The 113,919-nt window shown below is 74.4% G+C and carries 101 protein-coding genes (2 of these 101 running past the window's edge); 48 read left to right on the forward strand and 53 right to left on the reverse strand.

Going from position 1 to position 113,919, the window contains the following annotated elements:
* Positions 1-338: the 3' portion of a maltose acetyltransferase domain-containing protein gene (locus F1C15_RS12240; protein WP_056052449.1), read on the forward strand. The gene continues 283 nt to the left of window position 1, outside the view; only the last 338 of its 621 coding nucleotides appear in the window; the start codon falls outside the window, past its left edge; its stop codon occupies positions 336-338.
* A 49-nt stretch (positions 339-387) separates the two neighbouring features.
* Here F1C15_RS12240 and F1C15_RS12245 read toward each other — a convergent pair whose 3' ends face one another.
* Positions 388-819: a BLUF domain-containing protein gene (locus F1C15_RS12245; protein WP_056052452.1), complete on the reverse strand. Its 432-nt coding sequence runs from the start codon at positions 817-819 to the stop codon at positions 388-390.
* A 243-nt stretch (positions 820-1,062) separates the two neighbouring features.
* On the opposite strand from F1C15_RS12245, the gene F1C15_RS12250 reads away from it, so the two are divergent.
* Positions 1,063-1,668 (forward strand): class I SAM-dependent methyltransferase, encoded by a 606-nt coding sequence (locus F1C15_RS12250; RefSeq protein ID WP_185231487.1) that lies wholly within the window; start codon positions 1,063-1,065, stop codon positions 1,666-1,668.
* A gap of 4 nt (positions 1,669-1,672) precedes the next feature.
* Here F1C15_RS12250 and F1C15_RS12255 read toward each other — a convergent pair whose 3' ends face one another.
* From F1C15_RS12255 to F1C15_RS12275, 5 genes are all read right to left on the reverse strand, one after another.
* Positions 1,673-2,692, reverse strand: coding sequence for a hypothetical protein (locus F1C15_RS12255; protein WP_255465239.1), 1,020 nt, complete (start codon positions 2,690-2,692; stop codon positions 1,673-1,675).
* A 41-nt stretch (positions 2,693-2,733) separates the two neighbouring features.
* Positions 2,734-3,660 (reverse strand): NAD-dependent epimerase/dehydratase family protein, encoded by a 927-nt coding sequence (locus F1C15_RS12260; RefSeq protein WP_056052458.1) that lies wholly within the window; start codon positions 3,658-3,660, stop codon positions 2,734-2,736.
* Positions 3,657-4,304 carry a MerR family transcriptional regulator gene (locus F1C15_RS12265; protein WP_185231488.1) on the reverse strand — a complete coding sequence of 216 codons (648 nt, stop codon included), beginning with the start codon at positions 4,302-4,304 and terminating at the stop codon, positions 3,657-3,659. Before F1C15_RS12265 ends, F1C15_RS12260 begins: the two co-directional genes overlap by 4 nt.
* Before the next feature lie 114 nt (positions 4,305-4,418).
* Complete coding sequence (locus F1C15_RS12270; RefSeq protein ID WP_185231489.1) at positions 4,419-6,248, reverse strand: amidase family protein; 1,830 nt, start codon at positions 6,246-6,248, stop codon at positions 4,419-4,421.
* 95 nt (positions 6,249-6,343) lie between these two features.
* Positions 6,344-7,096: a cohesin domain-containing protein gene (locus tag F1C15_RS12275; protein WP_056052467.1), complete on the reverse strand. Its 753-nt coding sequence runs from the start codon at positions 7,094-7,096 to the stop codon at positions 6,344-6,346.
* 211 nt (positions 7,097-7,307) lie between these two features.
* Here F1C15_RS12275 and F1C15_RS12280 point away from each other — a divergent pair, with 211 nt between their 5' ends.
* Positions 7,308-7,748 (forward strand): hypothetical protein, encoded by a 441-nt coding sequence (locus F1C15_RS12280; RefSeq protein WP_167258177.1) that lies wholly within the window; start codon positions 7,308-7,310, stop codon positions 7,746-7,748.
* 58 nt (positions 7,749-7,806) lie between these two features.
* On the opposite strand, the gene F1C15_RS12285 is transcribed toward F1C15_RS12280, so the two are convergent.
* A complete protein-coding gene (locus F1C15_RS12285; protein ID WP_185231490.1) occupies positions 7,807-8,769 on the reverse strand; it encodes a LysM peptidoglycan-binding domain-containing protein in 963 nt (320 codons plus the stop codon).
* A gap of 247 nt (positions 8,770-9,016) precedes the next feature.
* Here F1C15_RS12285 and pgi point away from each other — a divergent pair, with 247 nt between their 5' ends.
* Positions 9,017-10,744 (forward strand): glucose-6-phosphate isomerase, encoded by a 1,728-nt coding sequence (gene pgi, locus F1C15_RS12290; protein ID WP_185231492.1) that lies wholly within the window; start codon positions 9,017-9,019, stop codon positions 10,742-10,744.
* Positions 10,745-10,847: 103 nt separating this feature from the next.
* Here pgi and F1C15_RS12295 read toward each other — a convergent pair whose 3' ends face one another.
* Positions 10,848-11,837, reverse strand: coding sequence for a diacylglycerol kinase family protein (locus tag F1C15_RS12295; RefSeq protein ID WP_255465242.1), 990 nt, complete (start codon positions 11,835-11,837; stop codon positions 10,848-10,850).
* A 140-nt stretch (positions 11,838-11,977) separates the two neighbouring features.
* On the opposite strand from F1C15_RS12295, the gene F1C15_RS12300 reads away from it, so the two are divergent.
* Positions 11,978-12,730 (forward strand): alpha/beta fold hydrolase, encoded by a 753-nt coding sequence (locus tag F1C15_RS12300; RefSeq protein ID WP_185231494.1) that lies wholly within the window; start codon positions 11,978-11,980, stop codon positions 12,728-12,730.
* Between the two features lie 172 nt (positions 12,731-12,902).
* On the forward strand, positions 12,903-18,005 hold the full coding sequence (locus F1C15_RS12305) for a glycoside hydrolase family 3 N-terminal domain-containing protein (protein ID WP_185231496.1): 5,103 nt from the start codon (positions 12,903-12,905) through the stop codon (positions 18,003-18,005).
* 86 nt (positions 18,006-18,091) lie between these two features.
* Here the strand turns inward: F1C15_RS12305 and F1C15_RS12310 are convergent, their stop codons facing one another.
* The 4 genes from F1C15_RS12310 to F1C15_RS12325 form a co-directional block, all read right to left on the reverse strand.
* A complete protein-coding gene (locus F1C15_RS12310; RefSeq protein WP_185231498.1) occupies positions 18,092-20,164 on the reverse strand; it encodes a fructose-specific PTS transporter subunit EIIC in 2,073 nt (690 codons plus the stop codon).
* A gap of 33 nt (positions 20,165-20,197) precedes the next feature.
* A complete protein-coding gene (locus F1C15_RS12315; protein WP_185234323.1) occupies positions 20,198-21,166 on the reverse strand; it encodes a 1-phosphofructokinase family hexose kinase in 969 nt (322 codons plus the stop codon).
* A 387-nt stretch (positions 21,167-21,553) separates the two neighbouring features.
* Positions 21,554-24,157 (reverse strand): lamin tail domain-containing protein, encoded by a 2,604-nt coding sequence (locus F1C15_RS12320; RefSeq protein ID WP_185231500.1) that lies wholly within the window; start codon positions 24,155-24,157, stop codon positions 21,554-21,556.
* A gap of 153 nt (positions 24,158-24,310) precedes the next feature.
* Positions 24,311-24,562, reverse strand: a complete 252-nt coding sequence (locus F1C15_RS12325) for a hypothetical protein (protein ID WP_185231502.1) — start codon at positions 24,560-24,562, stop codon at positions 24,311-24,313.
* Between the two features lie 125 nt (positions 24,563-24,687).
* On the opposite strand from F1C15_RS12325, the gene F1C15_RS12330 reads away from it, so the two are divergent.
* The gene (locus F1C15_RS12330; protein ID WP_235491132.1) at positions 24,688-25,149 is read left to right on the forward strand and encodes an SRPBCC family protein; all 462 of its coding nucleotides are present in this window, start codon (positions 24,688-24,690) and stop codon (positions 25,147-25,149) included.
* On the opposite strand, the gene F1C15_RS12335 is transcribed toward F1C15_RS12330, so the two are convergent.
* Positions 25,124-25,984, reverse strand: a complete 861-nt coding sequence (locus F1C15_RS12335) for an alpha/beta fold hydrolase (RefSeq protein ID WP_185231504.1) — start codon at positions 25,982-25,984, stop codon at positions 25,124-25,126. The genes F1C15_RS12330 and F1C15_RS12335 overlap by 26 nt on opposite strands.
* Before the next feature lie 85 nt (positions 25,985-26,069).
* On the opposite strand from F1C15_RS12335, the gene F1C15_RS12340 reads away from it, so the two are divergent.
* Positions 26,070-26,567 carry a CGNR zinc finger domain-containing protein gene (locus F1C15_RS12340; protein ID WP_185231506.1) on the forward strand — a complete coding sequence of 166 codons (498 nt, stop codon included), beginning with the start codon at positions 26,070-26,072 and terminating at the stop codon, positions 26,565-26,567.
* Positions 26,568-26,639: 72 nt separating this feature from the next.
* Here the strand turns inward: F1C15_RS12340 and F1C15_RS12345 are convergent, their stop codons facing one another.
* From F1C15_RS12345 to F1C15_RS12375, 7 genes are all read right to left on the reverse strand, one after another.
* On the reverse strand, positions 26,640-27,566 hold the full coding sequence (locus tag F1C15_RS12345; RefSeq protein WP_255465244.1) for a carbohydrate ABC transporter permease: 927 nt from the start codon (positions 27,564-27,566) through the stop codon (positions 26,640-26,642).
* Between the two features lie 13 nt (positions 27,567-27,579).
* Positions 27,580-28,491: a carbohydrate ABC transporter permease gene (locus F1C15_RS12350; protein WP_185231508.1), complete on the reverse strand. Its 912-nt coding sequence runs from the start codon at positions 28,489-28,491 to the stop codon at positions 27,580-27,582.
* Positions 28,491-29,771 (reverse strand): sugar ABC transporter substrate-binding protein, encoded by a 1,281-nt coding sequence (locus tag F1C15_RS12355; RefSeq protein WP_185231510.1) that lies wholly within the window; start codon positions 29,769-29,771, stop codon positions 28,491-28,493. Before F1C15_RS12355 ends, F1C15_RS12350 begins: the two co-directional genes overlap by 1 nt.
* A complete protein-coding gene (locus F1C15_RS12360) occupies positions 29,768-30,823 on the reverse strand; it encodes a phosphotransferase enzyme family protein (protein ID WP_185231512.1) in 1,056 nt (351 codons plus the stop codon). Before F1C15_RS12360 ends, F1C15_RS12355 begins: the two co-directional genes overlap by 4 nt.
* A gap of 94 nt (positions 30,824-30,917) precedes the next feature.
* Complete coding sequence (locus tag F1C15_RS12365) at positions 30,918-31,322, reverse strand: tautomerase family protein (RefSeq protein ID WP_056052505.1); 405 nt, start codon at positions 31,320-31,322, stop codon at positions 30,918-30,920.
* Positions 31,323-31,384: 62 nt separating this feature from the next.
* On the reverse strand, positions 31,385-31,882 hold the full coding sequence (locus F1C15_RS12370) for a DUF2231 domain-containing protein (protein WP_185231514.1): 498 nt from the start codon (positions 31,880-31,882) through the stop codon (positions 31,385-31,387).
* Positions 31,883-31,920: 38 nt separating this feature from the next.
* Positions 31,921-32,718, reverse strand: coding sequence for a hypothetical protein (locus F1C15_RS12375; protein WP_185231516.1), 798 nt, complete (start codon positions 32,716-32,718; stop codon positions 31,921-31,923).
* 129 nt (positions 32,719-32,847) lie between these two features.
* On the opposite strand from F1C15_RS12375, the gene F1C15_RS12380 reads away from it, so the two are divergent.
* Genes F1C15_RS12380 through F1C15_RS12395 form a run of 4 tightly spaced genes read left to right on the forward strand, consistent with a single transcriptional unit; the run spans position 32,848 to position 36,023 of the window.
* Positions 32,848-33,654 carry a phosphatase PAP2 family protein gene (locus F1C15_RS12380; RefSeq protein WP_185231518.1) on the forward strand — a complete coding sequence of 269 codons (807 nt, stop codon included), beginning with the start codon at positions 32,848-32,850 and terminating at the stop codon, positions 33,652-33,654.
* Positions 33,651-34,307: a DedA family protein gene (locus F1C15_RS12385; RefSeq protein WP_255465248.1), complete on the forward strand. Its 657-nt coding sequence runs from the start codon at positions 33,651-33,653 to the stop codon at positions 34,305-34,307. Before F1C15_RS12380 ends, F1C15_RS12385 begins: the two co-directional genes overlap by 4 nt.
* Positions 34,294-34,965: a response regulator transcription factor gene (locus tag F1C15_RS12390; protein WP_185231520.1), complete on the forward strand. Its 672-nt coding sequence runs from the start codon at positions 34,294-34,296 to the stop codon at positions 34,963-34,965. The genes F1C15_RS12385 and F1C15_RS12390 overlap by 14 nt, the downstream gene beginning before the upstream one ends.
* A complete protein-coding gene (locus F1C15_RS12395; protein ID WP_185231522.1) occupies positions 34,962-36,023 on the forward strand; it encodes a HAMP domain-containing sensor histidine kinase in 1,062 nt (353 codons plus the stop codon). Before F1C15_RS12390 ends, F1C15_RS12395 begins: the two co-directional genes overlap by 4 nt.
* A 42-nt stretch (positions 36,024-36,065) precedes the next feature.
* Here the strand turns inward: F1C15_RS12395 and F1C15_RS12400 are convergent, their stop codons facing one another.
* Positions 36,066-36,827 carry an SDR family NAD(P)-dependent oxidoreductase gene (locus F1C15_RS12400; protein ID WP_185231524.1) on the reverse strand — a complete coding sequence of 254 codons (762 nt, stop codon included), beginning with the start codon at positions 36,825-36,827 and terminating at the stop codon, positions 36,066-36,068.
* Between the two features lie 102 nt (positions 36,828-36,929).
* Between F1C15_RS12400 and F1C15_RS12405 the strand changes: the two genes are divergently transcribed.
* Both F1C15_RS12405 and F1C15_RS12410 read left to right on the forward strand, forming a co-directional pair.
* The gene (locus F1C15_RS12405) at positions 36,930-37,793 is read left to right on the forward strand and encodes a helix-turn-helix domain-containing protein (RefSeq protein ID WP_185231526.1); all 864 of its coding nucleotides are present in this window, start codon (positions 36,930-36,932) and stop codon (positions 37,791-37,793) included.
* A 283-nt stretch (positions 37,794-38,076) separates the two neighbouring features.
* Positions 38,077-38,226 carry a hypothetical protein gene (locus F1C15_RS12410; protein ID WP_156369883.1) on the forward strand — a complete coding sequence of 50 codons (150 nt, stop codon included), beginning with the start codon at positions 38,077-38,079 and terminating at the stop codon, positions 38,224-38,226.
* A 200-nt stretch (positions 38,227-38,426) separates the two neighbouring features.
* Here the strand turns inward: F1C15_RS12410 and F1C15_RS12415 are convergent, their stop codons facing one another.
* Positions 38,427-39,092 carry a TetR/AcrR family transcriptional regulator gene (locus F1C15_RS12415; protein WP_056052528.1) on the reverse strand — a complete coding sequence of 222 codons (666 nt, stop codon included), beginning with the start codon at positions 39,090-39,092 and terminating at the stop codon, positions 38,427-38,429.
* A 128-nt stretch (positions 39,093-39,220) separates the two neighbouring features.
* Positions 39,221-39,823, reverse strand: a complete 603-nt coding sequence (locus F1C15_RS12420) for a TetR/AcrR family transcriptional regulator (RefSeq protein WP_056052533.1) — start codon at positions 39,821-39,823, stop codon at positions 39,221-39,223.
* A 238-nt stretch (positions 39,824-40,061) separates the two neighbouring features.
* Between F1C15_RS12420 and F1C15_RS12425 the strand changes: the two genes are divergently transcribed.
* Positions 40,062-40,343 (forward strand): DUF4190 domain-containing protein, encoded by a 282-nt coding sequence (locus F1C15_RS12425; RefSeq protein ID WP_185231528.1) that lies wholly within the window; start codon positions 40,062-40,064, stop codon positions 40,341-40,343.
* 114 nt (positions 40,344-40,457) lie between these two features.
* On the opposite strand, the gene F1C15_RS12430 is transcribed toward F1C15_RS12425, so the two are convergent.
* The 3 genes from F1C15_RS12430 to F1C15_RS12440 form a co-directional block, all read right to left on the reverse strand.
* Positions 40,458-40,616, reverse strand: a complete 159-nt coding sequence (locus F1C15_RS12430) for a hypothetical protein (RefSeq protein WP_185231530.1) — start codon at positions 40,614-40,616, stop codon at positions 40,458-40,460.
* 173 nt (positions 40,617-40,789) lie between these two features.
* Positions 40,790-41,221 carry a hypothetical protein gene (locus tag F1C15_RS12435; RefSeq protein ID WP_056052539.1) on the reverse strand — a complete coding sequence of 144 codons (432 nt, stop codon included), beginning with the start codon at positions 41,219-41,221 and terminating at the stop codon, positions 40,790-40,792.
* Between the two features lie 57 nt (positions 41,222-41,278).
* The gene (locus F1C15_RS12440) at positions 41,279-42,232 is read right to left on the reverse strand and encodes a helix-turn-helix domain-containing protein (RefSeq protein WP_185231532.1); all 954 of its coding nucleotides are present in this window, start codon (positions 42,230-42,232) and stop codon (positions 41,279-41,281) included.
* Between the two features lie 243 nt (positions 42,233-42,475).
* Here F1C15_RS12440 and nadE point away from each other — a divergent pair, with 243 nt between their 5' ends.
* The gene (nadE, locus tag F1C15_RS12445; protein WP_185231539.1) at positions 42,476-43,303 is read left to right on the forward strand and encodes an ammonia-dependent NAD(+) synthetase; all 828 of its coding nucleotides are present in this window, start codon (positions 42,476-42,478) and stop codon (positions 43,301-43,303) included.
* 151 nt (positions 43,304-43,454) lie between these two features.
* Complete coding sequence (locus tag F1C15_RS12450) at positions 43,455-44,303, forward strand: alpha/beta fold hydrolase (RefSeq protein ID WP_185231541.1); 849 nt, start codon at positions 43,455-43,457, stop codon at positions 44,301-44,303.
* A 74-nt stretch (positions 44,304-44,377) separates the two neighbouring features.
* Here the strand turns inward: F1C15_RS12450 and F1C15_RS12455 are convergent, their stop codons facing one another.
* Positions 44,378-45,823 carry a nucleobase:cation symporter-2 family protein gene (locus F1C15_RS12455; RefSeq protein WP_185231543.1) on the reverse strand — a complete coding sequence of 482 codons (1,446 nt, stop codon included), beginning with the start codon at positions 45,821-45,823 and terminating at the stop codon, positions 44,378-44,380.
* A 286-nt stretch (positions 45,824-46,109) separates the two neighbouring features.
* Between F1C15_RS12455 and F1C15_RS12460 the strand changes: the two genes are divergently transcribed.
* Both F1C15_RS12460 and F1C15_RS12465 read left to right on the forward strand, forming a co-directional pair.
* Entirely contained in the window at positions 46,110-46,385 is a 276-nt protein-coding gene (locus tag F1C15_RS12460) for a GlsB/YeaQ/YmgE family stress response membrane protein (RefSeq protein ID WP_185231545.1), read from the forward strand.
* Positions 46,386-46,500: 115 nt separating this feature from the next.
* On the forward strand, positions 46,501-46,812 hold the full coding sequence (locus F1C15_RS12465; protein ID WP_056052556.1) for a putative quinol monooxygenase: 312 nt from the start codon (positions 46,501-46,503) through the stop codon (positions 46,810-46,812).
* 9 nt (positions 46,813-46,821) lie between these two features.
* Here F1C15_RS12465 and F1C15_RS12470 read toward each other — a convergent pair whose 3' ends face one another.
* Entirely contained in the window at positions 46,822-47,637 is an 816-nt protein-coding gene (locus tag F1C15_RS12470; protein WP_185231547.1) for a hypothetical protein, read from the reverse strand.
* A 200-nt stretch (positions 47,638-47,837) separates the two neighbouring features.
* Here F1C15_RS12470 and F1C15_RS12475 point away from each other — a divergent pair, with 200 nt between their 5' ends.
* Together F1C15_RS12475 and F1C15_RS12480 are read left to right on the forward strand one after the other, a co-directional pair.
* Positions 47,838-49,265, forward strand: a complete 1,428-nt coding sequence (locus F1C15_RS12475) for a hemolysin family protein (protein WP_185231549.1) — start codon at positions 47,838-47,840, stop codon at positions 49,263-49,265.
* Positions 49,258-50,298 carry a hemolysin family protein gene (locus F1C15_RS12480; RefSeq protein ID WP_185231551.1) on the forward strand — a complete coding sequence of 347 codons (1,041 nt, stop codon included), beginning with the start codon at positions 49,258-49,260 and terminating at the stop codon, positions 50,296-50,298. The genes F1C15_RS12475 and F1C15_RS12480 overlap by 8 nt, the downstream gene beginning before the upstream one ends.
* Here F1C15_RS12480 and F1C15_RS12485 read toward each other — a convergent pair.
* Together F1C15_RS12485 and F1C15_RS12490 are read right to left on the reverse strand one after the other, a co-directional pair.
* Positions 50,295-51,041 carry a GntR family transcriptional regulator gene (locus F1C15_RS12485; RefSeq protein WP_056052568.1) on the reverse strand — a complete coding sequence of 249 codons (747 nt, stop codon included), beginning with the start codon at positions 51,039-51,041 and terminating at the stop codon, positions 50,295-50,297. The two genes, F1C15_RS12480 and F1C15_RS12485, sit on opposite strands and share 4 nt — an antisense overlap.
* Before the next feature lie 244 nt (positions 51,042-51,285).
* A complete protein-coding gene (locus F1C15_RS12490; RefSeq protein WP_370543591.1) occupies positions 51,286-53,031 on the reverse strand; it encodes an FAD-dependent oxidoreductase in 1,746 nt (581 codons plus the stop codon).
* Between the two features lie 187 nt (positions 53,032-53,218).
* Between F1C15_RS12490 and F1C15_RS12495 the strand changes: the two genes are divergently transcribed.
* The 3 genes from F1C15_RS12495 to F1C15_RS12505 all read left to right on the forward strand — a co-directional run bounded on the left by F1C15_RS12495 (position 53,219) and on the right by F1C15_RS12505 (position 63,122).
* Positions 53,219-54,118: a sugar-binding transcriptional regulator gene (locus F1C15_RS12495; protein WP_235491193.1), complete on the forward strand. Its 900-nt coding sequence runs from the start codon at positions 53,219-53,221 to the stop codon at positions 54,116-54,118.
* 283 nt (positions 54,119-54,401) lie between these two features.
* Positions 54,402-62,402, forward strand: a complete 8,001-nt coding sequence (locus tag F1C15_RS12500) for a pectinesterase family protein (protein ID WP_185231555.1) — start codon at positions 54,402-54,404, stop codon at positions 62,400-62,402.
* Between the two features lie 144 nt (positions 62,403-62,546).
* Complete coding sequence (locus tag F1C15_RS12505; RefSeq protein WP_056052581.1) at positions 62,547-63,122, forward strand: DJ-1/PfpI/YhbO family deglycase/protease; 576 nt, start codon at positions 62,547-62,549, stop codon at positions 63,120-63,122.
* 90 nt (positions 63,123-63,212) lie between these two features.
* Here F1C15_RS12505 and F1C15_RS12510 read toward each other — a convergent pair whose 3' ends face one another.
* Genes F1C15_RS12510 through F1C15_RS12525 form a run of 4 tightly spaced genes read right to left on the reverse strand, consistent with a single transcriptional unit; the run spans position 63,213 to position 68,485 of the window.
* Positions 63,213-64,352, reverse strand: coding sequence for a ThiF family adenylyltransferase (locus tag F1C15_RS12510; RefSeq protein WP_056052584.1), 1,140 nt, complete (start codon positions 64,350-64,352; stop codon positions 63,213-63,215).
* Entirely contained in the window at positions 64,349-66,742 is a 2,394-nt protein-coding gene (locus F1C15_RS12515; protein WP_185231557.1) for an ABC transporter permease, read from the reverse strand. Before F1C15_RS12515 ends, F1C15_RS12510 begins: the two co-directional genes overlap by 4 nt.
* A 31-nt stretch (positions 66,743-66,773) precedes the next feature.
* A complete protein-coding gene (locus F1C15_RS12520; protein ID WP_185231559.1) occupies positions 66,774-67,556 on the reverse strand; it encodes an ABC transporter ATP-binding protein in 783 nt (260 codons plus the stop codon).
* Positions 67,553-68,485, reverse strand: a complete 933-nt coding sequence (locus F1C15_RS12525) for a hypothetical protein (protein WP_185231561.1) — start codon at positions 68,483-68,485, stop codon at positions 67,553-67,555. Before F1C15_RS12525 ends, F1C15_RS12520 begins: the two co-directional genes overlap by 4 nt.
* Before the next feature lie 318 nt (positions 68,486-68,803).
* Here F1C15_RS12525 and F1C15_RS12530 point away from each other — a divergent pair, with 318 nt between their 5' ends.
* Together F1C15_RS12530 and F1C15_RS12535 are read left to right on the forward strand one after the other, a co-directional pair.
* Positions 68,804-69,400: a hypothetical protein gene (locus tag F1C15_RS12530; protein WP_056052594.1), complete on the forward strand. Its 597-nt coding sequence runs from the start codon at positions 68,804-68,806 to the stop codon at positions 69,398-69,400.
* 148 nt (positions 69,401-69,548) lie between these two features.
* The gene (locus F1C15_RS12535) at positions 69,549-70,817 is read left to right on the forward strand and encodes a GAF domain-containing protein (protein ID WP_185231563.1); all 1,269 of its coding nucleotides are present in this window, start codon (positions 69,549-69,551) and stop codon (positions 70,815-70,817) included.
* A gap of 247 nt (positions 70,818-71,064) precedes the next feature.
* Here F1C15_RS12535 and F1C15_RS16360 read toward each other — a convergent pair whose 3' ends face one another.
* The 4 genes from F1C15_RS16360 to F1C15_RS12550 are packed head-to-tail and all read right to left on the reverse strand — an operon-like array spanning position 71,065 to position 76,341.
* On the reverse strand, positions 71,065-72,528 hold the full coding sequence (locus tag F1C15_RS16360) for an IucA/IucC family siderophore biosynthesis protein (RefSeq protein ID WP_370543592.1): 1,464 nt from the start codon (positions 72,526-72,528) through the stop codon (positions 71,065-71,067).
* The gene (locus F1C15_RS16365) at positions 72,426-73,454 is read right to left on the reverse strand and encodes a GNAT family N-acetyltransferase (protein WP_370543593.1); all 1,029 of its coding nucleotides are present in this window, start codon (positions 73,452-73,454) and stop codon (positions 72,426-72,428) included. The genes F1C15_RS16360 and F1C15_RS16365 overlap by 103 nt, the downstream gene beginning before the upstream one ends.
* Entirely contained in the window at positions 73,451-74,803 is a 1,353-nt protein-coding gene (locus tag F1C15_RS12545) for a lysine N(6)-hydroxylase/L-ornithine N(5)-oxygenase family protein (protein WP_185231565.1), read from the reverse strand. Before F1C15_RS12545 ends, F1C15_RS16365 begins: the two co-directional genes overlap by 4 nt.
* On the reverse strand, positions 74,800-76,341 hold the full coding sequence (locus tag F1C15_RS12550; RefSeq protein ID WP_185231567.1) for a pyridoxal-dependent decarboxylase: 1,542 nt from the start codon (positions 76,339-76,341) through the stop codon (positions 74,800-74,802). Before F1C15_RS12550 ends, F1C15_RS12545 begins: the two co-directional genes overlap by 4 nt.
* Before the next feature lie 292 nt (positions 76,342-76,633).
* On the opposite strand from F1C15_RS12550, the gene F1C15_RS16225 reads away from it, so the two are divergent.
* The 3 genes from F1C15_RS16225 (at position 76,634) to F1C15_RS12560 (ending at position 78,698) form a co-directional block, all read left to right on the forward strand.
* A complete protein-coding gene (locus tag F1C15_RS16225; RefSeq protein ID WP_255465252.1) occupies positions 76,634-76,768 on the forward strand; it encodes a hypothetical protein in 135 nt (44 codons plus the stop codon).
* 130 nt (positions 76,769-76,898) lie between these two features.
* Positions 76,899-78,065: an RtcB family protein gene (locus F1C15_RS12555; RefSeq protein ID WP_185231569.1), complete on the forward strand. Its 1,167-nt coding sequence runs from the start codon at positions 76,899-76,901 to the stop codon at positions 78,063-78,065.
* A gap of 318 nt (positions 78,066-78,383) precedes the next feature.
* The gene (locus F1C15_RS12560; RefSeq protein WP_185231571.1) at positions 78,384-78,698 is read left to right on the forward strand and encodes a hypothetical protein; all 315 of its coding nucleotides are present in this window, start codon (positions 78,384-78,386) and stop codon (positions 78,696-78,698) included.
* A gap of 13 nt (positions 78,699-78,711) precedes the next feature.
* On the opposite strand, the gene F1C15_RS12565 is transcribed toward F1C15_RS12560, so the two are convergent.
* The 4 genes from F1C15_RS12565 to F1C15_RS12580 form a co-directional block, all read right to left on the reverse strand.
* On the reverse strand, positions 78,712-79,059 hold the full coding sequence (locus tag F1C15_RS12565) for a LysR family transcriptional regulator (RefSeq protein ID WP_056052618.1): 348 nt from the start codon (positions 79,057-79,059) through the stop codon (positions 78,712-78,714).
* A 65-nt stretch (positions 79,060-79,124) separates the two neighbouring features.
* On the reverse strand, positions 79,125-79,952 hold the full coding sequence (locus F1C15_RS12570) for a hypothetical protein (RefSeq protein WP_056052621.1): 828 nt from the start codon (positions 79,950-79,952) through the stop codon (positions 79,125-79,127).
* Positions 79,953-79,975: 23 nt separating this feature from the next.
* A complete protein-coding gene (locus tag F1C15_RS12575) occupies positions 79,976-82,360 on the reverse strand; it encodes an SDR family oxidoreductase (protein ID WP_185231573.1) in 2,385 nt (794 codons plus the stop codon).
* Positions 82,357-83,178: a hypothetical protein gene (locus F1C15_RS12580; RefSeq protein ID WP_185231575.1), complete on the reverse strand. Its 822-nt coding sequence runs from the start codon at positions 83,176-83,178 to the stop codon at positions 82,357-82,359. The genes F1C15_RS12575 and F1C15_RS12580 overlap by 4 nt, the downstream gene beginning before the upstream one ends.
* 86 nt (positions 83,179-83,264) lie before the next feature.
* Between F1C15_RS12580 and F1C15_RS12585 the strand changes: the two genes are divergently transcribed.
* The 5 genes from F1C15_RS12585 (at position 83,265) to epsC (ending at position 88,317) form a co-directional block, all read left to right on the forward strand.
* The gene (locus tag F1C15_RS12585) at positions 83,265-84,044 is read left to right on the forward strand and encodes an SDR family oxidoreductase (protein ID WP_185231577.1); all 780 of its coding nucleotides are present in this window, start codon (positions 83,265-83,267) and stop codon (positions 84,042-84,044) included.
* The gene (locus tag F1C15_RS12590) at positions 84,041-84,967 is read left to right on the forward strand and encodes a 1-acyl-sn-glycerol-3-phosphate acyltransferase (protein WP_167258245.1); all 927 of its coding nucleotides are present in this window, start codon (positions 84,041-84,043) and stop codon (positions 84,965-84,967) included. Before F1C15_RS12585 ends, F1C15_RS12590 begins: the two co-directional genes overlap by 4 nt.
* Positions 84,964-86,670: an FAD-binding oxidoreductase gene (locus tag F1C15_RS12595; protein WP_341777174.1), complete on the forward strand. Its 1,707-nt coding sequence runs from the start codon at positions 84,964-84,966 to the stop codon at positions 86,668-86,670. Before F1C15_RS12590 ends, F1C15_RS12595 begins: the two co-directional genes overlap by 4 nt.
* Positions 86,671-86,819: 149 nt before the next feature.
* Entirely contained in the window at positions 86,820-87,764 is a 945-nt protein-coding gene (gene cysK / locus F1C15_RS12600) for a cysteine synthase A (RefSeq protein WP_185231579.1), read from the forward strand.
* Between the two features lies 1 nt (position 87,765).
* The gene (epsC, locus tag F1C15_RS12605) at positions 87,766-88,317 is read left to right on the forward strand and encodes a serine O-acetyltransferase EpsC (protein WP_185231581.1); all 552 of its coding nucleotides are present in this window, start codon (positions 87,766-87,768) and stop codon (positions 88,315-88,317) included.
* 343 nt (positions 88,318-88,660) lie between these two features.
* On the opposite strand, the gene F1C15_RS12610 is transcribed toward epsC, so the two are convergent.
* Both F1C15_RS12610 and F1C15_RS12615 read right to left on the reverse strand, forming a co-directional pair.
* Complete coding sequence (locus tag F1C15_RS12610; RefSeq protein WP_056052638.1) at positions 88,661-89,422, reverse strand: hypothetical protein; 762 nt, start codon at positions 89,420-89,422, stop codon at positions 88,661-88,663.
* 55 nt (positions 89,423-89,477) lie between these two features.
* Positions 89,478-90,389 (reverse strand): ABC transporter ATP-binding protein, encoded by a 912-nt coding sequence (locus tag F1C15_RS12615; RefSeq protein ID WP_185231583.1) that lies wholly within the window; start codon positions 90,387-90,389, stop codon positions 89,478-89,480.
* A 130-nt stretch (positions 90,390-90,519) separates the two neighbouring features.
* Between F1C15_RS12615 and F1C15_RS12620 the strand changes: the two genes are divergently transcribed.
* Together F1C15_RS12620 and F1C15_RS12625 are read left to right on the forward strand one after the other, a co-directional pair.
* Entirely contained in the window at positions 90,520-91,728 is a 1,209-nt protein-coding gene (locus F1C15_RS12620) for a sensor histidine kinase (RefSeq protein ID WP_185231585.1), read from the forward strand.
* Positions 91,725-92,327, forward strand: a complete 603-nt coding sequence (locus tag F1C15_RS12625; RefSeq protein ID WP_185231587.1) for a DNA-binding response regulator — start codon at positions 91,725-91,727, stop codon at positions 92,325-92,327. Before F1C15_RS12620 ends, F1C15_RS12625 begins: the two co-directional genes overlap by 4 nt.
* 46 nt (positions 92,328-92,373) lie before the next feature.
* Here the strand turns inward: F1C15_RS12625 and F1C15_RS12630 are convergent, their stop codons facing one another.
* Positions 92,374-93,123 (reverse strand): FadR/GntR family transcriptional regulator, encoded by a 750-nt coding sequence (locus tag F1C15_RS12630; RefSeq protein WP_056052644.1) that lies wholly within the window; start codon positions 93,121-93,123, stop codon positions 92,374-92,376.
* Between the two features lie 207 nt (positions 93,124-93,330).
* Between F1C15_RS12630 and F1C15_RS12635 the strand changes: the two genes are divergently transcribed.
* The 6 genes from F1C15_RS12635 (at position 93,331) to F1C15_RS12660 (ending at position 99,720) form a co-directional block, all read left to right on the forward strand.
* Positions 93,331-94,692: an MFS transporter gene (locus F1C15_RS12635; protein WP_185234333.1), complete on the forward strand. Its 1,362-nt coding sequence runs from the start codon at positions 93,331-93,333 to the stop codon at positions 94,690-94,692.
* Positions 94,693-94,908: 216 nt separating this feature from the next.
* Entirely contained in the window at positions 94,909-96,645 is a 1,737-nt protein-coding gene (locus tag F1C15_RS12640) for a dihydroxyacetone kinase family protein (protein ID WP_185231589.1), read from the forward strand.
* 52 nt (positions 96,646-96,697) lie between these two features.
* Complete coding sequence (locus F1C15_RS12645) at positions 96,698-97,189, forward strand: ribose-5-phosphate isomerase (RefSeq protein WP_056052650.1); 492 nt, start codon at positions 96,698-96,700, stop codon at positions 97,187-97,189.
* A complete protein-coding gene (locus F1C15_RS12650) occupies positions 97,186-98,001 on the forward strand; it encodes a triose-phosphate isomerase family protein (protein WP_185231591.1) in 816 nt (271 codons plus the stop codon). Before F1C15_RS12645 ends, F1C15_RS12650 begins: the two co-directional genes overlap by 4 nt.
* Complete coding sequence (locus F1C15_RS12655) at positions 97,998-98,807, forward strand: sugar phosphate isomerase/epimerase (protein WP_219731546.1); 810 nt, start codon at positions 97,998-98,000, stop codon at positions 98,805-98,807. The genes F1C15_RS12650 and F1C15_RS12655 overlap by 4 nt, the downstream gene beginning before the upstream one ends.
* Positions 98,800-99,720 carry a phosphogluconate dehydrogenase C-terminal domain-containing protein gene (locus F1C15_RS12660; protein WP_167258261.1) on the forward strand — a complete coding sequence of 307 codons (921 nt, stop codon included), beginning with the start codon at positions 98,800-98,802 and terminating at the stop codon, positions 99,718-99,720. The genes F1C15_RS12655 and F1C15_RS12660 overlap by 8 nt, the downstream gene beginning before the upstream one ends.
* A 145-nt stretch (positions 99,721-99,865) precedes the next feature.
* Here F1C15_RS12660 and F1C15_RS12665 read toward each other — a convergent pair whose 3' ends face one another.
* A complete protein-coding gene (locus F1C15_RS12665; RefSeq protein WP_056052658.1) occupies positions 99,866-100,111 on the reverse strand; it encodes a hypothetical protein in 246 nt (81 codons plus the stop codon).
* 123 nt (positions 100,112-100,234) lie between these two features.
* Here F1C15_RS12665 and F1C15_RS12670 point away from each other — a divergent pair, with 123 nt between their 5' ends.
* Both F1C15_RS12670 and F1C15_RS12675 read left to right on the forward strand, forming a co-directional pair.
* A complete protein-coding gene (locus F1C15_RS12670) occupies positions 100,235-101,008 on the forward strand; it encodes a histidine phosphatase family protein (protein ID WP_056052661.1) in 774 nt (257 codons plus the stop codon).
* Positions 100,992-101,861 (forward strand): NAD(P)H-hydrate dehydratase, encoded by an 870-nt coding sequence (locus F1C15_RS12675; RefSeq protein WP_185231593.1) that lies wholly within the window; start codon positions 100,992-100,994, stop codon positions 101,859-101,861. Before F1C15_RS12670 ends, F1C15_RS12675 begins: the two co-directional genes overlap by 17 nt.
* Before the next feature lie 46 nt (positions 101,862-101,907).
* Here F1C15_RS12675 and F1C15_RS12680 read toward each other — a convergent pair whose 3' ends face one another.
* From F1C15_RS12680 to F1C15_RS12710, 7 genes are all read right to left on the reverse strand, one after another.
* Positions 101,908-103,086: an acyltransferase gene (locus F1C15_RS12680; protein ID WP_185231595.1), complete on the reverse strand. Its 1,179-nt coding sequence runs from the start codon at positions 103,084-103,086 to the stop codon at positions 101,908-101,910.
* Positions 103,087-103,326: 240 nt separating this feature from the next.
* Positions 103,327-104,856, reverse strand: coding sequence for a DHA2 family efflux MFS transporter permease subunit (locus F1C15_RS12685; RefSeq protein WP_185231597.1), 1,530 nt, complete (start codon positions 104,854-104,856; stop codon positions 103,327-103,329).
* 103 nt (positions 104,857-104,959) lie between these two features.
* On the reverse strand, positions 104,960-105,550 hold the full coding sequence (locus F1C15_RS12690; RefSeq protein ID WP_197982382.1) for a PadR family transcriptional regulator: 591 nt from the start codon (positions 105,548-105,550) through the stop codon (positions 104,960-104,962).
* 34 nt (positions 105,551-105,584) lie between these two features.
* Entirely contained in the window at positions 105,585-106,238 is a 654-nt protein-coding gene (locus F1C15_RS12695) for an MOSC domain-containing protein (RefSeq protein ID WP_185231599.1), read from the reverse strand.
* A 216-nt stretch (positions 106,239-106,454) separates the two neighbouring features.
* Positions 106,455-106,919: an acyl-CoA thioesterase gene (locus F1C15_RS12700; RefSeq protein WP_370543631.1), complete on the reverse strand. Its 465-nt coding sequence runs from the start codon at positions 106,917-106,919 to the stop codon at positions 106,455-106,457.
* Positions 106,920-106,973: 54 nt separating this feature from the next.
* Positions 106,974-108,059 (reverse strand): type IV toxin-antitoxin system AbiEi family antitoxin domain-containing protein, encoded by a 1,086-nt coding sequence (locus F1C15_RS12705; protein WP_185231601.1) that lies wholly within the window; start codon positions 108,057-108,059, stop codon positions 106,974-106,976.
* A gap of 167 nt (positions 108,060-108,226) precedes the next feature.
* Complete coding sequence (locus F1C15_RS12710; RefSeq protein ID WP_185231603.1) at positions 108,227-109,360, reverse strand: LacI family DNA-binding transcriptional regulator; 1,134 nt, start codon at positions 109,358-109,360, stop codon at positions 108,227-108,229.
* 372 nt (positions 109,361-109,732) lie between these two features.
* On the opposite strand from F1C15_RS12710, the gene F1C15_RS12715 reads away from it, so the two are divergent.
* The 4 genes from F1C15_RS12715 to F1C15_RS12730 form a co-directional block, all read left to right on the forward strand.
* Positions 109,733-111,409: a glycoside hydrolase family 13 protein gene (locus tag F1C15_RS12715; protein WP_185231605.1), complete on the forward strand. Its 1,677-nt coding sequence runs from the start codon at positions 109,733-109,735 to the stop codon at positions 111,407-111,409.
* A gap of 229 nt (positions 111,410-111,638) precedes the next feature.
* Positions 111,639-112,592: an NAD(P)-dependent oxidoreductase gene (locus F1C15_RS12720; RefSeq protein ID WP_185231608.1), complete on the forward strand. Its 954-nt coding sequence runs from the start codon at positions 111,639-111,641 to the stop codon at positions 112,590-112,592.
* A 147-nt stretch (positions 112,593-112,739) separates the two neighbouring features.
* Entirely contained in the window at positions 112,740-113,174 is a 435-nt protein-coding gene (locus F1C15_RS12725) for a hypothetical protein (RefSeq protein ID WP_056052690.1), read from the forward strand.
* A 164-nt stretch (positions 113,175-113,338) separates the two neighbouring features.
* A protein-coding gene (locus F1C15_RS12730; protein WP_056052692.1) for a hypothetical protein crosses the window boundary here: on the forward strand, positions 113,339-113,919 show its 5' portion. The gene runs 28 nt beyond the window's last position; the window shows 581 of its 609 coding nt (coding positions 1-581); it begins with the start codon at positions 113,339-113,341; the stop codon falls past the right edge of the window.

Below are 113,919 nucleotides of genomic sequence, written 5' to 3' on the forward strand. Positions count from 1 at the left end.
CCGTGGTCGACGACGTGGCCGTCGTGGTCGGCGACCGGGTGATGATCGCGCCGAACGTGACCATCAGCACCACCGGGCACCCGGTGCACCCCGAGGTGCGGCGCGACGGCAGCCAGTTCTCGGCGCCGGTCCACCTCGGCGACGACGTCTGGGTCGGCGCGGGCGCGGTCATCCTGCCCGGCGTGACGGTCGGCGCCGGCTCGGTCGTCGCGGCCGGGGCCGTCGTGACGGCCCACGTGCCGCCGATGGTCGTCGTCGGGGGAGTGCCGGCGCGGGTCCTCCGTGAGGTCACCGACGCCGACCGCGACCACCGCTGGCGCGAGCCGCGCTCGCTCTGAGGCCGGCAGCCCGGGGGAGCAGGGCTCCCGAGGAGTCGCGGGTCGGGCCTCAGGCGCCGGCCGGCAGCGGGGCGCGGAACCAGTCGAGCAGCGACCGGACCGACGGCTCGAGGTCCGGGCGCGAGCGCGCGACGTCGAGCGAGGCGCCCGACACGTCGGCGTAGCCCGGGATCTCGTCGACGAGGGTGTCGGTCGTGGCGCGGTAGCCCATCGTCCACGCGCCGAAGCGGCGCTCGTCGATGGTCTCGCGGAGCAGGACGTCGAGGTCGGTGTGGCGGGGGTCGGCGGCGATGAGCGCGTAGCGCTGCTGGACGGCCTCCTCGGGCCCCTCGAGCACCTGGACGAACCGGCCCTGCTTGTGCATGAGGAAGCCGGAGAGACCCAGGCGACGGTTGTTGGCGCGGCTGTTCATCAGCAGGGTGGCGAGGTCGCCGTCCGAGAACGGGGTGCGGGCGGCACTGGTGTAGACGAGCGAGAGCACGGGGTCCTTCCGAGAGAGGTGCTCACCGAGCCTGCCCCATCCCGGCACCCGGTGCCACACCCCGATCTGGGGCGTGCCGGGAGCGCGCCGGAGGCGTGGCGGGGTGCGACCACGTGCGACGAGCGGGAGTCGTGGTCCGGATCCGCTGATCCACTCCGGAGTGGATCAGCGGTCCTGGACCGTCCTGCCCGGGCGTCCGGCCGTCTCGCTCCGCTGCGCCGCGCCTCCTCGTAGGCTCCCCGCATGACCTCAGACGTCGAGCACGCGTACTCGCGCCGGGCCGCCGAGTACGCCGAGCACCTCGGGTCGATGTCGTCCGTGCACCCGTCCGACCGCCAGCTGGTGGAGGCGTGGGCCGACGACGTCGACGGGCCCCTGCTCGACGCCGGGTGCGGGCCCGGGCACTGGACCGCCCACCTCGCCGGGCTCGGTGCCGACGCCCGGGGCGTCGACCAGGTGCCGGCCTTCGTCGAGCACGCCCGCGCCGCCCACCCCGCCGTGCCCTTCACGGTCGCGAGCGTCGACGCCCTGCCCGACGGGGCGGGGACGCTCGGGGGAGTCCTGGCCTGGTACTCGCTGATCCACCACGAGCCCGCGGCAGTGGGTCGCGCGCTCGCCGAGTCCGCCCGGGCCCTCCGCCCCGGCGGGCGGCTGCTCGTCGGCTTCTTCGTCGGCGACGAGCTGGAGCAGTTCGACCACGCCGTCGTGACCGCCTGGCGCTGGCCGGTCGGCTGGCTCGCCGACGAGCTCGGCGCGGCGGGCTTCGAGGTCGTCGAGACGCACACCCGGACGGGCTCGCCGAAGGGTCCGCGGCCCCACGGTGCGGTGCTGGCCCGCTCGCGGGGCTGAGGCGTCAGGCGGGCCCTCGCCGCGCCTCCCTCGCGCTCCGACGGCGGCGGCGACGAACTCGATCTCCACCCGTGCTCCGCGGGGCAGGGCGGCGACCCGGTAGAGAGCGCATCCTGGATGACGGGCCGCCGGGTGCGCCGCGCGCGCCGCGACCGCCCCGCGCCACGACGACCGCGGCGACCGCCACGGCGGCGCCCGCGATCGTCCACGCCGCGACCGCGACCGCGCCCGCCGGGTGGACGACCGACTGCCCCAGCGACGCCTGCACGGCGAGCAGGACGGTCGCCGCCCCGTAGGCGACCGCCGCCACCAGCACCAGCCGGAGCTGGACGACCGGCGACGCCAGCAGCGGCACCCGCCGCCCCAGCGCGCCGAGCAGCAGCGCCGCGAGCGGCAGCGCCTGGAGGGCGTGCATGCCGACGAAGTGGGCCACGCGGTAGTCGCCGCCGACCGTGCTCCACCCGAGCAGGGCCAGCCCCGGCCCGCCGTCGACGACGCCTACGGCGTGGGCCCCCACGATGCCCGTCGGGCTCGCGATCTGGGCCCCGGTCGGCCCGGTCATGAGGAAGGCCACGCCGATCCCGCCGAGGGCGATCAGGGCGCCCGCCCGGACGGCGGCCGTGAGGGCCGGCGTGGGGAAGCGCAGCCCGACGAGCATCAGCGACGTCACGAAGGTGCAGAGGTACATGACCGTGATCGCGACGGCCATCGTGCCCCAGACGACGACGTGCAGGCCGTCGGAGACGTTGAAGTGGCTCGTCGTGCCGGTGGCGACCGCCCAGACGATGAGCACCTGCTCGACGAGCAGCGTCGCGGCGATGACCGTGCCGAGGCGCCCGGCGAGCACCCGGCGACGCGGCAGGTGCGCGATCAGCCACGCCCAGGTCACTGCGTAGAGGCCGATCGAGAGCGAGAACTTGAGCGGCTTGGCCCACGCGGGCGCGCCGAGGATCATCCGGGGGTCGACCACGAGGCCGACGACGCAGGCCACGGCGCACACGCCCATCACGGCGGCCAGCGCCATGAGCGGAGGGTGCCAGGCGACGGCCCGGCGCAGCCCGGCGCTCACCGGGCCACCGCTCGGGCGTGCTCGAGCGTGGCGGCGACGCCGACCGACGCCGGGGTGGCGGTGAGGCCGAGCTCGCGGGAGGCGCGGCTCGAGTCGAAGACGTACGGGGCCGTGCTCTGGTACGTGAGCTCGAGCGTCTCGCGCGCGGCCGGCGCGAAGAGCGCGCCCAGGCGGAGCGTCGCCAGGCTCATCACCGACATCCGGTCGGGCGCGACGCCCGCGAGCTCGCCCCACTCCCGCCCGGTCAGGGGCGGTGCCGTCGGCACGTGCCAGGTCCGGCCCCGGGCGCGCTCGTCGGTGCCGAGCACGGCCAGCGCGTCGCCGACGTCGGGCGTGTAGGTCAGCGAGTGCGGCTGGTCGGCGTCGAGCAGCCAGGTGGGCCGCTTCCCCGCCACCACGCGGTCGACCACGAATCCCTGGAACGCGCTGGTGGCGGCGCCGGGGCCGTAGAAGTCCGCGCTGCGGGCGGTCGTCACGGTCAGCCCGCGGCTGCGGAGGGCGTCGAGCTGCCCGAGCGCCTCCGCCCGCACCGCCCCCTTGCGGCTGGTCGGGCGGAGCGGCGTCTCCTCCGTCATCGGGCCGTCGACCGGCCCGTACGCGTAGACGTTGTCGAGGTGGACGAGGTGGACGCCCTCGTCGAGGGCGGCCCGGGCGGCGTGGCGGACGACGGTCGGCCACTGCTCGCGCCAGGTGCGGGTCGAGTACGGCAGGCCCGCGACGAGGTAGGCGACGTCCGCGCCGCGCAGCGCGCGGCGCACGTCGTCGCCGTCGAGGAGGTCGGCGACGACCGAGCTGCCGTCCCCCTCCGTGACGGGGCGTCGGCCGACCGTGACCGGGTCGTGGCCGCGGGCGCGGAGCGCGCGGGCGGTCTCCCGCCCGACGACGCCGTGGCCGCCGAGGAGCACGTGCCGCGACGCGCTCACGAGCGTCGGCCGTCCTGGTCGGCGACCGGGAAGAGGTCGTGCGTGACGTCCTCGTGCGCGAGGCGGCGCAGGCCGGCGAAGAGCGGGTCGCCGAGCACGGTGCCCACGACCATCAGCTCCGCGACGTCGTCGCGGTCGTGCCGGCCGCCCAGCGCCTCCACGTCCGCCCGGGCGGCCGTCGCCGCGGCCGCCAGGTACGCCTGCAGGTAGTCGTCGGTGGGCTCGAAGTCGATCGTGGCCAGCCCGTCGAGGGCGCGGGCGGCGGCGTCGAGCCCGGGGTTCTCGTCGGTCGTCGCCCAGCCGGCGGCGCTCGTCAGCGCGGCCACGCGCTCGCGGGCCGCGGGGCTCGGCGCGGCGTCGTGCGCCCGGGGCGAGCTCATCGCGTGCTGGGCCGCGGCGAACGCCTCGGCCAGCGGGGCGTCGTCGGCGTCGAGGGCGGCGAGGACGTCCTTCGTGGCCGCGACCGAGAGGCCCCCGACCTCGAGCAGGGCCCGGACGAGGCGCACCCGCCGCACGTGCCGGTCGTCGTACGAGGTCTGGTTCGGGGCCGTCTTCTCGCCCGGGGGCAGCAGCCCTTCACGTTGGTAGTACTTGACCGCCGTGAGCGGTGTGGTCGCCTCCTGGGCGAGTTCGGATATGCGCACTATCGGAGAGTAGCGCTATCCATTCGTGCGGCACAAGGGGAAGCGACCCCCGTCGACGACGAGGAGGCGCGGTGCAGGTCTCCCCGCACCGCGCCTCCCGCAGGCTGCTCGCGCCTACTTCGTCAGCGGACCGTAGAGCGCCGGCGACGTGCGGGCGTGCGTCGCCTGCTCGAACGCGTAGCCGAGGCCGATCAGGGTCGACTCGTCGTAGTCGCGGCCGAGGAACTCGAGGTTGACGCCCGCGCCCGTGACGGTCGCGTCGGCCGCGATCGCCTGGCCCATCGGCACCGTCACGGCCGGCATGCCCGTGTTGGGGCTGAGGCGCATGTTCGTGCTGAACGAGTTGTACGCGACCGCCGAGGGGTAGATCAGGGCGTCGAGGTCGCCCCCGTCGAGCATGCCCGTGACGAGCTGCTGGCCCGCGGCGATCTGCGTCGTGTGCGACCCGGTCGGGCCGGCCCAGGCCTGGTACTGCGCCTCGGTCACCGCGGCGCGCGCCGTGTAGATGCTGGCCCGTGACTGGACGTAGCGACCCGACGCCTGGATCTCGGGGATCGTCCGCGCCGTGACCTCGGGGGCGAGGTGGTCGCGCGTGTAGGCGGCGAGGTCGTGCGCGAACTCGTTCGTGCTGCCGCTCGACTCGGAGAGCACCCGGGCGAACCCGGCGGGCGGCGTGACCGGGACGACCGTCGCGCCCTGGGCCCGGAGCGTCGCGAGCGACGCGGCGAAGAGCCGCTGCGTCGTCGCGTCGGTGCTGACCATCGAGGCGACGTAGCCGATCCGGGTGCCCTCGAGTGCCGTCGGGTCGAGCGCGGCCGTGTACGAGGTCGGCACGCGGCCCTGCTGCTCGGCGGTGACGGGGTCGCTCGCGTCGACGCCCGTGACGGCGTCGAGCGCGATCGCGGCGTCGGTGACGCTGCGGGCGAGGGGGCCGCCGGTGTCCTGGCTGAGGGCGAGCGGCACGATGCCGGTGCGGCTCGTGAGCCCCACCGTGGGCCGGACGCCGACGAGCTGGTTGTACGACGACGGGATGCGGATCGAGCCGCCCGTGTCGGTGCCGAAGCCGATGCCCGCGAGGTTCGCGGCGATCGCCGCGCCCGTGCCGCCGCTCGAGCCACCGGCGGTCCGGCTCGTCACGTACGGGCTGGCGACGAGGGTCGTCTGCCCGGCGGGCTGGCCCGCGGTGTACTCCGAGGCGAAGCCGTAGGCGAACTCGTCGAGGCTGGCCTTGGCGAGGATCACGGCGCCCGCGTCGCGGAGCCCCGCGACCATGGTGGCGTCGTCGTCGGTCTGGTTCGCGTCCCAGCAGCCGCAGCCGGCCGTGGTCGGCATGTCGACGGTGTCGTAGTTGTCCTTGACGGCGATCGGCACGCCGAGCAGCATGCTCGTCATGCCCTGCGAGGCACGGGTGGCGTCCGCCGCGGCGGCCGCGGCGAGGGCCTCGTCGTTCGTCGTGATGATCGAGTGCAGCGGGCGCCCGTCGGCGGCCGGGTCGACCTTCGCGGTGTCGTACGCGGCGATGCGGGCGAGGTAGTCGGTGGTGAGGTCGACCGAGCTGACGACCCCGGCATTCATCGCGGCCTGCATGTCGACGGCGCTGGCCTCGACGAGCTGGAACTCGCCGTCGTCGTAGATCGCGCGCTGCGACACCGCGACGACGTCGGCCACGGTGATCACGCCGTCGGCGTCGACGTCGGCCGGGGCGACCGCCTCGAACTCGGCGGAGGGCGACGTGGCCCCGAGGGCGGCGGAGACCAGCTCGAGGTCGGCCGCGGTGACCTGGTCGTCGCCCGTGAGGTCGAGCTCCGTGTAGTACGGCGCGAGGAACGCCGCGACGGGCGCGTCGTCGGCGGCGGCGCCGGGCGCGACGACCAGCCCGCCGACGGCGAGGGCCGAGATGATCGAGGTCGCGGCGACCGTGGCGGTGCGTCGGCGAGGGGTCATGGCGGGCAGTCTCCGGGGTGACGGCGACGAGGGCGTCGCGGGGGCGAGGGGAGCGTGGGAGTCGCGGGCCGGCAGCCCGGCCCGGTCGCGGGCGCTCATCGGGTCGCCGCCGCACGGCGACGGAGGGCGACCGCGGCCACGACGAGCAGGCCCAGCACGAGCAGCCCTGCTCCGCCGGCCACGAGGAGCCAGCTGTCGGAGCCGGTGAACGCGAGGTCGTCGCGGGAGCCGGTGGCGGTCGGGCGGCCGGCGGCCGCGCCCGTGACGGGCGTCGCGGCGGTGGGGCTGGCCGAGGGCGCGGGCGCGCCGGCCGTCGGGCTGGCGGACGGCTGCGGGGCCACCGGCGCGGCCGCGACCGCGACGACGGCGGAGGCCGTCGGCGTGACCACGAGGCTGCTGCCGTCGGCGCCGATCAGCTCGACGGAGTCGAGGGACACCGCGGCGCCGCCCGCGGCGACCGCGGTGAACTGCAGGTCGACGGTGAGGTCGCCGGTCAGGGCCGGGGAGCTGCCGAGCCGCGTGTGCAGGATCGAGAGCGACCCGTCGGCCACCTGGACGTCGTCGAAGCCGCCGCTCGGCGAGGTGGCGCTGTCGGCGACGTAGTCGAGGGCGACGTCGTCGAAGCCGAGCTCGAGGTCGTACGCGTAGACGTCGGCGGTGCCGGTGAGCACGACCGAGACGTCGACGACGTCGCCGACCGTGGCGGTCGCGGGGGCCGTCACGGTGGCCGAGGCCAGGACGGGGGCGGCGGAGGCGGGGGAGGCGCCGAGCGCGACCGCGGCGAGGGCCAGGGCGACGGCCGTCGCGGAGCTGCGGGCGCGCGGGAGGCGCCGACGGAGGGGCTTCATCGGGAGGGAGTCCTTCTCATGGGGAGGAGCGGCGGAGGGTGGTGTGCAGGAGGCTCGAACGGTATCCAGGGCGTGTTTCCGGCTCACGCTCAGCTCCGTTTCGGGTTCGTTACGTCTGGCCGAGGCGCGGGGCGACGGGCGGCGTTGTGCGCCTCTGCCCGGCCTGTCACCATGAGCGCGGGCGGCACGCCCCCCTCAGACAGGAGACGACATGGCCGACGACGGCTTCACCAAGGAGGAGCGCGCCGCGATGAAGCAGCGCGCCGCCGAGCTGCGGGTCGAGGCGAAGCGCCAGAAGCTCGCCGACAAGGCGGCGGCGGAGGAGGCCGACGCGCTCGCCGCGATCGCCGCCATGACGGACGTCGAGCGGCCGATCGCGCAGATGGTGCACGAGATCGTCGCCGAGCACGCCCCGAGCCTGCGCCCCAAGACCTGGTACGGGTTCCCCGCCTACGCGCGGGAGGACGGCAAGGCCGTCGTCTTCTTCCAGCCCGGCGCCAAGTTCGGCACGCGGTACTCGACCCTCGGGTTCCAGGACGGCGCGCAGCTCGACGACGGGGTGATGTGGCCCACGGCGTACGCCGTCACGGGCGTCGACGACGCGACCCGCGCCTCCCTGGGGGCCCTGGTCCGACGCGCCGCCGGCGACTGACGGGCGCGCACCGGCGGCGGCAGCGCCCCGGCGGTGGCAGGGGCGGACGCCGTCGGGGTCAGACGCTGTCGGGGTCGAGGTTGATCGTGTTGCCGTAGATCAGGTACTGCTGGTCGCCGGTGACGAGCAGGCCGGCGTTGAGGTAGATGAGCGCGGCCGGCGTGATGCCGAAGCGTGCCGCGACGGCGTCGATGGTGTCGCCCGCCGCGACGAGGTAGCCGCGCGGGCCGCCCGCGGGCGTCGACGACACGACGGTGCCGGTCGCGAGGTCGGCGGAGCCCGAGTCGGCGACGACGATGTTCGTCTGGCGGCCGGGCACCGACCACGTGACGGGCGTCACGGCGAGCACCTTCTCGGGGCCGATCTCGACGGGCAGGTCGGCTCCGTCGGCGGCGGCGGAGTAGGTGACCAGCGTGCCGAGGTAGCCGGGCGTGCTCGTGCCGAGCAGGGTCGAGGTGGCGAGGGCGGGCTCCGTCGTGGGGCCGCCGAGCTGGAGGTCGCCCGGGCCGTGCGCCGTGAGGCCGTCGCCGACGCTCGGCGCGATCTCGATCAGGGTCGCGCCGACCGGCACCGGCAGCGTCGAGGTGAAGCCGGAGTACTCCATCGAGAAGGTGTCGTCGCCGTTCGCGGTCGCCCGCCAGTGGTAGGCGACGCTGCCCTTCGGCGACCGGACGTCGCCCTCGGAGACGACCGTGCCGGCGGCGACGGGCGTGACGAACGGTGCGGGGACGGCGGGGTCGGCCGGCGGCGCCGTCGCGGGGCGCGGGGTCGGCGAGCCGGTCGCGGTCGCGACGGTCGGCGTGGGCGAGGGCGTGCTCGGCGCGACGGCCTGCGCGGTGCGCGTGGCGGTGCTGACGGGCGTCGGCGCGGCCTCGCCGGGCCAGAGGGCCCAGCCGACCGCACCGATGGCGATCGTCGCCACGGCGACCACGCCGCCGACGATCGCGATCACCCGGCCACGGCCGCGCGGCGGCGCCTCGGTGCTCGTGGTGGTGCTGCCCGTGGTGGTGCTGTCGTCCATCTGTCGTTCCCCCTCGGGCCAGCCTAGGGGGGTCCGCGGGCCGGGCGCGAGCAGCGCCGCCCCCTGCACCGCCCCGCACCGCAGCAGCGCTCGCGCTCGCGCCGGCGCCCGCGTGCGCAAGCCCCCGTCGCACATCGGACGAGGCGGGGCGCACGGCGGGGCGGAGCAATAGAGTTGGGCCCGGTCCGTCACGCGACGGCGCGTCTCCCGCGGGCCGTACCGCTCATCCGCTCCAGGAGGACCACCCGTGACCGAATCCGTTCCCGTCGACCCCACCTCGACCGAGGCGTGGCAGCAGCTCGCCCGCATCGCCGACGGCTTCTCGCCCGACCTCCGCGCCTGGTTCGACGCCGAGGCCGACCGTGCCGAGCGCCTCACCTTCCAGGCCGCCGACCTCACCGTCGACCTCTCCAAGGGCCTCGTCACCGACGAGGTCCTCCAGCACCTCCTCCAGGTCGCCACCGACACCGGCGTCGCGGAGCGCTACCAGGCCATGATCTCGGGCGAGCACATCAACGTCACGGAAGACCGCGCCGTGCTGCACACCGCCCTGCGCCGCCCGAAGGACGGCGCCGAGCTGGTCCCCGCGGCCGGCTTCGTCGTCGACGGCCAGGACGTCGACGCCGACGTCCACGCCACGCTCGACAAGGTCTACGCCTTCGCCGAGAAGGTCCGCTCCGGCGAGTGGGTCGGCGTCACCGGCAAGCGCATCGAGACCGTCGTCAACATCGGCATCGGCGGCTCCGACCTCGGCCCCGTCATGGTCTACGAGGCGCTCAAGCCCTACGTGCAGCAGGGCCTCGAGGTCCGCTTCGTCTCCAACATCGACCCCACCGACGTCTCCGAGAAGACCGTCGGCCTCGACCCCGAGACCACCCTCTTCATCGTCGCGTCGAAGACCTTCGGCACGCTCGAGACCCTCACCAACGCGCGTCTCGCCCGCGACTGGCTCTGGCGCGGCCTCGCCGCCGCCGGCGCCCTCGACGACACCGACGAGGCTCGGAAGGGCGCCGTGGCGAAGCACTTCGTCGCCGTCTCGACCGCCCTCGAGAAGGTCGCCGCGTTCGGCATCGACCCCGAGAACGCGTTCGGCTTCTGGGACTGGGTCGGCGGCCGCTACTCCGTCGACTCCGCCATCGGCACCTCGGTCGTCATCGCGATCGGCCCCGACGCCTGGCGCGAGTTCCTCGCCGGCTTCCACGCCCTCGACGAGCACATGCGCACCGCTCCGCTCGAGCAGAACGTGCCCGTGCTGATGGGCCTGCTCAACGTCTGGTACTCGAACTTCCTCGGCGCGCAGAGCCACGCCGTGCTGCCCTACTCGCAGTACCTGCACCGCTTCCCCGCCTACCTCCAGCAGCTCACGATGGAGTCGAACGGCAAGAGCGTCCGCTGGGACGGCTCGCCCGTCACCACCGACACCGGCGAGGTCTTCTGGGGCGAGCCCGGCACGAACGGCCAGCACGCGTTCTACCAGCTCATCCACCAGGGCACCCGCATCGTGCCCGCCGACTTCATCGCGGTCGCCAACCCGGCGCACCCCCTGAAGGACGAGTCGGGCGACGGCAGCACGGTCGAGCCCGGCCAGGACGTGCACGCGCTCTTCATGGCGAACTTCTTCGCGCAGTCGAAGGCCCTGGCCTTCGGCAAGACGGCCGACGAGGTCCGCGCCGAGGGCACCGCCGAGGCGGTCGTCCCCGCCCGCGTCTTCAGCGGCAACCGCCCCACGACGTCGATCCTCGCCCCGGCGCTGACCCCGAGCGTGCTCGGCCAGCTGATCGCGCTCTACGAGCACATCGTCTTCGTCGAGGGCACGATCTGGGGCATCGACTCGTTCGACCAGTGGGGCGTCGAGCTCGGCAAGCAGCTCGCGCTGCAGATCGCCCCGGCGGTCGACGGCGACGTCGCCGCGCTCGAGGCGCAGGACAGCTCGACCGGCGCGCTGATCTCGAAGTACCTGGAGCTGCGCGACTAGCGAGCGACGAGGTCACCGGGCGAGGGCCCGGGGGAGGCGCGGTGCAGGCTCGACCTGCACCGCGCCTCCTGCGTCCGGGCCGTGTCGTCGGCCCCCGCCGGGCTCAGCCCGCGCGCGGCACGCGCACGGTCAGCGCGTGGTGCGCGACCGTGATGGCGACCTCGCTGACGAGGCCGCGGGGGTCGCCGTCGATCTGGATCTCCTGCGGGGCGGCGAGCTGCACGCGCATCGCCCGCGCCTGGGCGAAGCGCATCGAGCGGGGCCGGGGGCTCCACCGGGTGACGACACGGCCGATGCCGGTGCGGTGCAGCAGGCGGTTGAAGGCGAGCCGGTAGCCGATGTACGTCCACCCCGGACCGCGCCCGGGGCGGAGCACGACGGCGTCGAGCAGCCCGTCGTCGACGACGGCGTCCGGGATCATCAGGATGCCCGCGGTCAGCGTCCCCGAGTTGCCGACGATCACCGTGTGCACGCGGGTCGACACCGGGGGCTCGTCGTCGAGCGCGTACGTCATGTCGAACTGGCGGTTGCCGAAGACGCTCCGCGCGATCGGGTCGGAGTACGCGAGCCAGCCGATCCGGGCCTTGAGCCGGGGGTCGGTGTGCCCGGCCATGTGGGCGTCGACGCCGATGCCGGTCATGACGAGGAAGGCGTGGCTCGTGCTCGTCCCGTCGGGGCGCCCGAGCTCGACGGTGCCGACGTCGACCGGGCGGTCGCGGCCGCCGAACGCGGTCTCGACCGCCGAGCGCAGCGCGTTGAGGGGCAGGCCCAGCTCCCGGGCGAACAGGTTGCCGGTGCCCGCGGGCACGAGCCCGAGCGGGGTGCCTCGCCCGGCTGCGACCTCGGCCACGGCGCGCAGCGTGCCGTCGCCCCCGGCCACCACGAGGAGTCGCGGGTCGGCCGCCAGCGCCGCCTCGGCCGCCGAGCGCCCGTCGTCGCCCGCGCTCGTCTCCCACCAGGTCGCGGGAGCCCAGCCGAGCCGCTCCTCCTGCTCGGCCACGAGCAGCCGGAGCGCGGCGACGTCGACCTTCACCGGGTTGACCACCACGGCGGCCCTGGCGGGTGTCGGAGCGTCGTGCCGGGGTGGTTCCACAGGCGAGACCCTAGTGCAGGGCGCCGGGCCGCCCGCCGGTACACTCCCAGACGGCAGATCCCCTGCCTCAGCCGCCCGTGGAGGACACCATCGCCGAGTCGTCCCCCCGCCGCGGCGGCCCGTCGGCAGACCGGCCCTCCGTGCACTGGTGGTCCGCCCGCGGCCCGGAGCGGCACCCGCCCGGAGCGCCGGTGTTCGTGCTCGTGCACGGGCTGGGCCTGTCGCACCGTTCGTTCAGCCGGCTCGCGGCCGCGCTCGTCGCCCACGGGCCCGTGCTGGCCCCGGACCTGCCCGGCTTCGGGCGCTCGCCCGGCCCGGGGCGGCGCCTGGCGATCCCGCAGCTCGCCGAGGCCCTGCTGCCGAGGCTCGACGCGCTCGCCTCGGCTCCCCTCGCCGGTCCGGTCGTGCTCGTCGGGCACTCGCTCGGCGCGCAGGTGGTCGTCGAGATGGCCCTGCGTCGCCCCGACGTCGTCGCGGGCGTGGTGCTGGTGGGCCCCGTCGTCGACCGCGTCGCGCCGGGCGTCGTCGGCCAGGGCCGCCGGCTCGCCCTCGACATGCTCGGCGAGCCGCCGCTCACGAGCGCCATGGTGACGCGTGACTACCTGCGCGGCGGCCTGCTGTCGTACGCGGCGGGCACCCGCTCGATGCTCCGGCACCCGATCGACGAGCGCCTCCCCGGTCTGGCGGCGCCGCTGCTCGTGCTGCGGGGCCGCCACGACCCCGTGGCGCCCGCCCGCTGGGCGGACGAGCTCGTCGCGCTCGTCGTCGACGGCGAGGCGCGCGACGTGCCCGCCGCCGTCCACGACGTCGTGCACTCGCGGGCCGCGGAGGTCGGCCGCGAGGTCGTCGACTTCGCCCGGCGGTGCTGCCCGGGGGCCGTGTCGCAGGTCTGACATCGATGTCGTCCACCCCTTGCCTCGGAATGAGCTGTGTGGATACGATCAGCCGGTCGAGCCCCTGGCCCCCGATCACGGGGTCGGTGAGGGCCGACGTCCCCCCTGGTGAGCCACCGCGCACGATGTCGTGCGCACCGGCCCGCCTGCTCGTGATTACAAGGGAGTAGTCGTGACCGTCGTCCCCACCCGCCCACCTCGAGGCCGAGCCGGCAGGGCGACGCGCCGCGTCGCCGTCGGCACGGCCCTCACCGCCGTCTCGGCCCTGCTGCTGTCGGGCCTGCCGGCCCTCGGCGCCGTCGCCGCCCCGGTCGACCTCGCCCGCTTCGGCACCGTCACCGCGTCGGCCTCGCAGTCCGACGCCGACGGCACCTTCCCCGCCGACGCCCTGAACGACGGCGACGCCACGACCCGGTGGGCCAGCGGCAACGGCCCCGACGAGGACGTCCCGTTCACCGCCTCGGTGATCGTCGACCTCGGCGGCGTGGCCCGCGTCGACGCGATCGGCCTCGACTGGGAGGCGTCGTACGCGACGCGCTACACGGTCGACGTGACCACGGGCGACCCGGCGCTGGCCGAGAGCTGGACCACCGCCCAGACGGTCGACGCCGGTGACGGGCAGCGCGACGAGGTCGCCCTGTCGGCGCCCACGGACGCCCGCTACGTGCGCGTGAGCATGCTGCAGCGCTCGGCGGCGACCTGGGACGCCTCGCGGCCCCACTGGTACGGCTACTCCGCCTACGGCCTCCAGGTGTACGGCGAGGCGCAGACCCGCTCCGTCAGCTTCGACCGCGCGACCGCGACCGTCGCCGCCGGGCAGACCCTCACCGCCGGCCTCAGCCTGACCGGCACCAGCGACGAGCCCGTCAGCGTGCGGGTCCGCTCCACCGGCGGCACGGCCGTCGCCGGCACCGACTACCGGGCCGTCGACGAGACCGTGACCTTCGCGCCCGGCGAGACCACCGCCTCCGTCGCGCTCGAGACGATCTCGACCGGCGCGCTCAGCCCCCGCCGCACGGTCGAGCTGACCGCCTCCGACGCCAGCGAGCCGACCGTCGTCGGGTCGCGCGGGTCGCTGGCCGTCACGCTCACCCCGACGGGCGAGCTGCCCAACGTCGGCGAGACCCGCGTGCTCGACGACTTCGAGGCCGGGGTGCCCTCGGGCTACTTCGGCTGGGGCGCCAGCGCCGCGGTCACGCCCGCGCTCTCGACCGTCGCCGCCGAGCGCGAGGGAGCCGCCGGCACCCAGGCGCTCAGCGCCGTCGTCGCCGGGCCCACCGCCCCCGACAGCTGGTACGGCTTCTCGCACGACCAGCCCGCCGCCGACTGGAGCGACGCCGACGGCTTCTCGTTCTGGTTCAAGGGCGTGGCCGGCGGCCAGCAGCTGCGGTACGAGCTGAAGAACGGCGGCGTGCTCTTCGAGACGAGCGTCACCGACGACAGCACCGACTGGAAGCGCGTCAGCGTGCTCTTCGCCGACCTGCGCGTCAAGGGCCAGCCGACCAGCGACACCCGCTTCGACCCGTCCGCCTCGACCGGCTTCGCGGTGACGCTGACGCAGCTCGGCGCCGGCACGTACCTGGTCGACGACGTCGCCGTCTTCGACCGCGCCACGATGATCGAGGACTTCGAGGGCGACGTGCCGCTCAGCACGACCGCCGACCCCGTCGGCTTCTTCACCTGGGGCTCGCCGGCACCGACCGAGCCGACCATCAGCCGCGAGGTCACCGTGCAGGAGCGAGGCGGCGACGTCGAGAACCACGTGCTCTCGGGGCAGTTCTCGATCCCCTCCGGGGGCTACGGCGGGCTGAGCCACAACCTGGCCGACAGCCAGGACTGGTCGAGCTACCAGGGCATCCGCTTCTGGTGGTACGCGTCGCAGTCGAACAACCCGGCATCGCCGACGGCGGGCGCCGACATCAAGCTCGAGATCAAGGACGGCGACCCGGCCGGCGGCGACACCGCGGAGACCAGCGAGCTGTGGGCCACGACCTTCAAGGACAACTGGGGCAGCAGCACCTCGCGCTGGAAGCTCGTCGAGCTGCCCTTCTCGTCGTTCACGCCGTCGGGCTACCAGCCGGGCGACGCCGCGACGACGAACGGCACCCTCGACCTGACGGCCTCGTTCGGCTACTCGTTCACCTTCACGCCGGGCACCCCGGCGCCCGTCGGCTGGGCGATCGACGACACGCAGCTCTACGGCACCCCCGCCTCCGCGGCGTCGGTGACCGTGGACTCCACGCAGGACGTCTGGCTCGTCGACGCCGGCCAGCCGGCCGAGGTCGCGCTGACCGTGACGACCGCCGGTGACGAGCCCCTCGCCTCCGACGTGTCCGTCGACTGGGCCACGGCCGACGGCACGGCCGTCGCCGGCACCGACTACGACGCCGCGTCGGGCACCGTGACCTTCCCGGCCGGGAGCGCCTCGGGTGCTCAGCAGACGGTCACCGTGGCGACCCGCGCCTCCGCGGGGGCCGCCGAGGCCAAGGAGCTCCAGGTGACGCTCGCGTCGACCACGGCGAAGGTCGGCGACGGCCCGCGCGTCGTGCTCGCCGCGCACGACCTGCCGTACCTCGACGCCTCGCTGCCCACCGCCGACCGCGTCGCCGACCTGCTGGGCCGGATGACGCTCGAGGAGAAGGTCGGGCAGATGGCCCAGGCCGAGCGCCTCGGCCTCACGTCGACGAGCGACATCAGCGACCGCGCCCTCGGCTCGCTGCTCAGCGGCGGAGGGTCGGTGCCCGAGGGCAACACCGCCGTCGCCTGGGCCGACATGGTCGACGCGTACCAGCGCGAGGCCCTGTCGACCCGTCTGCAGATCCCGATGATCTACGGCGTCGACGCCGTGCACGGCCACAGCAACGTGGTCGGCGCGACGATCTTCCCGCACAACACGGGTCTCGGCGCCACCCGCGACCCGGCCCTCGTGGAGGAGATCGCTCGGGTCACGGCTCAGGAGGTGCGCGCCACGGGAGTGCCGTGGACCTTCGCCCCCTGCCTCTGCGTCTCGCGCGACGAGCGCTGGGGCCGCAGCTACGAGTCGTTCGGCGAGGACCCTGCGCTGGTCCGCACCTTCGCGGCCCCGTCGGTGCTCGGCCTGCAGGGCGACGACCCGACCGACATCGGCGGCGCCGACGAGGTGCTGGCCACGGCCAAGCACTGGGCCGGCGACGGCGGCACGACGTACGACGAGTCCGTGGCCGGGACGGGCGCCTACCCGATCGACCAGGGCGTCACCGAGGCCGGGTCGCTCGAGGAGTTCACCCGCCTGCACGTCGACCCGTACCTGCCGGCGCTCCAGGCCGGCGTCGGCACGATCATGCCGTCGTACTCGGCGGTCGATCTCGGCGACGGCCCCGTGCGCATGCACGAGAACACCGCCCTGAACACCGACCTGCTGAAGGGCGACCTCGGCTTCGAGGGCTTACTCATCAGCGACTGGGAGGGCATCGACAAGCTGCCCGGCGGCACCTACGCCGAGAAGGCGGTGCGGTCGGTGAACTCGGGCCTCGACATGGCGATGGCGCCCTACAACTACGGGGCCTTCATCGACAGCATCGTCGCGGCCGTCGGCTCCGGCGCCGTCCCGCAGTCGCGGGTCGACGACGCCGTCCGCCGCATCCTCACCCAGAAGTTCGACCTCAACCTGTTCGAGCAGCCCTTCGCGGACCGCACGAACGTCGACGGGGTCGGCTCCGCCGCGAACCGCGCCGTGGCCCGCCAGGCCGCCGGCGAGTCGCAGGTGCTGCTGACGAACGAGGGAGGCGCGCTGCCGCTCGCGAAGGACGCCTCGCTCTACGTGGCCGGCTCCAGCGCCGACGACCTCGGTCGCCAGATGGGCGGCTGGACGATCAGCTGGCAGGGCGGGTCGGGCGACACGACGACCGGCACGAGCATCGCCGAGGGCATCCGCGAGGTCGCCCCCGACGCCGCGGTGACCGTCAGCCCCGACGCCTCCGCCCCGATCGGCGCCGACCAGACCGGCGTCGTCGTGGTGGGCGAGCGCCCGTACGCGGAGGGCCAGGGCGACGTGCCGAACAACGGCTCGAGCCTCTCTTTGACGCCCGCCGACCAGGCGACGGTGGCGAAGGTCTGCGCCGCGACGGCCACCTGCGTGGTGCTCGTCGTGTCGGGCCGGCCGCAGCTGCTCGGCGACGTCGTCGGCCAGGCCGACGCCGTGGTCGCCTCGTCGCTGCCCGGCTCCGAGGGCGCCGGCGTCGCCGACGTGCTGTTCGGCGACCGGCCCTTCGCCGGCCGCCTGCCCGTGACCTGGGCGGCCAGCGCCGACCAGGTGCCGATCAACGTCGGCGACGCCGACTACGAGCCGCTCTTCCCCTACGGCTGGGGCCTCCGCACCGACGGGGCGCGTGACCGGGTGGAGGCGCTGGTCGCCGGCCTGCCCGAGGGCGCGGCCCGCGACGCGGTCCAGGCCCTGCTCGACGCCGACGTCTGGGGCGACGACGGGAGCGTGACCGACCCGGTCGCGGCCCTGCGCCTCCTCCTGGCCGCGGTGGGCCCGTTCAGCGGCACCGACCTCGGGGCGATGACCACGGCCGACGTGCTCGTGTCGCTCGCCCGTGACCTCGCGCAGGCGGCGATGACCGACGGCACGGCCGCGGCGGGCTCGGACGCCCTCACGGCCGACGCCGAGGCCGCGCTGCAGCGCGGACTGCCCGACGTGGCCCTCCAGGGCTTCGCCGCGGTGCTCGGCATCGACCTCGAGGTCGACGAGCCCACGAAGGCGATCGTGCCCGGCACGCTCGACCCCGCGACCGCCCGCCCGGGCGACTCGGTGTCGATCACGGCCACCGGCTTCGTCGCCGGAGAGGCCCTCGCCGGCACGGTGTTCTCCGAGCCGCAGTCGATCGGCACGGCGACCGCGACGGTCTCGGGCGTCGGCGTCCTGCGCTTCACGGTGCCGGCCGACCTCGAGCCGGGGGCGCACGTCGTCGAGCTCGAGGGCGCGGGGCAGATCGCCCGCGCGACGCTGACGGTGCTGGCGGCCGACGGCCCCGGCGACCCGGGCACGCCCGGCACGCCCGGCACGCCCGGTGCGGGCACGCCCGGGACGCCCGGAGCCGGCACGCCCGGCGCCGGGGCGCCCGGTGCCGGAGCCGGCGACTCCGACGGCCCCGGCCGCGTCTCCGCCGCCCGCGGTCCGCTCGCCTTCACCGGCTCGGACGCCTGGGTCGGCATCGGCGCCGCGGCCCTCATGATGATCGTGATGGGCGCCTGGCTGACGCTCCGTCACCGTCGTCGACAGGGCAACGACTGAGCGGTCGCGCCACGTCGCACTGACGACGGAGGCCCCCGTCCCTTCCCGGGGCGGGGGCCTCTGTCGTGCGGTGCAGGCGGTGGCCGCTAGGCGGCGACCGGCTTGCGCTGGCCGACCACGGCGCCGGCGTCGGCGGCCTGGGCGGCCTCGACGGTGACGCTCTCGCCCGAGCGGCGGACGAAGCGCTTGAGGCCGACGAGCACCACGGCCGACACCACGGTGCCGGCGAGGATCGCGACGACCCACATGCCGAGGTTCCCGATCGCGAAGAACACGAAGAGGCCGCCGTGCGGGGCCTGCGACGTGACGCCCGCGGCCATCGAGATGGCTCCGGTCACCGCGCCTCCGACCATCGAGGCCGGGATGACGCGCAGCGGGTCGGCCGCGGCGAACGGGATGGCCCCCTCGGAGATGAAGGAGGCGCCCAGCAGCCACGCTGCCGTGCCGTTCGAGCGCTCGACCTGCGAGAAGCCCTTGCGGTACAGCACCGTCGAGGCGAGGGCCATCGCGAGCGGCGGCACCATGCCCGCGCCCATGACGGCGGCCATGATCATCAGCGGTGCGGGGTTGTCGGTGAGCGAGCCCGCCGACAGGCCGGCGACGGCGAACGAGTAGGCCACCTTGTTGACGGGGCCGCCGAGGTCGACGCACATCATGAGGCCGAGCACGACGCCGAGCACGACCGCGCCCGTCCCGTTGAGGCCGTTGAGGAAGTCGGTCAGCGCGACGGTCAGGGCGGCGATCGGGCCGCCGAGCACGAGCACGAGCAGGCCGCTCGCGAAGATCGACGCGAAGAGCGGGATGATCACGACGGGCATCAGGCCGCGCAGCCAGCGCGGCACGGTGGGCCGGCCGATCCAGTACGCGGCGAAGCCGGCGAGCAGGCCGCCGACGAGGCCGCCGATGAAGCCGGCGCCCATGAAGACGGCGACGGCGCCCGCGACGAAGCCGGGCGCGATGCCCGGGCGGTCGGCGATGGCGTAGGCGATGTAGCCGGCGAGGGCCGCGACCAGGAAGCCCATCGACAGGTTGCCGATCTGGAAGGCGGCGGCGCCGAGGAAGTACACCAGGCCCTCGGGCGGCAGGTTCGTCAGCGAGTAGTCCGTCAGCACGGTCGCGGCGTTGCCCGCGATCTCGTAGCCCGAGAGCAGGAAGCCCAGGGCGAGCAGCAGGCCGCCGCCGGCGACGAACGGGATCATGTACGAGACGCCGGTCAGCAGCCAGCGCTTCAGCGACGAGCCGAAGCCCTCCTTCGCGCGGGTCTCCTGCGCCGACGCGTCGTCGGCCGAGCCCGCGACGCGGGGAGCGGCGGGGTCGGTGGCCGCGGCCATCGCCTCCTTGACCATGGCGTCGGGGGCGTCGACGCCGCGCTTGACCGGCCCGCGCACGACGGGCTTCCCGGCGAAGCGCGACTGGTCGCGCACGTCGACGTCCACGGCGAAGATGACGGCGTCGGCCGCGGCGATCACGGCGGGGTCGAGCGGGGTCACCTTCGACGATCCCTGTGTCTCGATCTGCAGGTCGGCGCCGAGGCGGGCGGCGGCCGCGACCAGCGCGTCCGCGGCCATGTAGGTGTGGGCGATGCCGGTGGGGCACGCCGTGACGCCGACCAGCTGGGGGCGACGGGCGCCGTCGGCCGGGGAGGTGCCGGAGGCGCTGTTCGCGCCCGCGGGAGCGGTGCCGGTGGTGCCCCGCGCCTCCGCCACGTCGCCGCTGACCTCCTGGTCGACGAGGGCGACCACGTCGGCGGGGGTGCGCGCGGCCCGGAGCGCCGCGGTGAAGTCGTCGCGGATCAGCGCGCGGGCGAGGGTGGAGAGGACCGTCATGTGGTCGCTGTCGGCGCCCTCGGGCACCGCGATCATGAAGACGATGTCGGCGTCGCCGTCGGGGGCGCCGAAGGGCACCGTGCGGGCGAGGCGCGAGAAGGCGAGCGTCGGCTCGGTGACCGAGGTCGACCGGGCGTGGGGGATGGCGATGCCGCCGGGCACGCCGGTGCCGATCGAGGCCTCGCGGGCGATCGCGTCGTCGGCGAGCGAGTCGGCGGAGCCGGCGCGGCCGGCGGCGGCCACGCGGCCGGCGAGCACCCGGATCACGTCGGACGACGTGGCTCCCAGGTCTTCGTCGAGGCCGACGAGGTCGGTGCTGATGAGTGCGGACATGGTGGGGTGCTCCTTGGGGTCGGGCGTCGTTGCTCAGCGGTGGCCGACGGCCACGGGGGCCATCGGGACGACGTCGATGTCGTCGGGGGAGGTCTGGTCGAGGGAGGGGACGATGCTGCCGGGGAGGGCCGCGGCGGCCGCGCCCGAGGCGACGGCCTGCGCGAGGCGGCCGGCCGGGTCGGCGCCGGCCTGCTCGGCGAGCAGCCAGCCCGAGAGGGAGGAGTCGCCCGCGCCGACCGTGCTCAGCGGCACGATGCGCGGGGCGGCGGCGAACCACGCGCCGGAGTCGTCGACGAGCACGGCGCCCACGCTGCCGAGGGTCAGCAGCACCGCGCCGACGCCGAGCTCGCGGAGGCGCTGGGCGCCCGCCACGGCGGCGTCGAGGTCGCGCTCGTAGGTGTCGGCGTCTCCGCCGACGACCTCGGCGAGCTCCTCCGCGTTCGGCTTGACCAGGTCGACCCGGACGCCGGAGGCGACGAGCGCGGCGAAGGGGGCGCCCGACGAGTCGACGGCGATGCGCGGCGCAGCGTCGCCGTGGGCGGCGCGGACGGCGCCGACGACGTCGGCGAGCCAGGTCACCGGCAGCCCCGGGGGCAGCGACCCCGCGAGCACGAGCCACGACGCCAGGGGGGCGTGCTCGACGACGAGGCCGGTCAGCGCCTCCACGTGGGCTCCGAGGTCGGGGCCGACCTCGTTGATCTTGGTCGTCGTGCCGCCGGGCTCGGTGACGGTGACGTTCGCCCGCAGGCGCTGCTCGATCGGCAGGTTGACGGTGGGCACGCCGCGCTGGCGGAGGGCCGTGAGCACGGGGTCGTCGAGCAGCCCGGGCAGCAGCGCGACGGTCTCGGCGCCCGAGGCCGCGAGGGCCCGCGAGACGTTGACGCCCTTGCCGCCGGGCTCGTCGGTCGTGCGGGCGGCGCGCTGCACCTCGCCGCGGCGGAGCTCGTCGGTGAGCTCGATCGTGCGGTCGAGGGAGGGGTTCGGGGTGACGGTGAGGATCATCCGCCGGGCGGGGGCGCCCTCGGCGGGGCCGGTGCCGGTGCCGGTGCCGGTGCCGCTGCCCGCGGGGCCGTGGGCGGTCGGTGCTGTGCTCATCTTCGGACCTCGTCGTCGTCGGGAGCCCGTTCGACTCCGTTCCGGACGATGAAACCACATGATCGGGCAGAGAACAACAAGAACGGGCATCCGATCTGCCCCGGATCGGTCTGCTCGTCTCGTCGACGCTCCCCGTCGCAGCGCGAAATGCCCCGTCCTGGGCCCTGCACCCGACCCAGGGCCCAGGACGGGTCACCTCGATCGGGGAACGCCGACGGGCCGCGGCCGACGACGGTGAGGTCGACGGCCGCGGCCCGGGGGAGGCGCGGTGCGGGTGCTGGAGGCGCGCCGCGGTCAGGCGCGACGGCGGCTGACGAGCACCCCTCCCGCTCCGGCGAGGAGCAGCAGCGCCGCGAGGGCCGCGCCGAGACGAGCGTCGGCGCCGCCCGTGTAGGCGAGCGCGCCCGCGCGGGTCGGGGCGGCGGCGACGCGGGTCGGCGTCGTGCCGGCCGGGACGGTGCCCGTACCCGTACCCGTGCCCGCACCGGCGCCGGCGCCGGGCGCGCCGGCTCCCGTCCCCGGCACGACCGGCGTCGTCGGGTCGGTCGGCGCCGTCGGCGCCTCGCACGGCAGCGTCCCGGCGCGGAGCGAGAACCCGTCCGTGTCGGCGTCGTCGGCGTAGAACGTCTGGCGCGCGCCGTCGGTGCAGGTCGCGGCGTCGGCCACGGCGAAGCCCTCGTTGGCGAACCCGCGGTCGGCGTTCAGCGGGGCCTCGTAGACGACCTGCTCGGCGAAGGCGCCCGAGGCGTCCACGTCGAAGAGGGCGGTGCGGCCCGAGCAGGCCTCGTCGCAGACGACCCAGAGGGCGTCGAGGTCGGCGTCGAACTGCACGTCGGCGACGAGGTCGAACGAGGTGGCGATCGTCGCGACGCGCTCGGCCGAGCCGTCGGTCGAGAGGGCGTAGGCGTAGACGCTCGCGGTGCCCTCGACGCCGACGAAGAACAGGCCGTCGCCGTGGCCGGGGCGGGCGGCGGGGTCGTAGGCGGCGCCGGTCGACTCGTCGACGAAGCCGCGCTCCGTGAGCCACGAGTCGGGCACCCAGGTGACGCCCTCGAGCCCGGCGTTCGCGCCGAGGCCGGGGAAGTCCGCGGCGAGGTTCCACTCCTGCGTCGCGACGAGCGTCGTCGCGCTGCCGGCGGCGGCCACGTCGTAGCGCAGCACCGAGGGGCGGCTGACGCTCGAGGCGGCGTTGTTCCGCTCGGACGAGACGTACACGCCGCCGTCGCTCGAGTCGCCGGTCACGGTGACGCCCTCGGCGTCGACGCGGCCGGTGCCGTCGGTGTAGCGCAGGGCCTTGCCCGCGGACCAGCCGGAGTCGGTGGCCGGGGCCCAGCCCCCCGCGCCGTCCGAGACGATGCGGTAGAGCAGGCCGTCGCCGTTCTGCACGGCCCAGAGGGTGCCGTCGGCCGAGGTGCCGGAGGGCTCGTAGTCCAGGCCGCTGAGGTCGCCGGTGAAGGTCGCCTCGTCGTCGAGCGGCAGCTCGTCCGGGCCGCCCGGCCACGGCTGGGTGAGGACGGTGCCCGCGGCGATGTTCGCCGAGCCCTTGGTGGCCTCGAGAGTGCCCGTGAAGTCGCCGGTGCCGTCGGGGCTGCGGCCCCAGGTCACCGCGGCGTGCTGGGTCCAGGCCCAGGAGTCGACGAGGGTGACGCCGTCGCGGGCGAACAGGCGGACGCTGTCCGCGCCTCCCAGTCCGAAGTCGAACCCGGCGGGCGTCGTCGCCGTCAGCTCGTCGAGCACGAGGAAGCCCCCGGGCTGGATGACGGAGCCCGTCGGCAGCACGTACCGGTGCGTGTCGTCGCTGTCACGGAGCACGAAGCCGCTGACGTCGACGGGGGTCGCGCCGACGGTGGTCAGCTCGACCCAGTCGCCGGGCGTGCCGCCGCTCGACTCGACCTCGTTGAGGCGCACGGGGGAGGAGCAGTCGTTCGCCGCGCCCTTCGTGCTCGTCGTCGTGGTGGCGAACTCGCCGGTGCCGTCGGGGCAGCGGCCGTAGCTGACGAGGCTGTGCTCGGTCCAGCTGTAGGTGAGCGCCAGGGCGCCGGAGGCGTCGTAGACGCGGGCGGAGTCGGCGCCGCCGAGGCCGAAGTCGAAGCCGGGACGGACGCCCTGGGCCTGGTCGATGACGAAGAAGCCGCCGGGGGCGACGGTCGAGCCGGCGGGCAGCACGTACTTCGCGTGGGAGTCGTCGCCGTCGAGGAAGGACCAGCCGGAGACGTCGACGGCGGCGCTGCCGACGTTGGTCAGCTCGACCCAGTCGGTGTCGTCGCCGTTCGACTCGACCTCGTTGATGCGCAGCGTCGTCGCGACCGGCGCGGGTGCGGGTGTGGGCGTCGGAGCCGGGGTGGGCGCGGGGGTCGGAGCCGGCGTCGTGCCGGGGTCGGCCGGCGTCGTCGCCGCGGCGTTGGCCGTGCTCTTGCTCGAGGCGGGCGTGACGCCGAAGGCGCCCGTGCGGTCGGGCAGGCGCCCGTACGTCGTGGCGGCGGCGGCCGTCCAGCTGTACGAGTCGAGGAGCGTCGTGCCGTCGGCGTCGAACAGGCGCACCGAGTCGGCCTTGCCGAGGCCGAAGCTGAGGCCGAGGGCCGGGTCGGTCGACTCGTCGACGACGAGGAACCCGAGGGCCGGGATGGTCGTGCCCGCCGGCAGGGTGAAGGCGTGGGTGTCGTCGTTGTCCTTCAGCACGAGGCCGGAGACGTCGACCGGGGCCGAGGTGGTGTTGGCGAGCTCGATCCAGTCGCCGGGCGTGCCGCCGTCCGACTCGATCTCGTTGACGACGACCGTGCCGGGGAGCGTCGGGGCTCCCGTGGCGGCCGAGGCGGGAGCGGCGGTGCCGACGAGCCCGACGGCGGCGACGCAGCCGACGAGGGTCGTCGCGCCGAGGCGCCGGAGGAGGGGGTGCATGCGTGATCCGTTCGTGGGGTGACGTGGTCACCCGCACTCTCGTGCCCCGCGACGTGCAGCCGGTGAACCCCCGGTGAACGACAGGTGGTGCGCATCACCGCGTCGACCCGGAGCGCTGCCTCCCGTCGGGCCGGCAGCCTGCCCGGAGGGGGCTCAGGCCTCCTCGTCGTCCTCGTCCTCGTCGCCCTCCGCGGCGCCCGCGGCCTCCACCCAGTCGGTCGCCTCGTCGGAGAGGTAGAACTCGTCGTCGGTGCCCTCGCCGACCCAGGTGTCGTCGTCGCCCGGCTCGCCCGTGACGGCGGTGATCTGCTCGAGGATCTCCGGCGGAACGGCATCGCCGGCGTTGTCGATCAGCCACTGCCGGGTGCTCGGGATCAGGTCGGGCCACCACTCGTCGATTCGCATGCGCAGAGCCTGGCACGCCGCGGCGGGCCGTGCCAGCCCGGAGGGGCAGGGTCGGAGCGGGCGTGGTCGGAGCGGGCGTGGCCCGGAAGGATGCGACAGGGCCGGCCCGGCGCTAGTGTCCCGGCATGACCTGGCCCGTCGTCCACCTCTCCCGCTCGTTCGACCACGACGTCGCCGCGGTGTCCCGCATCGCCGGGGACCCTGCGAACCTGCCCGCGTGGGCGGCGGGCCTCAGCGCGGGCGTCCGCCAGGAGGGCGGACGGTGGTTCGCGGACTCCCCGATGGGCGTCGTCGAGGTGGCCTTCACCGGGCCGGTGGAGCTGGGGGTCCTCGACCACGACGTGACCCTGCCCGACGGGACGACCGTACGGAACCCGTTCCGGGTCGTGGCCAACGACCAGGGCAGCGAGGCCGTGTTCACCCTCTTCCGGCGTGACGGCGTCTCCGAGGCGGCGTTCGAGGCCGACGCCGCTGCCGTACGGAGCGACCTCGACCGGCTCGCGGCGCTGCTCGACGAGCGGCTCCCTCGCACCCGCCGGGGGCCTCAGCCGACCGCGCCCGTCAGCGGGTCGACAGCCAGTCCCTGACCGTGGCCGCGACGACGTCGAGATGCGACTCGAGCAGGAAGTGCCCTCCGTCGACGAGCTCGACCCGGGCCTCGGGAGAGTCCTGCCGGAAGGCCGCGGCGCCCTCGGCGGCGAAGATCTCGTCGTGGCGTCCCCAGATGGCCAGGACGGGGACGCGGGAGTCGCGGAGCCAGTCGTGGACGGCCGGGTAGAGATCCCTGTTGGTGGCGTAGTCGCGGAAGAGCGCGAGCTGCACGTCGTCCTGGCCGGGGCGCGCGAGGAGCGCGAGGTCGTGCTCCCAGGCGTCCGGGTCGACGGTCGAGGGGTCGGGGACACCGTGGGTGTACTGCCACTCGACGGCGTCACGGCCGAGCGCCGGGCGGAGGGCTTCGCGGGTCTCGGCTGTCCGCTCCGCCGCGTCGGCCCAGATCGGGTCCCAGAAGCTCGGCACGAAGCCCTCCTCGTAGGCGTTGCCGTTCTGTGAGATGACGCCCGTCACGGCCTCGGGGTGGTCCAGGGCCAGCCGCCAGCCGACGGGTGCGCCGTAGTCCTGGACGTAGATCGCGTACTCGTCGACCCCGACGGCGGCGAGGAACCGACCCGTCACCTCGGCGAGGGCGGCGAAGGTGTAGTCGAAGTCGTCGACGGACGGCGCCGACGATCGCCCGAAGCCGATGTGGTCCGGCGCGATGACGCGGTACCGGTCGGCCAGGGCGGGGATGAGGTGCCGGAACATGTGGGAGCTGGTGGGGTACCCGTGCAGGAGCAGGACGACGGGTGCGTCGGCGGCGCCCGCTTCCCGGTAGAACACGTCGAGGCCGTCGACGGAGACGGTGCGGTGGTGGACGGTGGTCATGACTAACCCCTAACGGCTTGATTACTGGTTAGTCAGGACGCTAGCATGATCCTGTCGGCGTGGCCGCGGAGGAGATCGGAGAGACGTGCTCGAGAACGAAGACCTCCTCCTGGCGCTGCTCAACAGCGCACCGGTGATCGACGGCGTGCCGACGGACGCCCTCGAGGGGGCGGAGGGCCGGGCCCTCGCTCTCCGGTGGGGCGGGACGGGCACCGACCGGGAGTCCGCTCAGCTCGCCGACGTCCGTCGGCTCCTCCAGGCCGTCGTCCGCGGGGGAGGCGCGGGTCCCGTCGACGAGCTCGCCGCGGTGCTCGAGGGCGCGGTCCAGGTGCCCCGCGTGACTCCGGCGGGCGTGCGCTGGGAACTCCGCGCCCCTGACGACGAGAAGCTCGCCGTCCGTGCCGTGCTGGCCTGGTCGGGCGTCGCGGAGGAGCTGCCCGGGCGACTGCGCGCGTGCGCCAACGACGAGTGCAACCTCTTCCTCGTCGACCACAGCCGCCCCGGCACGGCGAAGTGGTGCTCGATGGCCGTCTGCGGCAACCGCATGAAGGCCCGCGCGCACGCGAGCCGCGCCGCGCGCTGACCGCCTCGACGCAGACGTCCCGTACGGCCCGGCTGCTGACCCGGTCAGGCACGTCTCCGCCGCAGCCGTCGGCTACCGCACCCCGCTGCGCACGAAGCCCTGGACGAAGAAGCGCTGGAACGCCAGGAACAGCACCACCATCGGCAGCACCGAGATCACGGCCAGCGCCATGATGCCGTTGTAGTCGGGCGTCGTCTGCCCCTTGAGGTAGAGCAGCCCGACGGGCAGCGTGTAGAGGTCGGGGTCCTTCAGGGCGATCAGCGGCCAAGCGAAGTCGTTCCAGCTGCCGAGCAGCGTCAGCAGCACGAGCACCGCGACGAGCGGGCCGCTGAGCGGCAGGACGATCGCGGTGAAGACCCGCACCGGGCCCGCGCCGTCGAGGCGGGCGGCCTCGATGAGCTCCTGCGGGATGCCGAGCATGAACTGCCGCGCGAGGAACACCCCGAACGCGGTGGCGGCCGAGGGCAGGATGACGGCCCAGTAGGTGCCGTAGATCTCGAGCCCGTTCACGAGGCGGAACTGCGCGACCATGGTCGCCTGCACCGGGATCATCAGCGTCGCGAGGAAGACCAGGAAGACCGCCGTGCGCCCCGCGAAGCGCAGCTGTGCGAACGCGTACCCGGCCAGCAGGTTGACGACGACCGTCAGCACGGTGACGAAGACGCCGATGACGACGGAGTTGCCGAACCACTCGGCCACGGGGTAGCGCTCGAGCACCCGGCTGAAGTTCTCGAGGGTGAGGGCGCTGGGGAGGAGGCGCAGGCCGCGCCCGAACACCTCTCCCCGCGGCGAGAAGGCCACGACGAGCATCCACAGCAGCGGGAACGCCACCACGACGGAGGCGACGACGGCGACGACGGTGCGGACGACGACGAAGCCGCCGCGCCGGGGAGGACGTCGACGTGGGGCGCGGGCCCCCGCGGCACGGTCGGCGCCGAGGGCGGTGCTGCGGGGCGCGCCGGCCGCAGGCGGGTCGGCGACGGTCTGGGGGATGGTCACAGGCTGGTCCTCGTCATTCGGTGAGGTCGCGGGTGCGGTTCGTGCGCCACTGCACGACGGTGAAGGCCAGCGTCACGACGAGGATCACGACGCCGAGGGCGGCCCCGTAGCCCTGCTCGCGGATCTGGAAGCCGTTGCGGTAGGCGTAGGTGCCGAGCACCGAGGTGGAGTAGCCGGGGCCGCCGCCGGTGAGGACGAAGACGAGGTCGAACACCTGGAACGACGCGATGACGTTGAGCACCAGCAGGAAGAAGGTCGAGGGCCCGACGAGGGGCACCGTGATCGACCGGAACCGCTGCCAGGCGCCCGCACCGTCGAGCTCGGCGGCCTCGTACAGCTCGGGGGAGACCGACTGCAGCCCGGCCAGGTAGATGATCATGTTCAGGCCGACGCGCAGCCAGATCATGGTGAGGATCACCGACACCATGGCCAGGGCGCCGTCCGACTGCCACGGCACCGCGCCGAGCCCGATCGCGCGGAGCACCTGGTTCACCAGGCCGTTGGCCTCCGTGAAGAGGATGACGGCGATCATCGCGCTGGCCACTCCCGAGATGACCATCGGGAGCACGAGCATCGTCCGCCAGGCTCGGCGACCGGGCAGCACCCCGTCGAGCAGCACGGCGAGGCCGAGGCCGAGGGCCATCTCGACGGGCACGGTGACGACGGTGAAGAGGACGGTGTTGCCGAGGGTCTGCCAGAAGACCGGGTCGGCGGCCATGCGCGCGTAGTTCGCACCGCCGACCCACTCGGGGTCGCCGAAGCCACGGGTCTCCTGGAACGACAGCTGCACGGCCCCGAGGATGGGCACGAGCAGGAACACCGACAGCAGCACGAGGTTCGGCCCGATGAAGGCCCAGCCGACGAGGCCCTCGCGTAGGCGCGCGGCGCGCCGCCCGGGCCGGCGCGCGCCCGTCAGCACCGTCATCAGTCGGTGGCCTGGCCGACGGCCTCGTCGATGGCGCTCAGGGTGTCGTCGACCGACTGCCCCTGGGTGAACGCCGCCTCGAGCTGGTCCTGCATCGCGACGGTGATCTCGGCCAGGTAGGGCGACGTCAGCTGCTTCACGTCGGAGGGCTCGATGGTGGTCGCCTGCTCGACGAAGACCGGCATGACGTCCGGCCGCACCGCGAAGTCGATCGACGAGGCGTCGACGTCGGTGCGGGTGGGCAGCTCGTTGGTGGCGGCGCAGAACTCGGTCATCGCGTCGGCCGAGGCCATGAAGTTCAGGAACTCCGTGGCGAGCTCGCCCTGGTCGGTGTCGGCCGTCGCGACGAGGGCGTTGCCGCCGAGGTCGGTGGCTCCGCGCTCGTCGACGGGCAGGGGCACGGCCGTCCAGTCGAAGTCGGTCGACGCGAGCTCGGGCACGAGGAACGAGCCCACGAAGGCCATCGCCGTCGTCTGCTCGCTGAACAGCGTGTCGGCGTACGAGGTCGACTTGACGCTGCTGGTCGGCGGCACCCACTGCTGGTCGAAGAACGACGTCGTGAAGGCGAGCGCCTCGGCCGCCTCGGGCGAGTCGATCTCGCTCGTCGTGCCGTCGTCGCCGAGCAGCGCGCCGCCCGACTGGAAGAGCCAGCTGAGCCAGCGGGGCGTGCCGCCCTGCTGCCAGTTGACGACGAAGGGGTACTGCTCGGCCGGGAGGCTCGTGCGCAGCGCCGCGGCGACCTCGCCGAACTCGTCCCACGTCCACGCGTCGGCCTGCGTGGTCGGCAGGTCGGTCACGCCCGCCGCCGCGAGCAGCTCGGTGTTGACGAGCAGCGCCGAGACGTCGGTCTGGTGCGGCACGCCGTAGACGGCGCCGTCGTACGAGACGGCCTCGAGCATGGCGGGCTGGAAGGAGTCTTCGTCGTCGACCTGGCCGGTGAGGTCGAGCAGCTGGCCCTGGCTCGAGTAGACGCCGAGGTTGCCGTAGTCGACGCGGAACACGTCGGGCGCGTCACCGGTGGAGAGCTGCGCGTCGATGTTCGAGAACATCTGGTCGTAGGGCACGACGTTGAGGTCGACCGTCGCGCCGTCGTGCTCGCTCTCGAACTGGGTGACCAGGGCCTCGAACGACTCCTGCTCGGACTCGCTCGCCCAGGTCGTGAAGGTCAGCGCGCCGTCGGCGTCGTCGTCGGAGCCTCCGGTGAAGCCGCTGCAGCCGGAGAGGCCAGCGGCCAGGGCGAGGGTCGCGGCGGCTGCCACGGTCGTGCGTCGGGTCGTCATGTCGGTTCTCCTGGCGTCGGTTCGGTCGGGATCTGTGCGGATGTCGTGGCAGGAGCGGGGAGGCGTTCCTCGACGAGGGACACGAGGCCGAGCGGCCCCAGCAGGTCGCGGAGACCGGCGTGTACCCCGACCGCATCCGGGTCGTGCTGCGCAGAGTGTGCTCCCTCACGCGTCGTGAAGGCCGCCGTCACGTCTTCCAGGGCCCGGACGCACGCGAATCGGATGAGCCGGCCCTCGTCGAGGGCGGCGTCGCCGTACCCCGCACGGAACGCCGCCCGGTGCTCCGGCTCGACGGGCAGCCCCGGCAGGACCCCGAGCTCGACCAGCACGAGATCGACCTCGCGGGGCGCGACGGTGGCCTCGTCGAGGTCGATCAGCCAGGGCCGGCCCCCGTCGTCGACGACGACGTTGCCGAGGTGCGGATCACCGTGGCAGGGCACCCGCGGTGCGGGTCGGCGCTCGGCCTTGAGGCGCAGGGCCGTCGCCTCGAGCTGTCGGAGGCGCCCCCGGTTCGCTCGCCAAAGGTCGGTGAGCTCGGGGTCGGCCGTCGAGGCAGCACCGTCGTCGCCCAGGAGAGCGTCCAGCTCGCGGAGGCGGACGCGTGCCCGTCGCCCCGCGCGCTTGACGCCGCTCCGGAGCGGCGCGATGCCGGCCGGGGGCTGCTGGGAGTGGATCCGTCGCACGACGGCGCCCAGCTCCGACCACTGGCCGAGGTCGAGCCCGCGGCCGTCCTCCGCGGCGTCGTCACCGAGCACCCAGGGCGACACGGAGACCGTCGAGCCCTCGTGCTCGGACCAGAGCTCGCCCGCGAGGGTCGGCAGGGGAGCGACGACGCCGGGCGCGCCGCCGAGGGAGGCGGCCAGCGCGAGGCCGAAACGGCAGTCGCGCCGCGTGGCCTTCACCGACCACAGGTCGCCTGAGCCGTCCTCCACCTGCCAGACCGAGGCGTCGGGGTCGAGACCGCCGACGATCGGCACGTCGGCCACGACGACGAGGCCCCACGCGGCGAGGGGCGGAGGCGGCGTGCGCGTCGAGCGCGCGGGAGGCTGCACCGGGCGAGCGTGTCACCCGCCACCGACATCGCGCCTCCGGCCGGGCGACGCGGCCCGGCGATCCGCCTCCGGCCTCGGCGTCCCGCCGGCAGCGTCACGCCCCGGGCGTCGCGAGCTCCCCGGTCGTGTACTGGGCGCGGCCGAAGCCGAACGACCAGTCGGCGGGCGTGTTCTCGACGAACCCGATCACGAGGTCCTCGCCCGCGACTCCCACCCCGGCCAGGGCCTCGGCCAGCGCGCGGAAGAACTCCTGTTTCTCGTCGGTGCTGCGCCCGGCCTGCGTGAAGATCTGGATGACGACGACCTGCTCTGAGCGCTCGATGCCGAGCCCGACGTCGAGGGCGGTCAGGCGGCCGGGTGCGTGCTCCGTGACGATCTGGAAGCGGTCGCGCTCCGGCAGCCCGTAGACGTCGACGAGGGTCTGCATGAGGGCGTCGCCGATCGCGGCGATCTGGTCGTCAGAGCGACCCTCGACGAGGTCGATCCTGATGAGGGGCATGTGTTCTCCTGTCGTGGGGCGGGAGCGGGCGCTCCTGGTCGAGCTGTACTCGGGGGCCTGGGTCACCCCTCGCTCGAGTCCGACCACACGGCCTCCGCGCCCGAGTGGCCGATCCGGACCGTCGTGACGATCCCGCCGATGCTCGTGCCGACGGCCAGCACCATCAGCACGACGCCGACGACCAGTCGTGCGCTGCCGCGGACGGCCGGGCGCTGTCGCTGGGCCTCGGGGGTCAGCACCCAGCGCTGCCAGACCCACTGCGCCACGGCGACGACGAACACCGCGATCGCCCAGGGCAGCAGGGTGTCGCCCAGCTGCGTGTGGGCCTCGAGCAGGGCGCTGCCGCCGACCCGCTCCTCCAGTGCCTCGCCCGACGAGGTCGCGAGCGGCACCGCGATCAGCGAGACCAGGGCGATGAGCGGGGTGATGACGCCCAGCCGCCGCCGCAGCGCCGTCCAGAACGCCCCGACCAGGACGAGCAGCGACGCCGTCGGGAACGCGACGGTGACGAGGTGGACGATGAGCGGGTGCAGGGGGAGGCCGTCGAACTGCCAGTCCATGGACGTGCTTCTCTCTCGAGGGGGTGGAGGAACGGGGGTCAGACGCGGAGGGCGGGCTGAGCCGGTCGCCGTACAGTGAGGACGACGACCAGGGCTGCGATGGCCAGGAGGAACACGACGCTCGTGACCGTCGAGCCGAGGCCGAGCCCGCCGTCGCCCACCGGCTGCGACAGGAAGTCCCCGACGGAGGCGCCGAGCGGGCGGGTGAGGACGTACGCGGCCCAGAAGGCGAGCACCGACCCGACGCCGGGGAACCGGTGCGCCAGGGCGACGACGGCGATGGCCGCGGCGAACAGCAGCGCCGAGGGCAGGTAGCCGAGGGCCAGCTGTTCGCCGAGGAGGTCGCCGACCGCGGTGCCGAGCGCGAACGTCATCAGCACGGCTGCCCAGTAGAACGACTCGCGACGGGGCGTCGTCACCTCGTGGATCGAGAGGGTGCCCTCGGCGCGGTGCCAGACGGCGAACACGGCGGCCAGCGCCACCGCGAAGACGGCCGTCGAGACCCAGAGGTCGACGCCGAGCGAGTCGGTCAGCGTGTCGGTGAGGAGGGTGCCGACGACGCTGATCAGCACGACCGCGAGCCAGTAGACGACCGGGACGTAGGCCCGCGCCCGGAACTGCACCACGAGCGCCGCGACGAGCAGGGCCGCCATCACGACGCTCGTCACGGTGAGCCCGAGCCCGAGGCCGTCGGCGAGGAAGTCGGCGAACGTCTCGCCGACGGTGGTGCAGAGCACCTTGATCACCCAGAACGCGAGGGTGATCTCGGGGACCTTGCTCAGCAGGGCCCGGCGCTCGAGGGCCGTGGCCCCGCTCGGGACAGCGCGTGTCGTCATGCCACCACGGTCGGGGGTCGCCTCCCAGGAACCCCCCAGAAGCCACCGAGGGCCCGCGTCGAGGAGGCGCGCGGCCGGTCGGCAGGGCGTCTGGGCGGTTCCTGGGACGGTGGCGCGGAGCCTGCGTGCATGACCGTCCTGCACCGCCCGCCCTCGCCGGCGCTCCCTCGCGGCCGCACCGCGCCTCCTCTCTTCCCGGCCGTCCGCGCCGTCATCCACGACCGAACATGGGCCGTGGGGGGCGCGACGGGCATCACCGGCGTCGTCGTCGCCGGGCTGCTGATCACGTCCGGAGCCGGCGGCGTGAGCGAGGTCGACCTCGACCTCGTCCAGCACGTGAGCCGCGCGCACCTTCCCGTGCTCGACGAGGCCGCGCTGCTCGTCGACCGGCTGTTCGGGCCCCAGCTCGGGGCCGCCCTCGTGCTGCTGCTGACCGTCGCGGTGTGGGTCGTGAGCCGTCGAGCGGCCGCGGCCCTGACGGTCCTGGGCGTCGCCGTCGGTCCGTGGGCCGCGGCCGAGCTGGTCAAGCTCGTCGTGCAGCGCGATCGGCCCGACCCGGGGCTCCTCGCCGACCCGTTGATCGTCGAGCCGCACTCCTTCTCGTTCCCCAGCGGGCACACGGCCCTCGCGACCGGGCTCGCGCTGGCGATCGTGCTGCTCGCAGCGGGGCAGCGCCGCGCTCTGGTCGTCATCGTGACCGGCGCGGCATCGGCTGCGGTGGCGGTCGTCGGGCTGTCGCGCGTCTGGGTGGGCGTGCACTACCCGAGCGACACCGTCGCGTCGGTCGCGCTCGGCTGCTCGGTCGTCGCGCTGGCCCTCCCGTCGTGGCTGCGCCTCCTCGACCACCTCGACGACCGCCGCGGCGCCGCCCCGCCCGTCGGGCCGTCGGCACCGAACTCCCCCACGACCACCGACCCAGGACGGACCCGCGCGTGAGCATCCTCGACCCCCAGACCCTCCTCGCCGGCATGGGCCCCTGGGCCCTCGGTGGCCTGTCGCTGATGATCTTCGTCGAGTCGGGCCTGCTCTTCCCCTTCCTGCCCGGCGACTCCCTGCTGGTCACCGCGGGCCTGCTGCACCAGAGCCTCGGCCTGAGCGTCGCCATCATCGCGCTGTGCGCGTTCCTCGCCGCGGCGGCCGGCGACCAGGTCGGGTTCTTCCTCGGCCACCGCTTCGGGCGCCGCTGGTTCCGCCCCGACGCCCGCGTGCTGAAGACGGCGCACCTCGAGCAGGCCGAGGCGTTCTTCGAGCGCCACGGCGGCGCGGCGCTCGTCCTCGGCCGGTTCGTGCCCGTCGTCCGCACCTTCGTGCCCCTCGCCGCCGGCACCAGCGGGTACCCCTACCGGAGGTTCGTGGTCTGGAACCTCACCGGGGCGTTCCTGTGGGCCGTCGGCATGACGGTGCTCGGATCCCTGCTGGGTGGCCTACCGTTCGTGGCGGACCACATCGACCTGCTCGCCGTCGGGCTGGTCGTCGTGTCGGTGCTGCCGATCGTGGTCACGGCCCTCCGGCGTTCGCACGCCGCCCGGGCCGAGGAGCGAGCCACGGCGACGACGAGAGGCGAGGAGGCGGCGGGTGACCGGTCCTGACACGCGCCCGCGCCTCCTGCTGGTCGAGGACGACCCGCAGCTCGGCCCCATCGTGGCCGAGGTGCTCGGCGAGGCCTGGCAGGTCGACCTCGTCGCCGACGGCCGGCGGGGCCTCGACGCCGCCCGCGCCGGCGGGCACGCCGTGCTGGTCGTCGACCGCCGCCTCCCGGGGCTCGACGGCACCGAGCTGGTCGCGGCCCTCCGTCGTGAGCACGTGACGACGCCGGTGCTGATGCTGACGGCCCTCGGCACCACGGCCGACCGCGTGGCCGGGCTCGACGGCGGTGCCGACGACTACCTCGTCAAGCCCTTCGAGTTCGACGAGCTCCTCGCCCGGCTGCGCGCCCTCACCCGCTCCTTCGCCGTCGAGGAGCGCTGGCTCGACATCGGCGAGGCGCGGCTCTGGCCCGAGAGCCGCATCGTCGTCACGCCCTGGGCGAGCCGGGTCGTGCTGAGCGAGCGCGAGTGCGCCCTGCTCGCCGAGCTGGCCCGTCGGCCCGACCACACCTTCGACCGGGCGGACCTGCTCGCCCGGGTGTTCCCGCACGGGGAGCAGCTCGGCACCGTCGACACGTACGTCAGCTACCTGCGGCGCAAGATCGACCGCGACGTCGTGCTCACCGTGCGGGGGAGCGGCTACCGGGTGGGGGCGCTGTGAGCGCGCGACGCCGTGCGGGCGGCACCGCCACCGACCCCGAGTCCGAGGCCCTGCAGGCCGCCGCCCGGTCGATCGGGCGGCAGATCGTGCTCGTCTCCGCGCTCGTCGTCGTGGGGGCCCTCGCGCTCACGATCGCGTGGGTGCTGCACCAGACCGTGCCCCGGGAGCGGCTCGAGCAGGCCGTGGCCGCGGGCCGGGGCGAGATCTTCGTCTCCGCCACCGACGTCGTGGCGGGCCTGGTGGTGCTCGGCCTCGGCGGAGTGGTCTTCGCGGGCCTGGTGACGGTGGTGATCGCCAGGCGTGCCGTCCGGCCGCTCGGCGAGGCGCTCCGCCTCCAGCGGCAGTTCGTCGCCGACGCGAGCCACGAGCTGCGAACGCCCCTCGCGGTGCTCGACGCCCGGCTGCAGGCGCTCCAGCGGGCGATCGCCGGAGGCGCGGCGACGGCCGACGAGCGGGTCACGACCGACCTCGCGAGGCTGCGCGACGACTCCCGGGCCCTCGTCGACATCGTCGGCGACCTGCTCGAGGCGGCGGGGCGCGACCCGTCCGAGGCGGCGCCCGCCGAGCCCGTGGTCGTCGACGACGTCGTCGAGGACGTGCTCCGGTCGATGTCCGTGCTGGCCGAGGAGCGCGGCGTCGCCCTGCAGTACGACGGGGCGGCCGCCGCTCGCGTCCCCGTGCCGCCCGCGAGCCTGCGGCGGGCCGTGCTGGCCCTGGTCGACAATGCGCTGAGCCACGCCCCGACCGGGTCGACGGTCACCGTGGCCACGCGTCTCGACGGCGGCGCGGCGGTGCTGTCGGTCACGGACGGCGGCAGGGGCATCACGGGCATCGACCCGGCGCGGGTCTTCGACCGGTTCGCGAGGGCGGAACCGCCGGCGACGGCCGCACCGGCCACAGCTGCCGGAGGCCGGGGCCCCCGCCCGAGCTTCGGCATCGGCCTCGCGCTCGTCCGCGAGATCGCCCTCCGCCACGGCGGCAGCGTCCGGGTGGCCGCGACGGGCGCAACCGGGACGACGCTCGAGCTGGCCCTGCCCGTCGCGACGACCTCCGACTAGGCGAGGCACAGGACCACGCGGCCCGGCCCGGGAGGGCGCCGCCTAGAACGGCGCGACGCCCGAGCGGTCGATGAACGTGCCGGTCGGCCCCTGACCGCCGCGGGTCGCGAGCTCGACCACGGCGTCGGTGCCCTCGGTCACCGTCTGGTGGCCGCTGTTGCCGTTGAGGTCGGTGGCCGTGTAGCCGGGGTCGGCGGCGTTGACGCGGATCTCGGGCAGGGCCTTCGCGTACTGCACCGTCAGCATCGTGACGGCCGCCTTCGACGCCGTGTAGAGCGGCGCGACGACGGTCGACTCGATGCGGTCGGCGTCGTGCACCGCCGTGAACGACCCGAGGCCGCTCGTCACGTTGACGATGGTCGGGGCCGACGAGCGGCGGAGCAGCGGCAGGAAGGCCGTCGTCGTGCGCACGATGCTCGCGACGTTGGTGTCGAGCACCTCGAGGGCGTCGGCCCCGGTGAGCTGGTCGGGCGAGGAGTGCGACCCGGTGATGCCCGCGTTGTTCACGAGGACGTCGAGGCCGCCGGCCGCGGCGATCGTCTCGGCGGCGGCGGCGACCGAGGCGTCGTCGGTCACGTCGAGCTGCACGAAGCGGGCGCCGAGCTCGTCGGCGGTGGTGCGGCCCCTGGCCTCGTCGCGGGCGCCGATCCAGACCGTGTGGCCGGCCTCGAGGAGGCGGCGGGCGGTCTCGCGCCCCAGCCCCTTGTTGCCCCCGGTGACGAGGGTGGTCGTGGTCGCGGCGGTGTCGGCGGAGGTGGTGTCGGGGGAGGGGGCGGTGCCCGTGGCGGGCGTGTCGTTCGTCATGACCCGAGTCTCCGCCCCGCCCCCGACGCGCTGCCAGGCCCGCCGCGTCGGGAGGACTCGCAGTACCACCCCGCCGGCCCTCGGCGCTGCGAGACTGACGAGGTGGACACCCCTGCCGGCGACCTCGGCGCGCTGCTGCGCGCGTGGCGCGACCGCCTCTCGCCCGTCGACGTCGGCCTGCCCGCCGGCGACCAGCGCCGGGCCGCGGGCCTGCGGCGGGAGGAGCTCGCCGCGCTCGCGGGCCTCAGCGTCGACTACGTCGTGCGGCTCGAGCAGGGCCGGGCGCAGCACCCGTCGGCACAGGTCGCCGCGGCGCTGGCGCGGGCCCTCCAGCTGAGCGACGCCGAGCGCGACCACCTGTTCGTGCTCGCGGGCCTCGTGCCGCCCTCGCCCGCCACCGTGCCCGAGCACGTGCCGCCGGGGGTGCAGCGGCTGATCGCGCGGCTCGGCGAGACGCCGCTCGCGGTCTTCACCGCCTCCTGGGACCTGCTCAGCTACAGCCCTCTCTGGGGCCGCCTCTTCGGCGAGCCCGTGGGCGAGGGCGGCGAGCGGCCGAACCTGCTGCGGTCGTGGTTCGGCGGCACCGGCGCGATCACGCCGGGCGAGCGCGTCGAGCACGGGCGCGACGGCGGCATCCGGGCGTTCGAGGCCTCGCTCGTCGCCGACCTGCGGCGCGTGCACGGCCGCTACCCGGGCGACCCTCGCGTGCGACGCCTGATGGACGACATGACCGCCGTGAGCGACACCTTCCGCGAGCTCTGGAGCACCGGCGCCGTCGGCGAGCACGTCTCCGAGCGCAAGGTGATCCGCCACCCGGTCGTGGGCGACGTCGAGCTCGACTGCGACGTGCTCACCGTGGCGGGCACCGACCTGCGCCTCGTCGCCTACACGGCCGCGACCGGCTCGCCCGCGGCCGCCGCCCTCGACTTCCTCCGCGTCTCCGCGGTCACGGCCGACGCCCGCTGAGGCGCCCCCGGCCGCGTCCCGCGCTCCGTGGTGCTGTACCCCGGCGCGCACGGCTCGTCGCCGCCCCGCAGCCGACCGGTCGACGACCGCCCGTGGCCCTGTCCCCCGAACGGGAAACGCGGGCGTCTGTCCGATTCACGCAACTAGCTAGACCGTCTAGCTGTTGGGTGTCATGATCGTCCCGTACCGGTTCACGGCGGTACGCGGCCCTGGCGACAGGGCCGACCACCCGGTCACCACGGTCACCGACGGCAGCGCAGGGCTGCCAGAGACGAGCAGCACCATGAGCCTCATCCACGGCAGCAGGAGCCCCTTCTCCGAGATCCGCGACGCGGATCGTCAGATCACGCTCCTCGTCATCGCCACGTCGGCGCTGGCGACCTGCGGCACCGCGATCGCCGGCATGCTCGTCGTCCTCGGCGCCGGCGCGTGACCGCCTCCGTCGCGATGGTCGACCACCTCGACCTCCCGATGACCGAGCCCCTCGACCTGGCGGAGCTCTTCACGAGCGACGCCGCCTGACGCACCCGCGTCGCCCCGGTCCGTACCAGCCGCCCACGTCGTGGGGGGCCGACGAGGGCCACGTGCAGAGCCTCCCCCGGGAGGCTCTCCGCACGTCCGGGGGCGGCCGGGTCAGGCCGCGCCGACCAGCGCCAGGTCGTCGAGGTCCCAGGTGGGCGCTGCATAGGGGCGGCCCCACCCGTCCCGGAGCCGCGTGACGGCACGGTCGTAGGCGTCGAGGAGGTCCATGCGCGGCCGCACCATCGACTGCAGCTGCAGCCCCTCGTAGAGGGCGAGCAGCTGCTCCGCGCCGCGGGCCGGCGCCATGGTCGCGGGCTCGCGCCCGAGCTCGACGTCTCGGCGCAGGCCCTCGGCGACCATCCGGTGGAACCGGCTCCAGTCGCCCTGCAGCAGCTCGGAGAGCGGGTGCCCGGGAGTCGCGGCCACGTTGACGAGGGAGCTCAGCAACCGCATCAGCGACGGGTCCTCGATGTTCGACTGCACGATGCGGCGCAGGAAGAGCACGGTGCCGTGCGACGCCATGACCGGGAGGAGCGGAGAGGTGCGCTCGGCCGTCCAGCGGTCGACGGCCGCGAGCAGCAGGCCGTTCCAGTCGGGGAAGTGCGCGGTGACCGCCTCCAGGGGCAGCCCCGCGGTCTCGGCCACCGCCTCCAGCGTGGTCTCGTGGAAGGCCCGGTGCCGGAAGGTCTCGATGGCGGCGGCCACGACGCTGCGGCGCAGCTCGACGTGGGCCGACTCGGCGTAGAAGTCGTCGGGGGAGGCGTTCTGGTCGTTCACGACAGCAATGTCACCAGAGCTGCGCGGCCCTGACGAGTCCCCGTTCTGGGGAAGGCCCGGGGAGGCGCGAGGTGCGTCGGTCTGCTGCAGCGCGGGCCGAGGGCGGTCGCCTCAGCCGCGCCGCGCGGTCACCACGAGCAGGTGATCTCCGCGAGGGCGTGGTCGAAGGCCGTCGTCGGCTCGAAGCCGGGGCGCAGCAGCATCTGCAGCTGGAGGCCCTCGAACAGCGCGATGAGGGTCGTCGCGAGCGCCTTGACGTCGACACCGGCGGGCACGACGCCCTCGGTCACGTCGAAGGCGAGCCCCTGCTGCACCATGGTGTGGAAGTCGCAGTACCGGTCGCGGAGGTAGAGCGACGCGAGGTGTCCGGGGTCGGTGCCCTCGACCGCGAGCGACAGCAGCGTGCGGGAGAGCGCGGGGTGTTGGGCGCTGTAGGCGACCAGCCCGCGCATGAAGCCGAGCGTGGCGCCGCCGGCGGTCTCGCGGGCGACCTGCTCGAAGCGGTCCTGGTTCCAGCGGTCGAGGGCCGCGAGCACGAGGCCGAGCCACGACGGGAAGTGGCGACGGACGGCGGCGACGCTCGTCTGGGCGGTCTGGGCGACGTCCTCGAAGCTCGTCCCGGCGTACCCGAGGCGCTCGAGCGTCTCGACGGTCGCGACGACGACGTCCTTGCGGTCGGCGACGGCGAGGTCGAAGGCGCTCGGATCAGGGGCGGTCGTCTCGATCGTCACGGTTCTCCTCGAGGGGTGGTGGGGTCCTCGGCCTCAGCTTGTCGGGGTCGGCCGCCGCCTGCCACGCCCCCTTCGGGGGCGGAGGGAGCCGCACCGTCGGGGGCTCCGGCGTGCCCTGTGGAGAGAGCGCGCCCCGCCTCGTGCCCGCTGCTACGGTGAGGGCGCTCGGTTCCGGGGGGATCCACGACCGGACGAGCAGCTGCCCTGCTCCGTTCCATCGACTCCTCAGGAGAGAACCATGACCACCCCCCAGCCCTACGGCGCCCCCGGCGCCCCCGCACAGACCGACAAGACCAACGTCCTCGCCATCGTCGGCATCATCCTCGCCTTCTTCGTGCCCCTCGTCGGCGTGATCCTCGGCTTCGTCGCGCGCTCGCAGATCAAGCGCACCGGCGAGAAGGGCAGCGGCCTCGCGCTGGCCGCGATCATCATCGGCCTCGCGATCATCGTGATCTACGTGATCGGCGTCATCGTCTTCAGCGTCGCCGCGGCGAACTCGGGCATGACCACGACCTACTAGGTCGAGCACGCAAGCCGGCCCACGGCCGGACTGCAGGAGGCGCGGTGAGCGATCACCCCGCCTCCTCGCGGTCCTGGGGCTCGTCCGTCGTGCCGCGCCGAGACGCCCGAACGCTCAGGCGGCCCCGAGGGCGACGAGCATCCCGGCCACGAGCATGCCGCAGGCCGACACCGCCGACGTCGCGACGACCAGGAGCGTCGTGCGACGCTCGGCCTCCCGCACCTCCGAGAAGGGCGAGGCCTCGGCGAACGGAGACTGTCGGAGGATGCTCATGGCGGTTCTCGTTCCTGACGGCCCTGCGCCGTCGTCCGTACCGGGCCCCGCGGGGCCGCATCGCCGTGAATCGATGCGCATGCATACTCACACACGGATAGCTAGATCGCCTAGCTACACCCGCTAGAGGTCGCGTTGAGCGGACAGGGCCCGCGACCAGCGGACCGTGACGGTCAGGAGGCCGGGCCGAGCAGCACCGCGAGCATCGTCGCGGCCGAGCCGACGAGGAAGATCGCGGTGCCGAACTGCATCGTCTTCGTCTTGTTGCGGTCGGAGACCGGCACGCTCACCTCGAGGATGGGGCAGCCCGACCAGCCGATCAGGCCGAGGCTCAGCGCCACGGCGCCGGCGCCGACCCAGAACAGCACCTCGCCGGGCGTCGACAGGAGCTCCGGCCGCCAGCCCGAGAGCAGCACCGCCGCGAACGCCACGGCCACGGCCACCACGCCGCCGACGAACCACAGCGTGCCCGTCCACATGATCCGCTGCAGGTTCTCGACCGGGCCCATCAGGTCGCGCCCGCCGGGCAGCGGGGGCTGGCCGACCGTGGGGGCGGAGTCGGGCGAGGAGGCGGGGGTGCGGGGGGTCGGGTCGGTGTCGTTCACCCCCCTACGCTGCCACTGATCGCGCCGGAACGTGCACACGACGCACGTCTCCGTGCGTCAGCGCTGCAGCGTCGCGCTCGGGTACTCGCCGAAGCGCTCGCGGTACGTGCCCGAGAACCGGCCCAGGTGGCCGAAGCCCCACCGGCGGGCCACGTCGGCCACGGTCGCCCGCCGGGGGTCGAGCTCGGCGAGCTCGGCCCGGGCCCGGTCGAGGCGGACGGTGCGGAGGTAGAGCGTCGGCGTGGTGTCGAGGTGGCGGGCGAACGCCGCCTGCAGCCCGCGGCTGCTGAGGCCGACCGCGGCTGCGGCGTCCGCCACGGCGATCGGCTCGTGCGCGTGGTCGCGGAGGTACTCGACGGCGCGGCGGAGGCGCGAGCCGGAGGCCACCAGGGCGAGGGGCGACGACGCGCCCGCCTCGTGGGGGAAGGTGTCGAGCACGGCCAGGGCGAGGTGCCGGTCGGCCTCCGACCGGGTCAGCAGCGGGGTCGCCGCGTCGAGCAGCAGGGGCGTCGTGGCCGCCAGCACGCGGCGCCACCGGGCGAGGGCGTCCCGGCCCGGCTCGGCGGCGTGGTGGAAGAGCAGGCGCCCGGGCTCGACGCCCTCGTGCTCGGCGGCCAGGCCCTCGAGGTAGCCGCCGTCGAGGTGGACGAGGTTCTGCCGGTAGTCGGCGTAGTCGAACTCGTACGCCCGGGTGGGCGCGACGTGCGGCACGTGCAGCGTCTGGACCGTCTCGTCGCGCCCCACGTCGGTCACGCCGTGGCCCTCGTGCAGCCACGAGACGATGTACTCGCGCGTCTCCTCCGCGACGCCGTGGGCGGTGCCGCGGAACTCCGACGTGCGGAGCGTGACGACCGCGTCGCCCGCCGAGGTGTAGCGGTACGAGAACGGGCCGTCGCCGTGCTCGAGCTGGAAGCCGTCGCCCGGGTAGGCCGTCTCGTAGAGCAGGCGCGCCTCGTCGAGGTCGCGACCGTCCGTGGCCGACCTCGTCATCGAGCCGTCTGCGTCATCCATCCCGACCCCGATCCTGGCACGGCCCGGGCCGTCCTCCCATCCACGTCTGCCACGATCGGTCCGACCGACCCCGACCGGCAGGAGCCGACCCATGGACAACGCCCAGATCGCCACCTTCTTCACCGTGCTCATCAGCGCCGTCACGGTCGCGGGCCTCGGCCTCGTGGTCGCGTCGTTCGTGGCCATGGGCTCCTCGAAGTAGGGCCCCGCGCAGCTGTCGGGCGTCGTGGCTACTCTCGACGCATGAGACCGCTGCAGCAGACCATCATCGCCGAGCTCGCCGTCGCCCCGCAGATCGACCCCGCCACCGAGGTCGAGACGCGCGTGGCCTTCCTCCGTGACTACCTGGAGACCACCGGCGCCGCGGGCTTCGTGCTCGCGGTCAGCGGCGGTCAGGACAGCACGCTCGCCGGTCGTCTCTGCCAGCTCGCCGTGGAGGGCGTGCGCCGCGACGGCGGCGAGGCCGAGCTCGTCACGGTCCGCATGCCCTACAAGGTGCAGGCCGACGAAGACGACGCGCAGCTCGCGCTCGGCTTCATCGACGGCGCCGACGGCCTGGTCGTGAACATCCAGGGCGGTGTCGACGGCACCGCCGGCGACGTCGCCGACGCCCTCGGGGCGCCCGTCAGCGACTTCGCGAAGGGCAACGTCAAGGCCCGCACCCGCATGGTGGCCCAGTACGCGATCGCGGGCGAGCGCGGCCTGCTCGTCGTGGGCACCGACCACGCGGCCGAGGCGCTGACCGGCTTCTTCACGAAGTACGGCGACGGCGGTGTCGACCTCACGCCGCTCACCGGGCTCAGCAAGGGCCAGGGCGCCGCCCTCCTCCGGCACCTCGGCGCGCCGGCCCGCCTCTACGAGAAGGCGCCGACGGCCGACCTGCTCGACGAGACGCCCGGCCAGACCGACGAGGCGAACCTCGGCCTCACCTACGCCGACATCGACGCGTACCTCGAGGGGCGCGACGTCGACGACGCGACGGCCGAGCTGATCGAGCAGCGCTACCTCGCCACCGAGCACAAGCGCCGCGTGCCGGCCACGCCGCACGACACCTGGTGGCGCCGGGCCTGAGCCCGCGTCGGCTCCCCCCACCGGCTCCCCGCCCCGCGGGGCGGTCCGGGGAGCGCGCCGGTCGGTGCGCTCCCCGGACACCCTCCGGTCGCTCCCAGGGTGCGGGGCCAGTGTCGGGATCACATCCGACACGACACGAAGGAAGGCAGCCATGCCCACCATCACCGTCCCCTCCGCCACCGGCCCCGAGGTCGAGCTCCACTACGAAGACGTCGGCAGCGGCGCGCCCGTCGTCCTGATCCACGGCTGGCCCCTCAGCGGCCGTTCGTGGGAGGGCCAGGTGCCCGCGCTCGTCGAGGCCGGCCACCGGGTCGTCACGTACGACCGCCGGGGCTTCGGCCAGTCGTCGCAGCCGTGGGACGGCTACGACTACGACACCTTCGCGGCCGACCTCGAGGCCGTGCTCGACGCCCTCGACCTGCACGACGTGACGCTGATCGGCTTCTCGATGGGCGGCGGCGAGCTGGCCCGCTACGTGAGCACCTACGGCCAGGGCCGCATCGCGAAGCTCGTCTTCGCCAGCGCCGTGCCGCCGTACCTGTACAAGAGCGACGACAACCCCGAGGGCGGCGTCGACGACGACCTCGCCGCGTGGTTCCACGACGGCATCGTGGGCGACCGCCCCGCCTTCCTGGAGGAGTTCGTCCGCATGTTCTTCACCGCCGGCAAGCCCTCGCTGCTCAACGGCCCGAAGGTCAGCGACGCCCAGATCGCCTACAACGTGGCCATCGCCGAGATGGCGTCGCCCAAGGGCACGCTCGACTGCACCGTCGCGTTCGCGACCACCGACTTCCGCGACGACCTCACGAAGATCACCGTGCCGACGCTCGTCATCCACGGCGACTCCGACAACACGGTGCCGTTCGAGGTCAGCGGCGCGCGCACCCACGCGGCGATCGCGGGCAGCGAGCTCGTCGTGATCGAGGGCGGCCCGCACGGCGTCACCGTCTCGCACAAGGACGAGTGGAACCGCCACGTGCTGGCGTTCCTGGCCAAGTAGGCCCTCCTGCACGACCCGGCCCGCGCCTCCTCGTCACCGGGGAGGCGCGGGCCGCGTCGTGCGCGCCGGCCCGGTCAGCGGGTCGGCGGCTCCGGGTCGGCCGCGAGCTGAGCGCCGCGGACGGCGTCGTGGGCGGACGGGCCCTCGGTGGCGCCGCGGCCGCCGCGGGCGCCCCGCTCGCCGCCGAGCAGGAGGTTGAGGGCGATCGCGACGATCGCCCCGGCGCTGATGCCGGAGTCGAAGACGATCGTGAACCACGACGGGAACCGCTCGTAGATGGTCGGCGACACCGTCGGCAGGAGGCCGACGCCGACGGCGAGGGCGACGACGAGCACGTTCCGGTCGGTGAACCGCACCGTCGAGAGGGTGCGCACGCCGCTCGCCGCGACGATGCCGAAGAGCGCGACGCCGGCCCCGCCGAGCACGGCGAGCGGCACGGCCTCGACGACGGCGCCGAGCTTCGGCACGAGCCCCAGCGCGATCAGCATCACGCCGGCGCAGGTGGCGACCCACCGTGACTTGACGCCCGTGATGCTGACCAGCCCCACGTTCTGCGCGAACGCCGTGTACGGGAAGGTGTTGAACACCCCGCCGAGCACGGTGGTGAGCCCGTCGGCGCGGAGCCCGTCGGCGAGGCGACGGGGCGTCAGGGGCCGGTCGACGATCTCGCTGACGGCGACGATGTCGCCGGTGGTCTCGGTCATGATCACGAGGCCGACGATGAGCATCGAGATGACCGCCGCGGCCGGGAAGGTGGGCAGCCCGAACTGGAACGGCGTCGAGAAGCCGACCCACGGCTGCTCGCCGACGCCGCTGACGTCGACGAGGCCGAGCGGCACGGCGGCGAGCGTGCCCACGACGAGCCCGAGCAGGATCGACAGGCGCCCGAGGGCCGGCGGGGCGAAGCGCTCGATCAGCACGATGACCGCGAGGGTGCCGGCGGCGAGGGCGACGTTGACCGGCGGCGCCCCGTCGGTGGCGCCGTCGATCACCCAGCCGCCGGCCACGCTCATCAGCGAGAGGCCGATGACGAGGATGACCGTGCCGGTCACGAGCGGCGGGAAGAACCGCACGAGCTGCGAGAAGACGGGCGCGAGGGCGAACATCATCAGCCCGCACATGATGACCGAGCCGTAGATGGCGCCGACGCCGTGCTCGGTGCCGATGGTGATCATCGGGCCGACCGAGGCGAAGGTGCAGCCCTGCATCAGCGGCAGGCGGGCACCGACCCGCCAGACCCCGACCGACTGGAGCACCGCGCCGATCCCGGCGACGAAGAGGTCGGCGGTGATCAGGTGCGGCAGGGCGCCGGGGTCGAGCCGCCCGGCCTCGATGAGGGCGGTGCCGATCACGAGCGGCACCGCGACGGCGCCCGCGTACATCGCGAGCACGTGCTGCAGGCCGAGCGGCAGCAGGCGGCGGAGCGGCGGCACCTCGTCGACGGGGTGCCGCGGCCCCTTCGGGCTCGTCGTCGTCGCGCCCACGACGGTGGCGGGGGCGGTCGGGGGGTGGTCGCTCATGCTGCTCCTCGCTGGGCCCCCGGCAGGGCCCCCTGACAGCTTGGCGTGCCCCGGGGGCCGCTCCGCGCCTCCGTCCTGATGTTTCACATGACCGTAACGAAGGAGGCGCGCGTCGTCCCCTACAGGACGATCGCGTCCCGCGCCCAGATCGCTTAGCCCACGTCGTGCTCCAGCACCAGTTCTCGACGAGACGTAACAGGGAACGCTCAGGCGTGGTTCAGTGGTCGGAGCGGCTGACCCGGCCGCTCTCGCATGTCGCAGACATGACAACATCAAGGAGAACACCATGATCGGCCTCATCATCAGCCTTCTCGTCATCGGGCTCATCGCCGGTGCCGTCGCTCGCCTCGTCGTCCCGGGCAAGCAGAGCATCTCGATCCCCATGACCATCCTGCTGGGCGTCATCGGTTCGTTCGTCGGTGGCTTCCTCGCCTACCTGCTCTTCGGCAGCGACAACGCGGACGGCTTCTTCCAGCCCTCCGGCATCATCGGCTCGATCATCGGCGCCATCATCGTCCTCGTGATCTACATCCAGGTCACCGGTCGTCGCAGCCGCCGCTAGGCAGCAGCAGCACGGGCACGGCCCGTCGCGCACCGAAGGGTCCCGGCACTCGCCGGGGCCCTTCGTCGTACCCCGGCGCCGCGGCCGCACCGGGGCGGGGGTGTTGGGTGGCCGCATGATCATCGTCACCGGACACCTGCTCGTCGACCCGGAGCTGCGCGACGACTACCTCGCCAGCCGTGCCCCCGAGATCGAGGCCGCGCGCGTCGCGCCCGGCAACCTCGACTACGCCCTCTCGCCCGACGTCGTCGACCCGGGCCGCGTCAACGTCGCCCAGCGCTGGGTCTCGGAGCAGGCGCTCGACGACTTCCGGGGAGAGGGCACGTCGGAGGAGGACGAGGCCGAGGTGCGCGAGTCGCACGTGCACGACTACGCGCTCACCGGGCCGGAGGAGCCGTCGCTCTCGCCGGACGGCGACCTGGTCTGAGGGGCCGCCCTAGTCGGTGCCGTCGATCCCGCCGAGGCGCTCGAGCACCCCGGTGAGGATCGTGCCGGCGGGGTCGGGCAGCACGTGGTGGTTGAGGTAGATGCCCTCGAGCCACGACAGCACCTCGTCGGCGGGCATGCCCACCGCCGCCCAGTCGACGCCGGGCACGGCCCGGGTGACGGGCTGCTCGGTGCCGGGCCGCAGCCAGGCCTCGGCGATGGGGGAGTCGGGCGTGCCGTCGGCCGCGGCCGTCCAGAGCAGGGCGATCGGGTGCTCGCGGTCGTCGTCGACGCCGTGGTCGAGGGCGCCGTGCGCCGACTCCTCGACGTGGTCGTGCTCGACGTGGCCGGCGCCGAGCCACGGCAGGGTCAGCAGCTCGCCCTCGATGTCGACCTCGATCAGGTCGAGCTGCGTGGGCTCCTCGACCTCGCAGACCCAGAGGGTGAGGCCGGCGTCGTGCCAGGCGGCCGCGTCGTCGACGTCGTCGAGCAGGTCGGGCACGAGCTGGTGGAAGTCGGAGAGGAGCGCCGACGACCAGTCGAGCAGCTGTCGTGTGTCGTCGCCGTTCCAGGGGCTGACGTCGGTGTCGTCGCCGCTGAGGTCGTGGAAGTGGTGCTCGATGCCCGTGGGCGCGGTGTCGAGGTGGATCTGCCCCGTGCCGAAGCCGACGTAGAGCGTGCTCTGCTCCGTCTCGTCGTCCCACTCCGCGAAGAGGTTCGGGGCGCCGAGGGTCGTCGGCAGCGGCAAGCTGGCCGCGCGCCGGGTGCCGAGCGCGAAGACGGCGCGGAACCGCGTCGTCGGAAGCCGGAGGCTCATGTCAGTCACGGGGTGGTGGTCCAATCTCGATCGGCTCCACAGTACGGCCTCCCCGGCGCCGGTCGGCCCGTGCAGCGCCTGCACGTTCCCAGGGGTCTGTCGGCGCGGGCCCCTACCTTTCTCGCTCATGGACGACCCTCCCTCCCACATGCCCTGGCCCTTCCCGGCCCTGACCGCCTCGGCGGCCGCACCACGGGGGGAGGGGCACCATGAATGAGTGGGTGATGCTGGGCATCGGTCTCGTCCTCACCGTCGGCACCGGCCTGTTCGTCGCGTCTGAGTTCTCGCTGGTCAACCTCGACCGCAACGACCTCGAGAAGCGCCAGGAGAGGGGCGAGAAGCGCCTCGGCCCGACCATCAAGGCCCTCCGCATCACGTCGACGCACCTCTCCGGCGCGCAGCTCGGCATCACGCTGACGACGCTCCTGACGGGCTACACGTTCGAGCCGGCGATCAGCTCGCTGCTCGAGGGCCCGCTCACCGGCCTCGGCGTGCCCGAGTCGATCGTGCCCGGCATCGGCGCCGTCGTCGGCATCCTCGTCGCCACGCTGTTCTCGATGGTGATCGGCGAGCTCGTGCCGAAGAACTTCGCCCTCGCCCTGCCGCTCGCCACGGCCAAGCTCGTCGTGCCGTTCCAGGCGGCCTTCACGACGGTCTTCAAGCCGGTCATCCTGCTCTTCAACGACACGGCCAACGCGGCCATCCGCCGCATGGGCATCGAGCCGAAGGAGGAGCTCTCGGGTGCCCGCTCGGCCGAGGAGCTCAGCTCGCTCGTCCGCCGCTCCGCGCTCGAGGGCGTCCTCGACGACGACCACGCGACCCTGCTGGGCCGCACCCTGCGCTTCTCCCAGCACGACGCCGTCGACGTGATGACGCCGCGCGTGCGCATGACGACCGTCCGGGCGACCGACACCGCCGCCGCCGTGGTCGAGGCTTCGCTGAGCAGCGGCTTCTCGCGGTTCCCCGTCATCGGCGACGACTCCGACGACATCCTCGGGGTGGTGCACGTCAAGCAGGCGTTCGCCCTGCCCCTCGCCGAGCGCGACGAGGTGCTCGTGTCCTCCCTCGTCTCCGACGCGCGCTTCGTGCCCGAGACGATGGGCACCGACACGCTGCTCGGCCTGCTCCGCCGCGACGGCTTCCAGATCGCCGTGGTCACCGACGAGTTCGGCGGCACCGCCGGCCTCGTCACCCTGGAGGACCTCGTCGAGGAGATCGTGGGCGAGCTGGAGGACGAGCACGACCGTGCGCGCGTCGGCATCGTCCGCTCGGGCGGCACCGTGCTCTTCGACGCCGCGCTCCGTCCCGACGAGCTCCACGACCGGGCCGCGATCCGCGTGCCCGACGACGGCGACTACGAGACGGTCGGCGGCTTCGTCACCGAGCGGCTCGGGCGGCTGCCCGAGGTCGGCGACGAGGTGGAGGTCGCCGGCGGCGCCCTCCGCGTCGAGCGCGTCGTGGGCCAGCGCACCGAGCGGCTGCGCTTCGTGCCGCGGGCGGACGACGACGCGACCGGCCCGGCCGGCACGACCCGCGCCTCCGGCCCCGCCACCCCCGCCGAGAACCGCGACCGCGCCGACCGCGCGGAGCACGACCGCATCGCCACCGCCCTCCGAGAGGACCTGACCCATGAGTGAGTACCTGCCCGGCATCGTCTGGCTGGTGGTGCTGCTCGTCGTCAACGGCTTCTTCGTCGGCGCCGAGTTCGCCGTCATCAGCGCCCGTCGCTCGCAGATCGAGCCGCGCGCCGAGGCGGGCAGCAAGGCCGCCAAGACGACCCTGTGGGCGATGGAGCACGCGACGCTCATGCTCGCGACCAGCCAGCTCGGCATCACGGTCTGCTCGCTGGTGATCCTCAACGTGTCGGAGCCCGCGATCCACCACCTGCTCGAGATCCCGCTCGGGCTGACCACGCTGTCGGCCGAGGCCATCGGCGTCGTGGCGTTCGTCATCGCACTCGTGCTCGTGACCTTCCTGCACGTGGTGGTCGGCGAGATGATCCCGAAGAACCTCTCGTTCTCGGTGCCCGACCGGGCCGCGCTCATCCTGGCCCCGCCGCTCGTCGTCGTGGCCCGCGTGTTCGGGCCCGTGATCTGGTCGCTCAACGGCATCGCCAACGGTGTGCTGCGGCTCTTCGGCGTGACGCCGAAGGACGAGGCGACCAGCACCTACACGCTCGACGAGGTCGCCGGCATCGTGCAGCAGTCGACGCGCGAGGGCGTGCTCGACGACGCGTCGGGCACCCTCAGCGCCGCGTTCGAGTTCACGACCCGCAAGGTGCGCGACGTCGAGGTGCCCGTGGCCGACATGGTGCGGCTCGCCCCGGCGGCGACCCCCGCGGACGTGCAGCGCGCCGTCTGGGCCCACGGCTACTCGCGGTACGTCCTCACCGACGCCGACGGGCAGCCCACCGGCTACCTGCACCTCAAGGACGTCATGGACCTCACGACGCCGGAGTCGTTCCACGCCCCGGTGCCCGAGAAGCGCATCCGTCGCCTGGGGGCGGTCTCGCACGACGCCGACCTCGAGGACGCCCTCGCGGCCATGCGCCGCAGCGGTGCCCACGTGGCCCGGTCGGTGCGGGCCGACGGCACGACGACCGGCGTGCTCTTCCTGGAGGACATCATCGAGGAGCTCGTCGGCGAGGTCGATGACGCGACGACGGTCTAGGCCCCGACGACGGGCTGGGCCTCGGCGACGGGCTGGGCCGCGACGACGGGCTGGGCCGCGACCGGCCCCGGCCCGCCCCCGCGTGCCGGGGCGGGCCGCTCGCCCGGCAGCTCGTGCAGGGCCTCGGCGGCGAGCTCGGCGGTGATCGGGTCGCCGTCGAGGGTCGCCTGCCGCAGGAGGCGGTACTGCTCCGCCATGCCGGCCCAGTTGAGCACCTGGACGATGTTGGGCAGGCGGAGCTTGTAGGCGAGGCCGTCGGTCACGTCGCGGCAGACCCGCTGCAGCGAGGCGTTGCCGCAGTGGTCGACGTAGGTGGAGAAGAGCGCCACGGTGTGGGCGTTGAGCGCCGGGCCGTCCTCCGCGTCGAGGTCGGCGAGGCAGGCGTCGATGCCGGCCACGATCTGCGCCGTCACGCCCGCCGCCAGCAGGGGGACGGCGAGGCGCACGGCGCCGCCGAACAGGACGCCGAGCGTCTGGACGGCCTCGATGGCCTCCTCGGCCCGGGGGGTCGCGACCCGGGTGTAGCGGTTCGGCGCCATCTCGACGAGGCCGGCGCGCACGAGGTCGCCGAGCGCCTCGCGGATGGGGGTGCGCGACACCTGGAGCCAGGCGATCAGCTCGTCGTCGTGCAGGCGTTCGCCGGGCTCGAGCGTGCCGTCGACGATCGCGTCGCGGATGCGCGAGCGCACCGTGTCGCGCAACAGCTGACGCTCGGCGGCGGGGGGCGAGGTGGGGATGGGCACGGCGGTCTCCGTTCGGCACGAGGGCGGTACGGCACGACCCTACCGGAGAAGTGTCACATACCAGTCCGTCGTCCGGGGGAGCGAGGGCTGGGGACGGGTGGCCCGGACGCACGAGACCCGCCCGGCCCCGAGGGGCGGGCGGGTCTCTCCTGGCGTGCGCACCGTGTCGGGTCAGGAACGCGACGCGCACGGGCCGGTGCACCGCGCCTCCCGGGGGCCCTCGCGGGTCAGGAGGCGCGGGTCGTCACTTCGAGGCCGTCGCGGTCTCGCTCGGCACGTGCTGCGAGCCGACCTCGACGCCGTGCGAGGCGCGCAGCGTCTCGATGGTCGCCTCGATCTCGGCGTCGCGCTGCTCGTCGCTCCAGTCGAGGGCGCGGCCCAGGACGTCGGCGATCTCGGTGAGCAGCTCGATCGTCACGCCGCCGACGAACGCGAGGTTCGTGCGGCGCAGCACGACGTCGGCCAGGTGGACGGCGTCCTCGTGCTCGGCGAAGTAGGCGATCTCGGCCTCGGTCAGCTCGGGCTCGCTGGCCAGCGGCTGCGAGGGCTGGTCGAGCAGCGTCTCGATCACGCTCTCGGCACGGGTGCCGTAGCGCGTCAGGAGGCGGTCGACCTGGTCGCGGTCGAGGCCGTCGGCGTGCGCCGCGACCCACGTCGTACGGGCTGCGTCGGTGGTCGGGAACCCCTTGCCGCCGCCGATCGCCATGCCCGTCGTGTCGACGGTGCGCTCGACGCCCAGGCGCTTCGTGGCCTCGGTCGAGAGGTGCGCCGAGAGGGCACGGAAGGTGGTCCACTTGCCGCCGACCAGGCTCAGCACGGTCGAGGTCAGGCCCGCGATGGGCGTCTCGACGATGCGGTAGTCGCGGGACACGAAGCCGGGGGCGGTGTCCTCGTGACGGGGCAGCGGGCGGATGCCCGAGTAGCGGTAGACGATGTGGTCACGGCCGAGCTCGATCTGCGGGAAGACGTGCTTGACGAGGTCGAAGAAGTAGTCGACCTCCTCCTCGGTGCAGACCGCGGGCTGCGACGGGTCGGCGTCGATGTCGGTCGTGCCGATCAGCACCCGGCCCTTGAGCGGGTAGATGAGCACGATGCGGCCGTCGTTGTTCTCGAAGAAGATCTCGCGGCCCTTGGTGGCCTCGAGCAGCTCGGCGTTGTCGACGACGATGTGCGAGCCCTTGGTGCCGCCCATGTACGCCGACTCGCCGCCGAACGCCTGGTTCGTGAGGTCGGTCCAGGGGCCGGAGGCGTTGATGACGACGTCGGCCTGGACGACGAACTCGGTGCCGCTGACGACGTCGCGGAGCAGCACGCCGCCGTCGCGCGAGCCGACGGCCTCGACGTAGTTGGCGCTGCGGGCGCCGGTGCCGACCGCGAGGCCGTCCTTGAGCACGTCGAGCGCGAGGCGCTCGGGCTCGTGGACCGACGCGTCGTAGTAGGTGCCGGTGTACTTGACGCCCTTGTTGAGGGCCGGCATGTCGTTCAGCGCGGCCTTGCCGGTGCGGAACACGTGGCGGGGCACGGAGCCGCCGTCGCGCGAGAAGGAGTCGTACAGGGTCATGCCGACCTTGATCAGCAGCGCGCCGCGCTCCTTGGTGGAGCGCTGCTTGTGCGTGAGCATGCGCAGCGGGGCGTTGAGGATGCCCGAGAAGGTCGAGAAGATCGGCATCGTCGTCTGCAGCGGCTTCACGTAGTGCGGGGCGATCTTGAGGAGGCCGTTGCGCTCCTCGACGCTCTCGCGGACGAGGCGGAACTCGCCGTTCTCGAGGTAGCGGATGCCGCCGTGGATCATGTGCGACGAGGCGGCCGAGGCGCCCGAGGCGTAGTCGTTGCGCTCGACGAGGACGACGTCGATGCCCTGGAGGGCGAGGTCGCGGAAGGTCGCGATGCCGTTGATGCCCCCTCCGACGATCAACACCTTCGCGGTCGGGCGGTCGATGATCGCGGCGACGTTCTTGCGGATGCTCTGTATCTTCTTCGACTCGGTCACGGGGTCTTCTTCCATCTGGGGGTGGTGGCGGGGCGGGTGGACGCACCGTCTCGCCGGTAACCTCATGGTCGACCCCTCGGAGCGAGGGTGCAACGTATCTGCACACATGTGCACGGAGGTGCTCGTGACCGAGCTGACGACGGCGGAGAAGACCCAGGAGGCGCTGCGTGCGGCGCACCTCTACTACATGCAGGACCTCACGATGGAGGCGATCGCCTCGGAGCTGGGGACGTCCCGCTCGTCGGTCTCGCGCCTCCTGAAGTCCGCCCGCGAGTCGGGGCTCGTCGACATCCAGATCAAGTCGCCGCTCGACCAGGCGACCGCCGTCGCCGAGGGGCTGCACCGGCGCTTCGGCGTCGTGGCGCACGTCGTGCCGGTGCCCGACCAGACGAGCGACGTCGACCGGCTCGAACGGGTCGCCCTGTCGGCTGCACGAACGATCACGCCGTACGTCGACTCGAACATGGTCATCGGGGTCGCCTGGGGCTCGACGCTCAGCGCCGTGAGCCGGTCGCTGGTGCCGAAGCCCACGCACAACTCGGTCGTCGTGCAGCTGAACGGCGCCGCGAACACGCGCACGACGGGCATCGAGTACGCGAGCGAGATCCTGCGGCGGTTCGGGCAGGCGTACACGGCGGCGATCCAGCAGTTCCCGGTGCCGGCGTTCTTCGACGACCCGGCGACGAAGCGGGCGCTGTGGCGCGAGCGGAGCACGAAGCGCGTGCTCGAGCTGCAGGCGTCGATGGACCTCGTCGTCTTCGGCGTCGGCTCGCGCGACGCGCGCGTGCCCAGCCACGTCTACTCGGGCGGCTACCTCGAGCAGAGCGACCACGACAGCCTCGACGCCGACCACGTCGTCGGCGACGTGGCGACGGTCTTCTACCGCGCCGACGGCTCGTCGACCGACATCGAGCTGAACGCCCGCGGCACGGGGCCCGACCTCGCCACCGTCCGCCGGGCTCCCCGGCGGGTCTGCGTCGTCGCCGGCGAGGCGAAGGTCGCGGGCGTGCGCGGCGCCCTCGCGGCCGGGCTGGCGACCGACCTCATCCTCGACGAGGGCACGGCGCGGGCGCTGCTCGCGAGCTGAGGCGGGCGCGCGCCGACGACCCGGCCCGGAGGGCGGAGGAGCCCCGAGGAGGCGCGCCCGCAGCACCGACGACACGCCGACGTGAGAGACCCTTGCGTCTGGAGCTGTGCGTCCCCCATGATGGGGACGCTCCGGGGCCCACCCCACCTCGGAGTGAGCGCTCACCCGAACCTGCGATGCACGATCGCCGCGCACCCGTCCCGCCCCACGGCCCCCGGCCGTGGTGCGTCGGCGCGTGCCCGGGCGGTCGGTCGCCGCGCCTACCCGAAGGCACCCCACCGCCATGCCCGGTCGTCCCGTCACGCCGTCTCCCGACTCCGCCCCCGTCGCCCCGTCCCCGCGGGCGCACGGCCGACGTGCCGCCCGCCGCCGCGGCGCCTCCGCCCCCGGTCGCACGCGCGCCCTCGTCGCCCTCGCCGCCGTGGTCGCGCTCGCCGGCGCGGCCCTGCCGATCCAGGCCGCCACGGCCGCGGCCGACACGACGCCGCCGTCCGCGCCGAGGAGCCTGAAGGTCAGCTACAGCGGCGGGGTCGGCAGCTCGCTGAGCTGGGGCAGGGTCTCGGCCGGCGACCTCGCCGGGTACCGCGTGTACCGCTCGAGCACGTCGTCGGTGTCGACCTCGTCGACCCTCGTCGCCAGCCCCACGACCCCGTCGGCGGTCGACGCGACGATCACGGGCGGGGCGAAGGCCTCCTACGCCGTGGCCGCGGTCGACCGCTCGGGCAACGTCTCGAAGCTCTCGAGCGTCAAGTCGGTCACGGCGACCGACACGACGAAGCCCTCGTCGCCCGCGAAGCTCAAGGCCACCGTCTCCGCCGCCGGGGTCGCCCTCGACTGGGCCGACGCGACGGAGCCCGACGTCGCCGGCTGGACGGTCACCCGCACCGCCTCCTCCGGCGGCTCCGCCGTCCAGCTCACCAGCTCGCCGGTCACCAGCTCGCAGTTCACCGACGCACAGGCCCCCTCGGGCGTGAAGTCGACCTGGCGCGTGACCGCCGTCGACCACAGCGGCAACGCCTCGTCGGCCACGACGGTCAGCGCCACCCGCCCGGCGGGCCCGGCGGTCGTCCCCGCCGCCCCGGCCGGCCTCGCCGTGAAGCTCAGCAGCGCCGGCGTGCCCACCGTCTCGTGGTCGGCCACGCCGGGCGCCACCGGCTACGTCCTCTCCCGCGGCGCCGCGGCCTCCGGGCCGTGGGTGCGCGTGCCCACCTCGTCCGCCACGGCGACGAGCGCCGTCGACGCCGCCGCCCCCGCCGGGGCGACGTCGTGGTGGTCCGTCGTCGCGACGAACGCCGCGGGGCAGGGCCCGGCGGCCGTCGTCAGCGCCGCCGTCCCCGGCGACACCACGCCGCCCCGCGCTCCGTCGAGCCCGAAGGTCGTCGTGCTGGCGACCGGAGGCGTGACGGTCTCGTGGGCGGGCGGGGGCGAGGCCGACCTGGCCGGCTACACCGTGACGAGGCGGAACGGCGACGAGGTCTACGTGCCCCACCTCCCGGCGAGCGGGCAGGGCGTCCTCGTGGCGTCGACCTTCACCGACCCGACCGTCGCCGAGGGCGACACCGTCTACTACCGCGTGCGCGCCGTCGACCGGTCGGGCAACGCGTCGTCGTACCTCGCCGTCACGGCGAAGTCGCCGAACGTCGCCCCGGGTGCTCCGGGCTCGCTGAAGGTCGCCGCCGGCCCGACCGCCGGCCTCGCGCTCTCCTGGACGGCCCCGAAGGACCTCGACCTCGCCGGCTGGGCCGTGTCGCGCAGCGTCGCGGGGGGCACGTGGACCCTGCTGGCGACCGTCCCGCTCGACGCGTCCGGCGCCTCCCCCCGCTTCGTCGACACCAGCGCGCCCCAGGGAGTCGCGGCCTCGTACCGCGTGACCGCCCAGGACCGCGTCGGCAACGTCTCGAAGGCCAGCGGCGTCGTCACCGCGACCTCGCGCACCGTCGCCGTGCCCCTGCCCGTCGTGCAGACCGTGCTGACCGTCGGACCCGAGGGGACCTACGCCACCATCGGTGCGGCCCTCGCCGCGATCCCGCGCGCCTCGCTCGACGCGTACCGCGTCGACGTCGCCCCCGGCACCTACGACGAGTCGTTCGAGATCTCGCGGCCGAACGTCCAGGTGCACGGCACCGGGGCGACCCCCGGCGACGTCGTGATCCGGTCGGCCCGCGCCTCGGGCAGCGCCGACCCCGACGAGCCGGAGTCGACGCTCGGCACCGCCGGCAGCGCCGTCGTGCTCGTCACCGCCGCGAACGTGACCCTGGACCACCTCACCGTGGCCAACACCTTCGACGAGGCCGCGAACCCGCAGATCACCAGCGCCCAGGCCGTCGCCCTGCGCGTCGAGGGCGACCGCTTCGTCGCCGACACCGTCCGCCTGCTCGGCAACCAGGACACCCTGCTGGCCGACACCCCGAAGCCCACCACCCGCATCCGCCAGTACTACGTCGACAGCTACGTCGAGGGCGACGTCGACTACGTCTTCGGCGCCGGCACCGCGGTGTTCCAGCGGGTCACCTTCCGGTCGCTGGACCGGGGCAAGGCGAACAACGGCTACCTCACCGCCGCGAGCACCGACACGGGCAGCAAGTACGGCTTCCTGATCACCGACAGCAAGGTCGTGAGCGACGCCGCCGCCGGCACGGTCAACCTCGGCCGCCCGTGGCACCCGAGCGCCGACCCCGACGCGCTCGGCTCGGTCGTGGTCAAGGACACCTGGCTGCCCCGCGCGATCGACGCGGCGGCCCCCTGGGACGACATGTCGTCGACGAACTCGTCGGGCGTCAAGGTGCCCTTCTCCTGGAAGGACGCCCGCTTCGCCGAGAGCGGCAACACCGGCCCCGGCGCCGGCACGAACGAGAACCGTCCGCAGCTGACGGCCAAGGAGGCCGCGGCGGCGACGCCCGAGAAGTACCTCGCCGGGAAGGACGGCTGGAACCCCGTCCGTGCCGCCTCGACGGCGCTGCCGGCGAGCCCGACCGACGTCGTCGCCTCGCCCGACGCCCGCGTCGTGCACCTGAGCTGGAGCGACGACGCCTCCGCCGCCGTCACCGGCTGGCAGGTGCTGCGGGCCGACGAGACCGGCCCCTTCGTGCCGGTCGCCACCGTGGACGCCCCGACCTGGAGCGACACGACCGTCAGCACCGGCTCGACCTACCGCTGGGCCGTCGTGGCGCTCTCGCGCACCGGCGCCGTGTCGGCGCCCTCCGCCGAGGTGACGGCGCTCGTCGCCGCGGCCCCGCTCGTCACGGACGTCGTCGTCGACCCGGCGGCCCCCGCCGACGGCGTGACGCGCTTCACGACGCTCCGCGACGCGCTCGCCGCGGCCCCCGCGGGCACGGCCACCGACCCCACCGTCATCTCGCTCGCCGCGGGCCGCTACGCCGAGTACGCCACGATCAGCAAGCCCCACACGATCGTCGTGGGCGCCACCGGCCGGGCTGGCGACGTCGTCATCACCGGCGACCGCGCCGCGGGCACGCCGACCGGCACCACGACGAACGGGGTCGCCGACACCTACGGCACCTCGGGCAGCGCCACGCTCGTCATCACCGGCAACTCGGTGCAGCTGCGCGACCTCACGGTCGAGAACGCCTACGTCGAGGGCACGTACGCCTCCGGCCAGGCCGTCGCCCTCCGCACCACCGGCGACCGCCTCGTGTACGAGAACGTCCACCTGCTCGGCAACCAGGACACCTGGTACGCCAACAGCCCGTCCGCGGGCGTGCCGGCCCGTTCGTACTTCCACGGCGGGTACGTCGCCGGCGACGTCGACTTCGTCTTCGGGCGCGGCACCGTCGTGATCGACGACTCCACCCTCGCGGCGCTCGACCACGGCACGTCGCCGAACGGCGCCGTCACCGCGGCCAGCACCGACGTCTCGCAGCGCTTCGGCGTGCTGATCTCGGGCAGCCGCATCGTCGGCACCGCCCCCGACGGCTCGCAGTCGCTCGGCCGCCCCTGGCAGCCCGGCAAGGCGCAGGCCGACGGCACGAGCGTCGCCGACTCGTCGGCGATCGCCCAGGTCGTCGTCCGCGACACCTGGCTCGGACCGGTGATCAGCTCGACCCAGACCTGGACGAACATGGTCAACAGCGGCGTCACCACCACCTGGCAGAGCGCCCGCTTCGCCGAGCACGGCAACGTCGGGCCCGGCAGCGGCGCCTCCGCCACCCGCCCCCAGCTCACCGACGACGAGGCGCGCGGCTACACGGCCGCGACCTACCTCGCGGGCAGCGACGGCTGGGACCCGGTCGCGGCCCCGCGCCCCGACGTGGCGCCCCTCGCCGTGGCCGGCCTGGTCGCCAGCCCCGACGAACAGCGCGTCGGCCTGTCGTGGACGGAGTCGATCGAGGCCGACGTGACGGGCTACCGGGTCTACCGGTCGACCGGTGACGAGCCCGTCGCCGTCGACCCGGCCCTGCTCGTCGCCGAGGTCGCGAAGCCGACCTTCGTCGACACGGGCCTCGCGAACGGCACGGCCGTCCACTACCTCGTGGTCGCCGTGGACCGGGCCGGCACGTCGTCCGCCCCGGCCGCCGTCACCGCGGTGCCCGCCCCCGCGCCGCTGGTCGCCGACGTCACCGTCGCCGCCGACGGCTCGGGCGACGTCACGACCCTCCAGCAGGCCCTCGCGGCCGTCCCCGCCGGCACGGCGACGAAGCCCTCCGTGGTCGTCGTCGAGCCCGGCACCTACCGCGGCGTGGTCTCGTCGTCGAAGTCGAACCTCGTCATCGCCGGCAGCACGGGCGACCCCCGCGACGTCGTGCTGACCTTCGACAACGCCAACGGCACGCCCCGCTCCGCCACCACCTGCCCCGCCGTCGTCGCCGCCACCTGCGGCACCGCGGGCAGCGCCACCGTCACCCTGTCGGGCGCCGGCGTCCAGGTGCGCGACCTGACGATCAGCAACACGTTCGACAAGGCGGCGCACCCCGAGATCGGCACCTACAACACGCAGGCCGTCGCCCTCCGCGCGACGGGCGACCGCCAGGTCTACCGCGACGTGCGCCTCCTCGGCGTGCAGGACACCCTCAACGCCGACGCCTCGGGGAACATCACGGCCGACGGCAGCGGCTACCCCCGCCAGTACTACGTCGACAGCTTCATCGAGGGCAACGTCGACTTCGTCTTCGGTCGGGCGACCGCGGTCTTCGACCGGACGACGATCCACGCGACCGCGCACGGCGGGGGCACGATCTTCGCGCCGAGCACCGCCAGCAAGGCGCGCGGCTACCTCGTGGTCGACAGCCGGATCGCCAGCGACGCCGACGACACGTTCGCGCTCGGCCGGCCCTGGCGCTCGTGGAGCGACGGCGCCTACGGCGACGACTCCCGCGGCCAGACCGCGCTGGTCGACACCTGGATCTCGGACGGCGTCTCGACGACGCAGCCCTGGGTCGACTTCGCCCCGAACGTCTGGACCGACGGCCGGTTCGCCGAGCACGGCACGACGGGCCCCGGCGCCACGGTCAACGACAAGAGGCCGCAGCTCAGCGACGCCGACGCCGCCTCCGCGACGCCGTCGGCCTGGCTCGCCGGCACCGACGGGTGGGACCCGACGCTCGCGCCGGTCGCCGACGTCGCGCCCACGGCCCCCGTCGGCCTCACCGCCGCGGGCGGCAGCGGCCAGGCCGTCCTCACCTGGGACGAGTCGACCGAGGCCGACGTCGTCGGCTACCGCGTCCAGCGCGACGGGGTCGAGGTCGGCACGACCACGACGCAGGGCTTCACGGCCACGGGCCTGACCAACGGCACGGAGACCTCGTTCACCGTCACGGCGGTCGACGCCTCCGGCGCCGAGTCGACCCGCAGCGCGGCCGTCGCGGTGACGCCGGCGCAGCGCGTCGACGCGGTCGTCCAGGCCGGCGGCCCCTACCCGACGCTCCAGTCGGCGGTCGACGCCGCCACCGGCTCCGGCCCCTGGGTCGTCCGGGTGGAGCCCGGCAGCTACGTCGGCAGCACGACCATCGCGCGGTCGAACGTGACCGTCCTCGGCGGCGGGGCCCGCGCCTCCGACGTGACCCTGACCAGCAGCACGGCCGCGCCCGCCCTGTCGATCACCGGCTCGGGCGTGACGGTGCAGGGGCTGTCGGTCGAGAACACCTCGGGCGCCTCGAACGGCCCGGCCGTCTCGATGACGGGCGACCGGGTGCTCCTCACCGGCGTGGCGCTGAGCGCCGTCGACCGTGCCGTCTGGGCCGACGTGCCCACCGCCGGCGCGACCAGCCGACAGATGATCGAGTCGTCGACGGTCCGCGGAGCGAGCAACGTCCTGCTCGGCCGGGCGTCGCTGGTGGTGCACGACACGACCATCACGCCGACCCGCACCTCGGGCACCGTGCTCATCCCGTCGACCACCGCGGTCGGCGGACGGGGCTTCCTCGTCGTCGGCTCGACGATCGCCCCGGCGGCCGGGGTCACCGACGTGCGCCTCGGCGGCCCGTACGCCCAGGGCACGACGACCGCCGCGAACGCGCCCCAGGCGATCATCCGCGAGACCGTGCTGGGCACCGGCGTCAAGTCGTCGCCCTGGCAGGACTTCAACGGGTACGCCTGGACGGCGGCGCGGTTCGCTGAGTTCGGCAACACCGGGCCCGGCGCCGCGACGACCGCCACCGCGTCACGGCCGCAGCTCACCCCCGCCGAGTCGGTCACCGCGACCGTGTCCGCCTGGCTGGGCGCCGCCTCCTGGTACCCCGCCGTGGCCGACCCGGCTGCTCCGGCCGACGCCACCGCCCCGGGCGCGGCCACCGCGCTGACCGCCGTCGCGGGCTCGCGGTCGGCGACCCTGGGCTGGACGGCGCCGGCCGACGCCGACGTCGTCGGCTGGTCCGTCCACCGGGCACCCGGCACGACCGTCACGCCCTCGGCCGCGAACCTCGTCGCCTCGGTCGGGCCGGTCACGAGCTGGAGCGACACCGGCCTCACCGACGGCCAGCCGTACACCTGGGCCGTCGTCGCGGTCGACGCGGCGGGCAACCGCTCCGCGCCGGCCACCGTGACGGCGACGCCCGCCACAGCCGTCACGCCCGTGACCCCGTCGGAGCCGGTCGACCCGGGGGCCGTCGCCCCCGTCGCCCCCACGGCGGTCACGACGACGCTCGGCAAGGGCTCGGTGACCGTCGGCTGGGCCGCGAGCACCGCCTCCGGCGTCACCGGGTACGACGTGGTCCGCAGCTCGGCCTCCGCCGGCTCGGCCGTCGTCGCCTCGCTGGGCGCCGACGCCACGCGCTTCGTCGACCAGTCGGTCGTCGTCGGCACCGCCTACTCGTGGTCGGTCGTCGCGAAGGCCGGAGGCGCGGTGTCGGCCCCCTCGGCGGTCGCCTCCGCGACCCCCGTCAAGGTCGACTACGTGGTCGCCGCCGACGGCAGCGGCGACGCCACGACGCTGCAGGGCGTGCTCGGCCAGGTCGACGCGGCCGGCGCCCTGGTCGCGGCCTCGCCGGGCCTCCTGCCGAACAACGCCGACTACACGACCCAGGGCGGCCGCACCGTGCTGGTGCTGCCGGGCGCCTACTCGGGCCCGGTGGTGAGCGGCAACCGCTACGGGGTGACGATCGTCGGTGCGACCGGCGACCCGGCCGACGTCGTGGTCACCGCCCCCGGCGGCGCGGTCGCCGCGATGACGATCTCCGGGCCCCAGTGGACCCTGCGGGCCCTCACGCTGAAGAGCGTGGCGAGCACGCCGGGCGCTCAGGCGACGGCGCTGCAGGTGAAGTCGGGAGACAAGCAGGTCGTCGACCACGTGCGCCTGCTGGGCGACAAGCAGACGCTGCTCGCCTCCACGGCCAACACGTCGACCTTCAGCCGCGTCTTCGTCACGGGGTCGTACCTCGAGGGCGGGGCCGACCTGGTGCTCGGCCGGGCCGTCACGGTGATCGACCACAGCACCGTGCACGTGCTCGACCGGCCCGGGGCCTCGCTCACCGACTCCTCGGTCTCCGCGGCGTCGCCGTTCGGGTTCCTGGTCACCGACAGCACGATCGTCACCGACGGCGCCGCCGGGACGATCTACCTCGGCCGGCCGTACTCGACGCAGGGCAAGGCGCAGGTCGTCGTCCGCGACACCGTGCTCGGGTCGGCCGTCGCGGTCGACAAGCCGTGGAACGACTGGGACGCCGTGACGACCTGGACGGCCGGCCGGTTCAGCGAGTACCGGAACACCGGCCCCGGCGCCGTCGTGACGACGCCGGCGACCCGCCCGCAGCTGAGCGACGAGGCGGCGGCCGGCATGACGGCGGCGGCGTACCTCGCCGGGACGGACGGCTGGGACCCGACGCGGCGCTGAGCCCGGCGGCGCGCCGGTGGCCGGCGCCGAGCTCGGCGCGGGCTCCGGGGGACACCGTCCCGGAGCCCGCGCCCAGTGGCCCGGCGTAGACCGGGAGGGTCATCACACGAGGCCCGCCCGGCGGGCCACCGAGGAGGAACCCCCATGGCAGACACCGATCTCACCGGTCGCCGCGTTCTCGCGATCGTCACCAACTACGGCGTCGAGCAGGACGAGCTCGTCGTGCCGACCGAGGCCCTGCGCGCGGCCGGCGCCACCGTCGTCGTCGCGGCCCAGTCGACCGGCCCCGTCGAGACCCTCGTCGGCGACAAGGACCCGGGGCAGTCCGTCCGCCCCGACACCACCATCGAGGAGGCCTCCGCGGCCGACTACGACCTGCTGCTCGTGCCCGGCGGCACCATCAACGCCGACACGCTGCGCCAGGACGACGCCGCGGTCGCCCTGGTGAAGGCCTTCGCCTCGGCCGGTGCGCCCGTCGCGGCGATCTGCCACGGGCCGTGGCTCCTCGTCGAGGCCGACCTGCTGAAGGGCAAGGAGCTCACCTCCTTCGCCTCGCTCCGCACCGACGCGACGAACGCCGGCGGTAGCTGGGTCGACCGCTCGGTCGTCACCGACGTCGAGGGCGGCTTCACGCTCGTCACGTCGCGCACGCCCGACGACCTCGACGACTTCGTCGGCGCCGTCCGCGACGCGCTGACGACGGAGCCCGCGGGCGCCTAGCCGTCTCGTCGACGCCCTCGCGTCCGGGCCCCCGAGCCGCCGCCTCCGTGCGGACGGCCGGGGGCCTCGTCGGTCGCTGGCCGCGTCCCGTCACGCAGGAGGAGGAACAGGAGCAGAGGCACCGCCGGCACATGGACACGACCGTCGTCTCGACACGCCCGTCTCGTGCCACTGCATCGTCATCAGGTCGAGCTCGAGCAGTCGGTCGGAGAAGCCGAGGGGCAGACCGAGCAGCACCCGAAGTGCCTCCCACGCGGTCATGTTCCCGACCAGGCCGGTGACGGCGGAGATCGTCCCTCCTCGCGGAGTCACGAGGGCGGCCTGCCACGAGGGGTCGTCGTCCGGGCCCGTCGCCGCCGAGCGGGCGCACCACCAGCAGGCGGTCGATCCCGGCACGACCGTGAACCCCGGGACGCCGAGGGCACTGCCGTAGGCGCCGCCGACGATGTGGGGGAGGCCGCGAGGCCACGCTGCGTCGGCCACCCACCCGGAGGCAGCGGCCACGCTCGGCTGGTCGGCGCAGCTCACCACCAGGTCGACTCCGTCGAGGAGCGGATCGAGATCTGCCGGGCCCCGGACGTGGAGGGGCACCGGCACGACCCGGACGGCGGGGTCGACGGTCGCGACGCGAGCCGCCGCAGCCACGACCTTGTGGCTGCCCACGTCGTCGGTGTCGAAGAGCGGCTGCCGGTCGAGGTTCGACACCTCGACCACGTCGGCGTCCACGACGACGATCTCCCCGACGCCCGCGCGGGCGAGCGCGGCGACGACCGTCGACCCCGCGCCTCCGACTCCGAGCACGACGACCCTCGACGCGACCAGGGACGCCTGGAGGGAGGCGGCGTCACGCCCGGGGGCCGGGTGCAGCGAGGCGAGCTCGTCGAGGAAGCGCAGCTGGGCCGTCCGTCGAGGGTCGGCACCCGCTGCGTCCGGGCCCGTCGCCAGCAGCCCGTCGCCGCGCAGCACGGCGAGGACGGCGTCCACGACGCCCAGGGAGACGAGGTGTCCCGCCTCCTGCAGGCGACGGTGGACGCCGCCCCGGTCGAGGGTCCCGTCGAGACACGCCAGGAGGTCGACGACGTGGTCGTCGACGGCGTACTCGATCACCTCGCGCGTGGCCATCGACGTGACGCGGAGCGCGCCCGGGGCGTGCTCGACCACGAGGCCCCGGCGGAGGCGCAGGATCGGGGGCGTCGTCACGACGGCGGCAGCGACGGACGGGTCGTTCACGGAGCCTCCCGGAGGGCGAGGACGGTGGGCGACGCTGCCGTCCGGCGAGCGGTCACCCCTGAGGAGGTGAGGATCGCGGTCGCGACGACCACGCAGCAGGCGAGGAGGCCCACGACGGGCACCTGCGGCGCGAGGGCCGTGCCGAGGGCCTCGGCGACGAGCGTCGTCGCCAGCAGGCCCGCCGGGACCCCGCAGGCGAGGCCGCCCGCGACGGCGGCGGCGACGACGAGGGCGGCGTCGAGCACGAGGAGCCGCCCTACGTCGCTGCCCTGGGCTCCGACGGCCCTCCAGGTCGCGAATTCTCGTCGCCGTCGCGACGCCTCGGTCGCCCACGTGCCGGTGGCCGCGAGGGCACCGAAGGCGACGCCGACGCCGACCACCGCGACGAGCGCGCCCGAGGAGGCCCCCAGCTCGGAGACGGCTCGGGCGCGCATCTGGGCCCCTGTCACGACGGAGCTCCCCGGGACGTCGGCGAACACGTCGTCGACGCCGCGGACGACGAGGTCGGGGTCGGCACCGGGCGAGGTCGCGATGTCCCAGGCCGACGCACCCGCGAAGCCGAGCGATCGGGCCGTGCCGACGTCGACGACGATCTGGTCGCCGGTGACCAACGAGGCGAAGGTGCCCACCACCACGAGCGAGGTCGTGCGACCGCCGTGCTGCACGACGACCGGGTCGCCCAGGGTGGTCCCCAGCACGGTGGCCACGGAGACGGGCAGCAGGACGCCCTCCCCTCGCGCCAGGGCATCGCGGGCGTCGTCGTCGTCGCCGTCCACCCACGGCACGGAGGCCACGTCGAACCAGCTCGAGGCGTCGACGCCGACGAGGCCGACGTCGGACGTGCGCACGCCCGCGACGGCCAGGGCCCTGCCCGAGACCGAGGCCGACACCGTCTCCGCCCCGGGCACGCCCCGCACGCGGTCGGTGAGGTCGTCCGGGAGCGCCACGGGGACGCTCGCCTGCACGTCGGCCCCGAACTGGCGCTCGACCTGGTCGAGCGTCGCGGCGGCGACGGTCGACAGGGTGATGGCGGCCGCGGTCGCGAAGCAGGTCACGAGGGCACAGAGCGCGGCCACGGAGGCGGACGCCCCGGACGCCGAGGCCCGGCGGGCGGCCGTCGCGACGCGCCAGCGGCGGGAGTGGCGCAGGAGACGGCCGAGTGCGGCCAGGAGCAGCGGCGTCCCCACGACGCAGAGCACGACCGCGAGTGCGACGGCGACGCCGCGGCCCAGGGGGCCCCCGGTCGTCGCCAGGGCCACACCGACGGCCGTCACGAGGCAGGTCGCGAGACTGCGCGCGATCACGCCCCGCCGCCTCTCCGCCCCGCCCAGCGTGTCGACCGGTCGGCTCCGCGCGACGTCGCGGGCGGCCGCGGCGGCGCCCGCGAGGCCGGCCACCGTCCCCACGCTCACGCCGACGACGCCGAGACCCGCCATGGACGAGAGCGACGGGACGGCGCCGGGGGCGGCGAGCACGCCGCCGACCAGCCCCACGACCACCCCGAGGCTGCTCCCGAGCGCGGAGGCCAGGCTCGCCTCGACGAGCACGGCCGCTGCCGTCCAGCGGCCCGGTGCGCCGAGGGCGCGCAGCGCTCCCCAGGTCGACGCCCGTCGCCGTGTCGACGCCCGGAGGGTGTGCGCGGTGAGCAGGGCGGTCAGTCCGAGCGCCACGGTCGAGCAGGCCGCGAGGACGAGCGACTGCACGGCCAGCACGGGCTCGACGGCCGTCGCGAACGCCGAGGTGTCCTGCACCTCGACCCCGGCGGGGAGGTCTCCGGCGTGGTCCGTGGCCCAGGTCGTCCGGACGGACGGCTGGAGCTCCACGTCGACACGGGTCGCCCCGTCGGGCTCGGAGAACGCCTCGCGCGCCGAGGCGAGGTCGACGAAGACGGTGTCTCCGCCGAAGAGGCCGAGGGCCGCGTCGTCGGCGAGCCCGGAGACGACGAACTCCCGGCCGCCCGCCGTGCTGCTCACCCCGAGGGTGTCCCCGACGTCGACGCCGAGCTCGTCCGCGAGGTCCCGGGGCAGGACTGCGTTGCCCGACGCCGCCGTCGGCGACGCGCCGGAGACGAGCGCCCGCTCCATGAGGTCGGCGGCGTCGGAGGGGTACCCGGTCACCGTCACCTCGGTCTCGACCGAGACGCCTCCGCCGGACCCGTGCGACGGTGCCGCTGCGACGCTCGAGTGGCTCAACGTCGGCAGGAGACGGGCGACGCCGGGCAGCCCGGCGATCTCGTCGAGCGAGGTGGACGAGATCACGTCCGTTCCCGCCGATGCCACCAGTGCGACGTCGCCGAAGGCGACCAGGGCGTCCAGCCGGTCGTCCGTCGCCCGCTCCGCCGCGTCGCTCGTCAGCAGCGTCGCGACGACGAGGGCCGCGCCGACGGCCACCGCAGCCGTGGACAGGGCGTGGTGACGAGCGTCATCGCGCCAGTGACGCCATCCAAGCGTGCACGCGCTCGACCACATCGGCCGCTCCTTCCTGGTCGTGTCGGGCGCGGGCGACGTCGAGCTGCGCCACCACCCGGCCGTCCGCCAGGGCGATTGCCCGATCGGCGCGACTCGCGGCGACCGCGTCGTGGGTCACCATGAGCGCACAGCCGACGGCGCCTGACTCCACGGCCGACCGCAGCATCGTCAGCACGGTCGCGCCCGTCGAGGAGTCCAGGTCGCCCGTGGGTTCGTCGGCCATCAGGACGTCCGGCGACCCGAACAGGGCGCGCGCGACGGCGACGCGCTGCTGCTGCCCCCCGGAGAGACCCTGCGGCAGCCGCGGTGCGAGGGACGCGAGCCCGAGGTCGTCGAGGAGCCGGGAAGCCTCCGGGGCCCAGTCCTCGCGCCGGCGACCGTCGATGAGCGCCGTCGCTCCGACGTTCTCGAGCACGGTCAGTGTCGGCACCAGGTGGAAGGACTGGAAGACGAAGCCGAGGTGCCGACGCCGGAAGCGCGCGCGGGCTCGTTCGTCGGCCCCGACCAGGTCCGTCCCGGCCACCTCGAGCTCTCCTCCGTCGACGGCGTCGAGCCCGCCCAGCATCTGGAGGAGCGTGGTCTTGCCGCACCCGCTGCGCCCGACGATGGCGACGAACTCGCCGTCGCGGACCTCCAGCGAGACCCCGTCGACGACCGGCACCGTCTCGACCCCGGCACGGCTGGGGAACTCCCGACGCAGGCCGACGGCGCGCACGAGCGTGCGCCCCTCGCTCACGTCGGCTCTCCCCGTCGCGGTGACATCAGGTCGAACTCGATCCACATCTCCCAGTCGCCGACCCGGCCGTCGAGGAGCTGTGACTCCACGACCCGCCACAGCGACTCGAGTGCCTGCCGGCCCGTCGTGTCGCCGAGGGGAGGAGGTACGGGGGGCAGGAACCTGAGGGTGAAGTGCCCGCCGCCGTCCGAGTCGAGGACGATCGGCAGCATCGGCACCCGGGCGGCACGGCTGAGGAGGACGGGCCCCTCGGGCGCGAGGACCGTCGTGCCGAGGAACGGGACACGAGCGTGGCGCAGCCCCTGCCCCCTCGGGTCGAACTCAGGGAACATGGCGAAGACCTGACCCGCCCGCAGGGCTTCCAGCCCGCGGCGGAAGGTCACCGCGTCGTCGACGGGGAACGCCTCCACGTCGAGGTCGGGGAACGCGACGTCACGGAGGTCGGCGAGGTTCATGCGGTTGTAGACGAACCTCGTCGGCGCCAGGTGCGCGAGGACCAGCGGGACGGCGTACGACGGGCCGAGGTGCAGCGGGAGGGCGAGCACCCCGCCGCGGCGCTGGGCCTCGACGAGGTGCTCCAGGCCGCGGATCTCGACGACGTCCTGGAAGAGCGTCCGGTCGTCGGAGAGCCAGAGCGACAGGAAGGTCGACTCGAGCTGGAGGCGGGGGCCGTACGTGGCGAACCGCCGGGCCGCAGCCGTCGCCGTCTCTTCGTCGAGCGCCGGCGCCAGCTCCATGAAGGCCCGTGTCTGAGCCTCGACATGGGCGGCCGTCTGGTCGGGCTCCGCGCAGGCGTCGTGGAGCGGGCGGTCGAGGGCGGCGAGCTCGGACATGAGGGCCCACGCTCGAACAGGGCCTGCGGCACGGAGGGCCTCCCACAGCTGCCGGTCGCGACGCAGCGTGAAGAGGGTGAAGAGGGGTAGGTGCACGGTGCTCCTCGGTCAGGTCGGCGCGGCGGGGAGACGGGGCTCCCCGCCGCGAGAGGTCACGTGCACATGCAGTTGCCGCGGTCGCATCGCGCCGCAGCTCCCGGCTTCAGCGTCGAGGTGGTCGTCTTCGTCATGGTCACCTCCTCTCGTCGTCGAGTCGACCCTCCTGGACGTGACGTCCGGAGGGTGACATCGAACATACTGGTCGGTCCCGTGGCGTGCAAGGGCGGGCGCGTGACGAGCCGCGCCTCCGGAGGGGCTTTAATCGGGGGTGGACGTCCGACGCGGACGTGGGCGTCCGGATCAGGAGGCAGCGGCATGAGGTGGTCGAGGAACCGCGGTGCCGACGACGGCGTCGACCCGGCCCCGGTCGACCCGGTCGCCCTCGAGCGCGCCGTCGGGGAGGGCCTGCTCATCGCGCGGGCCGCGGCCGTCGTGTCGGTCGCGAACCGCATCGTGGTCAGGGCCCTGCGCGACGACGACGTCTTCGACCGTGACGAGACCGCGGAGGCGGTGGGCCGGACCCTGCACCGGCTCGCGGAGGAGCAGCGCTACCAGAACAAGCGCATCGAGGCCGCCCGCGCGAAGACCAAGGGCAGCCGCGGCCGCTCCCGCCACCAGCACGACTACCGGAGCGCGGACGACGCGACGCTGTGGTTCCGCGAGAACACCTACGTCGCCGTCGCCGACCGGCTCGACGCCCTCCGCTCCGACCGCGACTACGTCGACGGGATCGTCGCCTCCGCCGTCGAGCGCGCCTGGGCCGACGTCGGCTCCGCCGTCGTCACGCGCGTGCGCGCCGCGGGCGCCGTCGACCCCGCCTACGAGGCCGAGCGCGACGAGCGGCTCGCCGGTCTCGGCGACGACCTCGCCGCGCTGGGGGAGGCGCGGCGCAGCCCCGACGACCGGGGGTGACCGGGGGCTCGACCCGCGACTCCCCGCGCCCCCGTCCGGGGGCTTGCCGCCCCGGGCTGCGTGGGCCAGGATCGAACGTCCACGGTCAGGCCCCGCCCCCGCCCGACCCGCCACCCTCTCTCCCGTCACCCGGGGACGGAGCTGCCGCATGTCCCTGATGCACCGAGCCGTCCGAACGGTCGCCCGCGGGCGCTACCGCGTCGTCGACGACCTCCTCACCACGCCCCGCCCCGACGACGCCCCCTCGGCGCACGCGCCGGGCACCGACCCCGACCGCGTGCTCGTGTTCGGCAACGGCCCCGCCGTCGGCTGGGGCGTCCGCAGCCACGACCTCGCGCTGCCGGGGCACCTCGCCCGCCGGCTCTCCGCCCTGACCGGGCGCGGCGCCGACGTCGACGCCCTGGCCGACCCGCACGTCACCGTCGCGACCGCCCACGAGCTCGCCGCGTCGCGCCCTCTCCGCGGCTACGACGCCGTCGTCGTCGTGCTCGGCATGAGCGACGCCCTCCAGCTGCTGCCCGGGCACCGCTGGAGCAGCCACCTCTGCGCGCTGCTGTCACAGCTCGAGCAGGCCACCGACCCGAGCTGCCACCTGCTCGTGGTCGGCATCCAGCCCCCGAGCTCGGTCCAGAAGTTCGGCGCCGCCCGCGGCGGGGCGGCCGACCAGCAGGCCGGCGTGCTCAACCGGCTGTCGGCCGACCTCTGCGCGGGGCGCGAGCGCTTGCACTTCCTGCTGCCGCCGGTGCCGTCGACGGGCTCGGCTGAGCAGGCCCGGGCGGGCTCGGCCGAGCAGGGCCGGGCTGGCTCGGCCGCCGGCGGCACGGCCGACCGCCGCCTGCAGGTGCTGCGCTACGGCGCCTGGGCCGCCGACCAGGCCGCCCTGCTCGCCCCCCTGATCGACCGCGAGCTCGAGCGAGGTGCGACGGCCCGTCGCGCCCGGCACGCCCCGCAGGACGCCGAGGCCCAGCTCGCCGCCGTGCGCGCCCTCGGCCTGCTCGACACCCCGCCCGAGAAGCGGTTCGACGAGATCGTCGAGCGCGCCCGCGTGCTGCTCGGCGGGCAGGGCGCCTCGTTCGCCCTGATCGACGAGGGCCGCCAGTGGAACAAGGCCGTCTCGGGCCAGATGCGCGTCGAGCAGCCGATCGCCGACTCGTTCTGCGCCCACACGGTGCGCGACGGCCAGGCTCTCGTCGTGCCCGACGCCTGGGCCGACCCGCGCTTCGCGTCGCACCCGTCGGTGCGGTTCTACGCCGGCCACCCGGTCGAGACGGCCGACGGCGTGCGGGTCGGGGCGCTCTGCGTGACCGACGTCGTGCCGCGCAGCGCCGAGAGCGTCGACCTCGTGCTGCTCCGCGAGCTGGCGCTGCAGGTGCAGCGCGAGCTGCAGGACCTCCCGGCGCGGACGCCCGCGGCCTGAGCAGGCCCGGTCCGGGGTACAGCGCGTACCCCGATCCGGGCGGTCGGGCTCCTACGGCCCGGGCTCCCGTCTGGCCACCCCCCTGACGCGACACGTGTCGACCGGTAGCGTCGACCAGGTCCCGGGCACGTGAGGCCTCCGGCCCGGTCGACGGTCGGCACCCGCCGACGGGGCGCGGCCGGGGGGATTCGGGTCCGACCCGGCCGTGCTCCCCTCGCCCTGCCCCGCGCCCTCGCCCCGCGCCTCCTCAGCGGGCGATCGGGTTCGGCAGGGTGCCCGCGTAGATCAGCGACGACGACGGCGCCCCGAGGTCGACCATCTGCCTCGTGTCGCGCAGCTGCAGACGGTTCAGGCACGAGTGGTCGAACCGGGCCGCCCGCAGGTCGACGGCGCCGTGCAGCCCGGGGTGCTCGACCGCGTGCCGGTCGACGCACTCCGCGACGAGCCGCCAGAAGAGCGCCTCCGGCAGCACCCGGTCGACGTCGAGGATCGCCGCGAGGTGCCGCAGCACCCCGTCGAAGACGTCGGTGAAGACGGCCAGCGCCTTCTCCCGGTCGTCGACCGGCGACACGACGCGGCGCAGCTCGGGCGGCAGCTCGTCGGGCGACGACGGCTCGGCGAGCAGGGCGACCTCCTCGCCGATGTCCTTCATCACGACGCCCGTGGGCACGTGGTCGCGCAGCACCGTGATCACGTTCTCGCCGTGCGGCATGAAGGCGAGGTCGTGGGCGAGCAGGCAGTGCACGACGGGCCGCAGGTAGGCGTGCAGGTACGACCGCAGCCACCGCTCGGCGCCGACGCCGGAGGCCCGGATCATCGCCGTCGCCAGCGCGTGCCCGTCGCGGTCGCGGTGCAGCAGCGCCGCCATCGTCGCCAGCCGCTCGCCCGGGGCGAGCAGCGGCACCGGGCTCTCGCGCCAGAGCGCCGCGAGCATCTTCCGCTGCGGGGACGCCGTCGCGGTGCGGTGGTAGACGTCGCCGGTGTACCCCAGGGAGGCGCGCTCCCGGACCACGCGGAACCGCGCCTCCCGCAGGGTCGGGTCCGCCGAGACGAGGTCGTGCACCCAGTCGTTGATCGCCGGCGTCGGCCGCATGTACTCGGGGGAGAGGCCGCGGAGGAACCCCATGTTCTGGATCGCCAGGGCGACCTTGACGTAGCTGCGCTCCGGGTGCGTCGGGGCGGAGAACGTGCGGATCGACTGCTGCGCCCGGTGCTCGACGTCGCCCTCGCCGAGCAGGACGAGGTCGCGGCGGGCGACGTCGGCGGCGAAGGTGACGGCGACGCGGTGCTGCCACTGCCACGGGTGCACCGGGAGGAGGTGGAAGTCGTCGGGGTCGAGGCCCCGGCCGCGGAGGGTCGCGGCGAAGCGCTCCAGCGTCTCGTCGCCGAGCTCGGCGCGGCGGTGGGCGGCCTCGTCGAGGCCCCGCCCGAGGGCGAGGTGCGCGTGGGCGCGCCGGGCCGCCAGCCAGAGCAGGCGCACGGGCTCGCCGTTCTCCGGGGCGTAGGCCCGCGACTCGTCGAGCCCGAACCCGATCCGGCCCGCGTTCGCGACGAAGGAGGGGTGGCCCTCGGTCATCGCCGCCTCGATCGTCGCGTGGTCGGCGGTCGTCAGCTGCTCGCTCGACGGCCCGCCCCGGTGGTGCTTGTGGGCGAGGCCGGCGAGGGTCGCCGAGACCTCCTCGAGGTAGGTGGCGAGGAGGTGCTCGGGCACGGCGAGGAGGGGCTGCAGCTCGACGACCAGCTCGAGGGCGTCGAGCGGGGCGGGGCGCCCGTCGACCGTGCGCGTGACGCTCGCCTCGTCGATGGCCCAGTGCTCGAGGGCGAGCCGCCGGGCGCGGAAGCGGTAGGCGACGGTCGGGGTCGGGGTCGGGGTCGGGGTCGGGGTCGGGGTCGGGGTCGGCGCCGGGGCGACGGCCGGCGCCCCGGCCGGGCCCGCCCCGCGTCGTGCCGCGGCAGCGCGGCGAGCACCACCTCGTACGCGTCGTCGCCCAGGCCGGCCGGCGCCAGCAGCCGCTCGTGCGAGAACTCGGCGAGGGCCTTCGTCACGAGGTGCCGGTGCGCGACCGCCATCGGCTCCGGCGCGAGGTGCGCCGCGGCGCGGTCGTCGCGGGTCAGCACCGACAGCGCCGCCCGTTTCTCGGGCAGCTCGAGCTCGCGCAGCACGCGGAAGCCCGCCTCGTCGTTCTTCGCCCTGACCGCCGCGTTGCGCACGTCGGGCTCGACGACCACCCTGGTCGCCCCCAGGCCGTCGAGCACGAAGCCCGTCACGGCGGCCATCACGGCGGAGGTCAGCCCGTGCACGCGTCGCTCGACCGGCGGAGCGACGAGCAGGTGCACGCCCACGTCGCCGGGGCGCACCTCGGGCACGTCCGCCAGCAGCACGCGCGTGGGGTCGTACGTCTCGACGTAGAAGAGCGGCTCGCCGTCGACGCGGCCCAGCCAGGCCCGCTGGTGCGGGTCGGCCTCGATCGCGCCGAGGTGGGCGCGGACCTCGTCGGTGCTGAGGCCCGCCATGCCCCACCACGAGGAGGCGGGGTGCGAGAGCCAGCGCCGCAGGGGCACCGCGTGCGGGTACGCCTCGAACGGCTCGATCGTGACCAGCCCGCACGAGGCGCGGTGCTCGGCGACCGCGGTCATCGGACCGTCACCCCCTCGGCGGCGGGGGCTCCCGGGGAGCCGACCCGCGACTCCTCGGTCGGCAGCCCGAACGTCTGGAAGGCGACCCGCCGCTCGACCGGGTAGACCTCGCGGCCGGTGATCGACGCGAGGATGCTCGAGCTGCGCCAGGCGCCCATGCCCAGGTCGGGCGCGGTGAGGCCGTGGGTGTGCTCCTCGCCGTTCTGCACGAAGACGCGGCCGCGGCCGCCGTCGACGCTGTGGTCGCGGGCGACGGCGAGGCGCCCGCGGGCGTCGCGCTCGACCTGGTCGCCGAGCGGGTCGAGCACCGAGGTCGACCGTGGGGCGTACCCCGTCGCCAGCACGAGGGCGGCGGTCTGCCGCACCGCCGTCGTGCCCAGCTGCGCGTGACGGAGGGCCAGCGTGAAGAGCCCGCGGTCGGCGTCCCAGGTCGCGTCCGTCAGCTCGGTCTCGGTGAGGAGGGCCGTGTCGAGCGGGCCGTCGACGCTGCGGCGGTAGAGCGTCTCGTGGACGTCGTCGACGAGGTCGCCGCTGATGCCCTTGTACAGGCTGCGCTGCTCGCGGCCGAGCCGGTCGCGCTCGGCGAGGGGGAGGCCGTGGAAGTGGTCGGTGTACTCGGGGCTCGTGAGCTCGAGGGTGAGCTTCGTGTACTCCATGGCGAAGAACCGGGGCGAGCGGGTGACCCAGTCGAGCCGGGCGCCGGAGCCCGCGACGCCCTCGCGCCCGACCCCGTCGAGCAGGTCGCGGTAGATCTCGGCCGCGGACTGCCCGCTGCCGACGATCGTCACGGAGGGAGCGTCACGCAGCCGGTCGCGGGCGTCGAGGTAGTCGGCGCTGTGCACGACCGGGCCGTCGAGGCCGTTCAGGTGCGACGGGACGGCGGGCTCGGTGCCCGTGCTCAGCACCACGTGCCGGGTGCGCCAGGTCTCGTCGCCGGCGTGCACGAGCAGCGTCCCGTCGTCGAGGTCGGTGACGGCCGTCACGCGACGGCCCCAGCGCAGCGTGCCGAGCTGGTCGGCGACCCACCGGCAGTAGGCGTCGTACTCGACGCGGAGCGGGAAGAAGCTCTCGCGGACGTAGAACGGGTAGAGGCGCCCGGTCTGCTTCAACCAGGCGAGGAAGGAGAACCGGGAGGTCGGGTCGGCCATCGTCACGAGGTCGGCCAGGAAGGGGACCTGGATGGTGGCGCCCTCGATCATCATGCCGGGGTGCCAGCGGAACGCGTCGGCCGCGTCGAGGAAGACCGTGTCGAGGTCGTCGACGGGGTCGCTGAGGGCGGCGAGGCCGAGCCCGAAGGGGCCGAGGCCGACGCCGACCAGGTCGTGGACGTGCTCGGGGACGGCGCTCATCGGACGACCGCCGCGCTGGCCGCGCCGTCGGTGCTGCCGACGTGCAGGGCGCTCGCCGCCTCGCGGACGAGGTCGAGCACCCCCTCGACGTCGGCCAGGGTCGTGTCGGGGTCGAGCAGCGTGAGCTTCAGGCACGGCCTCCCGTCGATCACCGTCTGCGCGACCGCGGCGCGCCCCGACTCGACCAGGGCGCGTCGGACGAGCGGCACGAGCCGGTCGGCCTCGGCGTCGTCCAGCCCCTCCGGGCTCCAGCGGAACAGGACCGTGCTCAGCTGAGTCTCGCCGATCAGGTGGAGGTCGTGGGAGTCGCGGACGACCCCGGTCGCGGCCGCGCCCAGCTCGACGACGCGGTCGATCATCGCTCCCAGCCCGTCGGCACCGACGGCCCGCAGGGTCGCCCAGAGCTTGAGGGCGTCGAGCCGCCGGGTCGTCTGCAGCGACTTGTCGACCTGGTTCGGGTCGGCGGCGCCCACCGGGTTGAGGTAGTCGGCGTGCCAGGCGAGCGGCTCGAGGTCGGCCCGGTCTCGCACGACGAGCGCGCTCGACGACACGGGCTGGAAGAAGGTCTTGTGGAAGTCGACGGTGACCGACCGGGCCCGCTCGACGCCCTCGAGGAGGCGCCGCCGCGTCGTCGAGACCAGCAGGCCCCCGCCGTAGGCCGCGTCGACGTGCAGCCAGACGTCGGCGTCGTCGCAGACGTCGGCGATCGCGGCCAGCGGGTCGAGGCAGCCCCGGTCGGTCGTCCCCGCCGTCGCCACGACGGCGACGACGACGTGGCCGGCCTGGACGAGGGCGTCCAGGGTCACGCGGAGCGCGTCGGGCCGCATCCGGCCGAGGTGGTCGGTGGGCACGGCGACGACGCTGTCCGGCCCCAGGCCGAGCACCCGCGCGGCCGTCGAGACGCTGAAGTGGCTCTGGTCGGTGGCGAGCACCACCATCCGCTCGAGGACCTCGTGCAGGGAGCGCGGGCGCCGGTCGGGGCGTCGACCGGGCCCGCTCGTGCTCCGCAGCCGCGCCTCCTCGTCGAGGTCCTGACGTCGGGCCCGTCCGGCGGCGCGCTCGCGGGCCAGCAGCAGGGCGTGCAGGTTCGACTGCGTGCCGCCCGAGGTGAACACCCCGTCGGCGGTGTCGGCGGGGAGGCCGGCGCGCTCGGCCGTCCAGGCGATCAGCCGCCGCTCGACGAGGGTGCCGACGGTCGACTGGTCGTAGGTGTCGACCGAGGGGTTGACCGCGGCGAGCACGGCCTCGGCGGCCACCGCCGGCAGGGCGACCGGGCAGTTGAGGTGCGACTGGTAGGCGGGGTGGTGGAACCAGACGGCGTGCGCGGTGAAGAGCTCGTCCACCTCGCGGAGGGCGGCGTCGGTGCCGGTGCCGGGGCCGTCGAGGTCGACGGCGTCGACGAGGGCCTGGAGGTCGGCGCGGGGCGCGCCCGACGACGGCTGGTCGACGACCCGGAACCGGTCGGCGAGGCGCTCGACGACGGCGGTCGTCGAGCGGGCGTAGGCGTCGGCCGTGGCGGCGGACAGGAGGTGGGTCACGGTGGGCTCCCGGTGGTGCGTGATCGCGGCAGGCTCTCTGCGGCCTGCCCGAGGTTAGGCAAGGCTCACCTAAATCGCAAGACGCGGCCGCATCATGAAACAGGCTCATGACCAGGGGTTCACCGGGTGTCCGCCGAAAGGGCGACCCGGAGGTCGCCCTTGGCGACGGGCGCGACACGCCCGGGGTGTGGACAGCGACACGCCCGGGCTGTACTGTCACCTCTCGTGCCGATCGTCGGCACGACCCGTCGCCTCGTCGACGTCGAGCACCCCCGAGAGAGAGGCCAGCACCGTGTCGAACCGCACCTTCACCGACCTGCGTGCACCGCGCCTCCTCGACGGCCGCGGTCGCTCCTGGCACCCCGGGCAGTACGCATCGCCCGAGCAGCAGGAGAAGACCATGCTCGAACTCGACACCCTCTCGTAGGCCGCGCGCGTCACCCGACGCCCCAGCCCACGAGGGCCGGGGCACCTCTCGCATCCACCGACACTGCAGGGTCGGAGTGCGTCCGTCCGCCCCGGACGACGACACCCCCCCACAGAGGACCGAGAGGACCATGGAGAAGATCACCGCCCGGCTGTTCAGCTGGGCCAGCCTGCTCGAGGAGAAGACCGCGCAGCAGGCCAGGACGACGTCGACGATGCCGTTCATCTACCCGCACCTCGCACTGATGCCCGACGCCCACCTGGGCCTCGGCGCCACCGTCGGGTCGGTGATCCCGACGCTCGGCGCCGTGATGCCGGCCGCCGTCGGCGTCGACATCGGCTGCGGCATGATCGCCGTGCGCACGCAGTTCACGGCGGCCGACCTGCCCGCCGACCGCAAGCCGCTGCGCGAGCAGATCGAGCGGGCCGTGCCGACCTCGGCCGGCGCGTACAACCGCAAGGTCGTCGCCACGGCCGAGCCCCGCGTCGCCGAGCTCGAGGCGCTGGCCGCCGAGGCGGGCTTCGACCCCGCGTCGTACGCCAAGAACTGGCAGCTGCAGCTGGGCACGCTCGGCAGCGGCAACCACTTCATCGAGGTCAGCCTCGACGAGACGGACGCCGTGTGGCTCTTCCTGCACTCGGGGAGCCGGGGCGTGGGCAACAAGATCGCGCAGGCGCACATCAAGGTCGCCCAGGCGGCCATGACGCGCTGGTGGATCACGCTGCCCGACCCCGACCTCGCCTACCTCGTCGAGGGCACGGCCGAGTTCGACCGGTACATCGCCGAGCTCGGCTGGGCCCAGCGCTTCGCCCTGCTGAACCGGGAGGAGATGATGGACCGCGTCGTGCGCCAGTTCGCCGACTGGGTCGGAGCGCCCGTGGAGGAGCAGGAGCGGATCAACTGCCACCACAACTTCACGCAGCGCGAGCGGCACTTCGGCAAGGACGTGTGGCTCAGCCGCAAGGGCGCCATCTCGGCCCGGGCGGGGCAGGCCGGTCTGATCCCCGGCAGCATGGGCACCGCCTCCTACGTGGTCGAGGGCAGGGGGAACCCCGTCGCGCTCGAGTCGTCGCCGCACGGCGCCGGCCGGGCCTACTCGCGGAGCGCCGCCCGCAAGAAGTTCACGCACGACGAGCTGCGCACCGCGATGGAGGGCATCGAGTACCGCGACACCGACGCGTTCCTCGACGAGATCCCCGCGGCGTACAAGCCGATCGACCAGGTGATGGCCGATGCGGCGGAGCTCGTGACGATCCGGCACACGCTGCGCCAGATCGTGAACGTCAAGGGCGACTAGCGGGGGAGGCGCGGGCTGCGGCTCGCGCCTCCTCGCCGCCGACCTGCGTCAACGGTTCAGGAGCCGGCGGCGCGGGAGGCCCGCGCGGGCTCGCTCGCGCGGGTGCCTCCTGAGTCGTCGACACGGCGGGCCGCCCGGCCGCGGGGGCGGTGCGGCGGGGCCGCGGTCGTCGCGGCGCTGCGCGCGGCGGTCGTGTCGACGGTTCAGGAGCCGGCGGCGCGGGCGGCCCGCGCGGGCTAGCTCGCGCGGGTGCCTCCTGAGTCGTCGACGAGGCGGGCCGCCCGGCCGCGCCGCACGCTCCCCGGGCAGACTGGCGACGTGACCGACCCGCTCGTGACCCCCGACGGCCGCTACCTCGTCGTGCGCGGCCGGCTGTGGCGGCGCACCGACCCGGCCCTGCCGGAGGAGCGGCGGTCCGAGCTCGTCCACGAGCTGATGGACGCCCGCCGCGCGAAGAAGACGGCCCTGGCGGCCGACGACCACGTCGGCGTCGAGGCGGCGAAGGCCCGGGTCGACGCGGCCAAGACGGGCCTCGGCGAGCGGGGCCCGGTGTGGTGGAGCGACGACGCCCCCGACGAGACCCGGCGCATGGCCGAGAACACCCGCTATGCGGAGTGGTTCGCCGCTCTCTGACGAACCGGCGGAGCTAGCGCCCCTGGCGCTTCTTGAACGGCTTCGGCTGCCCCTTGACGGCCGGGGTGCGCCCCTTGCCCTTCGACGCCTTGGCCTTGCCGCCCGCCGGCACGGGGGGCGGCGGCGGAGGAGTCGAGGGGCTCGCGAGCTCCTCCTCGGCGACGACGATCGCGGCCTGGCCGGCCTTGGTCAACCGGTAGGGGCTGGCGTCGCGATCGAACAGCTTGGTGCCGAACTCGAGCTCGAGCGCCTCGATCGACGACTCGAGCTTCTGGCGCGAGATGCCGAGCTTGTCGGCCGCGACCGGGAAGTGCAGCACCTCGGCCGCGACGAGGAAGTGCCTCAGGTGGCTGGTCTTCACGGTGTCGCCTCTCGCTGGTCGGCCGGGTGCCCGACGCCCCAGACTACCGCCGACGACCGAGCGGCTCAGGCCACCGACACCCCGCCGGCGACCGGCGACGTGTGGCTGACGCCGAGCCCGTCGAGCGCCTTCTGGAAGATCTTGAGCCCGGTCATGCCCGGCAGGTTCGAGATGTTCGAGTCGAGCTTCTCGGCGGCCTTGCGGCCTTCCTCGCCGCTCATCAGCTGGCCGAACACGAAGCGGACGTCGTCGATCTCCATGATCGACGAGCCGACCGGGGCCCAGACCTTCTGCAGCAGGAAGCGGGTCAGCTTCTGCGCCTTCTTGCTCTTGAGCAGCCGCTCGCGGGCCTGCGACACGTAGAAGGCCACGTGGCGCGACTCCTGGCGGGCGATGCGGACGAGCAGCTCGGCGAGCACAGGGTCCTTCTCGAGGGCGGCCATGCGCTTGTAGGCGGCGACGGCCGAGTACTCGTTGGCGGCGCCCCACGACATGTGGACGGCGACGAAGTCCGAGCCGACGAACTTGCCGAGCAGGCCCTGCTTGACCGGGTCGAGCTTGTCGCGCCAGCCGAGCTTGAGGCGGTTCGCGCGCAGCTGGTCGTAGTCGACCTTGACGCCGTGCACCTCGAGGATGGCGGCGAGGGCCTCGCCGTGCCAGAACTCCTCGCGGTTCCACATCGTCATGAAGGTCGAGACGTCGCCCTCCTTGTGCGAGGGCGTCGTCAGCAGGTCACGGGTGTAGCACACGGTGTGGTACTCGACGTCGGCCATGTAGCGCAGGGTGCGGAGCGAGTCCGCGCTGAGCGGGTTCTCCTTGAAGTGGTCGAGGTCGAGGTCGTCCCACGTGATCCGCTCGCTGGTCGCGGCGAACTTGTCGATGTCGAATGCCATGTGGTGTCGGGAGGCGCGGGTCGTCAGACCTGCCCTCCGTCTCCTTTCCGTGTGGTGCTGCCGCCGGTCGTCGCTGTGACCGCGCCCCGGGCCCTGGCCCAGTCGCGGATGCTCCATCTTCTTCGGAGCGCCTCGCGGGCGAGATTGGAGTCGGGGTTGACGGCGGACGGGTTGCCGAGCAGCTCCAACCAGGCGAGGTCGGCGTGGGAGTCACCGTACCCGTACGACCCCGTGAGGTCGATCTCGTTCTCCCGTGCCCACTGCGTCAGCCACGCAGCGCGGGCTTCGTCCACCAACGGCGGCTGGGCGAGGTAGCCGGTGAGCACTCCGTCGCGCTCGTGCATGGTGCTGCCGACGACCTCGTCGAACAGGTCGGCGATCGGCCCGGCGAGGGTCGCGATGGAGCCCGTGACCAGCACGGTCCGGTGACCGGCGGCACGGTGCTCCGCGATGCGGGCGAGCGCCTCGGGCAGGGTGTGGCGGCGCACGGCGTCGGCGTAGCCGCCGGAGCGCACCACTCCGCGGAGGCGCGAGACGGGCATGCCGCTGTACCGCCTCAGGAAGCTGCGGATGAACTCGCCGCGATCACGCGACTCCGCCCGGAGGTAGGCCGGCAGGCCGGTCAGCAGCGACGCGACCTCGCCCGGCCAGGCCGCCTTGCGGAACCCGTTCGAGCGCACCCAGAGGTACTGCTCGACGATGTTCGAGTCGAGCACCGTCCCCTCGAGGTCGAACACGGCGACCACGTCGGTGCGGGGCGGCAGCGGCCGGGTGTCGACGACGGCGCCGACCGCGGCGGGGCGCACCGAGAAGGCGCGCGTCATGGCCGTGATCGACGGGAAGTGCACGGTCTGGAAGTACTCCTCCCAGTCGATGTCGGTGACGTCGAAGCCGACGTCGGCGGGGGAGCCCTCGGGCAGCCCGGCGTGCAGCGCCCGGGTGCGGCGGTCGTCGAAGATGATCTCGGACTGCACGTAGTGGCGGTAGAGGTCGGTCAGGCTCTGCAGCGACTCGAGGTCGGCCCGCCGGGTCTGCACGTCGCTCAGCGCGGTGCGCGTGCGCTGGTTCGAGGGCAGGTGCGTGAGCACGCGCTCGCGCCAGTCGTTCGTCCGCTGCTTGAAGCGGATGGCGCCCTCGACCTTGCGCACGCCGGGGAAGTCCCAGTGCGGCACCGGGATGGTCGTGTGCTCGTCACGCGGCAGCGGGTTCGCCGTGAAGAACGCGTTGAGGTTCTCGAACATGCGGAGGATGGGGAACGGGTTCGCGTTGCCCGACGCCACGTGGAAGTACTGCGCCTCGGGGCCCGCCGGAGTCGCGGTGCGCGTCGCCGGCACCGCCGCGGCCGCGTCGTCGGTCACCGGGCGCGCCGGGGGGTTCGCCGCGACCGCGAGGATGACGTTCACCACGAAGTCGACGGGCACGATGTCGAGCACGCTGTCGGGCACCCCGGGGAACTCCGGCAGGAGCCCGCGGGCGTACGACATGATCAGCGGGTCGGCGACCTTGAAGCCGTCGATCCAGCCCGGGTACGGGTGGCGGAGCGCGCTCTCGACGATGGCGGGGCGGACGACCGACAGGCGGTGGCCGTCGGCGGCCCACAGCTCCTCGGCGGCGCGCTCGGCGAAGGCCTTGGTGAGCGTGTAGACGTCCGTCCAGCCGAGGGTCTCGGCCCGGGTGCGGCCGTAGTCGACGAGACGGGCGGCGACCCAGGCGACCCGCGCCTCCTCGGCGGCCGTCGCGACGGCCTGGGGCCCGGTCTTGCCGTGGCGGGCACGGCCCTCGGCGAGGAACCGGCGGAGGGTCTCGGGCTGCCGCGACGCGGCCTCGACGCGGGCGCGCGCGTCGCGGGCGGCGGCGTGCTCGGCGCGCCAGTCGACGGCGTGCGTGAGCGCCGCCTCGGGGAAGACGCCCTTGCGGATGCCGCCGACGTACGCGGTCGACACGTGCACGACGTGCGGGTCTCCGCCCGCGCGGCGCAGGGCCTCGTACAGGCCGACGGCCCCGCCGACGTTGGTGTCGAAGGCCTGGTCGATGGGCGGGTCGAACGAGACGGTCGACGCGCTGTGGATGACGACGTCGAGGTCGGCGGGCAGGTCGGGCAGCGAGCCGAGGCTGCTCTCGACGACGCGGAGCCGCTCGGTGAGCGCGCGCTCGACCTCCTCGGCGCCGACGCGATCGCGCCAGCTCGCGAACACCGGCTTCTTGAGCAGGTGCCGCAGCCGACCGAGGGCCGGCGTGCCGGCCTTGGGCCGGATCAGCAGGGTGACCGTCGTGTCGGGGTGGGTCGAGAGCAGGCGCTCGAGGATCGCCTGGCCGACGAATCCGGTGCCGCCCGTGAGCAGCACGTGCGCCGAGCCGAGGCTGGCGACGGTGGAGCCCGGCGTGGCGGAGGGGAGGGGTGCGGTCATGCGGTGAGCTTTCGGGTCACGGTGGAGCCGACGCGGGCGTCGAGCCCCGGCAGGGCGGCGACGCGATCGCCGACCGAGTCGGCGCGGAGGTGGCCCTCGGCCCCGCCCCAGACGACCGTGTCGAAGAAGGTGCGCTCGGAGTCGGCGCGCTCGATCGCGCCGATCGGCCAGACGGCCTTCGCGAGGGAGGCGCGGGTCTGCTTCACGGCACGCGCCGAGTCGGCGAGGCGCCAGTGGGCCTCGAGGTCGAAGAACCGCTCGTGGCGACGCTTGATCGCGCGGACGCGGTCGAGGACGGCGCTCAGCGCCGGGCTCGCGGCGCAGAGCTCGAGCACGTCGTAGGCCTCGCCCAGCACCCACTCGTCGACGAGCCCGGTGGTCATGTGCTCGGCGACGATCGGCACGCCCTTGTTGATCGCCTCGAGGGCGCGGGTGATCGGGCCGCGGCGCTCGGCGGCCTCGGAGGCGGCATGGCGGCGCGGGCCCTCCTCGTCGTCACGGAGGCGCGGGCGGCCGTGCGCCTCGAGCACGGCGTCGAGGGCGTCGGCCAGCCAGAACTTCTCGAAGGCCCACGTGACGAGGAAGGCGGTGACGCGGGCGTCCTTGTGCGTCGCGGTGACGAGGAGGTTGCGGAGGTGCTCCATCGTGGCGGCCTCGAGCCGGCCGAGGTGGCGCAGCAGGCGCAGCTCGTCGTCGCCGAGCGGGGAGGCCTCGAAGGGCGTCAGGTCGAGCTCGGGGCGGAGGGTGCCCTGGGCGGTCAGGGTGAACTCGCGCATGTCGAACTCGGTGGTGTCGTAGGGGTCACCGTCGATCGTCATGACCAGTGATCCTCTCGTGACGCGTTCGTGCGGGCGGGCGGGGCACGATGCACGCTGCGAGCCCTCAAGACCGTATCGTAAGCGGCATGGCAACAGCGCTCGTCACCGGGGGCACGTCCGGCATCGGAGCCGAATTCGCCCGCCAACTCGCCGCACGTGGCTGGGACCTCGTCCTGGTCGCGCGTGACGCGACCCGACTCGACGAGACGGCCGCCGCGCTCCGCGCGACGGGCCGCCGGGTCGAGGTCCTCTCCGCCGACCTCGGCGACCGCTCGGACGTCGACCGGGTCGCCGCCCGGCTGGCCGACGAGGCCTCCCCGGTCGAGCTGCTCGTCAACAACGCCGGCTTCGGCGTGCACACGCCGCTGACGTCGGAGGACGTCGCGACGCACGACGCGGCGTTCGAGGTGATGGTCCGCAGCGTGCTGGTGCTGTCCGGGTCCGCGGCACGCGCCATGCGCCTCCGGGGCCGCGGCCGCATCGTCAACGTCTCGAGCACCGCCGGCTTCATGACCATGGGCGGCTACTCGGCCATCAAGGCGTGGGTGACCTCGTTCAGCGAGAGCCTGTCGGTCGAGCTGGCGGGCACGGGCGTCGGCGTCACGGTGCTGCTGCCGGGCTGGGTGAAGACGGAGTTCCATCAGCGCGCCGGCATCCGGTCGTCGAGCATCCCGAACGCATTGTGGGTCGGCGCCGAACCACTGGTCGCCGCGTGCCTGCGCGACGTCGATGACAACAAGGTGGTCTCCATGCCCACGGTTCGGTACCGCGTGCTGTTCTGGTTGGTGCGGCACGCTCCGCGCAGCGTCGTCCGCCGCGTCTCGGGCGCCATCTCGTCGAGCCGTCGGAAGCCCGCGGAGTCGTGAGCGACCCCAGCCGGCCCGGCCACCCGCGGCGCGAGGCCGTCGCCCGCGCCGCGACCGACGTCACCGACCGCTTCAGCTCGCGCGGCCGGGCGATGGCCCGGTACGTCGCCCAGCGCGTCGTCCTCAAGCCGACGATCTGGTCGATCACGAGCGTCACCGTCATCGACCGCGACCGCCTCAAGGGCGTCGAGGGCGGCTTCATCGTGGTGGCGAACCACTCGAGCCACCTCGACGCGCCCCTCATCCTCGGCGCGCTGCCGCGCCGGCTCGCCCGCTACCTCGCCACCGGGGCCGCGGCCGACTACTTCTTCGACGTGCCGTGGCGCCGTCAGCTGACCGAGCTGTTCTTCAACGCCTTCCCCGTGCAGCGCGGCTCGTCGACCGCGACGCCCGCGGGCACGCCCGGCTCGGCGACTCCCCAGGCCCCCGGGGCCGTCGCCGCGGCGGCGGCCGCGGCCGCCGCGCACCCGTCGACCGGCGCGACGCCGGCGCAGTCCGCCGCCCGCCGCAAGGCCGCCGCGAAGTCGGCCGCCCGCAAGCGCGCCGGCCAGCCCACGGTCAGCGCCCGGTCGCTGCTCGAGCGCGGCTACCCCGTGCTGGTCTTCCCCGAGGGCACGCGCTCGAAGGACGGCTCGGTCGCCGCGTTCAAGCCCGGTGCCGCCGCGCTGTCGGCGGCGTGCGACGTGCCGATCATCCCCCTAGCCCTGATCGGGGCGCACATCGCCCACCCCCGCGGGTCGGCCTGGCCGAGGCCCGGCCGGCTGCCCGTCGGCGTGGCCTTCGGCGACCCGATGCGGCCCGAGCCCGGCGAGACGCCGGTGCAGTTCTCGGCCCGCCTGCGCGACGAGATCCTGCGTCTGAAGGACGCGAACACCGCCCGTATCCTGGGTCCCGAGACCCCGTCCGAAGGAGCACGACCGTGACCGACGTCCAGAGCAAGCCGGAGACCGAGGTGCGCGACCACGGCGTCGCGCACATGAAGTGGTGGGGCTGGGGCGTCGAGGGCGTCGCCTTCCACCACGACGACAAGCCGGGCTTCGCCCCGTTCGTCAAGAAGATCGTCGGCGTCGAGCTGTCGCAGGGCCAGCACGACACGGGCCTCGACTTCTCGCAGCTCACCGTCCCGGCCTCGCGCGCCTCCTCCGAGGTCGTCGACTCGCTCGTGCAGATCGTCGGCACCGAGCACGTCGACCAGGGCGACCACGACCGCGTCGTCCACACGTACGGCAAGAGCATCCGCGACCTGATCCGCATCCGTGCGGGCGTCCTCGACCGGGTGCCCGACGTCGTCGTCTACCCGGCCGACGAGGCCGAGGTGCAGCAGATCGTCGACCTCGCCGTCGCGAGCGACGTCGTGCTCATCCCCTTCGGCGGCGGCAGCAACATCGTCGGCAGCCTCGAGCCGATGCCCACGGAGGAGCGCACCGTCGTCTCGCTCGACATGGGCCGCCTCTCGAAGGTGCTCCACGTGGACGAAGACAGCGGTCTCGCCCGCATCCAGGCCGGCGGCCAGGGCCCCGACCTGGAGGAGCAGCTCAACGCCCGCGGCTGGACCCTCGGCCACTTCCCCGACAGCTTCACGCACTCGACGATGGGGGGCTGGGTCGCGACCCGCTCCTCCGGCATGCAGAGCGACAAGTACGGCGACATCGCCGACATCACCAAGGGGCTGCGCGTCGTCCGCCCCGGGGGCGTGCTCGTCATCCGGGCCGTGCCCAGCGCCTCCACCGGGCCGTCGCTCCGCGAGATGATCATCGGCTCGGAGGGGCGCCTCGGCGTCATCACCGAGGTCACCGCGCAGGTGCACCGCCTGCCCGAGAAGCGCGAGATCCTCGCCTACCTCTTCCCGTCGTGGCACGACGGCCTCGCGGCGATGCAGGCCATCGCCGAGAGCGACGCCCACCCGTCGGTGACGCGCGTCAGCGACGCCCACGAGACCGCGTTCTCGTTCGCGACCTCGAAGGAGAGCAAGGGCATCTCGAAGGTCGTCAACGACGCCCTCCCGAAGGTGCTGAAGGCCAAGGGCTGGGACGTCGAGGCGATGTGCCTGTCGTTCATCGGCTACGAGGGCAGCCCCGAGCACGTCGCCCAGACGCAGAAGGCCGTCGCCAAGATCGTCAAGGCGAACCGCGGCATGAGCGTCGGCAAGGGGCCGGGCAAGCTCTACGACCAGAAGAAGTTCGACACGCCCTACCTGCGCGACTTCTTCATGGACCACGGAGGCGCGGCCGACGTCAGCGAGACCGCCGCACCGTGGTCGAAGCTGCGCGACGTCTCCGCCCGCGTCTACGCCGCGGCGAACCAGGCGTTCGACCAGATCGGCGTGCAGGGCTGGATCATGGGCCACCTGTCGCACTCGTACCACTCGGGGGCGTGCCTCTACTTCACCTTCGCCTTCGAGCACGGCGCCGACGCCGAGGCCGAGTACGACGTCGTGAAGCACGCGATCCAGCAGGCGTTCATCGACACCGGCGCGACCGTGTCGCACCACCACGGGGTCGGCCTCGAGCACGCCCCGTGGCTCGAGCAGGACGTCTCGACGCAGGGCATCCAGGTGATGCAGGGGCTGTTCGACTCGGCCGACCCGGGCCGCGTCTTCAACCCGGGCAAGATCACCGGCGCGTAGCGACCGGGCAGGAGGCGCGGGTGGGCCCTCGGGGCGACCCGCGCCTCCTGCGCGTCCTGCACCTCCGGTCACCGGGAACACGGTCGACCTAGGATGTGTTGATCGCAGGTACCGCTCGCACCCGGCGGGCCCTCACGGAAGAGACGCGCATGACCGGCATCCACGGCGACATCACCTCGGCCTTCGGCGACACCCCCCTCGTGCGGCTCAACGCGCTCGCCGTGCCCGGCGGCGCGGAGGTCGTCGTCAAGCTCGAGTTCTACAACCCCGGCGGCAGCGTCAAGGACCGCCTCGGCGTGGCCATCGTCGACGCGGCCGAGGCGAGCGGCGAGCTCAGGCCCGGCGGCACGATCGTGGAGGGCTCGAGCGGCAACACCGGCATCGCCCTCGCGCTCGTCGGCGCCGCCCGCGGCTACCGCGTCGTCGTCACGATGCCTGAGACGATGAGCGTCGAGCGCCGCACGATCATCGCCGCCTACGGCGCCGAGGTCGTGCTCACCCCCGGCGGCGAGGGAATGCGCGGCGCCGTCGAGCGCGCGAAGCAGATCGTCGACGAGACCGAGGGCGCCGTCTGGGCCCGGCAGTTCGAGACCGAGGCCAACGCGGAGATCCACCGCCGGACGACCGCCCCCGAGATCCTGCGCGACACGGACGGGAAGATCGACTTCTTCGTCGCCGGCGTCGGCACGGGCGGCACCATCACCGGCGTCGGCCAGGTGCTGCACGAGCAGGTGCCCGGCGTGAAGGTCGTGGCCGTCGAGCCCGCCGACTCGCCGCTGCTCAGCGAGGGCAAGGCCGGCCCGCACAAGATCCAGGGCATCGGCGCGAACTTCGTGCCGGAGCTGCTCGACCGGTCGCAGATCGACGAGGTGTTCCCCGTCCAGCTCGACGACGCCCTGCGGGTCGCCCGCGACCTGGCCGCGAAGGAGGGCATCCTCTCCGGCATCTCGTCGGGAGCGATCGTCCACGCCGCGCTCGAGATCGCCGCCCGGCCCGGGAACGCCGGCAAGCGCATCGTGGCCATCGTCTGCGACACGGGCGAGCGCTACCTGTCGACGGTCCTCTTCCAGGGCCTCGCGGGCGCCGGCGCGTAGCGTGCGGGCGGTCGCCCGCCTGGCGGAGGACGTCGCGGCCGTGCGCCGGCGCGACCCCGCCGCAAGGGGGCGTGTCGAGACGGCCCTGGTCTACCCGGGGCTGCACGCCGTGTGGCTGCACCGCGTGGCGAGCCGCCTGTGGCGGGCCGAGGGCCTGGCCCGCCGGCTCGGCGGGCGCGTCGCCGCGCGGCTCGTGGCGCACGCGGCGCGGTCGCTGACGGGGGTGGAGATCCACCCCGGGGCCCGCCTGGGGCGCCGCCTGTTCATCGACCACGGGATGGGGACGGTCGTCGGCGAGACGGCGGTCGTCGGCGACGACTGCACGCTCTTCCACGGCGTGACGCTCGGCGGCAAGGGCGGGCGGGGCGCAGGGGCACGTCGCCACCCCACGCTCGAGGACGGCGTGACCGTGGGCGCCGGCGCCTCGGTGATCGGCGGGGTCGTGGTCGGGGCGCGGAGCGTCGTGGGCGCGGGCGCCGTCGTCACGAAGGACGTGCCGGCGGACTCGGTCGCGACCGGGGTGCCCGCCGTGAGCCGGCCGCGCGGCGCCTGAGCGGCGGCGCCTGAGGCTCGCCGCCTGACGCGAGTCGCGACGCCGCGCCCGCGCGCCCGCTCTGCTCGGCGTGCCCGGGGCCGCCCCGCTCCGCGTCGACGGTTCAGGAGTCACCGGCTCGCCGGGCCCTCCGCGCACCCGTCGCGCCGGGCGCTCCTGAACCGTCGACGCCGCGCGTCCGCCCGAGCCGCCGAGGCCTGCGGCCGGCGGGCGGCGGGCGGCGGCGCCAGCCGTGCACGGGTCGACGTGCGTCGACGTGCGTCGACGGTTCAGGAGGCGGCGGCGCCTCGTGCGCCTCGCGGGCGCCTCACGCCGGCCGCTCCTGAACCGTCGACGCGCCCCGTCAGCGCCGCGGCTCCCACCGGAACGACCGCATCGCCGCGACGCCCCCCACCACGGCCCACCCCACGCTCGGCAGCAGCAGCCACGGCAGCAGCCCGAGGTCGCCGCCGTCCCACGCGAGGGTGACGAGCTCCATCAGACCGCCGCCCGGCAGCAGCCGCTTGACGGCGACGAGGTCGTCCGCGCCCGTCAGCTGGAACCAGAACCCCACCCCGAGCGTCAGCAGGAAGAAGGGCATCGTCGTGTACTGCGCATGCTCCGGCGACGTGGTGACGCCGGCCGTGGCGAGCGCCGCCCCGACGAACATCGCCTCCGCGATCAGCACGGCCACGACGAGCAGCCCCGCGTGCACCGGCGGGCTCTGCACCCCGAGCACCCCCAGCACGACGACGAGCTGCGCCACGCTCACCGCGACCACGGGCAGCACGAGCCCGGCGAGCAGCCCGCGGTCCGACACCGACCCGCCGCGCAGCCGCTTGAGGTACAGCGTCTGCCGTCGGGCGGCGAGCGTCGTCGTCACGGTGACGTAGACGCCCATGCCGACCATGCCGAGGATCTGCACGCCGGCGAGCACACCCGCGCTGTCGGCCCCGTCGAGCACGAGCAGCAGGGCTCCGAAGGCGAGCGGCACGAGCACGGCGCAGGCGGCGACCGTGCGGTTGCGCACCATCATGCGCAGCTCGGCGACGCCGATCGCGAGCACGGCGTTCACGGGCCGCCCGGTCGTCGGGCGGGGAGGGGCGGTGGCGGTCGAGGTGGTCACGAGAGGTCCTTCCGGTGGGGTGTGCAGGAGGCGCGGGTCGGCCCGAGCGGGCCGCTCACGCGTGGCTCAGCGAGCGGAACACGTCGTCGAGCCCCGACTCGTGCGCGCTGAGGCGCTCGAGCTCGTGCCCGGCGTCGGCCGCCCAGGCGAGCAGGGCGGCGACGTCGCGCTGCGGGTCGGCGGTCTCGACGACGACCAGCCCGTTCTCGGTGCGGGCGACGGGCAGCGGCAGGTCGTCGAGCGGCACCGGGGCCACGAAGCGCACGGTCGTGGTCGACCCCGCGGTGAGGTCGGCGACGGTGCCCTCGCGGCGGAGCGTGCCCCGGTGCATGAGGCCGATGCGGTCGGCGTGCTGCTGGGCCTCCTCGAGGTAGTGGGTGGTCAGGAGGAAGGTGACGCCCGCCTCCCTCAGCTCCGTCACGACGGCCCAGAGCCGGTCGCGGGCCTCCGGGTCGAGGCCGGTCGTGGGCTCGTCGAGGAAGACCAGCTCGGGCGTGCCCCAGATCGCCCCGGCGAAGTCGACGCGGCGCTTCTCGCCGCCCGACAGCTGGAGCACGCGCGCGTCGGCGCGGTGGTCGATGCCCACCCGGGCGAGCACGGCGTCGACGTCGTCGGCCCGGCCCGCCACGGCGCCCGACAGGGCGACGCTCTCGCGCACGGTGAGCTCGCCGGCCAGGCCGGAGTCCTGCAGCATCAGGCCCACGCGGGGCCGGGTGCGGGCGCGGTCGGCGGGGTCGCCGCCGAGCACCTCGACGCGGCCCGTGGTGGGGCGCCGGTGCCCCTCGAGCACCTCGAGCGTGGTCGTCTTGCCGGCGCCGTTCGTGCCGAGCAGGGCGTACAGCTCGCCGCGGCGCACGGTGAGGTCGAGGTCGGAGACGGCGACGTGCCCGTCGTAGGAGCAGCCCAGGCCGGAGGCGCGGATCACGTCGTCCGTCGCCGGCGGGGCCGGTCGTGTGGTGTCGGTCATGACCACGACGATCCCCGCTGCGGGCGTCGGCGCCCAGTGTCGCCGGGGCACGAGTCGACGTGACACTTGTCACGTCGAGTCGTGACGGGAGGCGGGTCCGGCCCGTGGGGGCGGCCGTTACCGTGGGGGGATGGACCTCCCGGGCGTGACCGTCGACCGACCTGCCGAGCCCGTCGGGCCCGTCGCGCGGGGGCCCCTCGGGTCGGGGCGCCCCGGTGACCGGACCACCGCCTCCCCCCTGGCCCGGATGCGGCGCTACACCACCCTCTCGTTCTCGGGCATGGTCGGCGTGCTGACCGGCGTGCTCGTGCTCGTGACGGCGACCGCGACGCGCTCGCCCGCGGCGGTCGCGGCCGCCCTGCTCGTCGGGGCGCTCGTCACGGTGCTGTCGCTGTCGTGGGAGCACGGCCCGCCCCGGTCGCTGGCGATCGTCGCCCTCGTGCTCGCGGAGGCCGCCTGGTGCGTGTCGCTCGCCCTCGGCACGAGCTCGTGGGGAGCGCTGCCCGTCGCCGTCGCCGTGGCCGTCGTCGCCACGACGCCCCGGTCGGGGGCGCCGCGGGGGAGCGCACCGCGCGGCTGGCCCTGGCTCGTGGGGGGCGTGCTGGCCGTGGCCGCGCCCGCGGTCGTCGCCGGGGCCCTGGGCGAGCTGCCCTCCGCCGCGGTCGCTCCGGTGACGACGAGCGCGGTCGTGTTCGTCGTGGCCGCGTGGAGCGCCTACCGCCTCAACCGCTACCAGTTCGCGCTGTACCTCGAGATCGACGCGGCGCGCGCGACCGAGGCCGAGCTCGCCGTGCTGCGCGAGCGCTACCGGTTCTCGACCGACCTGCACGACATCCAGGGGCAGGCCCTGCACGTCGGCAGGCTGCAGCTGCAGCTCGCCGACAAGACGCTCGACCGCGACGTCGAAGCCGCCCGGGGGCACCTGAGGGAGGCCGAGCAGCTGATCGCCCAGACGATCGCCGAGACGCGGCGGCTGGCCTACGGCGAGCGGACGGTGACCCTCGCGGGCGAGGTGGCCAACTCCGCCGAGCTCATCCGGGCCGCGGGCATCGAGCTGCGGGTCGACGGCGCCGTGCCCGCGGCCCAGCCGCTCGACGACCTGCTCGGGCTGGTCGTGCGGGAGGCGACGACGAACCTGCTGCGGCACGCGCAGGCCGAGCACGTGGTGATCGAGCTGGCTCCCGGCGCCGTCGCGGTCGTCAACGACGGCGCCGCGCCGAGCGGGCGGGGCCTCAGCGGCCTGGCCCGGCTCGGCGACCGCTTCGCCGCGGCCGGGGGAGTGCTCGAGACGTCGCAGCACGCCGGCACGTTCCGCACCGCGGCGCGGGTGACGCCGTGATCCGCGTGGTGCTCGCCGACGACGAGACGCTGCTGCGCACCGCGCTCGCCGCGCTGCTCGACCTGAGCGACGAGATCGAGGTCGTCGCCCAGGCCCAGGACGGCCTCGAGGCGGTCGCCCTGGTCGAGCGGCACGGGCCCGACGTGGTGCTGCTCGACCTCGAGATGCCCGGGCTCGACGGCGTCGACGCGGCCACCCGCATCCTCGCCGCGCGCCCCGACCAGGCCGTCGTGCTGCTCACCCGCCACGGCCGGCCGGGGGTGCTGAAGCGGGCGCTGTCGGCGGGGGTGCGGGGGTTCCTGCTCAAGTCGGTCGACCCCGACGAGCTGGTGCGCGTCGTGGTGCACGTGCACGGCGGCCGCCGCTGGATCGACGCCGACATCTCGGCCGCGGCCATGATGGACGACTGCCCGCTGACCGCGCGCGAGCTCGACGCGCTGCCCCTCACCGCCGACGGCTGGTCGGTGCGCGAGATCAGCACGCGACTCCACCTGGCCTCCGGCACCGTCCGCAACTACCTGTCGTCGGCGATGTCGAAGACGGGCAGCAGCTCACGGCACGCGGCCGCGCGGGTCGCCCGCGAACGGAGCTGGCTGTAGGGAGGCGCGGCCGGCGCCCCGGGGCGCAGCCGGTCGGTCGCCGTGGTCAGCGCTGCGAGCCCTCGACGTCGGCGTGGCCGACGCGCTCGCCGGCGGTGGCCATGTGCGCCCGCATCGCCTCGAGGGCGGCGTCGGGGTCACGGCGCGAGATCGCCTCGAAGACGGCGAGGTGCTCGCGGTAGGCGACCTCGGCCTGGCTTCGCTCGCTGAGGCCGCGCTCGACCCAGAGGCGCAGCAGCGAGCGGGTGCTCTGCAGCAGGTCGCGCAGCACGACGTTGTCGGCGCTCACCGCGATCTGGAGGTGGAACCGCAGGTCGGCCTGGAGGAACGCGTCGAGGTCGTCGAGGCTGTCGCGCATCGTGTCGACGAACCCGCGGAGCGCCTCGACCGCCTCGTCGTCGACGCGCTGGGCGGCGTAGGTCGCGGCCTGGATCTCGAGCCCGCTGCGCACCTCGATCAGCTCGCGGGTGCGCGCGGCGTTGAGCATCATGCCCCAGCTGAGGGTGGTCGGCAGCAGCTCGGACGTGGTGTCGCGCAGGTACGTGCCCGAGCCCGGCCGGACCGAGACGATGCCGAGGATCTCGAGCGCCGCGAGGGCCTCGCGCACCGCCGAGCGCCCGACGCCGAGCTGCTCGGCCAGCTGACGCTCCGGGGGGAGGCGCGACCCTGGTACGAGGTCGCCGACGGTCAGCAGCGCGATCAGCTGCTTCACGACCTCGCCGACGGCGGTGCCCTTCGGCACGAGCTCGAGCTCGAGCCGGAGGCTCGTGGGGTCGTCGTCGGGGTAGGCAGGCACGGCCCCGAGCTTACTGAGCGGCCCGGGGCGGCTGCTGGCGACCCTCCCGCAGGCGCTCGTCGGGTGCACCGACTGGTCAACCGGTTGACAAGTCGGCCGTGACGGGGGCAGCATGGACACCACGCCGCCGAGCCCACGGTCGGCCCGAACGATGACGTTGAGCACGAAGGAGTCGATGTGGACACCACCGCCCGAGCGACGGAGGCCATGAGCCCCGTCGAGAAGTCCGCGATCAGGAAGGTCGCGATCCGGCTGGTGCCGTTCGTCGCGTTGATGTTCTTCATCAACTACCTCGACCGCACCGCGATCGGCTTCGCCGCCCCGAACGGCATGGAGAGCGACCTCGCCCTGTCGGCCGCTCAGTTCGGCTTCGCGTCGGGCGTCTTCTTCATCGGCTACATCCTGCTCGAGGTGCCCTCGAACCTCGCCCTGCACAAGTTCGGCGCCCGCAAGTGGCTCGCCCGGATCATGGTCACCTGGGGCGTCGTGGCGCTGCTCTTCACCTGGGTGCAGAACTTCGAGCAGCTCGTCGTGCTGCGCTTCCTGCTCGGCGTCATGGAGGCCGGCTTCTTCCCCGGCGCCATCCTCTTCCTCAGCCTGTGGGTGCCCGCGCGGCACCGCAGCAAGATCCTCGCCCTGTTCTACCTGGCGCAGCCCCTGACCACCGTGATCGGGGCCCCGCTCGCCGGCTGGCTGATCAGCCACGACGGCGCGTTCTTCGGCCTCGAGGGCTGGCGCTTCATGTTCCTCGGCGTCTCGGTTCCGGCGATCGTGATCGGCGTCGTGGCGTGGTTCTACCTCAAGGACAAGCCCTCCGACGCGAAGTGGCTCACCCGGGAGGAGCAGGTCTGGCTGACCGGCGCCCTGCAGAAGGAGGCGGCGACCAAGACGGGCTCGACCGCCGGCGGGAAGCACCCCAGCATGTGGAAGGTCTTCGGCAACGGCCGGGTCTGGATGCTGAGCTTCATCTACTTCGGCTTCGTCTACGGGCTCTACGCGCTCGCCTTCTTCCTGCCGACGATCATCGGCGGCTTCCAGGAGCAGTACGGCACCGACTTCAGCATCACCGAGCGCGGCTTCATCACGGCCATCCCGTACGTGCCCGCCGCGATCGCGCTGTACTTCTGGTCGCGTGACGCCACGAAGCGCGGCCTCCGCACCTGGCACATCGCCCTGCCGGCGCTGGTCGGGGCGGTGAGCATCCCGCTCGCGCTGTTCGCCGGCTCGCCCGCCGCCACCATCGCGGTGATCGCGGTCACGGCCATGGCCATCTTCGCGGCGCTGCCCAACTTCTGGACCCTGCCCACGCAGTTCCTCACCGGCGTCGCGGCCGCCGCGGGCATCGCCCTGATCAACACGATCGGCAACCTCGCGGGCTTCAGCGCCCCGTACATCACCGGGGCGGTCACCGACTGGACGGGCAACTACGAGGTGCCCATGTTCATCGTCGGCGGCTTCATGCTCCTGTCGGCCGTGCTGATGGTCGTGCTGAGCCGGATGAAGAAGCCCGAGGGCGCCGCGACGCCCGAGGAGGCCCGCGACCTGGCCGCCACGGCCGGCCTCGACTGAGGCCCGGCCGCTGCCGGCGGCCGCTGCCGGCGGCCGCTGCCGGCGGCCGCTGCCGCCGGCAGCTGCACCCGGCTGCTGCCGCCGCCCGCCGCCCCGGCGCGGCCCCTCGACCGCACGGGCCCGGGCGTCCCCCCTCCCCGGGCCCGTGCGCCCCACCCCGCCACCTCGCCGACCGCGCCGCCGCGGCCGCTCGACCACCGCCTCCCTGGAGTTCCCATGACCCGCCTCTACAACGACCCGAGCGACTTCGCCGACGAGATGACCGACGGCTTCGTCGCGGCGAACCAGCGCTGGGTGCGCCGCGTGCACGGCGGCGTCGTCCGCGCCACGCGGTCGACGCCCGGCACCGTCGCGCTGGTCGTCGGCGGCGGCTCGGGCCACTACCCCGCCTTCGGCGGCCTGGTCGGCCAGGGCCTCGCCCACGGCGCCGCCCTCGGCAACCTCTTCGCCTCGCCCTCGTGGCAGCAGGTGCGCTCCGTGGCCCGCTCCGCCCACACCGGCGGGGGAGTGCTGCTGAGCTACGGCAACTACGCGGGCGACGTGCTCAACTTCGACGCGGCGCAGGCGAAGCTCGTCGCCGAGGGCATCGAGACCCGCACGGTGCGCGTCACCGACGACATCGCCAGCGCCCCCGCGGCGGACGCCCACAAGCGCCGCGGCATCGCCGGCGACCTGACCGTCTTCAAGGTCGCCGCCGCCGCGGCCGAGGCGGGCTGGTCGCTCGACGAGGTCGTCCGCGTCGCCGAGGCGGCCAACGCCCGCACCCGGAGCGTCGGCGTCGCCTTCACCGGCTGCTCGCTGCCGGGCGCCGACGAGCCGCTGTTCACCGTGCCCGAGGGGCGCATGGCGGTCGGCATGGGCATCCACGGCGAGCCCGGCATCGGCGAGGTCGACGTGCCGACGGCCGACGGCCTGGCCGCCCTGCTCGTCGAGTCGCTGCTGGCCGACGCCGAGCGGCCCGAGGGCGTCGAGGAGGCGCGGGGCCAGCGGGTCGCCGTGCTCCTGAACGGCCTGGGCTCGGTCAAGTACGAGGAGCTGTTCGTTGTCTACGCGAAGGTCGACGCGCTGCTGCGCGAGGCCGGGGTCGAGGTCGTCGAGCCGGAGGTCGGCGAGCTCGTCACGAGCTTCGACATGGCCGGCGCCTCGCTCACGCTGTTCTGGCTCGACGACGAGCTGGAGTCGCTCTGGGCGGCGCCCGCCGACGCCCCGGCGTACAAGAAGGGCTCCGTCGACGTCGCGGCGCGCGCCGACGACGCGGAGCTCGAGGCGCTCGTCGCCGCGCCCGTCCCGCCCGCGACGGCCGCGTCGCGCGAGGCGGCCGAGCTCGTGCTCGCCGCCCTCGAGGCGGTCCAGGCCACCGTCGAGCAGCACGCCGACGAGCTCGGCCGGATCGACGCGGTGGCCGGCGACGGCGACCACGGCATCGGGATGCTCCGCGGCGTGGGCGCCGCGGTCGCCGCGGCCCGCGAGGCGCTGCAGGCCGGGGCCGGCGCGGGCACCGTCCTCGACCGGGCCGGGGACGCCTGGTCCGACAGGGCCGGCGGCACCTCCGGCGCCCTGTGGGGCTCCGCGCTGGCGAGCCTCGGCGCGGCCGTCGGCGACGACGATGCTCCGACGCGCACCTCCGTCGTGGCCGGCGTCGGCGGAGCGACCGAGGCGATCCTCGAGTTCGGCGCCGTCGTCGGCGACAAGACCATGGTCGACGTGCTCGTGCCTTTCGACGAGGCCCTCCGTACCGAGGTCGAGCGGGGCGCCGACCTCGCGACCGCCTGGGCCCGGGCCTCCGGCGTCGCCCTCGCCGCCGCCGCCGCGACGGCCGACCTGCTGCCGCGCATGGGCCGCGCCCGCCCGCACGCCGAGAAGAGCCTCGGCACCCCCGACGCCGGCGCGACCTCGCTCGCGCTGATCACGGAGGCCGTCGGCCTCGTCGTCGCGAGCCGGCAGCGGGCCTGACCCGCGCCTCCTGCACGCCCCTTCCCCGCACCACCCCACGAAAGGCACCACCATGGCTGACCAGCTGCGCATCGTCGTCGGATCGGACGACGCCGGGTTCGACTACAAGGAGGTCCTCAAGGCGGACCTCGCGGCGAACGACGGCGTCGCCAGCGTGGTCGACGTCGGCGTCGGCTCCGACGGGCACACCGCCTACCCCCACGTCGCCGTCGACGCCGCCCGCATGGTGGCCTCGGGCGAGGCCGACCGTGCGATCCTGATCTGCGGCACGGGGCTCGGCGTCGCCATCGCGGCGAACAAGGTGCCCGGCGTCCGCGCCGTCACCGCCCACGACTCGTTCTCGGTCGAGCGGGCCGTCCTCTCGAACGACGCGCAGGTGCTGTGCATGGGCCAGCGGGTCGTCGGCGTCGAGCTGATGCGCCGCCTGGCGCGCGAGTACCTGACCTACCGCTTCGACACGACGAGCGCCTCGGCCGACAAGGTCGCGGCGATCTGCGGCTACGACGGCTCGGCCGAGCCCGTCGGGATCGACGCGCGGTCGTGACGGCCGCCTCACCGGCCTTCACGATCGGGGTCAGCCTCAAGACGTACCTCAGCCACGCGCGCACCGTCGCGTGGGCGACCGAGCTGGCCGAGGTCGCCCGGCGCCACCCCGCGGTGCGCGACGGGGTCGTCGAGCTGTTCGTCGCGCCCACCTTCCCGTCGCTCGTGCCCGTGCGCGACGTGCTCGCCGGCACCGGCGTGCGGCTCGCCGCTCAGGACGTCTCGGCCACCGGCCCGGGGGCGTCCACCGGCGAGGTCAGCGCGGACGAGCTCGCCGAGATCGGCTGCTCGATCGCCGAGGTGGGGCACGCCGAGCGGCGCGCGCTCTTCCACGAGGACGACGCGGTCGTCGCGGCCAAGACGGCCGCCGCGCTGCGGATGGGCCTCACGCCGCTGATCTGCGTCGGCGAGGACGACCGGGCGCCGGCCGCCGTCGCCGCACGCGAGGTGCAGCGGCAGGTCGACGCGGCGCTGGCCGCCGTCGAGGACTCAGGACGCGTCGTCGTCGCGTACGAGCCGGTGTGGGCGATCGGGGCGGAGTCTCCTGCGTCGTCGACGCACATCGCCGCCGTGGTCGCCGCGCTCGAGGCTCACCTCGCCTCGCTGCCCGGGCACGCCGACAGCCGCGTCATCTACGGCGGCAGCGCCGGGCCCGGCCTGCTCACCGAGCTCGGGGGGCAGGTGCGCGGCCTCTTCCTGGGGCGTCGCGCGCACGACGTGCCCGCCGTCGAGGGCGTCCTCGACGAGGCGCTGGCGCTGGCGGCGGTCGCGCCGGTGGCGACGGTCTCGCCGGTCGCGGAGGTCGCCTCGTGATCGGCCTCAGCACCTACTCCTACTTCTGGCGCGGCAGCGAGCACGTGCCCGCGCCGATGAGCCTCGCCGACATGCTGCGTGACACCGCGGCGCAGGGCGTCCGGCTGTTCCAGATCTGCGACCACGCCCCGCTGGCCGCGTACGACGACGAGCAGCTCGCCGCCCTGCGGGCGCTCGCCGACGAGCTCGGGCTCACGCTCCAGCTCGGCACCCGGGGCACCGACCCGGCCGTGCTGCGGAGCTGGCTGCGCCTCGCGGCCGCGCTCCGCGCCTCCCTCGTCCGCACGATGTGGACGGCCGGCGACGACCGTCCCGACGCCGTCGAGACGGAGCGTCGCCTGCGGGCCGTGCTGCCCGAGTACGAGGAGGCGGGGGTCACCCTCGGCCTCGAGACCTACGAGCAGGTCGGATCCGCCGAGCTCGTGGCGGTCGTGCAGGCCGTCGGCAGCCCGCGGCTCGGCATCGTGCTCGACCCCGCGAACACGGTCGCGAACCTCGAGCACCCCGCCGACGTGACGGCGCGGTGCCTGCCCTTCGTCGTCAACTGGCACGTCAAGGACTTCGCCTTCTCGCGGCAGGACGGCTGGGTCGGGTTCGCCCTCACCAGCACGCCCCTCGGCGAGGGGCGGCTCGACCACGCCGGCATCCGGGCGGCGCTCGCCGAGCGCGACGGCGGCACGTCCGGCGTCGACGAGGTCGTCGAGCACTGGCTGCCCTGGCAGGGCGACCCCGAGACCACCACCCGGCTCGAAGCCGAGTGGACCACCCACACCATCTCTCAGCTGAGGAGCAAGAACCATGACTGACACCCTCGACACCACCGCCCCCGAGAGCACCGTCACCCACGCCGACGGCCAGGGCTCGCCCGACGTGACGGTCGCCGTCATCGGCGCCGGCGGCAAGATGGGCCAGCGCGTCTCGAACAACCTGGCCAAGAGCGCCTACACCGCCCTCTACAGCGAGGCCTCACCCGCCGGCGTCGAGCTGATCGAGTCGCTCGGCCGCACCGTCACGCCGACCGACGTCGCCGTGGCCGACGCCGACGTGGTCATCCTCGCCGTGCCGGACGTCGTGCTCGGGAAGGTCTCCGAGCAGGTCGTGCCCGCGATGAAGTCGGGCGCGGTCATCCTCACCCTCGACCCCGCCGCCGCCTACGCCGGCCTGCTGGCCGACCGCGACGACATCCACTACGCCGTGGCGCACCCGTGCCACCCTTCGGTGTTCCTGGAGCGCACCACGAAGGAGGAGTGGGCCGACACGTTCGGCGGCGTGGCCGCGCCGCAGGAGGTCATCGCGGCGCTCGAGGGCGTCGACGAGGGCTCGCCCGTGCGCGAGCTGGCCACGCAGGTCATCTCGACGATCTACGCCCCCGTCATCGCGGTGCACTATGTGACCGTCAAGCAGCTCGCCGTCCTCGAGCCCACGCTCGTCGAGACGATCGCGTGCATGGTCGGCGCGTTCCTCAAGGAGGCGCTGGAGGAGACCGTCGACGGCGTCGGAGTGCCCTACGAGGCGGCCCGCGCCATGCTCTACGGCCACACCTGGATCGCGCTGACCAACGGCCTGCGCGGCTCGAACCCCTTCAGCGACGCCTGCCACATCGCCATGGACTACGGCCGCGAGTCGATCGTCAAGGACGACTGGAAGAAGATCTTCGACGACAGCGAGCTCGACTCCGTCATCGCACGCATGCTGAAGATCGACGCCGTCCAGCGCTGAGGGCGACCTGCGCCGCGCTCGTGAGCGGGGCGTGGAGGAGGCGGTGGCGGCGTCGGCGACGCGGCCACCGCCTCCTGTCGTGCGTGCCGGGCACCCCGTCGCCGGGTGCCCCGCGGCGGGTCGGCTCGGCTCGGGTCGGCTCGGGTCAGCTCGGCATGGTCGGGGCGGCCTGCTCGTCGTCGAGGGCCTCCTCGCCGGCCTCCTCGTCGGCCGCGGCCTGCGGGTCGGTGCCGGTCTCGCCCTGCCGCTCGCGGAGGACGTCGTCCTTCGCCGCGTCGCCCTCGCCGGCGTGGTCGTGCTCGACCTGCTCGGCCAGGCCACGGGTCTTCTCGGCGTCGGTGGCCTCGTCGGCACCGTCCATGATGGGTCGGGTCATCTTCTCGTCGCTCATGGTCGGAGGGTACCTCCCGACGCCGTGCGGGCGGGGGCCCGCGTCCAGGCAGCGTCGGCGGGGGCGGTCGCACCCGGCCGCGGAGCCGTGCGGGCCCGCGCCGATCGGCCTACCGTCGCCCGCATGATCAGGGAACTCTGGCTCCTCCGGCACGGCGAGAGCACCGCCAACGTCGCCGCCACCGCCGCCGAGCAGGCCGGCTCCGAGACCATCGACGTCGAGCAGCGCGACGCCGACGTGCCGCTCAGCGAGCGCGGCGTCGAGCAGGCCCGGGCGCTCGCGGGCTGGCTCGCCGAGCACGGGCTCGACGCCTCCACGGTGCCCGCCGCCCACGCAGGTGACGCGGGCTCGTCCGCCACGTCGTTCTGGTGCTCGCCCTACCTCCGGGCCCGGCAGACCATCGGCACCGCGCTCGACGAGGCCGGGCTCGCCCCGGTGGTGCGGGTCGACGAGCGCCTCCGCGACCGCGAGCTCGGCGTCCTCGACCTGCTCACCCGGCGCGGCGTCGCGGCCCGGCACCCCGACGAGGAGGCGCGGCGCGAGCGGCTGGGCAAGTTCTACCACCGGCCTCCCGGCGGCGAGTCGTGGGCGGACGTCGCCCTGCGGGTCCGGTCGCTGCTGCGTGACCTCGACGAGCTGCCCGGCGACCGGGTCGTCGTGACCGCCCACGACGCCGTCGTCATGCTCTTCCTCTACGTCTGCACCGGCCTGAGCGAGGCCGACCTGCTCGAGTTCGCCCGGTCGAACACCGTCACCAACGCCTCCGTCACACGGCTGTCCCGCACCGACGGCGACGCGTGGTGGACCCTCGACGCCTTCGCCGACGTCGCCCACCTCGACCGCGGCGACGCCCCGGTCACGACCCACGGAGGAGACCGTGATGTCCAGCCCCGATGAGATCGTCGTCACCCCCGACCTGCTCCGCGGGTGGGAGCTCCCGTCCGCCGGCGCCGGCAAGTACTCGCGCGGCCAGGTCGTCGTGGTCGGCGGAGCGACGCGGACCCCGGGCGCGGCCATGCTCGGCGCCTGGGCCGCGCTCCGGGTCGGGGCGGGCCGCCTGACCCTCGCCGTCGCCGGGTCCGTCGCCCCGCACGTGGCCGTGGCCCTGCCGGAGGCGGGGGTCGTGCCCCTGGGGGAGACCGACGGCGGCCACGTGGTCGGCTCGTCGCTCGCCCAGGCCTCGAGCGACCTGGAGGGGGCCGACGCCGTGCTGGCCGGGTCGGGGCTCGACGACGCGGACGAGGCGGAGGCCCTGGTGCGACTCCTGCCCGACCTCGTCGGCGACGACGCCGTCGTCGTGCTCGACGCCTTCGCGCTGGGGGTGCTGCCCCGGTGCGGCGACGCGGTCGACCCGCTGCGCGGGCGCCTCGTGCTGACGCCGAACCCGAGCGAGGCCGGCCGGCTGCTCGAGCGCGACGTCGACGACCTGCCGAGCGACCTCCTCGAGATCGCCCGGCGCTGGGGCGCCGTGGTGGCGTGCCAGAGCTTCGTGGCCTCCGACGACGGGCGGCTGTGGCGGTCGGGAGCGGGGCACCCGGGGCTCGGCACGTCGGGCAGCGGCGACGTGCTCGCCGGAGCGGTCGCGGGGCTCGCGGCCCGCGGGGCGACCCCGGCGCAGGCGGCGGTGTGGGCGACCCACGCCCACGCGACAGCGGGTGACCGGCTGTCGGTGGGCGTCGGGCCGATGGGGTTCCTCGCGAGCGAGCTGCTCGACGAGCTGCCGCGCGTGCTGGTGGAGGTGGGGGCGTAGCCGGCGCTCGCGGCGGCGGCGGCGTCGGCGTCGGTGGCGGTAGCGCCTAGGCGTCGACGCGCGGGCGCGTCTCGGCGGCGACGGACCTCGCGGGAGCATCCTCCGCCCGTCCGGACTCCTCGCGGGTCGGGGCCGACGACGGCTCGAACCGGTCCTTGAGGCGCAGCGCCGGCTGCTCGACGAAACGGTGCGACAGCCAGGCGGTCGTCACGGCCGCGGCGATGACGGCCACGGTGCCGAGCGCACCGGGCACGACCGGCTCGATGAGCGCGATGAACACGACGTGCCAGAGGTAGAGCGGGTACGACAGGGCCCGGCCGAACCAGGCGACCGGCCCGAGCGACAGCACCCGCGCCGGCAGGGTCGGGCGGCAGGCGAGACCGCCGATGAGCAGGGCCGAGGCCCACGCGACGCCGGGCAGCATCACCGTGAAGGTGGTGACCTGCTGCTGCCAGCCGCTGCCGATGACGGCCAACGAGCCGACGACGCCGACCAGGCCGGCCCAGGTCGCGACCGTGCCGAACCGGCCCTGGAACGCCGCACGGCCGCGGTCGGACCCCAGCACCAGCGCCAGGGCGCAGCCGAGCAGCAACGGGGCCACGTTCAGGACAGGACTGAAGTAGATGTCGGGGGTGGCGCCTCCGGCGGGGGCGTCGAAGAGGACGCCCGAGGCGACCACCGACGCGACCACGAGGGCCGCCAGCACGGCCACGGCGACGCGGCGGGCGGCCTTCAGCGCGAAGAGCAGCATGAGGAGCGGTGGCCAGACGAGGTAGAACTGCTCCTCCATCGAGAGGCTCCACATGGGGGAGAAGACGCCCTGCGACTCGCCGAGGAACGACCGAGCGACGTTGCCCGTGTAGGTGACCGCCACCAGGCCGGCGCCGAGGGCGCTCATCGTCGAGCCCTGGTAGTCGCCGATCAGCCACCAGAGCGCGAGGCCGACCACGACCACCGCGAGCAGGGTCGGGTAGAGGCGGAGGACGCGGCGCAGCCAGAACCGGCCGAGGCGGATGCGCCCGGTGCGGGCCCGCTCGCCGACCAACAGGGTCGTGATCAGGTAGCCGCTGAGCACGAAGAAGACGTTGACCCCGACGAAGCCGCTGCCGAAGCCGGGCACGTGCAGGTGGTAGAGCACCACGAAGGCGATGGCGACCGTCCGCAGACCGTCGAGCGGCAGCACGCGGTCACGGCGCGTCGATGTCGTCGGGGGAGCGAGGGGCATCGGACCAGTGTGGACCGGAAGGCTTGGGAACGCCCGGACGGGGCTCGGGGGGCCTCGCGGGCGCCGGGGCGTCGGGGCGCCGGCCGTTCTCGCGCCTCCCGCGTCGACGGCTCAGGAGGGAGGCGCCGCCCGGGCCGTCTCCGCCCCCGCCGGGCGGCTCGCCCCTGATCCCTCGACGCCGACGGCCCGCCGCCCGGAGAGGACTCCGGTCGGCGGGCCGTCGGCCGGTCGAGCGACCCGCTAGCGCGACCCCGCCGGGCTCTTCTCCGCCCGCTCCGCGCCCGCGCCGGCCGGGGGCCGGCCGTGCGACACGCGCCGCGGCAGCGCGAACACGAGCAGGAAGGCGACGACCGCGAACGCCGCGCTGACCCCCATGGCCGCCGCGGCCGCGTCGGTGAAGCCGGTCGCCCGGCCCGCCGCCGTGGCGAGCTCACGCCCGCCGGGCAGCGACCCGAACAGCACGCTGCCGATGATGGCGATGCCCACGGCCGAGCCGATCCGCTGGATGGCCGAGATGACGGCGCTCGCCGAGCCGGCGTCCTGCGGGTCGACGGTCGCGACGATGAACTGCACGTTCGGCGCGATGAAGAACCCGTTGCCGAGCCCCGCGATCAGCAGCGGCGCGAGCAGCAGCCAGTTGGTCAGGTCGGCCGCCTCGGTGGTCATCAGCACGAGCCACATCCAGATGAGGCCGATCGCGACGAGCGCCGTGCCCAGCACCAGCACGTTGCGGCCGAGCTTCTGGGCGATCTGGTTGCTCTGCGACGACGAGATGATGCTGCCGACCGCGAACGGGATGGCGACGGCGCCCGAGGCGAGCGCGCTGTTGCCGAGGCCCGACTGCCAGAGCAGCGAGATCGTGAAGAAGATGCTGGTGAAGGCCGCGAAGTACACGAGGGCGAGCACGACGCCGCCGGTGAAGGAGGGGTGCGCGAACAGCTTCGGGGGCACGAGGGGGGTGCGGCCGCGCTTCGTGTACGCGACCTCCCAGGCGCCGAAGGCGGCGAGCAGCAGCACGCCCGCGGCGATGGTCAGGTAGGTCCAGAGCGGCCAGCCCTCGTCCTGGCCCTGGATGAGGGGGACGAGCAGCGCGACGAACGCGGCCGAGACGAGCACCAGGCCGATCCAGTCGAGGCCCTTGTCGGGGCGGGGCAGCGACTCGTCGCGCTTCGGCAGCAGGATGGCCGCGGCGATCAGCGTCGCGACGCCGAAGGGGAGGTTGACGAAGAAGACGAGGCGCCAGCCGTTCTCGTCGCCGAACGCCTGGATGATGAGCCCGCCGATGATCGGCCCGAGGGCCGACGAGACGCCGATGACGGCCCCCATGATGGCGAACGCCTTGCCGCGCGACCGGCCGGGGAAGAGCAGCTGGATGAACGCGGTGACGGCCGGCACGAAGATGCCGCCCGCGAGGCCCTGCACGACGCGGAACACGACGAGCTGGACGTCACTCGTCGCCACGCCGCAGGCGAGGCTGGCGAGCGTGAACAGCAGCACGCCGGTGAAGTAGACCCACTTGTGGCCGATCCGGTCGCCGATGCGGCCGGCCGGGATGAGCGTGAGCCCGAACGCCAGCGCGTAGCCCGAGATGATCCACGACAGGGTCGACTCCGAGGCGTCGAGCGAGGTGCGGATGGTGGGCAGGGCGACGTTCACGATCGTGGTGTCGAGCAGGGCGATGAACATGCCCAGCAGGAGCGCCACGAGGGCGAACCAGGCGTGACGAGGCACGGCGGGTGCGGCGCCGGGGCGGGCGGGTGCGTCGGTCATGGGGGCCTTCCGTGCCGCGGGGGCGGCGGTGAGTGTGCCCGGCGCGGAGCGCGCAGCGGGCGGAGCGGGGGCGTCGTGGTCGACGGTGAGGGGGAGTCGCGGGTCAGCCCGACGAGGGCCTGCCGGTCAGTGCGTGCCTGGCCCCCGCCTCCTCGTCCTCGACGATGTCGGGCAGGGCCTCGATCAGCGTGTCGTGCCAGCTGATCTCGGCGCGGAGGCGGTGCTCACGGTGCGAGAGGGCGTGCTTCTCGGCGACGGACAGCCAGGGATCGGCGCGTCGACGGTGGTCGGCGGACTCGGCGAGCAGCCGCTCGAGCTCGGCGCGACGGCGCCGGACGGTGGCGGGGAGCTCGTCGACCCGGTCGGGGTCGACGCGGGTCAGGGCGAGGTCGAAGGGGTCGGGGCGCAGGACGATCTCGTCCTGCGCGTGTCGGCGGGACGCGTCGAGTGCGGCGCGGCCCGCGTCGGTGATGCCGTAGACCTGGCGCTCGGGGAAGGACCCCTCGCGCTCGGTGCGGACCGGGGCGAGCAGCCCCTCGGCGGCCAGCCGCTTGATGGCGCCGTAGAGGCCGCCGACCGAGACGTCCGTCCAGAAGTGCACGTGCTCCTGCTCGGCCTGCAGCCGGAGCTGGTGGCCGTGCATGTCTCCGTGGCGCGCGAACGAGTCGAGCACGAAGAGACGGATGGAGGACACGAGGCGTTACTCTCGCACGACTAGTCGCCCGCGGTCAACTTTTCTGCAGAGACTGCACCGAGTCGCGGTCGACGACCTTGGCGGCGATGCCGCGCACCACGTCGGAGAGCCGCTCGTCGGCGTCGAGGAGCGACCGCGCGGCCTCGGGCGTCAGGCCGGCGAAGCAGTCGCCGATCGTGACGGCGTGGGAGGGTCGCGACACCACGACGATCTGGTCGCCCGCCGCGGCGGGCCCCGACTTCACGACCCGCAGGTAGGCGCCCGGGCGGCCCTCGGCCTGGAAGCGCGCCACCCACCGTGGCTCGCGGAGCCGGCGCTGGAAGGTCGCGCACGGGGTGCGGGGCATGGTCACCTCGAGGAGCAGGCCGTCGCCGACGGCCCAGCGCTCGCCGAGGACGGCCCCCGTCACGTCGAGGCCCGAGGTGCGGAGGTTCTCGCCGAACAGGCCGGGCGTGACCTCGTAGCCGAGCAGGTCGCCGAAGTGGAGCGCGTCCTCGTCGGCGTAGGCGTAGACGGCCTTGTCGGGGCCGCCGTGGTGCTTGCGGCTGGCCTGGACGTCGCCCCAGACGCCGAGCGGCTTGACGGGCACGGGCACGTCGAGGGGGCGCTTGTCGATCGCGGTCACGCCGACGCTGCCGGAGTCGGGGAGGAGGCGGTCGACGCGGCAGACGGCGGTGAGGAGGGGCACGGAGCCATGGTGCCCGAACGCGGCGGAGGCGACAAGCGGTCGGGGCGGAGCGGCCGCCGCGCGCTGGTCGACCGTTCAGGTCGCGGCTGCGTCGCTCGCCCGGGCGACGCCCGAGACGCGAGCGTCACCTGAACGCTCGACGCGACGGTGCCACGACGCGACGACGTGACGATGCGACGGCGCACGCGGGCGGGAGCCCGCGAGCGGCCGTGGGCCTCAGCCCTGGCTGTTGAGCGACCCGGTCGGGATCCGGTCGCGGTCGTACGTGATCTCCGTGAAGCCGTGCGCAGCGGGGGCGCCGTCGGGCCCGATGTTGACGAAGACCATCTTGTCGATCGTCAGGATGCTCTGGCGGGTGACCATGTTGCGCACCTCGGCCCGCATGGTCAGCGACGTCCGGCCGAAGGCGGTCGCGCGGAGGCCCATCTCGACGAGGTCGCCCTGTGCGGCGCTCGACACGAAGTTGATCTCGGAGATGTACTTCGTCACGACGCGACCGTTGCCCAGCTGGAGGATCGCGTAGATCGCGGCCTCCTCGTCGATCCAGCGCAGCAGGCTGCCGCCGAACAGGGTGCCGTTCGCGTTGAGGTCCTCGGGGCGGACCCACTTGCGGGTGCGGAAGTTGATCTCGTCGGTCGTCTCCGTGGGCGACGCGAGGGGGTCGGGCGCGCCGGGGGTGATGGCGTCGGTCACGATGGTCTCCTTCGGGTGGGCCGGTCGGCTCGCCCAGAGAGCCTAGGGCGACGCCGCCGTGCGCGCCCGCACCGGGTGCGTCGCGCCGGGTCGCCCCCGTGCCCCGGGTGCCGGGCTCGGAGCTGGACGCCCTGGGCTCGGTGGCCCTCCCGCGCTCGGCGGCCGACCCCGGTGAGCGGCTGCCAGCGGCGACGGGCGCCTGGGCAGGCGCCACGCCCGGCGCCCGGCTCCCCGTGCCGACGGCGGCACGGGGCGCGAAGCGTCCCGGGGCGGGCGGCGACGTCGACCGCCCCGGCGGTGGAGCGCGACGGCTGCCTCGACGGCGTCCAGCACCTGGCGCCAGTCGTACCGCACGACCGCGTAGCTGAGGTGCATCGGGATCCTGCCCGCGACGTAGCCGCGGAGGTCCTTGACCGCGTCGCGGTCGAAGCGCTGGGCGTGCCACCGACGACCGTCGGTCTCGATGCCGAGGACGCCCTCCACGACGAGGTCGGTGCGCTCGCCGAAGCCGTTCGGCACCTGCGAGGTGACGTGGAAGCCCGCCTGACGCAGGCGGACCCGCACCACGCTCTCGAGGATGCTCTCGCTCGACGCGTCGACCCAGTCGACGACGCCGCGGGCGTCCGCGGGCAGCCGGGCGGCGATGTCGCGGAGGTCGCGCGACGTGATGCGCCCTCCGTGCAGCGCCCAGTCCAGGAGCGCCACGGCGATCTCGAAGGACTCCTCGAGCACGGCCCTCACGAGGGCGTCCCGCACGTCGACCATCGCGACTCCACCGCGGCTCCTGACGTCGCCGTCGTCGTAGACCACCCGGCTCGACCTGCGGTGGCGCAGGCGCGAGGCATGGGGAGGGACCGACACCGTGACGAGCGGCGGTCGCTCCCACATCCAGGCCCCCAGCTCGAAGAGGGCGGACCCGCCCGTCAGGCGTCCTCCCACGCTGACCGCCACGACTCGTGCGTCGCCCCGGGGGAGGTTCGTGTACCAGCCGAGCCGGGGGCGGTGCAGGTCGCCCGACCTCACCGCCCGTGTGAGGTCGCGGTCGGTCGCGCCGGCTCGGCGCAGCTGCCGCCGGGTGGCGAACCCGCCGGCGGCCTCGATCACCTCGACGACGTCTGCTGTGTGCATCCGCCCACCCTGGTCGAGCTGCGCGCGACAGCGGCGGCGGGCACCGGGCGCTGGGGACGATCCGCACGCAGCGACGGCGGGGGAGGGAGCGGCGCGCGCCGTTCGGCACCCGGCACCCCGCACCCCGGCTCCTCGGCACCCGGCGGCACCCCGCATCGGTCGACGGATCAGGTCGTCGTGGCGCCGGGCGGGCCCCCCGTGCCTCGAGCCGCACGCTCGTCCTGACCGCTCGACGCGTCGCCCCGCCGGCCCCCAGCGGGAGCAGCACGGGTCGTGCGCCCCAGCACCACGGTGGTCGGCAGTTCGTGCACCTCCGGCGGTGCCGTGGTCCGCGGCCCCGTCGCGAGGGCGACCGCCGCCTCCGCCGCGAGCCGGGCCAGCTCGGCGACCGGCTGCGACACGGTCGTCAGCCCGGCGTCCACGGCCCGTCGCTGCCCGTCGAACCCCACGATCGACACGTCGCCGGGCACGTCCACGCCGAGTCGCTCGAGCGACGCCAGCACGCTGAGGGCGAGGTCGTCGTCCTCGGCGAGCACCGCGACCGGCAGCGGACCCGTCAGGAGGCGCGCCGCGGCTTCGTCGCCCAGCCCCGACCCCGCCGCGAGCTCGAGGAGGCTCCGCTCCGACGCGGCGACTCCTGCGGCGTCCAGCTCCGCGGCCCATCCCGCCTCCCGCTCGTGGGCGCTCCAGCGGAAGTCGCGGTCGGGCGCGGCTCGCAGGTAGACGAAGCGCCGGTGGCCGAGGCCGAGCAGCAGCCGTGTGGCCGTCCGGCCGGCGGCGAGGTCGTCGATGCCGACGCTGGGGTGCCCGGCGACGCGCTGGCTGAGGTAGACCACGGGCATGTCGAGGGCGGTCAGCGTCGCCTGTTCGGCGTCCGACAGGGCGAAGGAGGCGACGATCACCGCGTCGGCGTTGCGTCGCGCCGGGAGGGCCGCGAAGAACGCCTCGCGCTCGGTGCGGTCGTGCACCCGGTAGAGGAGGAGGTCGAGGCCCGCGGCGCGGAGCACGTCGTAGATGCCGTCGAGGATGCTGCCGCTGAACCAGTCGGTCAGCGGCGCCCCGATCAGCACGGCGACGCGGCGCACCTTGCCCGTGGCGAGGCTCGAGGCCGTCCGCGAGACGACGAACCCGAGCCGCTCGGCAGCGTCGACCACCGCGCGGCGGGTCTCGCTCCTCACCTTCGGCGACCCCCGCAGGGCGCGCGACACCGTCGCCACCGACACGCCCGCCGCGACGGCCACGTCGTCCATGGTGGGCACCCGCGGGGACTCGGGTGCAGTGCTGCTCGTCTCGTCGGCCATGGTTCCTCCTCGGTCGGTGCAAGCGCTTGCACAGATGATCTCATCTCCGGCGGCAACTGAGGCCCGACCAGGCTCGCTACACCGTCGACTGGATGAAGGTCCGTCTTCTCGTAGGTGGTGCTGTTCGTCTTGACGACGATCCGGGGCCGTTCCTAGGCTGTGCAAGCGCGGTCACCGACGTCCGCGCACGTCGGCGGTCGTGTGCGGCGGCGCGAGCTGCGCGCCGCTCGTCACCCGCCGCGGCGTCGAGCGTTCAGGAAGCACCGGCCGCCGGCCCGCGCACCCCGGGCGGGGTGCCGCCCGCACCTGAGAGCTCGACCCGCACCGCCCGCACCGCCCGCACCGCCCACCCCGACCACCCCGAGGAGCCCCATGACCGACACGGACGCCACCCCCACCGAGGTCCCCGTCGCCGACGCCGACTGGTGGCGCCAGGCCACCGTCTACCAGGTGTACCCGCGCAGCTTCGCCGACTCCGACGGCGACGGCCTCGGCGACATCGCCGGCGTGACCTCGCGCGTGCCGTACCTGGCGCAGCTCGGGGTCGACGCGATCTGGCTGAGCCCGTTCTACCCGTCCGAGCTCGCCGACGGCGGCTACGACGTCGCCGACTACCGCGACGTCGACCCACGGCTCGGCACCCTGGCCGACTTCGACGACATGGTCGCGGCCGCGCACGGAGCCGGCCTCAAGGTCATCGTCGACATCGTGCCGAACCACACGTCCGACCAGCACGTCTGGTTCCGCGAGGCCCTCGCGTCCGAGCCCGGCAGCCCCGCCCGCGCCCGCTACGTCTTCCGCGACGGGCTGGACGGCGGCGCCACCCCGCCGTCGACCTGGCCGTCGAACTTCGGCGGCAGCGCCTGGACGCGGCTCACCCGCCCCGACGGCACCCCCGAGCAGTGGTACCTGCACCTGTTCGCGCCCGAGCAGCCCGACCTCGACTGGAGCAACCTCGAGGTCCGCGACGACTTCAAGGCCACCCTGCGATTCTGGTCCGACCGGGGCGTGGACGGCTTCCGCGTCGACGTCGCGCACGGGCTCGCCAAGGACCTCGTCGAGCCCCTCCGCGACGCCAACCCGAAGGACTTCGGCCTGCCCACCGACGGCAGCGACCCCCTGTACGACCGCGACGAGGTCCACGAGATCTTCCAGGAGTGGCGCGAGGTGCTCGACGAGTACGACCCGCCCCGCACCGCGGTCGCCGAGGCCTGGGTCGCCCGCGAGCGCGTCTCGCTCTACGCGCGGCCGACCGAGCTCGGCCAGGCCTTCAACTTCGAGCTGACCCGGGCCGAGTTCGACCCCGCCGAGTTCCGGACCATCATCGAGTCGAACCTCGAGCTCGCGGCCGAGAGCGGCGCCTCCAGCACCTGGGTCCTGTCGAACCACGACGTGGTCCGCCACGCGACGCGCTACGGCCTGCCGGCGACGACCGACGGCGACGCCTTCCTCCTGTCGGGCGGCACCTCGCCCGAGCTCGACCGCGCCACGGGCCTGCGTCGCGCCCGCGCCGCCTCGATGCTCATGCTCGCCCTGCCCGGCTCCGCCTACGTCTACCAGGGCGAGGAGCTCGGCCTGTTCGAGGTCGCCGACATCCCCGACGACCAGCTGCAGGACCCGGTCTGGATCCGCACCGAGCACGGCCTCAAGGGCCGCGACGGCTGCCGCGTCCCGCTCCCGTGGGACACCTCGTCGCCCGCGTTCGGCTTCGGCACGCACGAGCCGCACCTGCCCCAGCCGGCCTGGTTCGCCGACTCGGCCGTCTCGGTCGAGGAGGGCGACGCCGACTCGACCCTGTCGCTCTACCGTCGTGCCCTGGCGCTCCGTCACCAGCTGCAGCGCGGCGAGGACCTCACCTGGGTCGACGACGACCCCGCGGTCGTGCACTTCGCGCGGCACGACGGCTGGCACTCGGTGACGAACTTCTCGACGGAGGCGGCGGCCCTGCCCGAGGGCGAGGTCCTGCTGTCGAGCGGTCCGGTCGAGACGCCGGCCGGAGGCGCGGCGCAGCTCCCGGGGGAGACCACGGTCTGGCTCCGCGTCCGCTGACCACGACGGCCCCGACGGCAGCTGCCGTCGGGGCCGTCGTGCGCCCGTGGCCCGTCGCCCTCGCCGGGCGCGGCAGGGCCGTGTGGCCCGCTGCCGTGGTGAGAGGAGACGCGGATCGCCGTTGACCCGCGCCTCGTGCCTCCGGAGGTGCGGCCCCCTGCGACGACGGACACTCTGCCACCGCGGGCACCCCCCGGACGGGGTCGTGACCTGATCGATAGATTGACGCATGACCAGCGTCGCCGTGACCGTCCTGCCCGCCGCCTCGACCGGGGCCGACGCCTGGGGTGCCGAGCCCGCCCGGCGGGCCCTCGAGGAGTCGGGGGCCCGGGAGGTGCCGCTCGGCGACGACACCCGCATGATCGTCGTCGCGGGCTCGATCGACCAGGGCGAGCTGCGCCGGGCGATCGACGAGCACCCCGGCGTCGCCGTCGTGCAGCTGCCGAGCGCGGGGGTGGACGTCCACGTCGAGACGATGCGGGCGACCCGGCGGGAGGGGCTCGTCTTCACGAGCGCCAAGGGCGCCTACAGCGCCCCGGTCGCGGAGCACGCGTTGGCCCTGGTGCTGGCGACGCTGCGCTCCCTGCAGATCAGGGCCCGCGCCTCCTCGTGGGAGTCCGAGCAGCGCGGCGTCTCGCTGAACGGGGCGCACGTCGTCATCGTCGGCGCGGGCGGCATCGGCACGGAGCTGCTGCGGCTGCTGCAGCCCTTCGACGTCGGGGTGACGATGGTGGTGCGCACCGCACGCGAGGTGGACGGAGCGGAGCGCACGGTGACGACCGACCAGCTCGACGACGTGCTGCCCGACGCGGACGTGGTCGTCGTCGCGGCCGCCCTCACCGAGGGGACGACGCGCCTGGTCGGCCGACGACAGCTTGAGCTCATGCGCGACACGGCCGTGCTGGTCAACATCGCCCGGGGAGCGCTCGTCGACACCGACGCGCTCGTGGAGGCGCTCGCCGAGGGCCGCATCGGCGGCGCGGGGCTCGACGTGGTCGACCCGGAGCCGCTGCCGGACGGGCACCCGCTGTGGAGCGAGCCGCGGGCGCTGGTCACGCCGCACCAGGCCAACACGGAGGAGATGACCGCCCCGCTGTTCCAGGCGCGGGTGCGGGCGAACGTCGAGGCGCTCGCGAGCGGTGGCGCCCCGGAGGGGGTCGTCGACGTCGACGCCGGGTACTGAGCGGAGAGGCGCGCAGTCGTCGGCCCGGGCGGCTCGCGTCGAGGGATCAGGAGCGAGGGGCTGATCCGGGGGAGGATCGTCGTGGAGGAGCGTGCCGCTCCTGATCGCTCGACACCTCGACGAGCCCGGCCGACAGGGAGGACGCCCGTGCCCCACGACCCCGACGTCGACCTGCTCGTCGAGGCGGTCGCGGCCGTGCACCGCGAGCTCGCCGCCCTGCCCGTGGTGCGCGGGCTGCTCGCGACGCGGCTGGTCGACGCCGGCACGTCGCCCGTCAGGGTCGCGGCCCGCGTCGGCGTGCGCCGGGTGGTCGTGCGGTCGTGGCTCGCCGCCTGGGCGGGGTCGACCGAGGGGCAGCGCCGCGATGCGGACGCGTTCCCCGTCGTGCTGACGGCGGGGGAGGAGGTCGAGCAGCTGCGGGAGCTGCAGGGGGCGACGCGACGGCTGACGGCCGAGCGGGCCGGGCTGGCGCTCGCCGCCGTGGAGGACGGCGCGACGGTCGCCGACCTCGCGGGGGCGACGGGCGCGACGGAGGGGCAGGTCGGTCGATGGCTCAGGGGCGAGCCGACGCGCGGGCGCTGAGCCGGGACGGGCCGACGCTGCCTCCTGAACGGTCGACGCCGTGCGGCGGCCGGGCGGCCCGGCGGCGGGGCCCGGCAGCCCAGCGGCCCGACCCGGACGCTGCCGCACCAGGACGAGGCCGCACGCTCAGCAGTCCGCAGCCGCGACGGCGTACCGTCGCCGCCATGCCCCGCACAGACGACCGCTTCACCGGCCGCATCGCCGGCATCGGCACGACCTCCGGCACGCGCGTCGTGGTCGGCATGTGGCAGAGCTCCCCGCTCGGGCGCTTCAGCGACGTGATGGTGGAGTCGCCCGACGGCCACCGGACGCTGCTGGCCCCGACCGAGGTGATCGCCGAGTACGTGTCGTCGACGTACACGTTCGACGAGGTGCGGGTGGTGCCCGTCGCCGTCCACCGCGTCGACGGCGGCCTGCGGATCACCGCGGGCGACCTCGACGTGCGTCTCACCGTCGGCGGCGTCTCGGCGCTCGGCATGCTGCTCCGGCTCGTCCCGCGGGGGCTGGCCACGCGGCCGGCGTGGCTCCGCCTCGTCGACCCGGTGGCCCGGCTGCTCGTGCGGGGAGCCCGGACGGCCGGCACCGCGGGCGGGGGCCGCCGCGAGTTCTACGGCGTCACCGTGGCCCGCCACGTGACGGCGGCCGAGGTCCGCGACGGCGACCGCCACCTGGGCACCCTGGCGCCCTTGTCGCCGCCGGTGCGCTTCGGCTTCGGCTCGGCTCCGGCGCAGCCCAGCCTCGTCGA

Origin of the sequence: Frigoribacterium sp. NBH87, assembly GCF_014217665.1 — a bacterium.
GTDB classification, from domain to species: Bacteria; Actinomycetota; Actinomycetes; order Actinomycetales; family Microbacteriaceae; genus Frigoribacterium; species Frigoribacterium endophyticum.

Excerpts from the sequence above, each read along its gene's own strand:
- F1C15_RS12275 (WP_056052467.1), bottom strand. The coding sequence starts at position 7,096 with ATGAAGCCCCTCCGTCGGCGCCTCCCGCGCGCCCGCAGCTCCGCGACG.
- F1C15_RS12585 (WP_185231577.1), top strand. The coding sequence starts at position 83,265 with ATGGCAACAGCGCTCGTCACCGGGGGCACGTCCGGCATCGGAGCCGAA.
- F1C15_RS12715 (WP_185231605.1), top strand. The coding sequence starts at position 109,733 with ATGACCGACACGGACGCCACCCCCACCGAGGTCCCCGTCGCCGACGCC.
- nadE (WP_185231539.1), top strand. The coding sequence starts at position 42,476 with ATGAGACCGCTGCAGCAGACCATCATCGCCGAGCTCGCCGTCGCCCCG.
- F1C15_RS12335 (WP_185231504.1), bottom strand. The coding sequence starts at position 25,984 with ATGACCACCGTCCACCACCGCACCGTCTCCGTCGACGGCCTCGACGTG.
- F1C15_RS12675 (WP_185231593.1), top strand. The coding sequence starts at position 100,992 with ATGTCCAGCCCCGATGAGATCGTCGTCACCCCCGACCTGCTCCGCGGG.
- F1C15_RS12450 (WP_185231541.1), top strand. The coding sequence starts at position 43,455 with ATGCCCACCATCACCGTCCCCTCCGCCACCGGCCCCGAGGTCGAGCTC.
- F1C15_RS12640 (WP_185231589.1), top strand. The coding sequence starts at position 94,909 with ATGACCCGCCTCTACAACGACCCGAGCGACTTCGCCGACGAGATGACC.
- F1C15_RS12270 (WP_185231489.1), bottom strand. The coding sequence starts at position 6,248 with ATGACCCCTCGCCGACGCACCGCCACGGTCGCCGCGACCTCGATCATC.
- F1C15_RS16365 (WP_370543593.1), bottom strand. The coding sequence starts at position 73,454 with ATGACCGCGGTCGCCGAGCACCGCGCCTCGTGCGGGCTGGTCACGATC.
- F1C15_RS12370 (WP_185231514.1), bottom strand. The coding sequence starts at position 31,882 with ATGGACTGGCAGTTCGACGGCCTCCCCCTGCACCCGCTCATCGTCCAC.
- F1C15_RS12505 (WP_056052581.1), top strand. The coding sequence starts at position 62,547 with ATGGCAGACACCGATCTCACCGGTCGCCGCGTTCTCGCGATCGTCACC.
- F1C15_RS12355 (WP_185231510.1), bottom strand. The coding sequence starts at position 29,771 with ATGACGACCCGACGCACGACCGTGGCAGCCGCCGCGACCCTCGCCCTG.
- F1C15_RS12460 (WP_185231545.1), top strand. The coding sequence starts at position 46,110 with ATGATCGGCCTCATCATCAGCCTTCTCGTCATCGGGCTCATCGCCGGT.
- F1C15_RS12325 (WP_185231502.1), bottom strand. The coding sequence starts at position 24,562 with ATGCGAATCGACGAGTGGTGGCCCGACCTGATCCCGAGCACCCGGCAG.
- F1C15_RS12580 (WP_185231575.1), bottom strand. The coding sequence starts at position 83,178 with ATGACGATCGACGGTGACCCCTACGACACCACCGAGTTCGACATGCGC.
- F1C15_RS12500 (WP_185231555.1), top strand. The coding sequence starts at position 54,402 with ATGCCCGGTCGTCCCGTCACGCCGTCTCCCGACTCCGCCCCCGTCGCC.
- F1C15_RS12310 (WP_185231498.1), bottom strand. The coding sequence starts at position 20,164 with ATGTCCGCACTCATCAGCACCGACCTCGTCGGCCTCGACGAAGACCTG.
- F1C15_RS12365 (WP_056052505.1), bottom strand. The coding sequence starts at position 31,322 with ATGCCCCTCATCAGGATCGACCTCGTCGAGGGTCGCTCTGACGACCAG.
- F1C15_RS12455 (WP_185231543.1), bottom strand. The coding sequence starts at position 45,823 with ATGAGCGACCACCCCCCGACCGCCCCCGCCACCGTCGTGGGCGCGACG.
- F1C15_RS12665 (WP_056052658.1), bottom strand. The coding sequence starts at position 100,111 with ATGAGCGACGAGAAGATGACCCGACCCATCATGGACGGTGCCGACGAG.
- F1C15_RS12680 (WP_185231595.1), bottom strand. The coding sequence starts at position 103,086 with ATGCCCCTCGCTCCCCCGACGACATCGACGCGCCGTGACCGCGTGCTG.
- F1C15_RS12670 (WP_056052661.1), top strand. The coding sequence starts at position 100,235 with ATGATCAGGGAACTCTGGCTCCTCCGGCACGGCGAGAGCACCGCCAAC.
- F1C15_RS12575 (WP_185231573.1), bottom strand. The coding sequence starts at position 82,360 with ATGACCGCACCCCTCCCCTCCGCCACGCCGGGCTCCACCGTCGCCAGC.
- F1C15_RS12570 (WP_056052621.1), bottom strand. The coding sequence starts at position 79,952 with ATGGCATTCGACATCGACAAGTTCGCCGCGACCAGCGAGCGGATCACG.
- F1C15_RS12400 (WP_185231524.1), bottom strand. The coding sequence starts at position 36,827 with ATGACGAACGACACGCCCGCCACGGGCACCGCCCCCTCCCCCGACACC.
- F1C15_RS12645 (WP_056052650.1), top strand. The coding sequence starts at position 96,698 with ATGGCTGACCAGCTGCGCATCGTCGTCGGATCGGACGACGCCGGGTTC.
- F1C15_RS12720 (WP_185231608.1), top strand. The coding sequence starts at position 111,639 with ATGACCAGCGTCGCCGTGACCGTCCTGCCCGCCGCCTCGACCGGGGCC.
- F1C15_RS12615 (WP_185231583.1), bottom strand. The coding sequence starts at position 90,389 with ATGACCGACACCACACGACCGGCCCCGCCGGCGACGGACGACGTGATC.
- F1C15_RS12380 (WP_185231518.1), top strand. The coding sequence starts at position 32,848 with ATGACCGTCCTGCACCGCCCGCCCTCGCCGGCGCTCCCTCGCGGCCGC.
- F1C15_RS12685 (WP_185231597.1), bottom strand. The coding sequence starts at position 104,856 with ATGACCGACGCACCCGCCCGCCCCGGCGCCGCACCCGCCGTGCCTCGT.
- F1C15_RS12255 (WP_255465239.1), bottom strand. The coding sequence starts at position 2,692 with ATGGCGCTGGCCGCCGTGATGGGCGTGTGCGCCGTGGCCTGCGTCGTC.
- F1C15_RS12410 (WP_156369883.1), top strand. The coding sequence starts at position 38,077 with ATGAGCCTCATCCACGGCAGCAGGAGCCCCTTCTCCGAGATCCGCGAC.
- F1C15_RS12280 (WP_167258177.1), top strand. The coding sequence starts at position 7,308 with ATGGCCGACGACGGCTTCACCAAGGAGGAGCGCGCCGCGATGAAGCAG.
- F1C15_RS12315 (WP_185234323.1), bottom strand. The coding sequence starts at position 21,166 with ATGATCCTCACCGTCACCCCGAACCCCTCCCTCGACCGCACGATCGAG.
- F1C15_RS12710 (WP_185231603.1), bottom strand. The coding sequence starts at position 109,360 with ATGGCCGACGAGACGAGCAGCACTGCACCCGAGTCCCCGCGGGTGCCC.
- F1C15_RS12330 (WP_235491132.1), top strand. The coding sequence starts at position 24,688 with ATGACCTGGCCCGTCGTCCACCTCTCCCGCTCGTTCGACCACGACGTC.
- F1C15_RS12530 (WP_056052594.1), top strand. The coding sequence starts at position 68,804 with ATGAGGTGGTCGAGGAACCGCGGTGCCGACGACGGCGTCGACCCGGCC.
- cysK (WP_185231579.1), top strand. The coding sequence starts at position 86,820 with ATGACCGGCATCCACGGCGACATCACCTCGGCCTTCGGCGACACCCCC.
- F1C15_RS12440 (WP_185231532.1), bottom strand. The coding sequence starts at position 42,232 with ATGGATGACGCAGACGGCTCGATGACGAGGTCGGCCACGGACGGTCGC.
- F1C15_RS12660 (WP_167258261.1), top strand. The coding sequence starts at position 98,800 with ATGACTGACACCCTCGACACCACCGCCCCCGAGAGCACCGTCACCCAC.
- F1C15_RS12495 (WP_235491193.1), top strand. The coding sequence starts at position 53,219 with ATGCAGGACCTCACGATGGAGGCGATCGCCTCGGAGCTGGGGACGTCC.
- F1C15_RS12250 (WP_185231487.1), top strand. The coding sequence starts at position 1,063 with ATGACCTCAGACGTCGAGCACGCGTACTCGCGCCGGGCCGCCGAGTAC.
- F1C15_RS12465 (WP_056052556.1), top strand. The coding sequence starts at position 46,501 with ATGATCATCGTCACCGGACACCTGCTCGTCGACCCGGAGCTGCGCGAC.
- F1C15_RS12350 (WP_185231508.1), bottom strand. The coding sequence starts at position 28,491 with ATGACGGTGCTGACGGGCGCGCGCCGGCCCGGGCGGCGCGCCGCGCGC.
- F1C15_RS12555 (WP_185231569.1), top strand. The coding sequence starts at position 76,899 with ATGGAGAAGATCACCGCCCGGCTGTTCAGCTGGGCCAGCCTGCTCGAG.
- F1C15_RS12480 (WP_185231551.1), top strand. The coding sequence starts at position 49,258 with ATGAGTGAGTACCTGCCCGGCATCGTCTGGCTGGTGGTGCTGCTCGTC.
- F1C15_RS12285 (WP_185231490.1), bottom strand. The coding sequence starts at position 8,769 with ATGGACGACAGCACCACCACGGGCAGCACCACCACGAGCACCGAGGCG.
- F1C15_RS12430 (WP_185231530.1), bottom strand. The coding sequence starts at position 40,616 with ATGAGCATCCTCCGACAGTCTCCGTTCGCCGAGGCCTCGCCCTTCTCG.
- F1C15_RS12535 (WP_185231563.1), top strand. The coding sequence starts at position 69,549 with ATGTCCCTGATGCACCGAGCCGTCCGAACGGTCGCCCGCGGGCGCTAC.
- F1C15_RS12705 (WP_185231601.1), bottom strand. The coding sequence starts at position 108,059 with ATGCACACAGCAGACGTCGTCGAGGTGATCGAGGCCGCCGGCGGGTTC.
- F1C15_RS12635 (WP_185234333.1), top strand. The coding sequence starts at position 93,331 with ATGAGCCCCGTCGAGAAGTCCGCGATCAGGAAGGTCGCGATCCGGCTG.
- F1C15_RS12620 (WP_185231585.1), top strand. The coding sequence starts at position 90,520 with ATGGACCTCCCGGGCGTGACCGTCGACCGACCTGCCGAGCCCGTCGGG.
- F1C15_RS12475 (WP_185231549.1), top strand. The coding sequence starts at position 47,838 with ATGAATGAGTGGGTGATGCTGGGCATCGGTCTCGTCCTCACCGTCGGC.
- F1C15_RS12375 (WP_185231516.1), bottom strand. The coding sequence starts at position 32,718 with ATGACGACACGCGCTGTCCCGAGCGGGGCCACGGCCCTCGAGCGCCGG.
- F1C15_RS12320 (WP_185231500.1), bottom strand. The coding sequence starts at position 24,157 with ATGCACCCCCTCCTCCGGCGCCTCGGCGCGACGACCCTCGTCGGCTGC.
- F1C15_RS12425 (WP_185231528.1), top strand. The coding sequence starts at position 40,062 with ATGACCACCCCCCAGCCCTACGGCGCCCCCGGCGCCCCCGCACAGACC.
- F1C15_RS12545 (WP_185231565.1), bottom strand. The coding sequence starts at position 74,803 with ATGAGCGCCGTCCCCGAGCACGTCCACGACCTGGTCGGCGTCGGCCTC.